This window comes from Nitratireductor mangrovi, assembly GCF_007922615.2.
In the GTDB taxonomy this organism is placed as follows: Bacteria; Pseudomonadota; Alphaproteobacteria; order Rhizobiales; family Rhizobiaceae; genus Mangrovimarina; species Mangrovimarina mangrovi.
Genome location: NZ_CP042301.2, coordinates 788,331 through 900,582, shown reverse-complemented (window position 1 = coordinate 900,582; position 112,252 = coordinate 788,331). Strand labels below are relative to the sequence as shown.

The following is a 112,252-nucleotide window of genomic DNA, read 5'->3' as shown; positions in this document are numbered from 1 at the left end:
GCCGATGCGCCAGCCGGTCATGCAATAATATTTGGAGAACGAGTTGATCACGACAACGTCGGGATCGGCAGCAAGTGCGGTTGTATCGGCTGCATCGAAGGCAAGGCGGTGATAGATCTCGTCCGAAATCAGGGAAATACCGAGTTCCTTCGCCGTCATCGCTATCCGCGCAATCTCATCGGCCGGGATGACGGAACCGGTCGGATTGGCGGGGCTCGCGAAAAGAAACCCCTTGAACGGCCTGTCGCGGAAAGCGTCCGCCATCAACTCCGCGGTCGGGTAGCCACCTTTTGCGAGCGGTATCTCAATCAGTTCAATACCGAGCGCTTTCATGATGTTGCGATAGGCTGGATAGCCCGGCGCGGTCGTCGCGACGCGGTCGCGGGGGTCGAACATCGCTAGGAAGGCGAGATTGAAGGCCGCTGAGGATCCTGTGGTGACCACGATTCGTGAGTACGGCACGTCCACGTCGTAGTGGTCTGCGTAGTGATTTGAGATGGCTTCCCGCAGTTCCGAGATGCCCAGCGCGTCGGTATAGCCGATGCGGCCATTGATCGCTGCCGCCACAGCGGCATCGCGGACGGCTTTGGGCGCGGGCTCCGATGGTTGGCCGACTGCCATGGAAATGATCGGAAAACCCTTTGCTTTCAGCCGGTTCGCATCGGCCAGCACATCCATTGCATGAAACGGCTCTACCGCGCTGCGCCTTGATATCGCCACTGTCATAAGCGCACCCTCTAGGTTGTTGCGAGCGTACGCTCGCGGCAGCCGGAGTCGATCGGCACCATCACGAATGCCTGAACACCACGGCTCGGTCTTTCCATCGTCCACACGGTCGTCTACCTGTGATTTCCGCCATGTCCAGTGCGAAGAAAAAGTCGGGCTTCTTCACGCGCGCCGCCATTGCGGTCGGCGTCGCCGTCCAGTTTGCCCTAGCCCCGCTGTCGCCAGCGATCGCGCAACAACAACGGGTGCCGATCGTCCGCGACGCCGAGATCGAGGCGCTTGTCAGCGACTATGCACGGCCGATCCTGCGCGCGGCCGGGCTTGGCAAATCCGGCATAGACATTGTTCTGGTCAACGACCGCAGCTTCAACGCCTTCGTTGCCGGCCGACGTATCTTCATCAATACCGGGGCGCTCCTGACGGCCGAAACGCCAAACGAAATCATCGGGGTGTTTGCGCACGAAGCGGGCCATCTCGCCGGGGGGCACCAGGAACGACTGCGTGCACAGTTGGAGCGCGCACAGACGATTGCCATCGTGGCCACCCTTCTGGGAATTGGCGCGGCAGTGGGCGGCGCGCTGAGCGACAACAGTGCCTTGGCGCGCTCCGGCGGCGGCATCGCCATGGGCGGCGCGGAGGTGGCGCGGCGCGGCCTGCTCGGCTATCAGCGTGCGGAAGAAAGCTCGGCGGACCGCTCGGCTCTGACCTACCTGGAACGTACCGGCCAGTCAGCACGCGGGATGCTGAAGACCTTCGAGCGCTTCGCCAGCGCATTGGCGCTGACCGGCTCAAGGGTCGACCCCTATCAGCTCAGCCATCCCATGCCGCGCGAGCGCATCGCCCATCTGCAGACGCTGGCGAGCCAAAGCGCTCATTTCAACAAGACGGACAGCGCGGCTCTCCAGGTGCGCCACGATCTGATGCGCGCCAAGATCGCGGCTTATACCGAAGGCCCGGCCGCGACATCGCGCCTTTTCCGCAACAATCCGCGCAGCCTGCCCGCACTCTACGCTGACGCGATCAACACCCACCTGCGCGGGCGCCCGCGCGACGCGATCGCCAAGATTGACCGCCTCATCGCCACGCAGCCCAACTACGCCTATTTTCACGAGCTTCGCGGCGACATGCTCGTGCGAGCCAATCAGCCCGGAGAGGCAATCAAGGCCTATGCGCGGGCGCAGAAGCTCGACGGGTCCAAGTCGCCGATCATCCAGATCAGCTACGGAAAGGCCCTGTTGTCGGCCGGCGATCAGAAAGCGACCCGCGAGGCGGTTCGCCAGATCAGCAACGCGCTCAGCCGCGACCGCGAAAATCCCGACGGCTATATGCTGCTGGCACAGGCCTATGGCCGGCTCGGCAGTATCGGTGAAGCCGAACTCGCCTCGGCCGAGATGCATTACTATTCGGGCTCGTTCCAGGAAGCCCGCATCTTCGCAACACGAGCGCAGCAGAAACTGAAGCGCGGCAGCCCAGACTGGGTGCGAGCGCAGGATATCATCAACGCCCGGCCGAACCGCAAGAAGTGACCGCCGGCCGTCCGAAGGAACAAGCAGCATGAAGAGAATTTTGGTGTTCGGCATTGCGGGCGTGATGGTCTCGGCAGCAATGCTGGTTGCTGGCTACATCGCAGGCCAGCCGGTCGGCCCTGCTGTCGCCGGGCAGATCAAGGTCGTCGAGGCACAGGGCGCTTCGGCGATCGATCGGGCTGAGGTCGAGGAGATCATTCGCAACTACCTGCTGGAAAATCCGGAACTGCTGCTCGAGGTCCAGGAGGCACTTGAGAAGAAGCAGGAAGAACAGCAGCGCGTCGCGCAGGAGGCGACGATCTCGGAGAAAAGCGACGAGATATTCAACTCCGCCCATGACGGCATCTTCGGCAACCCGAACGGTCAGTACACGCTGGTAGAGTTCTTCGACTACAATTGCGGCTACTGCAAAAGGGCGATGGCCGACATGCAGGCTGTGACCGAGGCCAATCCAGAAGTGCGTTTCGTGCTAAAGGAGTTTCCGATCCTGGGCCCCGATTCACAACGCGCGCATATCGTGTCGATGGCCTTCCGCTCGCTGTTGCCGGAGAAATACGACCAGTTCCATACCAAGCTTCTGGGCAGCGCCGGACGCGCGACCGAGGAGAGCGCTGTCAACATCGCCCTAGCGCTCGGCGCGGATGAAGGAGAGCTGCGCGAAGCGATGAAGAACCCGGCCATCGCCGAAGCCTTCGCTGGCACCTATGAACTCGCAAACGCGCTTTCCATCACCGGAACCCCTTCTTACGTCGTCGGCAACGAGGTCGTTTTCGGCGCGCTGGGCCGACAGGTGCTGGAGGAAAAACTCGCCAAGCTGCGCGAGTGCTCTTCGGCGGCGTGCTGACTGAGAAAGCGCGAAAGCCCCGAAATCACGGCTGTGGACAGCGAAAGATCACGTGGCGCGCTCTTTCCTGCCGCCTGCATGGCGACTATAGAGTGACCGGCGTCGGCGCTTTGCCGCCGGCCACGAGGTCCAGATGTCGCGAACCGTCTTTGTGCTGAACGGCCCCAACCTGAACATGCTCGGCAAGCGTGAGCCGTCCATCTATGGCGGCAAGACCCTCGCCGACATTGAGGTCGACTGCCGCCGAGCGGCAGACGGGTTGGGGCTCGCGATCGAGTTTCGCCAATCCAACCACGAAGGGGTGCTTGTCGACTGGATACAGGAAGCCGGGGACAAGGCCCAGGCGATCGTCATCAATCCCGGCGCCTACACCCATACGTCGATCGCGCTTCACGACGCGATCAGGGCAGTCGGGCTTCCAGTCGCCGAGGTCCATCTTTCTAACATCCACGCACGCGAGCAGTTCCGCCACGTCTCACACGTGTCACCGGTGGCTGTGGGCGTCATCTGCGGCTTCGGGCCAATGGGCTACGCGCTTGCGCTGCAGGCGCTTGCCGATCGTCTGTGAGTACCAAGGCAACAACGAGGAATTCACGTTCAATGTCGACCAAGAAACCCGGGATAGACCAACAGCTCATCCGCGACCTCGCCGACATCCTCAACGAAACGCACCTGTCTGAGATCGAGGTCGAGCAAGGCGATCTGCGTGTCCGGGTTTCGCGGCAGAACACTGCCATCCAGGCCGCAGCGCCTGTCTATGCGCCGCCCCCGTCGGCCGAGCCCGTCAGGCCGGCACCCCGCACCGAACCGGCTGTCGAGGCAGCCGCACCCGCCACCAAGCCGGGCAATGCCGTGAACTCACCGATGGTCGGCACCGCCTATGCCTCTCCGGCGCCGGGCGCCAAGCCGTTCATCGAGGTCGGTCAACAGGTGCGGGAGGGCCAGACCCTGCTCATCATCGAGGCCATGAAGACGATGAACCAGATCCCCTCGCCGCGCGCCGGTACGGTGACCGCGATCCTGTTCGAGGATTCGCAGCCGGTGGAATTCGGCGAACCGCTGGTCGTGATCGAGTAAGAGCGGCATGTTCCAGAAGATCCTCATTGCCAACCGCGGAGAGATCGCTCTTCGAGTGCTGCGCGCGGCCAAGGAACTCGGCATCAAGACGGTCGCCATTCACTCGACCGCCGACGCCGACGCCATGCACGTCAAGCTCGCCGACGAGAGCGTATGCGTCGGGCCACCGCCATCGCGGGACAGCTACCTGAACATCCACCAGATCGTGGCCGCCTGCGAAATCACCGGCGCCGACGCCATCCATCCGGGCTATGGATTCCTGTCGGAAAATGCCCGCTTCGCCGACATCCTGGCTGCGCACAACATTACCTTCATCGGACCTTCCGGCGACCACATCCGGGTCATGGGCGACAAGATCGAGGCCAAGCGAACCGCCAAGCGCCTCGGCATCCCGGTGGTGCCGGGTTCCGACGGCGCCGTCACCGATGAGAAGGAGGCGCGCCGGATCGCCGCCGAGATCGGTTACCCGGTCATCATCAAGGCCTCCGCCGGCGGCGGAGGGCGCGGCATGAAGGTGGCACGCAACGAGGATGACCTCGACGTTGCGCTGGCGACCGCGCGCTCGGAGGCAGGCGCGGCCTTCGGCGACGACGCGGTCTACATCGAGAAATATCTCGAAAAGCCGCGTCACATTGAAATCCAGGTGGTTGGCGACGGCCAGGGTGGCGGCATCCACCTGGGCGAGCGCGACTGTTCGCTGCAGCGGCGCCACCAGAAGGTCTGGGAGGAGGCCAATTCACCGGCTCTCAACGACGAGGAGCGTGCCCGTATCGGTGATGTCTGCGCGCAGGCCATTGCCGATCTCGGCTATTCCGGCGCAGGCACGATCGAGTTCCTCTACGAGGATGGCGGCTTCTATTTCATCGAGATGAACACGCGGCTCCAGGTGGAGCATCCCGTCACCGAGGCGATCACCGGCATCGACCTCGTCCATGAGCAGATTCGAGTCGCCTCCGGCGGTGGCCTGTCGGTCACGCAAAGCGACATCCGCTTCCACGGACATGCCATCGAATGTCGCATCAACGCCGAGGATCCACGCACATTCGTGCCTTCACCTGGCACGATCAGTCACTTCCATACGCCAGGCGGGCTCGGTATCCGGGTCGATTCAGGCGTCTACTCCGGCTACAAGATCCCGCCCTACTACGACAGCCTGATCGGGAAACTGATCGTTCACGGCCGTAACCGCGTGGAGTGCATGATGCGGCTTAGGCGGGCGCTCGACGAGTTCGTCGTCGACGGCATCAAGACGACACTGCCGCTCTTTCGTGATCTGGTCGGCAACCTCGACATCGCCAATGGCGATTACGATATCCATTGGCTGGAAAAGCATCTGTCGCAAAGCAAGTGACGTGACGCGACCATGGTAAGGCCGTTCGCGCCCGGCTACCGGATACCGCCGGACCTGTTGCTCAAGGCCTATTCGAACGGCGTCTTCCCGATGGGCGAGAGCGCCGACGACCCGGAGGTGTTTTGGGTCCGGCCGGAAACGCGCGGCATTATTCCGCTCGACGCCTTTCACGTACCCAGGAGCCTGCAGAAGGTGGTGAGGCGGCGCATCTTCGATATCCGTATCGACAGTGACTTCGACGGCGTCCTGCAAGGCTGCGCCGAAACCAAGCGCGGCCGCGCCAGCACGTGGATCAACGCCCCGATCCGCGACGCTTATCGCGAACTTTTCCAGCGCGGCCATTGCCATACGGTGGAGGCCTGGCTGGGCGGGCGACTGGTCGGTGGACTCTACGGCGTGACGCTCGGCCGCTCATTTTTCGGAGAAAGCATGTTCTCGCGCGAGCGTGACGCTTCCAAGGTGTGCCTGGTGCATCTTGTCGAACGCCTGCGCGAGCGCGGGTTCGTGCTTCTGGATACCCAGTTCACGACAGCACACCTGAAGCGTTTCGGCGCCATCGATCTGCCGCGTCGCAAATACGAAACCCTGCTGGCCGAAGCCATCACGGGAAACGCTCGGTTCTTTCCCTGATGGAATGCCGGGTCAGTCGGCGCGGGCTTCGGGCGCCGGCACTTGCGAGTCCTGCTTGCAGTCCTTCAGCCACACGTCATAGACGGCATGCTCGACCGCATTCAGACCCGGGCTTTCGGCGAACATCCAGCCGGTGAAAATGCGACGAATCTTGCGGTCGAGCGTGATCTCGTCGACCTCGACAAACGAATCCGTCTTCGCTTCCTCGGTATCGGGGCTTGAATAGCAGACGCGCGGTGTCACCTGCAGCGCGCCAAACTGCACCGTCTCGTCGATATAGACATCGAAGGTGATGATCCGACCGGTGATCTTGTCGATGCCCGTGAACTCGGCGACAGGATTGGAGATTCGTTCCTCGGCGGCTGCAGGAAACGCCGCCAGCAGCAGCGCGGCGGCCGCGACACCGTGCCGCCAGCGTGGCCACTTCGCAAACCCTGCAACGTCGATCATGCGCTCACCGGAACCATTTCCGCATCATTGCCGATTCGGCCGCATTTGCCCGCATCGAAAATCCGACAACCCGGTTAGCCGTCCATTGTGGCGAAAAATCTGCCTTTGCCGCGGTCAGCCGCCGGGCGTCCAGGCGTCGTAGTCGCCGGTAACCGCCGGCCGCTCGCCGGGCGAAAGCAGTGAACCCTTCGGTCGGTAGGCCTGCGCGGTGCCGGTCAGGTTCGGCACGTGCGGCTTTTGCCATTCCCGCGCGTTGTAATCCTCCTTGGAGGGCGGCGTATCGGTGCGGTAGTGCATCCAGCCGTGCCAGCCGGATGGAATGCGTGAGGCCTCGACAAGACCGTTGTAGATCACCCAGCGCCGCGTGCGCCCTTCCGAATCCTTGCCGCCCTGATAATAGCGGTTGCCGAACTCGTCCTCGCCGACGAGGCTGCCCTTGCGCCAGGTGTGAAAGCGGGTGCCGAGCGTCTGCCCGTGCCACCAGGTGAAAATCTGAAGCAGCAAATTCTTCATCGGTCGCCTCGTGCGGATCCTTCGCCTTATGACCCTCGTACGTCGCGAACGCAAGGGCGTCCGCAATTTAGTCCTTCATGGCAGGACAGCTCCGCGATAGGCTCGGCTCGACTTCTCAACGCCCCTCGGAGAACCCGACATGCGAGCGCGCCTTTGGCCGGCATTGGCCTTCCTTGCCCCCTGCCTGGGTCCTGCACCCGCGTTGGCGCAGAACGGTCCTGTCGGCATCGCTTTCGTCGAGGCGCCGGAGCAATCGTCCGGCGTCTGCAGTGCCGGCAACCCGGACAAGGGTTTTGCGTGTGCGCGCCAGAAATGCGTCGAGGGCGGCGCGGAACAGCGCGACTGCCTGCGGGTCGCTTGGTGCTACCCGGCCGGCTGGAGCGTCGATGTCTTCAAGCAGCATAGCGAGGGGCCACACTGGCACGAACATTCCTGCGGCTGGGGCAGCAGGGAGGCGGCGATGAAGGCGGCGGAGGTCAGATGCGACCCTGCGCTTCACGACTACCTTATCGAATGCGCGCCGGTACGCCTTTGGGATCCGGACGGGACGGAACTGCCGGTCGAATGACAGGCGAGCGCGGTACCACCGCAGGCGCGAGTAAGGTGCCGGCGGGCCTGATCGGCATTTCCTGCGCCATGGGCGCGGCGATCGCGTTCTCGCTCAACGACGTCGTCATCAAATATCTATCCGGCGACTACCCGCTGCACCAGATCACTTTTATCCGCAGCCTGATCGGCATAATCGTGACGTTGGCCGTCTTCGTGCCGCTCGACGGCTCCTATCGCGATCTGCGCACGAACCGGCTGGGCTTTCACATGATGCGTGGCATGATCGTGGTTTTCGCCAACATGACCTTCTACGCCGCGCTCGCCACCTTGCCGCTCGGCGAGGCGACGGCGATCTACTTCGTCGGACCCCTCTTCGTTACAGGCCTGTCGGTGCTGCTTCTTGGCGAACGGGTCGGGCCGAGGCGCTGGCTCGCGGTGTTTCTGGGACTCGCAGGCGTGATGATCGTCATCCGCCCGGGCGGCAGCACTTTCCAATTCGCCGCCTTCCTGCCTCTTGTCGCCGCCTTCGGTTATTCGCTGCTGCAGATCACCACACGCAAGCTTGGCGTGGCCGTGAAGGCCTCAGCGATGTCATTCTATCTCAGCATCGCCTTCATCTGCTTTTCCGGCGCGATGGGGCTGATCTTCGGTGACGGCCGCTACAGTGGCTCAGGCAACGCAAATCTCGAATTCCTGCTGCGCGCCTGGACCTGGCCGCCCGTGGGCGATTTTGCCTTGCTCGGCGCGATCGGTGTCATCGGCGCGACCGGCGGCTACCTGGTGAGCCAAGCCTACCGCGTCGCGCAGGCGGGTTTGATAGCACCGTTCGAATATGTCGCCATGCCTCTGGCGATCTTCTGGAGCGTCGTGATCTGGGGCGATTGGCCCGATGTCGTGGCGTGGATCGGGATCGCGCTGATTGCAGGGGCCGGCTTCTATGTTTTCTACCGCGAGGCAGAACTCGGCAAGCGCATCCGCTGGAAGACGCCGCTTCGGCGCGAGCGATAGGGATCAGCTCAGCTGGCGCTCGTAGATCAGTGCCGGGATTCCGGAATCCTGACGGCCGCAATTGGCGGTGCGCCCAACGTCCTCGAATCCGTTCGCCTTGTAGAACGCAATCGCGCCGGCATTGGCCTCTTCGACCTCAAGCTTGACCGTACGCGCCTCCGGAAAACTCGCGATAATCTCGTCGAGCAACAGCCTGCCAGTTCCCCTGCCCTGCTGGCCGGGGCGCACATAGAGCTGATGCAGCATCACGGTCTTGTCGTCATCGCTGGCGCTGGCAAAGGCCATGCCGCCGATCATCTCGCCGTCGTCCGCTAGCACGAACTCCGACCTCGGCATCGTCAGCCGCGCCCTGAGCGCCGCAATTGAATGCCAGTCGTCGGTGATCTCGATCACCCGCGCCACGCCGTAGATACCGTCATAGGTCGCATGCCAGGTCTCAACGAGCAGGTCGCGCACGGCATCGAGATCTCGCTCGGAAGCAGTGCGCACAAACATGTTTACTCGATTCCCAGCTTTTGCCGGATAAGCTCGTTGACGGCCTGGGGATTGGCCTTGCCGCCGGTTGCCTTCATCACCTGACCGACAAACCAGCCAGCCATGGTCGGCTTGGCCTTGGCTTGCTCGACCTTTTCCGGGTTGGCCGCAAGCACCTCATCGACGGCCTTTTCAATTGCACCAGTATCGGTCACCTGCCTGAGGCCGCGGCTTTCGACCAGTTCGCGCGGGTCGCCACCCTCGTTCCAGACGATGTCGAACAGATCCTTGGCGATCTTGCCGGAGATCGTGCCTTCCTTGATCAGGTCTATGATCGCGCCAAGCTGTTCCGGCGAAACCGGAGTCGCTTCAATGCCCTGGCCGTATTTGTTCAAGGCTCCCAGCAAGTCGTTGATGACCCAGTTTGCCGCCAGCTTGCCGTCGCGACCCTCGGCGACCTTCTCAAAGAAGTCGGCAGTGGCCTTTTCCGCAACCAGCACGGAGGCGTCGTAGGGCGAGAGACCGAGCGTTGCAACGAAACGCTCTCTCTTCTCGTCCGGCAATTCCGGAAGATCGCCGGCGAGCGCATCGACATAGGCCTGGTCGAACTCCAGCGGCAGAAGATCCGGATCGGGGAAATAGCGGTAATCGTGCGCCTCCTCCTTGGAGCGCATCGAACGCGTCTCGCCCTTGTTGGGATCAAAGAGGCGGGTCTCCTGATCGATCGTGCCGCCATCCTCCAGGATGGCAATTTGCCGCCTCGCCTCGTACTCGATCGCTTGGCCAAGGAAGCGGATGGAGTTCACGTTCTTGATCTCGCAGCGCGTGCCGAAACCCTCGCCCGGCCGGCGCACGGACACGTTGACGTCGGCCCTCAGCGACCCTTCGTCCATGTTGCCGTCACAAGTGCCGAGATAGCGCATGATCGAGCGCAGCTTGGTCACGTAGGCCTTGGCCTCGTCCGACGAGCGCATGTCGGGCTTCGACACGATCTCCATCAGCGCGACGCCGGAACGGTTGAGGTCGACATAGGACATGGTGGGATGCTGGTCGTGCATCGACTTGCCAGCGTCCTGTTCGAGGTGCAGCCGTTCTATGCCGACCTCTATGTCCTCGAAATTTCCCTGCCGGTCGGGGCCGACAGAGACCTTGACCTTGCCTTCCCCGACAATCGGCTGCTTGTACTGCGATATCTGATAGCCCTGAGGCAGGTCGGGATAGAAATAGTTCTTACGATCGAAGACGGACTTGAGGTTGATCTCTGCCTTCAGACCAAGCCCTGTGCGGATCGCCTGCTTGACGCATTCCTCGTTGATCACGGGCAGCATGCCCGGCATCGCTGCATCGACGAGGCTGACATTGGCGTTGGGTTCGGCACCGAAGGCCGTCGAGGCGCCCGAAAACAGCTTCGACTGCGATGTTACCTGGGCGTGCACCTCAAGGCCGACGATGATTTCCCAGTCGCCGGTGGCGCCGGCAATCAAACGCGTCGGGTCGGGCGTGCGGGTGTCGATAATGGTCATCGGCGAGATTGCTCGTGAAGGAACTGCCCGGTTCGCTAGACCATTCGCAGCAGGCAGGCAAGGCTTTGCCCCATTTGATCGAGGTCAAGGCGGGCCGCGGGCCCTGGCGCAAGACTGGTACGCCAACTTGAGCGAGGAGATCTACGATGAAGCCCTTCAGGATCATCGACAGGATGGCCGCCAAAGCCGACCTGATGAACAACATGATGGAACATCTCGGCGTTCGCGACGGCGTCGCTCGAATGCCCGACGGCGCTGCTGTGCTCAGGAACGCGACATTGCGCTGCCTCACCTGCGGCCACGGGCAGGAATGCCGTGAATGGCTGGCCTCGGATACTGCGCACAGCCGCGCGCCCGCCTATTGCCGCAACCGCGAACTTTTCGACTTCGTCGCCGACGACGCCTGACCGGGGCCGCCTCCCAACACAGCGCTAGGCGGTGGCGATGTAGTTGCGGATTTCCTCCGCTTCGTGCTCGATTTCCTCGATGCGGCGCTTAACGACGTCGCCGATCGAGATGATGCCAGCCAAAACGCCGTCCCGCTCGACGGGCAGGTGGCGGAAGCGGCCGGCCGTCATGATGCCCATCACGTCGTTGACCGTGTGATCCTCGTTGCAAACCTTGACCTTGGCGGTCATCGCTCCCGCAACCGGCTGTTGCAGTGCAGCCGCTCCTTCGGCGGCCAGCATGCGCACGATGTCGCGCTCGGAGAGAATACCGGCGATCTTGCCACCGCCCTTGGTCACCACAACCGCGCCGATCTTCTTCTCGGCAAGCAGGCTCACCGCCTCTCCGACCGTGCGCTCGGGCGCGATCGTGACGACGTCGCCGCCCTTGTCCGCGAGAATGGTTCTGACCAGCATGGCTTTCCTCCTGAGCTTCCGTGCTCCAGCCGTTCCCACCTGATGACATGGTGCTACCGGATTTCGGCCAATGCAAGACTGGCCGCCCTCCGACCTAGAAAGAGCGCGTAAGCGGACCGCGGTCGAACAGCCGGACACCAAAAAAACCGACCAAGAAACCGCCGATATGCGCCTCCCAGGCGATCACCGCATCCGACCCTGGAACACCGCCGAGGAGGCCCGTCGCGACGTTCACCGCCATCCAGACGCCAAGGAACGTCACCACGGCACGCAGGCGCAAGGCCTCGGTGATCGGGAGCAGCGTGCCAGCAAAGGCGGAGCGTTGGCCCCGGCGACGATCGACACGGAAACCGAATCGGGCTGCCGCGCCCATCATGCCGGAAATCGCTCCGGACGCCCCGACAAGGGGCGAGGAACTGTCGGGATAGATGAGAAAGTGCATCAGCGCCGCAGCCAGCGCTGTCACGGCCCAGAACGATGCGAATCGCCATGCACCAAAGCGGTTGGCCAACGGAGAGCCGAAGGCGGCCAGCCAGATCATGTTGATCGCCAGATGCGCGAGACCACCGTGCAGCAGAGAATAGGTCAAGGGGCTGGAGAAGGCGAAAAAATCCAGCGAATAGCCTCCGGTGTAGCGGAGCGGAATAAAGGCCGCTGCGACCAGGAGGTCCAGATCCTGCGCCGGCGCAATCACATAGACCCGAGCGGCGTGGATCAGCACACAGGCGCCGATGAAGCCCAGTACGATGCCTGGAATGTTGAAGGCCGGTTCGCCACCGCCGCCGTTCGGGGGTTGGACACCCCTGTTGTCAGGCGCGGGCTCCGCAGTCATCCTCCCGGTCTCCTCGGCTGATTCGGTTGGCCGCGAGTTCGCCTGCTTGTCCCGGCAGGCGCAAGGGGAATGGTAAAAAAGGCCGCCCAGGATGTCCCCCTGGACGGCCGGTCGAGCCCCTGCCCGAAATCTTGCGCTGCAACACCCGTGGCGGAATTCCCGAACAACGCCAATGGCTTCGCCTGTCGTCCCCTTCTGACATCCACGAGCCCGGCGCGCAATTGAAACCATTCGTTAAGGTTAACGGGACGGGCCCGTTAACAACTCCCCCAAGGGTGCTGGCACGCAACCTGCTCCTTCCGCCATGTATCGCACGCGGGAGGCCCCCCGTTGTGCGGCGATGACACAACAAGACGAGCAGGGAATAGCGGGGACAGATGAAACTGGAAGGAACCATCGCACTTTTCCAATATTGGGACAGGCTGCGAAACGGACGCGCGGCGCCGCGGCGCTCGGAAGTCGAGCCGGCGGACATCAAACCGATGCTGGCGGACACCTTCATTCTCGAACGGGACACGCGCGGGGAGGCCGTATTCCGTCTCGCCGGCACGAGGCTTTGCGCCACCTATGGCCGAGAGTTGAAGGGCTTCGCCTTCACATCGCTGTGGGCAGCGCAGGACCAGCCGTTGGCGGGCAGGTTGGCGACAGGATCGCTACAGGAAAAATCGGTGTCGGTGACCAGCTACGAAGGCGTTACCAACCAGGGACGCTCGGTGGCGTTCGAACTGCTGCTGCTTCCCCTGGACGGCGGCATCGACAGCCCGCGTTCGCTTGGTTGTATCACGCCTCACGAAAAGCCCTACTGGCTCGGCAGCGACCCGGTCGTAGAAAGCCGAATCGATTCGATGCGGCTGATCGACCCGAACCGCGAGCCCATGTTCCTCAAGAACAGGCCGGCCATTGCCGTGCCGCCGCTCGCGCCTTCGGATGACACGATGAGCGAGGGTGGCGTCGGGAAAACAAGACGCTTTCGCCATCTCGTGGTAATCGACGGTGGACGCGACGGCTGACAAGGCCCTCATCGCTGCCACCGGTGGTTGAGGCAGACCCTTAAGTCGCAGAGCCGTTCGGCCACGGGGCTTACCGCTTGTTAACCCATTCCGCCCTAAATGGGAGGACCATTCGCGCGTAGCGAATCCGGGCTTCAGGCGGGCAGAGGATGAGATGACGTCAGCGGCGATCGACACAGCGCCGTCACGCGCCGAAAGGCGCCACTTCCAGCGCGTCCGCGTCAAGGTGTACGGGCGCTACATGCTGGAAGACCGCACGGAGCACCCTTGCCAGGTGATCGACATGTCGCCCGGTAACGCCCTGTTTCGGTGCGACCGGGTCGGCGCGCTGGGTGAGCGAGTCATTGCCTATCTGGACCACATCGGTCGGATCGAGGGCGTGATCACGCGCCTGCAGGACGACGGCTTCGCGATCACGTTGATCGCGTCTGATCGCAAGCGCGACAAGCTCGCCGCCCAACTCACGTGGCTGGCCAACAAGCACGAGCTCGACCTGCCGGAAGACCGCCGCCATGAGCGGGTGACGCCTCGTAACCCCGTCAGTGTCGTGCGGCTCGAAGACGGTCGCGAATATCAGTGCCGGATCGTCGACCTTTCGCTTTCCGGCGCAGCGGTCGAGATCGACGTGCGTCCTGCCCTTGGAACTCCTGTCACGCTTGGCACGATGCGCGGTCGCGTCATACGGCATTTCGAAGACGGCATCGCCGTCGAGTTCGCCGTCGTGCAACGAGTCGATTCGCTTGAAGCCCAATTCAGCGGCGGTGCCGGTAACTCCTGACGGGACGGCCCCTCTCCCCTTCTTTGCCTCCTCGCTCCCATGCAGATGTGTCCGCTCCTTCGCTGGGCGACGCGACGACACAGCCAAGTCGCCGGATAGCTCAAATTTTCTGCAAATTTCGATCTAATTAAGAGCGCATTTTTCTATTTATTTATCTCAGTTTTATTCTTTATCTCTCGTGTTTTTACTTAAGTTACTCCACGTTCTTTTGCGTCAAATAAATCCGCGCCTGTCATTGTCTGCTCAAACGGGGAGACGAGGCAATGACCAAACGGGGACGTTACCTTACGGTTGCGGCAATGCTCGCGTGGACGGCGAGCGCGGCCAACGCAGCCAATCCATTCATGATTACCGGCGGGCGTACGACGCAACCTGTCGGACACTACGAACTCTGCCAGCGGCTGCCGGCGGAGTGCGATCAGGGGCGACCGGCTTCCCGGCCGGTCGAACTGACCCGCAAGCTGTGGAAGACCATTCTTGAGATCAACCATGCGGTAAATGTCGCCGTCGCACCCAAGACGGATTACGAGATCTGGGGCCGCGAGGAGTTGTGGTCCTATCCGAAGGGGGTCGGCGACTGTGAAGACTATGTGCTGGAAAAGCGCCGCCTGCTGATGAGGGCTGGCGTTCCCTCCGGCAACCTACTGATCACCGTAGTGCGCCAACCCAACGGTGACGGCCACGCCGTACTGACGGTCAATACCAGCTATGGCGACTTCGTGCTCGACAACCTGGAACCGCGGGTGCTGGTCTGGACGGACACCGAATACCGCTATCTGAAGCGCCAATCCGCGCGCCACGCCGGTGCGTGGGTGTCGATCGACGACGGCCGCAGCGTTGCCGTCGGCAGCGTGCGCTAGGCCGCTGCAAAGGAATACCCGGTCGAGTCCCCACCCTCCCCGTCCCCAACGACCGGGTTACGGAGCCGGCCCTTGTCCCCGGGCCGGCTCCACTTTTTTGGGGAATTGGCTGCTGCTATCTCAAGCCTCGGTTAGGCCCATGATGAAGCGGCGGCCGTTCTCGACATAGTGGGCGGCTGACCATTTCAGCAGTTCCACCGCTTTCCCGTCGAGGTCACGCACCGGCTTGGCCGGTGAACCGACGATCAGGGAATTATCGGGGAAGACCTTGCCTTCGGTCACCAGCGCGCCAGCCCCGACAAGGCAGTTGTTGCCGATCTTCGCGCCATTGAGAACGATTGCACCCATGCCGATCAGGCTGTTGTCGCCGATTGTGCAGCCATGCAGGATGGCGCGGTGACCGATCGTGCAACCTCGGCCGATCGTCAGCGGAAAGCCGATATCGGTGTGCATGATGGTGTGTTCCTGCACGTTGGTATCGGGGCCGATTGTGATCGGTTCGTTGTCGCCGCGAATCACGACGCCAAACCAGATGCCGGCGTTGCGGCCAAGCCGCACCTTTCCGATCACGCTGGCGTCGGAGGCGATCCAATTCGTGCCGCGGTCCTCGAATTCCGGTGCGGTGCCGTCAAGCGCGTAGATGGTCACATCATCCTCCCATTCCCGATGTCTGCGTCAGGAGAGCAGACCGGCAATGCGAAAGGCAAGGTCGGCGACGACAACGCCGCTGGCAACGATCCAAAACGCCGCGATCAGGGCACTGAACACAACCAGGCGATCACCTGTGCCGCCCTGGGCCCGCTCCAGCGCCGTGTTGACCAGCATGAAGGGTCCGGCCGCGGCCGTCAGCATCAATGAGCGCCACACATGTTGCCTTGTCACGAAAGGCTCACGAAGATCCAGCCTCCTTCCGGCCCACAGTTCCATCAGCGAACCGGTCAGGCCCGCGAACACGAGCCCGCAGGCAACGACAAAGGCGGCTGTCGCGACGTGGATCATTTTTACCGTCCGTTTACCATGAAACCGCAAGGTCGAACGCGTACTTCGCAAGTTCCATGCCGGCTGATCTGTGCCGGATGGGGACGGACAATCATCGGAGCGGCGCGTGCAGACTGCCACAACCCAGGACGTCGGCTCGGTCAGGGCGATCGATGACCGGTTCATGTTTCGCGTCTTTCTCGCTTTCGCAGCCATGGCGCTGGCGGCGGTGCTGATCAGCTTCGGTGGCAAGACGATCGGCCGTTCGATTGCGCTGGCCGGGCACACCGAGGATACGACGCTACGCGAGGTCGTCGTGGGCAACGACGTCATCTCGGTTCCCTCGAACGCCATCCGCTTCGAGCGCGAACGCCGAACCGGTGTCGCAGCGGGCCTCCATCTCTATCTCCGCTGGCCTGAGATGAGCGGTTACCGCACCGAGTTTCGCGACGACTTCAACCACGCGGACGGCGCGCGCAACATCGTGTTTCTGTCGTTCGAGCCGCGAATGATGTCGCGCGACATGAGCGGACGCTTCGAGCCGATCTACCGAGCGCTGATCCGACACCCGGGCGAACCGGGTCCGGGTGGGTTGTCCTTTCACGTATTCAGTGAAAAGTCCGGATATATGAATGAGATATTGGCTGTCGGGCAGACCGGCGCGGGCGAACCCTTCGTGGCACGCTGCCTGACCGGGCCGGTAGCGGCGGAATCACTCGCCGAATGCGAGCGCGATATCTTCGCCGGCGATGATCTCAGCCTTACCTACAGGTTCCCGGCGTCGCTCCTGGGCGATTGGCGGCGGCTCGAGGCGGCGATCCGCCAGTATGTGGCAACGGTGGTTCAGACCGACGCGCGATATCTGCAAGCCGGCGACCGGTTGGGTCAGAGGTCGATGTCGAGAATCGCCATCGAGAAATTGTAGGAAAGCTCGCCCTCATCCTCATCGCGATAGATGATGCCGAGGAATTCGTCGCCCAGATAAAGCTCGCAGGAATCGTCCTTGCGCGGACGCGCCTTCACCTCCAGCCGTGGATTGCTGAAGGTCTTCTTGAAATAGGCGTCGAGCTTCCTGATTTCCTCGGGTTTCAACCGGCTTCTCCTCGTCCGATACCGGGCGCCGCAACCGGCGCCTATCGCCGCTGCATGTGGCACGCGGCCCGATGCCGTGTAAACCCTGAAAGGTCGGAAAGCCGTGGCGCTAAATCAGTCCTTGCCGGACAGAAGCTGGTCCATTGCTCGCGACGGCTCCGCGCAGCCGGCCTCGCCAACGATACGCGCAGGCACGCCCGCCACCGTCTTGTTGTTGGGAACGGAGGAAAGCACGACAGAACCGGAAGCGACCTTGCTGCAATGGCCGATCTCGATATTGCCGAGGATCTTCGCCCCGGCGCCGATCAGAACACCGCGGCGAATCTTGGGATGGCGGTCGCCGCCTGCCTTGCCGGTGCCCCCGAGCGTCACACCGTGCAGGATCGAGACGTCGTCGTCGACGACCGCGGTCTCCCCGACCACGAAGCCCGTCGCATGATCGACGAAAATGCCCTTGCCGATACGTGCCGCCGGGTTGATGTCAGTCTGGAACACGGCAGACGAGCGGCTCTGCAGATAGAGCGCGAAATCGCGCCGGCCTTCACTCAGAAGCCAGTGCGCGAGCCGATGCGTCTGGATGGCGTGGAACCCCTTGAAATAGAGCACAGGTTCGAGAAAGCGCCTGCAGGCCGGATCGCGGTCGTAATAGGCCTGGATATCGACGCGTACCGTAGCGCTCCATTCCGGATTGGCCTTCAACATTTCGGCGAAGGTCTGCGCAATCAGCCCGGCGCTGAGATCGGCATGATCAAGTCGCTCGGCGATACGGTGGATGACGGCTTCTTCCAACGTGTCGTGGTTGAGGATCGTCGAAAACAGAAAGGCGGCCAGCAGCGGGTCGTTTTCGACCGCCTCGCGGGCCTCCTGACGCACGGAGTCCCAAATCGGATCGACAGGTCGGATTTCGCTCGACCGGGCGTGGCTACGTGCACTCATGATCCGGCTCCCTTGGGCAGCGTCGGCTTGCGGTGGCCGGGAACATACGTCAGAACGGCCTCGCATTGAACATCAATTTCCTCAACGCTTCTTCAATTGGATTGAAATGGCCGGAATTCAAGCAGGAGCGGAAACTGCGCTCGCGGTCTCGCGTGACGACGATGGCGTGGTCGCGGTCACGTTCAACCGTCCCGCGAAGAAAAACGCCCTGACCCTGGCCATGTGGCGCGCGCTTACGAACGTCTTTGCGGCGCTGGAGCAAGACAATGCGGCGCGCGTCGTGATCCTGCGAGGTGCCGGCACTGACTTCTGTGCCGGAGCCGACATCAGCGAGTTCGGCGTGGTGCGCCGCGATGCGGGTACTGCGCGAGACTACGAAGCCGCCAACTCTGCGGCCTTCGCGGCAATTCGCAATTCACGTCTTCCGACGATCGCCGCGATCTCTGGCACCTGCTTTGGCGGCGGCTTCGGCATCGCCGCCGCCTGCGACATCAGGCTCGCGACCGCGGACGCCCGGTTTTCGGTTCCGGCCGCACGACTAGGCCTCGCCTATCCGGCGGAGGCCATGACCGACATCGTGGCCGCGACCGGACCGCAAATGGCCAAGTATCTCCTCTTTTCCGCCGCCCGCCTCGACGCCGGAGACGTCTTGCGGGCGGGCTTCCTGCTTGAGGTCGTCGAGGACGCGGAAGCGCTTTGGCAGCGTTGCAACGCGACAGCCCGCGACATTGCGGCGAACGCGCCTTTGACGATCCGGGCCTCGAAGGCCGCCATTGTCGCGACGTTCAGCCGCGACATCGGGGACATTGAACGAGCACGCGCGCTCGGAGATGCAACCTTCGACAGCGCGGATTACGCCGAGGGGCGAACAGCTTTCGCCGAACGTCGCCGTCCTCGCTTCAAGGGCATCTAGCAGCCCGCTCTCCCGCCCGCGTCGCGCCCTTCACCGTGTTAAGCTGCGAACTCTGCGCACGTGCTCCGGCCTTCTGGACCATCAGGCTCCGACACGTGGCGGTAGCGCCTTCAGGCACCGGGAAGCATTTTCCGCCCCTGCCCGCCGCGCATCGATGCAGGCGGCTATCCAGAGAGGACCAGCCCGCAATGGCGGTCACTGCCACTGACCCGCGTTTCCTGCCCGACGGCCAGCACGCCTGGTTCCGACTGGCAATTACCATGCTGCTTGGCACCATCGGCAGCGTCGGCATGTGGTCGATCGTGGTTGTGCTGCCAGCGGCCCAGGCAGAATTTGGGGTAAGCCGCGGCGACGCATCGCTCTCCTACACGATGACGATGGTCGGTTTCGCCCTGGGCAACGTAATCATCGGTCGTTTCGTCGACCGGCTGGGCGTCGTCCGCCCAACCACGGGCGCCATTCTCTGCCTTGGGTCAGGCTATCTGCTTGGTGCGATCGCACCCAGCATCTGGCTACTGGCCGCAGCGCAACTCGTTGTCGGGTTCGGGGCGGCGGCCACCTTCGGGCCTCTAATGGCCGACATCTCGCGCTGGTTCGTACGCCGCCGCGGCATTGCCGTCGCCAGCGCAGCCTCCGGAAACTATATCGCCGGCGCGATCTGGCCTTGGGTTCTGCAGTCCGGAATGGCCTTCGACGGCTGGCGGTTCACCTATGCCGGTGTCGGTATCTTCTGTCTGCTCGCCATGTTGCCCTTGGTGCTCCTGCTGCGCGGCCGGGCTCCTGATTTCCAGGCAACGACGCATGCCACCAACGCTGTTGACCGGCTGACCGCGGCGCTCTCGCCGCGCCTCCTGCAAGGGTTGCTGATCGTCGCCGGCGTCGGATGCTGCGTGGCCATGTCTATGCCGCAGGTTCATATCGTCGCCTATTGCGCTGATCTCGGCTACGGCGTAGCGCGCGGTGCTGAAATGCTCTCGCTGATGCTTGCCGCGGGCATCGTCAGCAGGCTCGCATCGGGCATGATCGCCGACCGCATCGGCGGCGTGAAGACATTGCTGCTCGGATCGGTGCTGCAGGCAATCGCGCTGCTTTTCTACATCCCCTTCGACGGGCTCGCCTCGCTCTATGTCGTATCGTTGATGTTCGGCCTGTCGCAGGGTGGCATCGTGCCGTCCTACGCGATCATCGTGCGCGAATATTTGCCGCCCCGCGAGGCTGGCGAGCGGATCGGCATCGTGATCATGGCGACCATCGTCGGCATGGCGTTCGGCGGATGGCTCTCCGGCTTCATCTACGATCTGACCGGTTCCTACCGCGCGGCTTTCGTCAACGGCATCGCGTGGAACGTTCTCAACATCGCGGTGATGATTTTCCTTCTCATGCGCACGCGCAGGCCGCGCATGGCCGCTGCCTGATCAGAACGCCTTGAAGGTCAGCGTCGTCAATGTGCGGAAGATACCGGCCACGTTGGCGACGTTCTCGTCGATGAATTTGCCCACGTCGACGCCGTCCTCGATGTACAGCTTGATCATGAGGTCGTACTCGCCACTGGTGGAGTACATCTCCGAAACAATCTCCCGCTCGAAGATGGCGTCGGCGACCGCGTAGGTCTTGCCAGGGTAACATTGTACTTGAACGAAAACGGCTCGCATCTCTGACCTGTGATTTTCCGGATCGGCGGTTCCGAAGGCCGCCCGTACCAGCGAATGTTGTTCGGAGGTGAACTTCAGCCGCGCGGATCAGGCTGTCAACAAGGTTCGCGTCAAAGGGTGGTCAGGATCAGACAACCCGTCGATGACGTTGAAATGGTGGCGGTCTGGTTCGACCACCGTTGCCGTTTCAGCACCACAGCCGGTCCAGGCGTTGGCCAGCAGCGCGTTCTGACGCAGGAATTCCGCCCGCTCGTTGCCACCGACCCAACAGCAGATGCGCGTGCCCGGCGCGGGGTCGAGCAGCGCGGGACTTTCGACGCGGGCCTCGGGCGCATCTATTTGCAGGCTTGCATTCATTGCGGTGCGCATGATCGGGCGAAGGTCGTGCACGCCGGAGATCGACACCACATTCTTCACCCGGTCGAGGACGGCCGCCGGCAGGGGCGACGTTACCGTCACCATGCGGCTGACCAGATGGCCGCCGGCGGAGTGGCCGGCAAGAAAGATCGCGCCATCTACCTCTCGGGCTGCGGCCTCGATCGCGCGCCCGATCTCGGCAACGATGCCGCCAACGCGAATTTCCGGGCAGAGCGTATAGGACGGCATTGCGACGGCGTAACCGCGCGCGATGCTGCCGGCAGCGAGGTGTGACCAGTAGCTCTTGTCGAGGCGCAGCCAGAATCCGCCATGGACAAACACCATCAGTCCCTTCGGGCCTGCCGCGGGCAGGAAGAGGTCGAAGCGGTTTCGCGACCGTTCGCCGTACGATAGGTCGATACGAGCGCGTCCGTCTTGTTTGAGCTGGTCGCGAAACATGCGCGCCGGCACCACCCAGGCGTCCGGCCAGCGCTCGCCGCCGGCGATATTGGCGCCATTGGCATAGGCGTCGTCCCAATCGGCAACCCGATGGTAGTTGGTCATAACTCGCTCCACGTTGTGGCGACCGGGCATCCTTCCGCAACCTTGGCCCCTCGCCCGCGAAAGAATGCCCGGTTCGCGGTCCGCCGCAAGTCGCACGCATGGCATCTCCATGCCCGATGGCCGAAATTATTTCAACCTTGAAATTTTATGCTTGAAATATACCGCCGCCTTTGCGATGCTGGCTAGGTCGAGAAGGGGAGGATAGCCCGATATGAAGATCGCCATCCTCGGCGGTGGGCCGGCCGGCCTCTATTTCGCGATCTCGATGAAGCTTCGCGACGCCGCACACGACGTGACCGTATACGAACGCAACCGTCCCGACGATACCTTCGGATGGGGCGTGGTGCTCTCCGATGAAACCCTCGACAATCTTGCCGCCAACGACCCGATCAGCGCAGAGCGTATTCGAGAGCATTTCGCCTACTGGGACGATATCGCCGTCTTCTATCGCGGTACACGGACCGTCTCGACCGGCCACGGCTTTTGCGGCATTGGCCGCATGCGCCTTCTTCTCCTGCTACAGGAGCGCGCCCGTGAACTCGGCGTCAACCTCGTTTTCGAAACCGAGATCGAGGAGCCACGGGCCTACATGGAAAGCCATGATCTCGTTCTGGCCGCGGACGGCCTGAACTCCAAGGCCCGCAAGGCCTTTGCCGACGTCTTCAGGCCGGATATCGATGTGCGCGCCTGCAAATTCGTCTGGCTCGGTACGCACCAGAAATTCGACGACGCCTTCACCTTCATCTTCGAGCAAACCGACAAGGGCTGGGTGTGGGCGCACGCCTACCAGTTCGACGACGAGACCGCGACCTTCATCGTCGAATGTTCGGAGGAGACCTGGGCGAAATACGGCTTCGGCGACATGTCGCAGCAGGAATCGATCGCGGTCTGCGAGGAAATCTTCAAGGACTACCTCGGCGGCCACAGCCTGATGACCAACGCCAACCACATCCGTGGCTCGGCCTGGATCAACTTCCCGCGGGTTCTGTGCGAACGCTGGTCGCACAAGAACCTCGCATTGATGGGCGACGCGGCAGCGAGCGCCCATTTCTCAATCGGTTCGGGCACCAAGCTTGCACTGGAGTCGGCGATCGCGCTGGCCGACTACGTCACCTCGGAACCCGACCTGGAGTCCGCCTTCCGCAAATACGAGGATGCGCGGCGGCTCGAGGTGCTGCGGCTGCAGTCGGCGGCCCGCAATTCGCTCGAATGGTTCGAGGATGTGGAGCGCTACCTGCATCTCGACCCGGTGCAATTCAACTATTCGCTCCTGACCCGCTCGCAGCGTATCAGCCACGAAAACCTGCGCCTGCGTGACAAGGGCTGGCTGGAAGGCGCGGAACGCTGGTTCCATCGTGAGGCCGGCAACGAGGTCAACATCGCTCGCGTGCCGATGTTCGCGCCGTTCAAGCTGCGGGAGATGAAGCTCAAGAACCGCATCGTCGTGTCGCCCATGGCACAATACAAGGCGGTCGACGGCTGCCCTACCGACTGGCATTTCGCCCACTACGCCGAGCGCGCCAAGGGCGGTGCCGGGCTGATCTATATCGAGATGACCTGCGTCAGCCCCGAGGGTCGTATCACTCCCGGCTGCCCGGGTTTCTACGCCCCCGAGCACGAGACAGCCTGGAAGCGGCTGGTCGACTTCGTGCACGCCGAGACCGAAGCCAAGATCTGTGCCCAGATCGGCCACTCCGGCCCGAAGGGCTCAACCCAACTCGGTTGGGAAGAGATGGACGCACCGCTGAAGGACGGCAACTGGCCGCTGCTTTCTGCTTCCGAGGTGCCTTGGTCCGAGCATAACCAGAGGCCGAAGGCCATGGACCGCGCCGACATGGACATGGTGCGCGACCAGTTCGTGGCCTCGGCAGAGATGGCCGAGCGCTGTGGGTTCGATATGCTCGAACTGCACATGGCCCACGGCTACCTGCTGTCATCCTTCATCACGCCACTGACCAATACTCGCACCGACGAATATGGCGGCTCTCTCGAAAACCGCATGCGCTATCCGCTTGAGGTCTTCCATGCCGTGCGCGAGGTCTGGCCGGCGGAAAAGCCGATCTCGGTTCGCATTTCGGCCAACGACTGGGTCGGCGAGGAAGGGGTAACGCCGGAAGAAGCTGTTGAGATCGCTCGCGTCCTGCAGGCAGCCGGCGTCGACATCTGCGACGTCTCTGCGGGTCAGACCTCCAGGCGGGCGCAGCCGGTCTATGGACGCATGTTCCAGACACCGTTCTCGGATCGCATTCGCAACGAAACCGGCATGGCGACCATCGCCGTCGGCAACATCTACGAGCCCGACCACGCCAACTCGATCCTGATGGCCGGACGCGCCGACCTCGTGTGTCTGGCGCGGCCGCATCTGACCGACCCCTACTGGACATTGCATGCCGCCGCCGCACTCGGGGACCGTCAGGTGCACTGGCCCGACCCATACCTTCCCGGCCGCGACCAGCTTTATCGGCTGGCAGAGCGGCAGGACCAGATGACCGGAAAGGTGTGACGATGAGTTGGAACCACGCTCTGGTGACCGGCGGCAGCACTGGCATAGGACGCGCCATCGCGCTCGCCCTGGCCAAGGAAGGCATCGCGGTGACGATCTGTGGCCGCCGCGAGGACGCGCTCGCCAAGGTCGCCGACCAGGACGCCAATATCCACGCCGTGGCGGCTGATGTGACCGACGAGGCCTCCGTCGCCAAGCTCTACGAGACCGCCGAGGCGGCGCGCGGCCCGTTCGACATTGTTGTTGCCAATGCCGGCATTGCCTCCAGTGCGCCGGCTCACAAGACCTCGCTGGAGGAATGGAACCGGATCATCAACGTCAACCTGACCGGTGCGTTCCTCACCGTCCGTCCGGCGCTGAAAGGCATGTCCGACCGCAAGCGCGGCCGCGTCATCTTTGTTGCCTCGGTCGCCGGCTTGCGCGGCTCGGCCTACGTTGCCCCTTATGTTGCTTCGAAGCACGGCGTGGTCGGGCTGACGCGGGCGCTGGCCGCCGAGTTGCTGAAGACCGGTGTCACCGTCAATGCCATCTGCCCGGGTTATGTCGAGACGGAGATGCTGGAACAATCAGTGCGCCGCGTCATGGAAAAGACCGGGCGCAGCGAGGAAGAGGCGCGGCAGGGCTTCGTCGAGATCAATCCCAACCACCGCCTGATCCAGCCCGAGGAAGTCGCGGCCGCGGCCATGTGGCTCGTCAGCGACGCCGCAATCTCGGTGACAGGGCAGCCCATCGCCATTTCCGGAGGATCGTGATGGTCGCGGGCTTGCTCGCCAAAACCGAGGGCGATACCGGCAACAGAGAGCGCCTGCGGCTCTGGATTCGGATGCTGCGCGCCTCGCGCGTCGTGGAAAACGCCTTGCGCGAAAGATTGAAACGCGAGTTCGACACGACGCTGCCGCGGTTCGACGTGCTGGCGACGTTGTCACGTCAGCCCGAGGGCATGCTGATGAGCGACTTGTCGCGCTTCCTCCTTGTCTCGAACGGCAACGTGACCGGGATCGTCAGCCGTCTGGTGGAGGACGGCCTGGTGGCGCGCGCCCAACGCGAAGGCGACCGGCGGACCTCGATCGTACGCCTGACAAGTCGCGGCGAGGCCGAGTTCCGGCGCATGGCAGCCGTTCACGAAAGCTGGATCGGCGAACTGTTCGCCGATATCGGCGAGGATGAGGCGCGCCATCTGTCGACCGTCCTCAACACGTTTCGCAGCAATTGGGAGGCCGAGGCGTGAGCAACATGGCGAAGCTGAAGCCGCAGCATTTTCTCTGGGAAACGGAGGGTACGGTCGCACGCGTGCGCCTCAACCGACCTGAGCGCAAGAACCCGCTCACCTTCGAAAGCTACGCCGAACTTCGCGATACCTTCCGCGCGCTCGCCTATGCCGACGACATAGATGTCGTCGTCTTCCTTCCGAACGGCGGCAATTTCAGCTCTGGTGGCGACGTCCACGACATCATCGGTCCGCTGGTCTCCATGGACATGAAGGGCCTGCTCGCCTTCACCCGAATGACCGGCGATCTCGTCAAGGCAATGCTCAATTGTGGCAAGCCGATCATCTCCGCCGTCGACGGCGTGGCGGTCGGTGCCGGCGCCATCATCACCATGGCCTCCGACATCCGCCTGGCGACTCCTGAGGCCAAGACCGCCTTCCTGTTCACAAAGGTCGGCCTCGCCGGTTGCGACATGGGCGCGTGCGCCATCCTGCCCCGCATCATCGGACAGGGCCGCGCCGCGGAGTTGCTCTACTCCGGCCGCTCGATGAGCGCCGAGGAAGGCGAGCGCTGGGGCTACTACAACCGCCTCGTGCCGTTCGGCGAGCTTGAAGCCGATGCGATGAAGCTCGCCAAATCAATTGCTTCGGGGCCGACCTTCGCACACGGAATCACCAAGACGCAGCTCAACCAGGAATGGTCGATGGGTCTGGACCAAGCGATCGAGGCCGAAGCGCAGGCGCAAGCGATCTGCATGCAGACCAAGGATTTCGAGCGTGCCTATCACGCTTTCGTCGCCAAGCAGAAGCCGGTCTTCGAGGGCGACTGATGGCGGACCGTTCCTTCCTGTCGTGGCCGTTTTTCGAGGACCGCCATCGCGATCATGCCGACCGGCTGGAGGCGTGGTGCGTGAAAAACCTGCCGGTCGATCACGTCGACGTCGACGCTGCCTGCCGCGAACTGGTCGCCCGACTGGGACAGGACGGCTGGCTTCGGCCGACCGCGGTCAACCCCGCCTCCCCTGGCCCTCTCGACGTCCGGACCTTGTGCCTGACCCGCGAGACGCTCGCCCGCCACGACGGGCTGGCAGATTTCGCCTTCGCGATGCAGGGCCTCGGAACCGGCGCAATCAGCTTCTTCGGCACGCCTGAGCAGAAGAAGTGGCTTGAAAAAACACGGTTGGGCAAAGCAATCTCGGCCTTCGCCCTTTCGGAGCCCCGCTCCGGCTCCGATGTTGCCAACATGGACATGACGGCGGCCCGCGACGGCGGAGACTATGTGCTCTCCGGTGAAAAGACCTGGATCTCGAATGGCGGCATCGCCGACGTCTATTGCGTCTTCGCTCGCACCGGCGAGGCGCCAGGCGCCAAGGGCATCTCAGCCTTTCTGGTGCCGGCCGACACCAAGGGACTCACCGTTGCCGAGCGCCTCGAGGTGGTTGCGCCTCACCCCCTGGCGCGGCTTTCCTTCGACGACGTACGGGTGCCCGCGTCGGCGATGATCGGTGGACCGGGCGAAGGTTTCCGCATCGCCATGTCGGTGCTCGACGTGTTCCGTTCAACCGTCGGCGCGGCTGCGCTCGGTTTCGCGCGGCGCGCGCTCGATGAATCGCTTTCGCGCGCCAAGTCACGGGAACTGTTCGGCAATCCGCTCTTCGACCTGCAGATGGTTCAGGGTCACCTTGCCGAAATGGCGCTCGATGTCGATGCCGCCGCCCTGCTCGTTTACCGCGCCGCCTGGACCAAGGACGCGGGGGCGCCGCGCGTCACACGCGAGGCGGCGATGGCCAAGCTCTATGCCACCGACCGGGCGCAAGAGGTCATCGACAAGGCGGTGCAATTGCATGGCGGCGATGGCGTACGCCGCGGCCATATCGTCGAAAGCCTTTACCGCGAGATCCGCGCACTCCGGATCTACGAGGGTGCGTCCGACGTGCAGAAAATCGTCATCGCCAGACAGATCATGAACTAGGGGAACGGCGAACATGCTCGGACCTTCGGGCCACACCGACACATTTTCCCGCGACAACCTGCCTCCCGAGGAGCAGTGGCCGGAATTTTTGCTCGCCGGCTTCGATTATCCGGAATACCTCAACGCTGCGGTCGAACTGACCGACCGTATGGTCGAGCGCGGCTTTGGCGACCGCACTGCGCTGATCGGCAACGGCCGCCGCCGCACCTACAAGGAACTCGCCGACTGGACCAACCGCCTCGCCCATGCGCTGGTCGAGGACTACGGCGTCAAACCCGGCAACCGGGTGCTGATCCGCGGCCCCAACAATCCGGCTGTCGTGGCCTGCTGGCTCGCCGCCACCAAGGCCGGCGCGGTGGTCGTCAACACCATGCCCATGCTGCGGGCCGGCGAGCTTGCGAAGATCGTCGACAAGGCGGAGATCGCGCTCGCGCTCTGTGACACACGCGCCAAGGACGAACTGGTCGCCTGCGCCAAGGAAAGCAGCTTCCTCAAGCAGGTCGTCGGCTTTGACGGCACCGCCAACCATGACGCCGAACTCGACCGCGTGGCACTCAACAAGTCGGTGATCTTTCAGGCGGTCAAGACCGGGCGCGATGATGTCGCCCTGCTCGGCTTCACGTCGGGAACGACGGGTGTGCCGAAAGCGACAATGCATTTCCACCGCGACCTGCTGGTGATCGCCGATGCCTATGCCAAGGAAATCCTCCGTGTCACTCCGGACGATGTCTTCGTGGGGTCGCCGCCGCTCGCCTTTACCTTCGGGCTCGGCGGACTGGCGATCTTCCCGCTGCGCTTCGGAGCGGCGGCGACGCTGCTTGAGAGTGCAACGCCACCCAACATGGTCGAGATCATCGAGACCTACAAGGCAACCATCTCGTTCACCGCGCCGACCGCCTATCGCGCAATGCTGGCGGCAATGGACGAAGGCGCGGATCTCTCCTCGCTTCGCATAGCGGTTTCGGCCGGCGAGACGCTGCCCGCGCCGGTCTTCGAGGAATGGACAAAGAAGACCGGCAAGCCGATCCTTGACGGCATCGGCGCCACCGAGATGCTGCACATCTTCATCTCCAACCGTCTCGATGACCTGCATCCGGCAACCACCGGCCGACCGGTGACGGGCTATGAAGCGAAGATCGTTGACGACGACATGAATGAGGTGCCGCGTGGCACGGTAGGAAAGCTCGCCGTGAGAGGACCGACCGGGTGCCGTTACCTCGCCGACGACCGCCAACTCGGCTATGTGCGCGACGGATGGAACCTGACCGGCGACGCCTTTTACCAGGACGACGACGGCCGCTTCCATTTCGCTGCGCGCGCCGACGACATCATCGTTTCGGCCGGCTACAACATCGCCGGCCCTGAGGTCGAGGCCGCCCTGCTCGCCCACGCCGACGTCGTCGAATGCGCCGTGATCGGAACGCCCGATGAAGCCCGCGGCCAGATCGTGGAGGCACACATCGTCCTGGTTGAGGGTGTGGCAGCCGACGGCGCGACGAAAAAGCGGCTGCAGGAACACGTCAAGGCGACGATCGCTCCCTACAAATATCCTCGCTCGGTTATCTTCACCAAGACATTGCCGAAGACGCAGACCGGGAAGATCCAGCGTTTCCGGTTACGCGAGGATGCCGCGAAATGAGAACCGCCAGCATTGCATTGGGCATCCGGCGCCAAATCATCGCCCGCAACTCTCGGGAACGCGCGGCATGAGTGCCAGCTACGACCCCTCCGGAGAAGGCGCCGTGACCGACTTCGCCGCACGTATGTCTTATGGCGATTATCTCCACCTCGAAAAAATTCTCGATGCCCAGACACCGCTTTCGGCCTCGCCGGACGAGATGCTGTTCATCATCCAGCATCAGACGTCGGAACTGTGGATGAAGCTGGCAATCCACGAGTTGAGTTCAGCCATGGCCGCCATCCATGAGGGCTCGCTGCAGCCGGCTTTCAAGATGCTGACCCGCGTGGCGCGCATTTTCGAGCAGTTGAATAGCGCCTGGGACGTGCTGCGCACGATGACGCCGAGCGAGTACACCCGCTTCCGAGGTGCGCTCGGCCAGTCGTCCGGCTTTCAGTCCTGGCAGTATCGGGCCGTCGAGTTCCTTGTCGGCAACCGCAATCTGGGCATGCTGAAGCCGCATGCGCACGATGCCTCCGTGACCAAGCGGCTGGAGGCAATCCTGGCGAGGCCCAGCCTGTACGACGAGGCGTTACTGCTGCTCGACCGCGAAGGCTTCGACGTCGGCGACGACGCGAAGCGCAGCGACTGGAGGCAGCCGCGCCAGGAGGCCCCCGAGGTGGTCGCTGCGTGGAAGCGCGTCTACGAGGCGCCGGAGCGGCACTGGCAGCTCTACGAACTTGCGGAGAAGCTGGTCGACTTCGAGGACTATTTTCGCCGCTGGCGCTTCAATCATGTCACCACCGTCGAGCGTATCATCGGGCTGAAGCGCGGCACAGGTGGCACGCAGGGCGTCTCTTATCTGCGTAAGATGTTGGAGGTGGAACTCTTTCCGGAATTGTGGAAAGTCAGAACCGAGCTTTGAGGACAGGCCGAGGCACTGCGGACTGTCCTGATGAAACGCAAACGAACCAACGGGTTGGGCGTTTCGGAAAACGACTTGGTGCCAGAGGGAGTAATAGGGAGAAAATCATGAGAAAACTTCTAGCTGCGGGCGTCTTCGCCCTTTCCGCCAGCATCGCCGGGGCCGCGTTCGCCGACCCGGTCAAGGTCGGCATGATCACCACACTGTCCGGCGGCGGTGCCGGTCTCGGCGTCGACGTACGCGATGGCTTCATGCTCGCGATCAAGCAGTCCGGCAACACCGAGATCGAGGTGGTGACCGAAGACGACGCGATGAAGCCGGACCTTGCGGTGCAGATCGCCGACAAGATGCTTCAGAGCGACAAGGTCGACATCCTGACCGGGATCATTTGGTCCAACCTCGCCATGGCTGTCGTGCCGAACGCGGTCAACCAGGGAACATTCTACCTCTCGCCGAACGCCGGGCCGTCGCCTCTGGCCGGCGCCAACTGCCATGCCAACTATTTCAACGTCGCCTGGCAGAACGACAATCTGCACGAGGCAGCCGGTGCTTATGCCACCTCTTCGGGGTACAAGAAGGTGTTCATCATGGCGCCGAACTACCCGGCGGGCACGGATGCGCTCACCGGCTTCAAGCGCTTCTACAAGGGAGAACTCGCCGGCGAGGTCTACACCAAGCTCGGCGCCACCGACTATGCCGCCGAAATCGCCCAGATACGTGCCTCCGGCGCCGATGCGCTGTTCTTCTTTCTGCCGGGTGGAATGGGCATCGCGTTCATGAAGCAATTCGCCCAATCCGGCGTCGACCTGCCCGTGGTCGGTCCGGCCTTCTCCTTCAGCCAGGACATTCTCGGCGCCGTCGGCGATGCCGCGCTGGGCGTGAAGAACACCTCGCAATGGTCGAAGGACATCGACAACGAAGCCAACAAGGCCTTTGTCGAGAGCTTCCAGGCCGAGTATGGCAGGCTGCCGTCTCTCTATGCCAGCCAGGGCTTCGACACCGCCAACCTCATTCTTGCGGCAGCGGCCAAGGCAAGCGTCAAGGACAAGGACGCCTTCCGCGCCGCCCTCAAGGCGGCGGAATTCACTTCCGTTCGCGGTGACTTCAAGTTCGGACCCAACCATCACCCGATCCAGGACATCTACGTCCGGGAGGTCGTGAAGGAGGGCGACGTCCTGACCAACAAGATCGTAGGCGTGGCGCTTGAAGATCATCAGGACGCCTACGCGTCGGAGTGCAAGATGTAGGCAGTTCGGAAAGGCTTCTCCCCGCCCGGCGGGGAGAAGCTTCCAGCGGATGCGTAACGGCTCGTCGTTTCGCGCGTCACGAAAAGAGCCTGCACTACCGGCTGTAGTGTTTCGCCGCCAACCTTGTGGCCCCCTCCTTCCACCTCGATGGGGAAGGCATCTCCAACTCGTGTGCCAAGAACGACCGTGCAAACCGCTCTCCTCATAGAACAGATCCTCAACGGCCTGCAGTTCGGCGTCATGCTGTTCCTGATGGCGGCCGGTCTGACGCTGATCTTCGGTGTCATGGGGCTGATCAATCTGGCCCACGGCTCGCTCTACATGGTGGGCGCCTTCGCCTGCGCCGCAGTCGCGGCGGCGACAGGCTCGTTCTGGCTCGGGCTTGCGGCCAGCCTGGTCGCGGCAGCTGCCGCTGGTGCGATCATCGAGGTCAGCGTCATCCGGCGTCTTTATGACCGCGACCACCTTGACCAGGTGTTGGCGACGTTCGCACTGATCCTGATCTTTTCGGAAGGAACCCGTTGGATATTCGGCTCCTTCCCGCTCTATCTGGATATCCCGCCCTTGCTGCGCGGCGCGGTGCCGCTGCCTGGCGGCTCTGCCTACCCAGCCTATCGGCTCGCCATCATCGCCGTCGGCATCGCGGTTGCAATCGGGCTCTACCTTCTGATCTCACGCACCCGGCTCGGCATGCGCATTCGTGCCGGTGAATCCGATCGTGAAATGATCGCCGCTCTCGGCGTCGACATCCGCACCCTCTACACGGTGGTGTTTGCGCTCGGCGCCGCCCTTGCGGGCCTCGCGGGTGCGCTGGTCGGCGCTCTGCAGTCGGTACAGGTCGGCATGGGCGAGCCGGTGCTGATCCTCGCCTTCGTAGTTATCGTCATTGGCGGTATCGGCTCGATCAAGGGCGCACTGGTCGGCGCCGTGCTGGTCGGCCTGATCGACACGCTGGGCCGCTTCCTGCTGCCTATGGCGCTGGCCGGGTTCATGGACGCCTCCTCGGCCGCCGGCATCGGCGCGGCGCTTGCCTCGATGCTGATCTACGTCTTCATGGCACTTGTTCTCGCCATCCGGCCTCAGGGCCTGTTTTCGGCCCAGAGATGACGGCGATGACAATCTCACGCGAAACCGCGTTCAACGCCCTGCTCATCGTCCTGCTGATCGCGGTCCCCTACGGCGCCTCGGCCATGGGCGAACCCTTCTACGTGACGCTTGCCACGCGCATGGTGATTCTCGCGCTCGCGGCCGTGGGGCTCAACTTTCTTCTCGGCCTCGGCGGGCTGGTCTCATTCGGTCACGCGGCGTTCTTCGGCATTGGCGGCTACGTTGCGGGAATCGCGGCAACCCATGCCTTCAACAATACGCCGCTTCTGTTCGGCCTGCCCGGCACCAACCAGATGCTCATCATCTGGCTCGTCGCAGTCCTCTTGGGGGGGCTTGCCGCGCTGGCAATCGGGCTGATCTCGCTGCGCACCACCGGCGTCTACTTCATCATGATCACGCTGGCCTTCGCCCAGATGATCTACTACTTCGCGATCTCGTGGCCGGCCTATGGTGGCGAGGACGGGCTGTCGATCTACGTCCGCAACGCCTTTCCGGGCGTCAACACTCTGAACGGACTACACTTCTTCTATGTCTGCCTCGCCCTCCTCGCCGCCGTTCTCGTGCTGTTTTCAGTGCTGCGCAACTCGCGCTTCGGTGCAGCTTTGCAAGCCGCGCGCCAAAACGAACAGCGGCTTTCTGCCGTCGGTATCGCGCCTTTCCGCGTCAAGCTGGCCGCCTTCGCGATCTCAGGCATGATCACCGGGCTGGCCGGCGCGCTGTTCGCCGACCTCAACCGCTTCGTCAGCCCCTCGATGCTGTCCTGGCACCTGTCGGGCGAACTCATAGTCCTGATCATCCTCGGCGGCACCGGCCGGCTCTTCGGGCCGGTGGCCGGCGCCATCGTCTACGTACTGTTCGAGTTCTATCTCGGCGGGGTCACCGAACGCTGGCAGTTCTTCCTCGGGCTGATCCTGCTGGCGGTCGTCCTCTTCGCGCGCGGCGGCATTGTCGGCCTCGTCGCCGGAAAGGCACGTCATGGCTGAACCTGTCCTGGAAATCCGCAACCTCAACAAGAGCTTCGGCGCGCTCAAGGCCACCGACGACGTCAGCCTTGACCTGATGCCGGGCGAGATTCATGCGCTGATCGGCCCTAACGGAGCCGGCAAGACCACCCTCATCCACCAGATCGCCGGCTCCCTGAAGCCGGGCAGCGGCACGATCAACTTCCTCGGGCGCGATATCGGCGCCCTCGGCGTCTCCGAGCGAACCCGGCTCGGTCTCGGCCGTACCTTCCAGATTTCGTCATTGGCGCCGGAGTTTTCCGCTCTGCGCAACGTCATGCTGGCGGTTCAAGCGAGGCAGGGATCGAGCTTCCGCTTCTTCAGGCCCGTCATGCGGGACGCGACGCTGACCGAACCCGCGATGGCCGCTCTGGAGCGCGTCGGCCTCGGCGATCGTGCCCGGATTTCGGCGGCCGAGCTTTCCCACGGCGAACGCCGCCAACTCGAGATCGCCATCGCACTGGCGCTCGGCTCCAAGGCCTTCCTGCTCGACGAGCCGATGGCAGGAATGGGACCGGAAGGCTCCAAGACGTTGACGACGTTCCTTGACGGACTTCGAAGAGAAGCGCCGATCCTGCTCGTCGAGCATGACATGGACGCCGTGTTCGCGCTTGCCGACCGTATCTCGGTGCTGGTCTACGGCCGTGTCATCGCCACCGGAACGGTCGAAGAAATCCGGCGTGACCCTGAGGTGCGGCGCGCCTACCTCGGAGATCAGGACTGATGCTGCTTGAAGTCTCCGATCTCGAAAGCTTCTACGGCGCCTCGCAGGCCCTGTTCGGTGTCGATCTCGCCGTCGAGGAAGGCCAGGTCGTGGCCCTCATGGGCCGTAACGGCATGGGCAAAACGACCACAATCCGTTCCATCTGCGGGCTGACGCCGCCCCGCACCGGGACAATCCGCTTCGCCGGCGTTGCCATCACCTCCCTGAAACCGCATCGTATCGCACGGCGCGGCATCGGGCTGGTTCCGGAAGGCCGGCGCTGCTTCCCCAACCTGACCGTCGAGGAAAACCTCGTAGCGGCCGCGCGTGGCGGCCACTGGACGAGGGAACGCATCGAGACGTTGTTTCCGCGGCTTGGCGAGCGGCGCGGCCAATACGCCAATTCGCTTTCGGGCGGCGAACAGCAAATGCTCGCCATCGGTCGAGCGCTGATGACCAATCCGCGCCTGCTCATCCTCGACGAGGCGACGGAAGGCCTGGCTCCTGTCATTCGCCAGGACATCTGGGCCTCCATCCGCGCCCTTAAGGCGGAGGGTCAGTCGATCCTCGTCGTCGACAAGACGATGTCCGAATTGCTGCCGGTGGCCGATCGCTGCGTGGTGCTGGAAAAGGGCATGACGGTATGGAGTGGCCTACCCGGCGACCTCAACGAGGACATTCGAAACCGCTATCTCGGCGTCTAGGACCAAAGGAAGGGCAAGACAGTGGACACTTTCCCCAATCAATTGCTGCACCCGGCCCATTGGAAGGCGGCCAAGGGGTACGCCAACGGCGTGCTCGGCGAAGGGCGCACGGCCTACGTGGCCGGGCAGATTGGCTGGACAGGAGAACAGGTTTTCGAGACCGACGATTTTGTCGGTCAGGTGCGTCAAGCGCTCATGAACGTGGTCGACGTTTTGGCCGAGGCAGGTGCCGGGCCCGAGCACATGACTCGCATGACCTGGTACATCACCGACAAGAAGGAATATCTCGACCGCCTTTCAGAGGTTGGCGAGGCCTACCGAGCCGTGATGGGGAAAAACTTTCCAGCCATGACCATGGTACAGGTCGCCGCCCTGATCGAGGACCGCGCCAAGGTCGAGATCGAGGTCACCGCGGTCGTGCCCGTCCGCTAGCCGAAGCCCACGGCCGCGCTTCTGGACCAAAGCCCGGCCGACGCCATGCGCTTGTCGGCCGCGAAAGGCTTTGCCAAACAGCATCGATGAACCACGAACCCTCAAACACCAAAGCCGCCGTCTGGATGGCAGGCTGGCTGGCGCTGATGCTGACCATGATGGTCGCGGGCCGCGAGGCGACGCGCGAACTCGACGTCTTCCAGATCATGCTGATGCGCTCCGTCATCGGTCTGTTCCTGCTCTACCCGGTTATCCGCATGGCCGGTGGCTTCGCTTCCGTGCGCACACAAATGCTCGGGCGCCATGCAGGCCGCAACGTCGTCCACTACGGCGCCCAGTTCGCCTGGTTTTATGGGCTGACCCTCATCCCGATCGCGCAGCTGATCTCGATCGAATTCACGATGCCGATCTGGACTGCACTCCTTGCCATGGCTTTTCTGGGCGAGCGCATGACGATGTGGAAAACCGCGTCGGTCATCCTCGGCCTTGCCGGGGTGGCCATCATCGTGCGGCCAGGTATAGGGGCGGTCGAGCCGGGCCAGTTGGTGGCACTTTCGGCAGCAATCGGCTTTGCCGTGTCGGTGATCATGGTGAAGGCGCTCACCCGGCACGACAGTGTGCCGACGATCATCTTCTGGATGCTGGTGATCCAGTCGATCCTCGGTCTCATCCCGGCGGCGCTGGTTTGGGAATGGCCATCCGCCCAGGTCTTGCCCTGGATCATGGTGATCGCATTCTGCGGCACCTACTCGCATTACTGCATGGCACGCGCCATGGTACACGCGGACGCGACGATGGTCGTGCCGATGGACTTCCTGCGCGTGCCGTTGGCCGCCTTCGTCGGCTGGCTTGTCTATCAGGAAGCCGTGGACGCCTATACCGTCTTCGGCGCTGCCCTGATCCTAGCCGGCAACACGCTCAACCTGAAGCAGGCCGGTACTGCCAGGGTGCGCCCTTCCTGAGCGAAAATATCTCCGCCGGACAAACGGTGGACAAGCAACGTTGTGCCGGCCGGAGCGGCCGTTTTCCTTGTCAAACGGCACATGGGCTGTATATGAGCGGCCAGCCGGGGCAGCGAGAAGCGGCCAGTTATCGATCCGCCCCGCCCGGCGAGTGGGAAACGGGCTTTAGCGCTAGCAGGCTTTATGGCGACCATCATCGACGTCCAGGACGTGACGAAGCGTTTCGGCAATGTGCTTGCCGTCGATCATTGTTCGCTGACAGTGGAAGAAGGCTCGATCACCGGACTGATCGGTCCCAACGGGGCCGGCAAGACGACGCTCTTCAACATGGTGGCAGGTACCTTCCCACCCAGTTCCGGTCGCATTCTGCTTGACGGCGAGGACGTGACGGGGCTCGCCGCGCACGAGCTCTTCGCGCGCGGTCTGCTGCGCACGTTCCAGATTGCGCAGGATTTTTCGCACATGACGGCGCTCGAAAACCTGATGATGGTGCCGGCGCGCCAGTCGGGGGAGAGTTTTTTCAACGCCTGTTTCCGCCGCGGCGCCGTGCTCGCGGAGGAAAAACAGACGCGCAGCCGCGCCGAGGACGTTCTCGACATTCTTCGGCTTTCCCACGTCAAGAACGAACGCGCGGGCAACCTGTCCGGCGGACAGAAGAAGCTCCTCGAACTCGGCCGTGTCATGATGGCCGACGCACGCGTCGTGTTGCTGGACGAGATCGCCGCCGGCGTGAACCGCACACTGCTCAACGATCTGGCGGCGGCCGTGCAGCGGCTCAATCGTGAGGACGGCCTGACGTTCTTCGTCATCGAGCACGACATGGACTTGATTGCGCGCCTTTGCGATCCGGTGATCGTGATGGCGGCGGGAAGCGTCATGGTTGAAGGGCCCATGGCCGAGATCCGTCAGAACCCGGAGGTCGTAGAGGCCTATTTCGGTGGCGGCGTGCAGGCGGAGGCGCGCCCGTGAGCCTGCTTGAGATGACCGGCATCCATGCCGGCTATGGTGGCGCCAACATCCTCAACGGGGTTAGCCTTGCCATCGACGCGCACGAGATCGGCGTCATCGTCGGCCCGAATGGTGCCGGCAAGTCGACAACTCTGAAGGCCTTGTTCGGCCTGCTTTCGATTTCCGAAGGCACGGTCGCGTTCGATGGTGAGGACATCACCAACACGCCGCCTGAGAAGCTGGTGGAAATGGGCCTTTCCTTCGTGCCACAGGAATTCAACGTCTTTCCGACCATGACGGTCGAGGAAAACCTGGAGATGGGTGCCTATGTGCGCCGCGACAACTATCGGCACCTGATCGACCAGGTCTATGGATTCTTCCCGCCCCTGAAGGAAAAACGGCGCCAGCCGGCGGGTGAACTCTCGGGCGGCCAGCGCCAGATGGTCGCCATCGGTCGCGCACTGATGACCGAGCCGCGTCTGCTCCTGCTCGACGAGCCGACCGCTGGGCTGTCGCCACGCTACATGGGCGAAATCTTCGAGCGCATTACCGCCATCAACGCCGCCGGAACCGGCATCCTCATGGTCGAGCAGAACGCGCGTCAGGCACTCGGTCTCGCAAACAAGGGCTTTGTGCTCGCCAATGGCCAAAACCGGTTTACCGGCACCGGAGCCGAGTTGCTGGCCGACCCTGAAGTGGCGAAAAGCTTTCTTGGCGGAGAGGAGTAAGATGCCCGAAACAGGTCTCCTTGCCGCCATGCCGATCCACGAGTTGGTATTCTTCATCAACAAGGGCATCGTCGCCGGCTTGATCATCGGATCGATCTACGCGCTCGGCGCGGTCGGGGTAACGATGATCTTCGGCATTCTGCGCTTTGCGCATTTCGCCCATGGCGACATGATGACCTCGGGCGCCTTCATCGCGCTGATGCTGACGGCGCTTCTTCCAGGCGCCGGCGCGCTGGTCGGCCTGCCGACCGCCTTCGTGCTTCTGCCGATCGCGATGGCGCTCACGGCGCTGCTGGCAATCGTACTCGACCGCTGGTTCTACCGGCCGCTGCGACGCGCGAATGTACGCCCGGTGACCATCGTGATGGCCTCCGTCGGGGTGATGCTGATGATGCAGGGGCTTATCCGCCTGATCTTCGGCACCGGCACGCGGCCGCTCTATGTGGGCGCCAAGGACATCTACCGCATCCCGGTCGGCGAAAGCTTCATCGTCGTGACGGAGCCACAGGTGCTGCTTTTCGTCTTCACGGCCGTTTGCATCATCGCACTGCATTTCTTCCTCACCCGCTCGCGGCTCGGCAAGGCGATGCGGGCAGTCGCCGACAATGCCGACCTCGCACGCGTCTCCGGCATCTCGACCGAGACCGTGGTACGCGCCACCTGGATCATAGGCGGAGCCCTGGCCGCGGCCGGTGGCACCCTTTTGGCACTCGACGTGACGCTGAAGCCCGATCTCAGCTTCAACATCTTGCTGCCGATCTTCGCCGCCGCGATTGTCGGCGGCATCGGCCAGCCCTACGGCGCGATCGCCGGCGGCCTCGTCGTCGGATTCACGGAGACGCTTGCCGTGTTCAACTGGTCGGTGCTGTTGCGGCCGCTCAAGCCCGTCCTGCCGGAATGGATCGAATTGCCCAACCAACTCACTTTCGTGCCGACCGAATACAAGATCGTCATCCCGTTCTTCATCCTGGTCGCGGTGCTGATCTGGCGCCCGACGGGCATCTTCCGTGGAAGGCTGATCAAATGAACCGGCCCGCGACACGCGAACTTGTTCTGTTCGGCGGCCTGGCCGTCCTCCTCGCGGTGGTCTTCGCCTCCCAGGGAGCGGCCTTCGGCACGCGCATGCTGGTCGAGGCGAGTTGCCTCGCCATCGTCGCGCTCGGGCTGACCATCCAGTGGGGTTACGCAGGCCTCTTCAATGTCGGCATCATGGGCTTTATCGCGCTGGCCGGCTACACGACCGTACTCTTCTCCTTCCCCGTCAACGACGCGTTCTGGTCTTCGGAGGGGCCGGCCATGCTCGGCGTGACGGCGCTCTATCTCATCGTCGGTGGGCTCGTCACCTACGGTGCAAGCCAGACACACAGGCTGGGACTCGCGAAGAAGTATCGCACGCTGCTGACGCTTATTGCGGGCGCTGCCACCTATCTCGCGGTCTCGGGTGCGCTCGGAGATGCCGCCAAGTTCATCGAAGGCGAAGCCGGCTTTGTCGGTGGCTTTGGCCTTCCGGCGTGGGTCGGCTGGCTCGGCGGCGGCGCCCTCGCCGGCCTGCTCGGCTGGGCGATGGGACGCCTGACCCTGGGGCTGCGCGCCGACTATATGGCAATCGCAACCCTCGGCATTGCCGAGATCGTCAAGGCCTATCTGAAGAATGCAGACTGGCTAACGCGCGGCACCCTCACCGTCTCCCCTCTGCCATGGCCGGTACCAACCCCCGCAGACCTTGGCTTCGTCGCTTCGCGGTCGGCTTACCTCAGCGTCACCGCGATCATGATCGTCGTCATCTTCGTGCTCCTGCAGCGGGCCTGGGCCGCGCCCTGGGGCCGGATGATGCGCGCGATCCGTGACAACGAACTCTCGGCGGCGGCGATGGGCAAAGATATCAACAGGCGCCGGCTCGAGATGTTTGTCATCGGCAACGTGATTATCGGCATCGGTGGCGGCGCACTGATCACGTTCGGCAGCATTTTCGACCCGTCGAGCTTCCTGCCGCTTAACCACACGTTCCTGATCTGGGTGATGGTTATCCTCGGCGGTGCCGGCAACAATCTTGGCACCGTGTTCGGGGCGCTTTTCGTCTACGTCATCTGGACCATGTCGGAGCCGGCGGCGTTGTTCCTCTTCGATCAGGTGAGCTACTGGGGCGACCGGCTCTTCGATTGGCAGGCGCCGTCAGACATGGCAACGCGCGCCTTGCAGATGCGTGTTTTTGTCATCGGCCTCACCATTACGCTGGTCCTGCGCTTCGCGCCGCGCGGCCTCATTCCGGAGCAACCGGTCAAGTACGAATAGGCTTTGGCGACGAAAAATGCCCGGGCGGTCACCCGGGCATTCTCGCGTTTGTCGCTCTGAAAGCGGTCTATTTGACCTGGCCGACCTCAGCGAAGTTGGCGCCCTCGACCACCATCTTCATGATGACGCCAGGCACGTCGCCATTTTCGTCGAACTCGTGGCTGCCGGAGGCGCCCTCGTAGTTGATGTCGGTGCCGTCGGCGATCAGCTTCTTGGCCTTTTCCCACTCGCCGGGCAGGACAACCTCGCCCGGTGCCGAAGCCACCTCGCGCAGCGCCTTTGCCAGGCCCTCGCGGCCACCATTGCCGTTCTTCTCGATCGCGAGCGCGATCAGGAACGCGGCGTCATAGCCTTGCGGCACGAACGTTCCCGAAGGATTGACGCCGCCTTCCTCGGCAAGCGTATTGAAAACGGACGTGCCGGGCGTCTCACTGCTGCCGGGACGGGTCGCAATCATGCCCTGGATGGCATCCTCGCCGACCGCGGCCACCAGCGTGCCACTGATCATGCCGTCGCCACCGGCGAACTTCGAGAAATCGCCGCCTTCGATCGCCTGACGGACGACGGTCTGGCCGGAACCGTCGGCATAGGCAAGCACGACCAGCATTTCGGCACCCGCCCCGGCCAACTGGCCGAGTTCGGCGCGGTAGTCGGCCTTGCCGTCCTCGTGCGCCACATTGGCGGCCACGGAGCCGCCCTGCTCCTCGAAGGATGCGGCAAGTGCATCGGCAAAACCCTTGCCGTAATCATTGTTGACGTAGGTGATCGCAATGCTGCCAACGCCTTCCTCACGCAAGGTTTTCGCCAGCATTGCGCCCTGGTAGGCATCCGATGGCGCTGTGCGGAAGACGAGATCGTTGTCCTCGAGTGTGGTCAATGCCGGCGATGTAGCGGCCGGCGAAACCACCACCACGCCACCGGGAATTGCGGCGGTATTGGCTGCTGCGATCGTCGCGCCGGAGCACAGCGGACCAACGAGTGCGGTCACGTTCTCCGAGTTCACCATTCGGTCGGCCGCGCCAGACGCCGCGGTCGTGTCGACACAAGTGGTATCGCCCTGGACGATCGACAGCATGCCGCCGACAATGCCGCCCTGCGCGTTTACCTGGTCCACCGCAAGCTTGGCGCCATCGAAAATCGGCGGCGTCAAGCTCTCGATCGGTCCGGTGAAACCGCCGAGAAAGCCGATCTTGACGTCTTCGGCCTGTGCACCGGCGACGCTCAGCGCCACGGCGGCCACGGAGGCCGCGATTACTTTGCGAAACGCAATCTTCATGAAGGAATCTCCCCATTTGTCCGTATTTCTGGAGCCCGCTGGGCGGACGTCAAACTCCGCGCGCCGGACATGCGGCGGATGCCGTGACGCATTATTGGAATTGGCCCGGCACTTTGTAAAGGCGGGCTTCGAAACCTGACCAGAACAGGGTGAACGGGCGCTCCGCCTGTCACAAAGCCCTTACAATTGCCGGCGCGGCCAACAGCTGTGGAGCCAAAAGCTGGGTCTCAGAGGCCGATACCGGTTTCCTGCTTGATGTCCTTCAGCACCAGATTGGTACGAACATTGGCAATGCCCGGCAGGCGGAACAAAAAGCCCTCCAGAAAGGCGTTGTAGGCGGCGAGATCGTCACAAACGACCCGCAGGTGATAGTCCGCCTCCCCGGTGGTCGCAAAACAGTCGAGCACCTCCGGGCGCCCGGTAACCTCGTCGATGAAAGTGTCGACATGACCGTGATCGTGCCGGGTCAGCGAGACGTGAACGATGGCATGGAAATCCATGCCGGCCTTCTGGGTGTCGACCAGCGCCGCGTAGCGCCGTATCACACCGGCCTCCTCCAGCGCGCGCACCCGACGCCAGCAGGCCGAGGCGGACATCCCCGCCGCCTCCGCCAGTTCCTGGTTCGAGATGCGCCCGTTGCCTTGCAGGATGCGCAACAGGCGTCGATCCTGTGCTTCCAGTCTCGCCAAAGCCACCAGCTCCGTGAAAGGGTCGACCGCAATTGAGCTCAAGAATGGTACATTCTTTCAGCACGATGTCATGACGCCGTCAATCTGAACAGAAATTCCGACCGGTTTCGGTTAGGATTGAGTATCCGGCAACGGGAGGCTTTCGTGACCGCGCACCAACCTGTTCGCGACTATTCGCGCTATCGACTCGAGGATCGCTATTCGTCGACATCGGGCCGCGTGTTCATGACGGGGACGCAGGCTCTCGTCCGCATTCTGCTCGACCAGGCCCGCCGCGACCGTGCCGCCGGGCTGAATACCGCCGGCTTCGTATCCGGCTATCGCGGCTCGCCATTGGGCGGTGTCGACCTCGAACTGTGGCGCGCGAAGTCGCTGATCGCCGACAATGGCGTCGAATTCCTTCCAGCTGTGAACGAGGATTTGGCGGCAACGGCCGTGCTCGGCTCGCAGCAAGTCGAGACCGATGCGGGCCGGGAGGTCACTGGCGTTTACGCGATGTGGTACGGCAAGGGGCCGGGCGTCGACCGCGCCGGCGACGCGCTCAAGCATGGCAACGCCTACGGCTCGTCGCCACATGGCGGCGTGCTGGTCGTGGCGGGTGACGACCATGGTTGCGTGTCGTCCTCGATGCCGCACCAGTCCGACGTCGCCTTCATGGCCTGGTTCATGCCGACCCTAAATCCGGCGAGCGTGGCCGAATATCTCGAGTTCGGCGCCTATGGCTACGCGCTGTCGCGTTTTTCCGGCATGTGGGTCGGCTTCAAGGCTGTCTCCGAGACGGTGGAATCCGCTTCCTCCATCGAGATCCAGCCCGATCGTATTTTCACGGAACCCGACTTCACGCCGCCACCGGGCGGGCTTCACTATCGCTGGCCCGATCTCCCCGGTCCCCAGATCGAAGAGCGCATGGAGGCCAAGAAGCACGCCGTCTTCGCCTTCGCCGAAGCCAATCCGATCGACCGCCACATCTACGATGTGAAGAACGCGCGTTTCGGCATCGTCACCACGGGAAAAGGCCATCTCGACCTGATGGAAGCGCTGCGCCTGCTCGGCATCGGCGCGAAGGATTGCCGGCGGCTCGGCATCGACATCTACAAGGTCGGCATGGTGTGGCCGCTCGCGCGCCGCGACGCACTCGACTTCGTGCGCGACAAGGAGGAGGTGCTGGTCGTCGAGGAGAAACGCGGCATCATCGAAAGCCAGTTCAAGGAATATTTCTACGACTGGCCTGGCCACAAGCCGCGCGTCATGGTCGGCAAGAACGACGAGAAAGGTCAACGGCTGATCCCGTGGACGGGCGAATTGTCGCCGCGGCAACTGGTGCCGATCGTCGCGAAACGGCTCGACCGCATCTTCCCTGACGAGAAGTTCCTAGAGCGCGCCGACAAAATTGACAGCGAGCCTGCCATCTCGATCGCGGTCGAGGGCGCTACGCGGACGCCCTATTTCTGCTCGGGCTGTCCGCACAATACCTCGACCAAGGTCCCCGAAGGCTCGAAGGCCCTCGCCGGCATCGGCTGCCATTTCATGGCCAGTTGGATGGACCGCGAGACGACCTCGCTGATCCAGATGGGCGGCGAAGGCGTCAACTGGGCCGCCTCGTCGCGCTTCACCGGCAAGGGCCACGTCTTCCAGAACCTGGGCGAAGGAACATGGTACCATTCCGGTTCGATGGCGATCCGGCAGGCCGTCGCCGCCAAGGCGAACATCACCTACAAGATCCTTTTCAACGATGCGGTTGCCATGACCGGCGGGCAGCCGGTTGATGGCCCGGTCAGTGTGCAGTCGATCGCGCATCAGGTACGCGCGGAGGGCGTCGAGCGCATTGCCCTCGTCTCCGATCAGCCGCAAAAGTTCCGCACGAGTGACTTCCCTGCGGGAACGACGATCTACGACCGCCGCGAGATGGACACGGTCCAGCGCGAACTGCGCGGGATCGAAGGCGTGACCGTACTGATCTACGAACAGACCTGCGCTACCGAAAAGCGCAGGCGGCGCAAGCGCGGCCAGGCGGAGGACCCGAAGAAATTCGCCTTCATCAACGAGTTGGTCTGCGAGGGTTGCGGCGACTGTTCGGTGGAATCGAACTGCCTGTCGGTGGAACCGGTCGAGACCGAGTTCGGCCCCAAGCGGCGCATCAACCAGTCCTCGTGCAACAAGGATTTTTCCTGCATCAACGGCTTCTGTCCGAGTTTCGTCACGGTCGAAGGCGCAACACGCCGCAAGAAGACGGGCGTGGAGGTCGACCTCGCGCAGATCGCGGCCGACCTCTCCGAACCCGAGCTTGCCGCGCTTGACCAGCCGTACGACCTCTTGATCACCGGCGTCGGCGGTACCGGCGTGATCACGGTCGGGCAACTGGTCACGATGGCCGCGCATCTGGAAGCCAAAGGCGCCTCGGTGCTCGACTTTACCGGCTTTGCTCAGAAATTCGGCCCGGTGTTGTCCTACGTCCGTATCGCCAAGACGCCGGACCACCTGCATCAGGTTCGCATCGACAAGGGCGCCGCCGACGCGCTGATCGGCTGCGATATCGTGGTCTCCTCCTCGCCCAAGGCCTCGATGGCCTACCGGCCGGGCATGAAGGCGGCGGTGAACCTTGCCCAGATGCCGACCGGCGACATCGTGCGTCACCGCGACGCAAGCCTCAGGATCGACGATCGTCTCGCTGCCATCGCCGCCGCCGCGGGCGCGGACAACGTCCAGGCGCTCGACGCCAACCGAGCGGCGGAACGGCTCTTCGGTGACTCCGTATTCGCGAATGTCATGATGCTCGGCTTCGCCTGGCAGGCAGGGTTGGTACCGGTCTCGTTGGAAGCTTTGCGCCAGGCAATCGCGCTCAACGGCGTCGCCGTCGAGCAAAACCATCGCGCCTTCCTGCTCGGACGCGTGGCACAGGCTCATCCCGAGCGGCTGGCCAGGATCATCGAGCCGAGGGCGCTGCCACAGGAGACGCTCGACGAGATCATCACGCAGCGCGAGGCGTTCCTGACTGACTATCAGGACGAGCTCTACGCCGCGCGGTATCGGATGATCATCGACAAGGTGCGTGCCGCGGAGACCTCGCATGGTTCCGACAAGGTGACCAGGGCGGTGGCGCGCTCGCTGTTCAAGCTGATGGCTTACAAGGATGAATACGAGGTCGCGCGGTTGCACACCCGGGCTGGCTTCTCTTCAAGCCTCAAGGACGCGTTTGAGGGCGATTTCCGCATCGTGCACCATTTCGCCCCACCCTTCCTGCCCTCCGGCAAGGATGCGCGTGGGCGCCCGCGCAAGCGTGCGTTCGGGCCATGGATCAGGCTGCCGCTCGCTGTGCTGGCGCGCATGAAGAGCTTGCGCGGCACGGCGATCGATCCGTTCGGCTATTCCACCGACCGGCGTCTGGAGCGCGCATTGATCGGCTGGTACCAAAAAAAGATCGACCGGGCGTTGGAGGAACTTTGCGCGGACAATATCGATCGGCTCGCCGACGCCCTGGCCCTGCCAATGCAGATCCGAGGCTACGGCCCGGTCAAGGAGCGATCGGCGGAAAAAGCTAAAGACGAGATGGAGAAGGTGCTCCCTGGCTGAATCAGGAAGCCGCTGCAAGTCATTGCAGGCGTTGGGACATTGGAACTTGTGTCGTGGCCGGTTCGACACTTGCCGCGGACATCCGACGCCCCGCTTACCAGGGTTTCTTATGGTCGCGAAACTTGTCCCAGAGTGCTTGCAGACCAGTCTCAAGCTCTGCAAGATCACGCGCCTGCCAGCCGCGAATGGCACCGCAGGCGGCATGCAAGCCGCGTGGCGCCTCATCATTCGCGACCGCCTGCAGCAGGCTGGCCGTCGTCGCCATATCGTTGTAGCGACCAAGACCGTCCTGCAACCTTGACAAGGACTTGGCATAAGCCGCCGCCTTCTTGCCCGTCGCGCAGATCGGCAACAGGAAATCGGTCAAATAGCGCAGCTTCTTCACCGCCAGCCGCAGTTCGTGGCGCTGTTCCGTGGACATCCTGTTGAAACGCTTGCCACGCTTCAAGACCTTGCGATGCTGTGCTTCGAGCACGGTCGCGGCGAAGCCGCCTGCCGGCGCCTTCAGCGTCGACAGTGCCTGTTCTGGAGCCGCAAAGCCCCAACTGCGGCGCTCGATCCAGCGTGCCAGCATAAGCTGGAAGCGTTGCGCCCGCGGGTCGGCGAGCGCGGCGCGCGCCTTGGCGTAGCCACCCTCCCGCTGGCGCGACGCCGCATCGCGCAATGCGTTGAAATCGCCACCCTCCGGGCAAGAGCGCTCGACCGCATAAATCGTCTCGCAGAGGAATACATCCCAGTTGCGCGCGTCGCCATGCTGTGAAGCCAGCCAGCGCGCGTCGCGCCCGAAAACCGCCGCCTCGGGCGCGCCAATCGCCTTGGCCATCACCTTCAGGATCGCCCGCAACCGCCGCAGCGCGACCCGCACCTGATGCACCCCCTCGGGATCGCGGCCGTCAATCGCAGCGGGCTTGTTTTCCAGAAGGTGCCGCAAGGAAGCGCCGAGAATCGAGGCCAACGCATCGTCAAGACTGGCCTTGCGGTCGACGCCGGATTTGCCTGGCTTGACATAGGCCGGCGGCCGGTCGAGCGCGAGATCGAAGCCGCGCGCAGCCTTGCTGCGCAGGCTGACGTCGGCAGGGCCGTGCTCGATCAGGTCGAGCGCCAGGTCGTAGAGTGCCGTTGGTTCGCCGCTCTCAAGCTCGAATTCGAGCTCGCTGATCGGGGCGGTGCGATCGTCGGCCACGATCCGGCCCTCGTCGACAGCCAACTCGATCGAGGCGTCAGGCAGATCGAGCATGCGCGCGCGGCGCCTGACCTCGGTGGCAAAGATCGGCCGCAAGGTTTCCTGCGCCACGTCCGGAAAGTCCTGAGGGAGTTGCGAGGCAAGCATGGCGATCGCCGGTTCGATACCAGGCACGGATGCCTCCCATTCACCGCGGCCGAGCAGGTCATTGTCGACGGGCCCCGTCGACTTGACCGTCATGGTGTAGCGGCTTCCCTTCTTCCGCACCCTGAGCACGAACCCCGCTCGCCAAAGGGCGCGGTCGGGCGTATCGTAGTAGACCGCGTTCAACTGGCGCACGGTGCCGCGATTGCGGGCATGCCTCTCTATGACGTCTGACGAAGATAGCGCGGCAAGACGATCGGCCGGCACGATCAGCTTCAGTTCGGTCTCGGTGCTGGCGCCGTTGCCGCCGGAGGCTTTTGCGGAGGCTGTATGTTCTAGATGCAAGGTCATCGGAACGTCCCGGCCATCATCTGCCCGCAGCCGCGCAAGGTCGGCGATCCCCCGGACAGCTTTGCCGGCAAGGTCGTAAAAAACCGCCCATGGGTCAAGGAAAATGCGGGCAAAGCTCGCGCCGCGCGGCGGAGCGGACAGGCCGGGCGGAAACTCTGAATTGCCGGTCGGGGATTCAGAGTTCTGAAGCGGCGCGCTATGGCTAAGTGCTTGAAAAGACTGGCGCGAGTGACGGGGCTCGAACCCGCGACCTCCGGCGTGACAGGCCGGCACTCTAACCGACTGAGCTACACCCGCGCTGCTAACGGGCGGCACCTGCGGCACCGCCGTCGTGGCGGGTCAATTAAGCGCTTCACGGGGGAGTGTCAAGCGCGGCGGGAACGAATGTCGTTGCTTGTCCGCATAGTCTTGCACATCGGCGCCGAACCGCCTAAATCCCGGCGGGTCGGGCGATTAGCTCAGTTGGTAGAGCGCTTCGTTTACACCGAAGATGTCGGCAGTTCGAGCCTGTCATCGCCCACCATTCCAAGCTCTTGATATTGCCTAAAGCTTCTGGCGAAGGCTTCCTGCATGCCCTTTGGCCTGCGCGCGGGTTTCTGCGCCGCGATGCGGAACGGAGGCGTTGACGGCGCCGCAGCCCTTGTAGCCGCCGCGGAGTTCGATCTGCCAACCCATCGCACTTCAACCAGTGCGAGCAATCGAGCGCCATCGTCAACGTGGTCCAACGGTTTTCCGATCGGAAAAGCCGCGTTGCACAATCTTTGGCCTTGCGGGCGCGGTGGCCGAAAAATAGTCTTTTTCGAGTGGCCGTTCCTCCTGGACCGGCACCGCACCTAGCAGAGGGCAAAAATCATGAACATCGAGATTTCTCGCACGCTTGCCGGAGCTGCCTGCGTGGCGGCGATGCTGGCGGCCTCACCCGTCATGGCGCAATCTAAGACGCTCACTATCTCCTGGTGGGGCTTCAATGGCGATAAGCTGAACGAATTCATCGTGCAACCGTTCCAGGAGCAATGCGGCTGTGAGTTGGTCTTCGAAACCGGCAACAACGCCGACCGCCTCAACAAGATCAAGATTCGCGGTGGCGCCGGGGTCGACGTCGCCTATTTCACCGATTCCTACTCGCAGATCGGCATAGAGGAAGGCCTGTTCCAGCCGGTCGACCGCTCCAAGGTTCCCAATATCAGCGGCCTTTACGAAATGGCGCAGGCCCCGCAGGGCGAATATGGTCCCGCCTATTCGATCGGCCGAGTCGGTATCGTCTATGACGCCGCCAAGGTCGAACCGCCGATCACCAGTTGGAGCGATCTGTGGCGCGATGATCTGAAGGGGCAGATCTCGCTTCCGGGCATCACCACGACGGCAGGGCCGATGGTCGTCATGATCGCCGGCGACAAGGCCGGCACCAATGCATTCGAAAACGACGATCCGGCCTTCGCCGAAATCGAGGCTCTAAAGCCAAACGTGGTCAAGAACTACAAGACCGGTTCGGAAATGATCAACCTGTTCTCGACCGGCGAGATCACGGTGTCACTGGCTCAGGACTTCGCGCTCGCGCAGCTCCAGGCCGCGGTGCCGACAGTGGTCTGGGCCGACCTCAAGGACGGCGCCATCGCCACGCTGAACACGGTCAACATCCCCAAGGGGTCTGAAAATGTCGAGCTTGCGCACGAGTTCATCAACTTCATCCTCGACCCGGAACGCCAGAAGACGCTTGCCGCGAACGGCGTCGACGCGCCGGTGGTGAAGTCGGTCGAGCTGACGCCCGACCAGGCCAAGCAGTGGACCTATGGCGCCGAGATGATCGACAATCTCAAGCGTGTCGACTACGCGAAGATGAACGCCGCCAAGGCCGGCTGGATCGATCGCTGGAACGAGGTCTTCGGCATGTAACCGTATCCCGCTGACGTCAGCGGGTTGATGAATGTGGCGGGCCGCCTTGGGGCGGCCGGCCACGATCGCAGCAGGAACGCTCCAGACTTATGCCGCCCCGCGGCGGTCGTCCGTCCTTCGACATCCGGGCCACCCGATCATGTTCAAACGCTTCGCCGGCTGGATGCTCGCCTCCCCCGCCACCCTTGTGGTGGCGCTGTTCCTGGTGCTGCCGGTGTCGCTGACGATCGCCACTACCTTTGGTGACCAGTCAGGCCTCTTCGCGCCCTATCTCGACTTCCTCGACAGCGGCTTCCGCCGCACGGTGCTGTGGCGCACCCTCGAGGTCTCGCTCGCCACCACCGCCATCTCGCTGGTGCTCGGTTTTCTGACCGCCTACGTGGTCTCCAAGGCCCCGGGGCGACTGAAAAGCATTCTGATCATCGCAGCCGTGTTCCCGCTCCTGACCGGCGTGGTCGTGCGCTCCTTCGCCTGGCTCATCATCCTTGGCCGCAATGGAATCCTGAACAATTTCCTGATCGGCATCGGCGTGACCGACGAGCCTTTCTCGATGCTCTACACCGAAGGCTCCGTGATTATTGCTATGGTCTACCTGTTCACGCCGCTCATGATCCTCACCGTCATCGGCGTGCTTGAGAATATCCCGGAAGACCTGCTCCAGGCCTCCGCGTCCCTCGGCGCCACGCCGGCAGCGACCTTCCGCCAGGTGGTTTTTCCGCTGGCCGTGCCCGGATTGATCGTCGGTTCGGTGCTGGTTTTCACCGGCTCGTTCACCTCCTATGCCACCCCGCAGCTTCTCGGCGGCGAGCGCCAGATGATGATGGGAACGCTGATGTACCAGGCCGCCATGGTCAATTTCGACTGGGTCAGCGCCTCAACCATTGCTGCCATTATGGTCGTCATCACCGTGTCGGTCGTGCTTGCCATGACCCGTATCGCCCGGCGGCTGAACCCGATGACGACGTGATGAAGAGCCAGACGCCCCGCGCCCTGATTGCCTTTGCGGCCCTGGTCTACGTCTTGCTGGTCGGTCCTCTGATCATCGTCATCGGCGCCGCGCTGTCCGACACGACCTATCTCACCTTTCCGCCGCAGGGTCTGACGCTGAGATGGTTCGAGAACATCTTTGAGATCAGCGCCTTTCGCCGCACCATCGTCACCAGCCTGGAACTCGCCTTCCTGGCAACCGGGCTGGCGTTGCTGATCGGCATTCCCGCCGCCTACGCGCTCAATCGCTACCGCGTGCGTTTGCCGTCGTGGCTGTCCACCGTCTTCGTGCTGCCGATCCTGGTGCCGGAGATCGTGCTCGGCTTCTCGCTCCTGAAGTCGGTCGCCGTCGGCGCCTCGCTGCCTATCTTCCTGTCGCTTCTGATCGGCCACACCTTGCTTGTCCTGCCCTATTGCGTGCGGGTGATTTCGGCCAGCCTCGCCTCATTCGACTTTTCGATCGAGGAGGCGGCGATCAGCCTCGGCAGTCCGCCAGCGAAAACGTTCTTCACGATCGTACTGCCCAACGTCCGCTCTGGGGTCATCGCCGCCTTCATCCTCGCCTTCATTACCTCGATCAACGACGTGTCGACCTCCCTCTTCCTCACCGGCCCCGGTATTTCCACCCTGCCGATCCAGATCCTTGCCCATGTCGAGCAGTTCTTCGACCCGACGATTGCCTCGGTGTCGGTGCTTCTGATGTTCCTCACCGTCGGCGTGATGGCAGTGGTGGAGCGCACTCTCGGCCTGACATTCCTGACGAAGTAGATCGCATGACCCAACCGCTTTCCGTAGAAAACGTGACCGCCCACTATGGGACCACCAAGGTGCTGGAAGACTTGTCGCTTGCCGTCGAAGCCGGCGAACTGGTTTCGCTTCTCGGCGCCTCGGGTTGCGGAAAGACCACGACGCTCCGACTGATCGCCGGCTTCCTTGAGCCGACCAGTGGCGCAATCACGCTTGGCGGCCGCGACCTGACGCGGCTTCCCGCGCACCGCCGCGACATCGGGCTCGTCTTCCAGAACTATGCGCTGTTCCCACACCTTTCCGTGCTCGACAACGTCGCCTTCGGGCTGAAGCAGCGCGGACTCCCGCAGGCCGAGCGCGAAAAGCGTGCTCGCGCCATGCTCGATCGTGTCGGGCTCTCGGAACTTTCCGACCGCCTGCCCGGCGCGCTTTCGGGCGGACAGAAGCAGCGCGTGGCGCTCGCCCGGGCACTGGTCATCGAGCCACCGCTGCTGATGTTCGACGAACCGCTATCCAATCTCGACGCCAAGCTCAGGATCGACATGCGGGTGGAAATCCGGCAGTTGCAGCGAGCCAACGGCACGACTTCCGTCTACGTCACCCACGATCAGGAAGAGGCGTTCTCCATTTCCGACCGGGTCGCAATCATGAACGCCGGGCGCATCATGCAATTCGATACGCCCGAAATTCTTTACCAACGGCCCGCCAACGCGTTCGTCGCACGTTTTGTCGGTTTCGAGAACCTGATCCCGATGAAGGTGGCCGAGCGCGAGGACAACAAGGTCACCGCCGAGGCGGCAGGCGGGGCGCGGCTGCACCTCGACCAGGCGCGCTTCGGCGAGATAGCCGACGATTTCGTGCTTGCCACCCGCCCGGATGGGCTGGCGGTCAGCGCCGACCCGCAAGGCGAGGGCATTCCGGCGTCGCTCGGCCTCAGGACCTATCTCGGCCGGGCCTACCAGTATCAATGCGAAACAGAGGCGGGTAACCTGATCGCCAACGGCCCGCTTTCCGTGCCGTTGCAGACCGGCGCCAGGGTCCGGCTGGTGCCGGTGGCCGACCAGTGCTGCATCCTGGCAGCGGAGCGGTGATGACCACTCTCATCACCAACGCTACGCTGCTTGCCTGCACACCCGACATGCCGGTGGTCGAGGGCGGCTTCGTGGTTGTGGAAGGGACCGCGATCGCCGCTACCGGCGACAGCCCGGCGCCCGAAATTCCTGGCGCGGAGGTCGTCGATGTCGGCGGCGACATCATCATGCCGGGCATGGTGAATCCTCATTGCCACATGGCGATGACGCTGTTTCGAGGGCTCGGCGAAGACGTCGACGACCGGCTCTACCGCTACGTACTCCCGCTGGAGCGCAAGTTCGTCACGCCGGAGATGGTGCGCACCGGCACCGCGCTCGCCGCGCTCGAACTTATCGAGGGCGGCGTCACCACGGTCGCCGACATGTACTATTTCGAGACCGAAGTCGGCCGGGTCGTCGACAAGGCCGGCCTGCGCGGCGTGGTCGGCCAGACCATCGCGGATTTCGACCCGCCCGACCACAAGACCATCGATGAGGGCTTCGCGCTGACCGAGGCCCTTGTGGCCGAGTTTTCCGGCCACCCACGCGTGATCCCGTCAATCGCCCCGCACGCGCCCTATTCGACCGACATCACGGTGATGAACCGGGTCGCCAGATGGGCCGACGAGCATCCGGACGTTCCGGTCCAGATACACCTCGCCGAAATGGATTCGGAAATGGAATGGTGCGCAAAGACCCATGGCTTGCGCCCGGTCGAGGTCGTCGAAAAAGCCGGCCTGCTTCGCAAGGGACTGATCTGCGCTCACTGCCTGCACGTTTCGGAGAGCGACATCAAAAAGATGGCGCATGCAAAGGTCTGTGTCGCCCACAATGCCCGCTCCAACGCCAAGGCCGGACGCGGCATCGCGCCGGTCGAGGCGATGCAAGCGGCGGGTCTGCCGGTCGGCATCGCCACCGATGGGCCGATGAGCGGCAACACGCTCGACCTTTTCGCGCAGTTTGGCCCGGTGACCATGTTCCAGAAGCTTCTCGGACACAGCCGCAAGCCGATGCCGTCGGTAGAGGTGATCCGCATGGCGACGATCGAAGGCGCTCGTGTACTCGGCCTGGACGGCCGCATCGGCTCACTGGAACCGGGCAAGGAGGCCGACCTGATCCGCATCGATCTTTCCGCCCCACGCATGCAGCCAGTCTACGACGTTTACGCGACGCTGGTCTTTTCGGCGATGGCCGGTGATGTACGCGATGTAATGGTCGCGGGACGCTGGCTGATGCGCGACCGGGTGGTCGAGACCGTCGAACGCAAGAAAGCGATGCGGGACGCACTGCAGACCGCCGTGCGCTTCAAGGCCGAAATGTCCCGCATCGACGCCGCCGGCTGAGCCGCTGGACCGCGTGATCGCTCGCCGCCGTTGCGTGCTCGATTGGCCTCGCATCGATCGAACCGGCGGCCACCATAAGGAGGAAAAGATGAGCGCACCGTCAGCCGAAAAACTTGCCGCGGTCCTTGACCATATCGATGCCCATCTCGACGCCAGCGTCGAGCGGCTGTTCGACTTGATCAGAATCCCTTCCGTCTCCACCGACCCTGCCTATGCCGAAGACTGTCGACGCACGGCGGTGTGGCTCGCAGAAGATCTGAAAGCGATCGGCTTCGACGCCTCGGTGCGACCGACCGTCGGCCATCCCATGGTGGTCGGGCACGCGGACGCCAGCACAGGGCCGCATGTGCTCTTTTACGGCCATTACGACGTGCAGCCGGTAGATCCGCTGCCCTTGTGGAACTCCGACCCGTTCGAACCGACGCTTGTGCCACAGGAGAACGGCGATACCTGGATCGTTGCCCGCGGCGCTTCCGACGACAAGGGACAACTCATGACCTTCGTGGAGGCTTGCCGCGCCTGGAAGGCGGTGACCGGCAGCCTCCCGGTCCGCGTGTCGATGCTGTTCGAGGGTGAAGAGGAATCGGGCAGCAAGAGCCTCGCACCGTTTCTCGATGAGGCGGGGGAAGAGCTGAAGGCCGATATCATGCTGGTCTGCGACACCGACATGTGGGACGACAAGACGCCGGCGATCACCACCATGCTGCGCGGCATCGTGCAAGAGGAATTGACTATACGCTGCGCCAGCCGCGACCTTCATTCCGGCATGTTCGGCAACGCGGCCCGCAACCCGCTACAAGTGCTCTCGGATGCGATTGCCACCCTGCGGGCGCCAGACGGCAGCGTTACGCTTGACGGATTTTATGACGGCGTCCGGCCGCTTCCTGGCGAGGTCGAAGAACGCTGGAAGCGGCTGCCATTCGATCAGAAGGGCTTTTTGAACGATATCGGCCTGTCGATCCCGGCGGGGGAAACCGGCTATTCCGTTCTCGAGCAGGTCTGGGCGCGGCCTTCCTGCGAGATCAACGGAATGTGGGGCGGCTACACTGGTGACGGCTTCAAGACGGTGATCCCCGCCGAGGCTCACGCCAAGATTTCGTTCCGCCTCGTGGCTGGGCAGGACCCCGAGAAGATCAGGGCGGCATTCCGCGACCATGTCCGCGCGCACGTCCCGGCCGACTGCAGCGTCGCGTTCGCCGTGCATGGTGGCAGTTCGGCGACGGTGATGCCGATCGACAGTCCCCTCCTCCAGAAAGCACTCGGCGCGCTGTCGGAGGAGTGGCAATGCGAGGCCGCGGTCGCCGGCACCGGCGGTTCGATCCCGATCGCCACCGTCTTCAAGGACCGGCTCGGAATGGATTCTCTTCTTGTCGGCTTCGCCAAGTTTGACAACCGCATCCACAGCCCGAACGAGAAATACGACATGTCGAGCTTCCACAAGGGCATTCGCTCCTGGGCACGCATCCTGGCGGCCTTTGCCGGCCGCCAGCCATGACGCGCGTGAATGCCACGAAAAGCCCCGTGAAGCGCGAGGTGCCCAGCGCATGAGTGAAGCCACGGCACGCCCGGTCTTCATCGACACCGACCCCGGCATCGACGACGCCGTGGCGATCCTTTTCGCTCTTGGCTCGGCACTCTTCGACATCCGCGGCATCACGACGGTCGCCGGCAATATCGGGATCGAGACGACGACGCGCAACGCCTGCCGCATCCTGGCACTCGCCGGCCGCAGCGACATTCCCGTCGTTGCCGGCGCCTCCGCCCCGCTGGCGCGCCGGGGTTTCGATACCGCCGATATTCACGGCGGCGACGGTCTTGGCGGCGTGCCCTTTCCGGAACCCGCAGCGCCGCCGCTCGGCGGAGATGCGGCTTCGTGGCTTGCCGAGCGCCTTCTGAAGCACGAGCCGGGAACATTCGACATCCTCGCCCTCGGTCCGCTGACCAATCTCGCCAAGCTGTTGCGTGATGCACCGGAGGCCGCGGGCCGCATCGGACGCATTGTCGCCATGGGAGGCGCCGTCGAGGAGCCCGGCAATGTCGGGACGCATGCCGAGTTCAACTTGGCCGCCGACCCCGAAGCCGCTGACATGATCTTGCGGAGCGGGCTCGACCTGACACTGGTCCCGCTCGACGTAACGCGCCGTGTTCGCGCCTCGCGTCCGTGGGTGCGATCCTTGAGGGAGACGGGAACCGTAGCGGCAGCGGCCTCGGCTGACCTGATCGAGGCCTATTTCCAAACGACCACGGGCGGCGAAAGCCGCCCCCTCCACGATCCTTGCGTCATGCTTTTCGCCATTCGGCCGGATATCTTCTCGTGCGAGCGCTACGCGCTGACAATAGATATCAGCGACGGCAGCGATGCCGGCGCGCTGCAGCCCGCCGAAGATGGCCCGATTGCGAGCGTTGCGATGCGCGTCGATGCGGAAAGGGCGCTCTCACTGCTGCTGGAGACACTGGGCCGGCGCTGAGCGTCAGCCTGCCCCCAGTTCCAGTTCGACCAGCCGCGTCCAGAACCTGACACCCGCCGGGATCGCCGCATCGTTGAAATCGTAGCGGCTGTTGTGGTGCAGCGCGCCATTCTCCGCCGGCCCGTTGCCGAGCCAGACATAGGCTCCAGGCACATGCGATGAAAAGACGGCGAAGTCGTCGCCCGCCGTCGACGGTGGGAACGCCGTCACCACCCGGTCCGTTCCGACGGCCTTTTCGGCCGCCAGTTGTGCGATTCGCGTTACCTCCGGATCGTTGACGACGGGCGGAATCTGCCGGAAATAGCGATAGTCGCAATCAACACCGAACATCGCAGCGGTCGACCGCGCCAACCCGCCGACCTCCCCCTCCAGCAGGTCGCGCACCTCGGCCGAATAGGCCCGGGTGGTGCCGCCGATGCGGGCTTCGTCGGGAATGACGTTCAGCGCGTCGAAATCCCCGGCGGCGAGCGCGCAGGCGCTGACTACTGCTGGCTCCAGCGGATCGACGCGGCGTGCGACGACGGTGTGGATGGCGGTGAGGAAGTGGCCGGCTGCGGTCACCGTATCGCGGCCGAGATGTGGCTTGGCGCCATGCGTGCCAGCGCCGCGGAACGTCACATGCCAGCGGTCGGAACTCGCCAGTTGCGGTCCCGCGACCACCGCGATCTGATCCGGAGCCAGGCCCGGCATATTATGCAGGCCATAAACCGCGTCGACGGGATAGCGTTCGAAGAAACCGTCATCGATCATCGCCTTGGCGCCGCCCCTGCCCTCCTCGGCGGGCTGAAAGACAAAATGTACCGTACCGCGAAGATCGTTTCGTCGCGCCAGGGCCCTCGCCGCACCCAGCAGCATCACCGTGTGGCCGTCATGGCCGCAGGCATGCATACGGCCATCGACAACCGATCTGTGCGGCCGTTCGACTGCGGTCTCGCTCATGGCGAGTGCGTCCATGTCGGCGCGCAGCGCGATGCGCCTTCCCTTCTCGCCCGCACTCAGGGTGGCGACAACGCCTGTCTTGCCGAGGCCGTTGTGGACCTCAAGTCCCGCCTCCGAAAGCAGCTTGCGCACGAGCGTGCTCGTGCGCTCCTCCTCGAAACCGAGTTCGGGATGCGCGTGAAGATCGCGCCGCAATGCGGTGAGAAACGCGATTTCGTCATCTTGACCATGGTCTTGCCCCGACGCCATCACTAAACTCCCGGTACGCCATTCGGTCCTGCCAACGATGCTGAACGCTATTGGCCCGTCACACATCCAAATCTGCAACAGAAGGCCAAGCCTTGCCAATCGCTCCGCACGAATTCTGGCAGGAAATCTTCCCGCCACACAGCTTTTCTGCCGATGCGAAAGGCCAATACCGTGACTTCTTTCCCGCGACCTTGCCAGACGGTCGTCAGTTCCTTCTGCCGATCCGGGTTCTGCCGGGCGGAAGCGGGCGCGCGGTTGCCTCGCTCATCGTCAACCAGGCGAGCTTTGCCGTGGAAGACGCCCTCGCCGAGGCCATGACGGCGACCCTGCGACCCCTCTCGCCGGACGTCGTGGTAGGCGTGCCGACCCTCGGCCTGCCACTCGCCAATGCTGTGGCGCGGCGTCTCGGTCATGCCCGCATGGTAGCGCTCGGGACGTCGCGGAAATTCTGGTACGATGAGAGGCTCTCGGAGCCGATGTCTTCGATCACCAGTCCCGGGCACGAGCGCACGCTGTTTCTTGACCCACGGATGTTACCATTGCTGGACGGCCGTCGGGTCGTGCTGGTCGATGACGTCATCTCCACCGGCCGTTCGACGCTGGCGGCGGTGCGGCTGCTTGAGAAAGCCCGTATCCGCCCTGTCGCGCTTTGCTACGCCATGGCGCAGACTGTCAGGTGGCGTACGAGCCTGGCTGAACACGAACGGCACCTGCCGGACCTCGTGCGCGCGGCGGTCACGACACCCTTGCTCGCAGCCGGGACTGACGACGTTTGGCTGCCCTTGTCCGACGAGTAGTCACAACCGTCCGGCAATCCGTCGCAAAAGAAAAGCCGGGCAAGCCCGGCTTTTCTGGACATCGATGATTCCGCGTCTCAGTTGACGGCGTCTTTCAGGCCCTTGCCTGCCGAGAACTTCGGCACGTTGCGGGCCGGAATCTGAACCGGCTGGCCGGTCTGCGGATTGCGGCCGGTCGATGCCTCGCGCCGCGAAACCTCGAAATTTCCGAAACCGACGAGACGGACGTCGCCGCCCTTCTTGAGTTCCCCGGTGATCACAGAGAACACGGCTTCAACGGCAGACTGGGCGTCGCTCTTCGAGAGGCTGGCCGCTTCGGCGACGGCCGATACGAGTTCGTTCTTGTTCATGAAATCCTCATTCGCTGAAAAACCGCATTTGTCGCGACTCAATCCGCCGCGCCCGGACTGTAGGGACTCGCGCCGCCACAACCAAGCAGCAAATCGGCTAAATACCGGAAATGCGCGGTTTCGCGGGCGTTTTCCAACGAAAAAGCCGGGCGCAAGGCCCGGCTTTCCACTCATGGTTGCGCACAACCTTCGAGACGGCTAGTGCGCGAGGCTCTGCGCGCCGGCATCCTCGGCCGTGGACTTGGCGGCCTCGACGGGTTCGACCCATTCGATCGGCTCCGGCATGCGCTCCAGCGCATGCTTGAGCACCTCGCCGACGCGCGCGACCGGAATGATCTCCAGCCCGCTCTTCACATTGTCCGGTATTTCGGCCAGGTCCTTGGCGTTCTCCTCGGGGATCAGTACCTTCTTGATACCTCCCCTGAGCGCGGCCAGCAGCTTTTCCTTGAGGCCGCCGATCGGCAGCACATGGCCGCGCAGCGTGATCTCGCCAGTCATGGCGACATCCTTGCGCACAGGAATACCGGTCAGCACCGAAACGATTGCCGTCACCATCGCCACGCCAGCCGAGGGGCCGTCCTTCGGGGTCGCGCCCTCGGGCACATGGACGTGGATATCCTTCTTGTCGAAGGTTGGCGGTTCGATGCCGAAATCGACAGCCCGGGAGCGGACATAGGACGCCGCCGCCGAGATCGATTCCTTCATCACGTCGCGCAGATTGCCGGTGACCGTCATCTTGCCCTTGCCAGGCATCATGACGCCTTCGATCGTCAGAAGTTCGCCGCCGACCTCGGTCCAGGCAAGCCCGGTGACGACGCCCACCTGATCCTCGCCTTCGGCACGGCCGAAGCGATAACGCGGCACGCCGAGATAGTCGGCCAGGTTCTTCTCGGTGATCTTGACCGACTTCTTGCCGGTCTTGAGGATCTCCGTGACAGCCTTGCGCGCCAGCTTCATCAGTTCCCGTTCGAGATTGCGCACGCCTGCCTCGCGGGTATAAGTGCGGATCGCGAGACGAATGGCTTCCTCGTCGACCGAGAACTCCTTGGGTTGCAGCGCGTGATCGCGGATCGCCTTGGGCAGCAGGTGCCGCTTGGCGATCTCGACCTTCTCGTCTTCGGTGTAGCCGGCGATACGGATGATCTCCATGCGGTCCATCAGGGCCGGCGGGATGTTCAGCGTGTTGGCCGTCGTCACGAACATGACGCTCGACAGGTCGTACTCCACCTCCAGATAGTGGTCCATGAAGGTCGAGTTCTGCTCAGGATCCAGCACCTCAAGCAGCGCGGAGGACGGATCCCCGCGGAAATCCATGCCCATCTTGTCGATCTCGTCGAGCAGGAAGAGCGGGTTGGACTTCTTGGCCTTCTTCATCGACTGGATGACCTTGCCGGGCATCGAGCCAATGTAAGTGCGCCGGTGGCCGCGAATCTCGGCCTCGTCGCGCACGCCGCCGAGCGCCATGCGGATGAACTCACGGCCGGTGGCACGCGCGATCGACTTGCCGAGCGAGGTCTTGCCGACGCCGGGAGGGCCGACGAGGCACAGGATCGGCCCCTTCAGCTTTTTCTGCCGGCTCTGGACGGCCAGGTATTCGACGATGCGCTCCTTGACCTTCTCGAGCCCGTAGTGGTCGGTGTCGAGAACCTCCTGAGCGAAATGCAGATCCTGCTTGACCCGCGAATTCTTGCTCCACGGGATCGACAGCAGCCAGTCGAGATAGTTGCGCACGACCGTGGCCTCGGCCGACATGGGCGACATCGTGCGCAGCTTCTTGAGCTCCGCGTTCGCCTTCTCGCGCGCTTCCTTCGACAGCTTGGTCTTCTTGATGCGTTCCTCGAGTTCGGCCATCTCGTCGCGGCCATCCTCGCCTTCGCCGAGCTCCTTCTGGATCGCCTTCATCTGCTCGTTGAGGTAGTATTCGCGCTGCGTCTTCTCCATCTGGCGCTTGACGCGCGAACGGATGCGCTTTTCCACTTGGAGCACGGAAATCTCGGCCTCCATGAAGCCCATCGCCTTCTCAAGGCGCTCGCGCACCGGCAACGTGGCCAGCATTTCCTGCTTCTCGGGGATCTTGATCGCCAGATGCGAGGCGATGGTGTCGGCCAGCTTGGAGTAGTCCTCGATCTGGCTCGCGGCGCCGACGACCTCGGGCGAAATCTTCTTGTTCAGCTTGACGTAATTCTCGAAGTCGGCGACGACCGAGCGCGCAAGCGCCTCGATCTCGACCTCTTCCTCCTCGGGCTCGTCCAATATCTCGGCATGCACCTCGTGGAAATCCGCCCGATCGGTGAAATCGGTGATGCGAGCGCGCGACGCGCCTTCCACCAGCACCTTCACCGTGCCGTCTGGCAGCTTCAGCAGCTGAAGGACGTTGGCCAGTGTACCGACCTCGTAAATGGCATCTGGAGCCGGGTCGTCATCGGCGGCATTCATCTGCGTGGCAAGCAGGATCTGCTTGTCCGCACCCATCACGTCTTCGAGCGCCTTGATCGACTTCTCACGGCCCACGAAAAGCGGCACGATCATATGCGGGAAAACGACAATGTCCCGCAGCGGGAGGACCGCGAAGACATTGCCCGACGAAGCGCCGGTGGACCGGGTGGATGTGGTCATATTCTTGCCTTTCATTCCACGGCCGCCAAAGAGCCAACCGCGAATCTCATTTTAGCGGCAGCGCGCCGTTCCGCCTATGATTGCGTTACGCAAATCCACGCCAAGCACGGAACCGGGTCGGGCTGCCTCGACTTTCCTTAGGTGGCGCTGTGTCGACCAAAGATCAAGGGCACTGACCAGGCGGGCAGGACAGTCAACAAGCACATACGCATGACGGAACATAACGACCGCTTGCCCTCCGGGATCGGAGGGCGCGGTCCTTGCCCACGCAAGACCGATCAGGCGCTTGCGTTGGCCTTTTCCTTCTTGGGTTCGGCATAGATGTAGAGCGGCCGCGCCTGGCCGGTCACGACTTCTTCCGAGATCACCACTTCCTGAACGCCTTCGAGCGCCGGAAGCTCGAACATGGTGTCGAGGAGGATCGATTCCATGATCGAGCGCAGGCCGCGTGCGCCGGTCTTGCGCTCGATTGCCTTGCGGGCGATGGCCAGCAGAGCGGATTCGTGGAAAGTCAGTTCCACGCTCTCCATGTCGAACAGGCGCTGGTACTGCTTGACGAGCGCGTTCTTGGGCTCGCTGAGAATTTGCACCAGGGCCTCTTCGTCGAGGTCTTCGAGGGTTGCCAGCACCGGCAACCGCCCGACAAACTCGGGGATCAGCCCGAAGCGCAGCAGATCTTCCGGCTCGACCAACCGGAACAGTTCGCCCGAACGACGATCCTCAGGCGAAGCGACCTCGGCGCCGAAGCCGATCGAGGTCTTGCGGCCGCGGTCGGAGATGATCTTGTCGAGGCCGGCGAACGCGCCGCCACAGATGAACAGGATATTGGCGGTGTCGACCTGAAGGAACTCCTGCTGCGGATGCTTGCGCCCGCCCTGGGGCGGCACCGAGGCAACCGTGCCTTCCATGATCTTCAGCAGCGCCTGCTGGACACCTTCACCCGACACGTCGCGGGTGATGGAGGGGTTGTCCGACTTGCGCGAAATCTTGTCGATCTCGTCGATATAGACGATGCCGCGCTGAGCGCGCTCGACGTTGTAGTCGGCCGACTGCAGCAGCTTCAGGATGATGTTTTCGACGTCTTCGCCGACGTAACCTGCCTCTGTCAGGGTCGTGGCGTCGGCCATGGTGAAGGGCACGTCGATGATACGTGCGAGCGTCTGCGCGAGCAGGGTCTTGCCGCAACCCGTCGGACCGATCAGCAGAATGTTCGATTTCGCAAGTTCGACGTCGTTGTTTTTGGTCGCATGCGCGAGCCGTTTGTAGTGGTTGTGGACAGCCACCGACAGCACGCGCTTGGCGTAAGACTGGCCGATCACGTAGTCATCGAGAACCGTGATGATTTCCTGCGGAGTCGGCACGCCCTCGCGGGACTTCACCATCGAGGTCTTGTTCTCCTCGCGGATGATGTCCATGCACAGTTCGACGCATTCGTCGCAGATGAACACGGTCGGGCCGGCAATGAGTTTGCGCACCTCATGCTGGCTTTTGCCGCAGAACGAGCAGTAAAGCGTGTTCTTGGAGTCACCTCCACCACCGCCGCCGCTGTTGCTGACCTTGCTCATGCCTTCAACCCTTTCAGTCCCTTCCGGCCGGGGCCGGGCAGGTTCCGCTCTCGTCAGGCTAGCCCGAACGTCGCCTCCGTCCAGCGCCTGGCTCTTACGAAACACACTTTGAGTGACGCGGCAACGATTCGCCAAACCCCGTCCGAGGGTATTCCCCCGAAACTCAACATACGCTTAACGTAGGCGTTCGCCCCTGCGGTGGGAACACCCGAATGTGACAGAATTGCCGCAGAATGTTTCAAAAATGCGTCAAGCGCCCGCGTCGCTACATTCAGCTGGAAGGCTGGCCCTTGGCCTCCGTCTCGATCGCCGACCGGCTTGCGATGACCTTGTCAACGAGGCCGAAGTCGCGAGCCTCCTCCGACGTCATGAAGTGATCGCGGTCTAGCGTTTTCTCGATCGTCTCGTAGTCTTGGCCGGTGTGCTTGACATAGACCTCGTTCAGACGCCGCTTCAGCTTGATGATATCCTGGGCATGGCGCTCGATGTCGGACGCTTGGCCCTGGAAGCCACCAGAGGGCTGGTGGACCATGATGCGGGCGTTGGGCGTCGCAAAACGCATGTCCTTGTGGCCGGCGCAAAGAAGCAGCGAGCCCATCGACGCGGCCTGACCGATGCACAGGGTCGACACCGCCGGCTTGATGAACTCCATCGTGTCGTAGATCGCCATGCCGCTCGTCACGACCCCGCCCGGCGAATTGATGTAGAGCGCGATTTCCTTCTTGGGATTCTCGGCTTCGAGGAACAGCAGTTGCGCGCACACAAGCGTTGCCATCCCGTCCTCGATCGGGCCGGTGATGAAGATGATGCGTTCCTTGAGGAGCCGCGAGAAGATGTCGTAGGCCCGTTCGCCGCGATTGGTCTGCTCAACGACCATCGGAACGAGGTTCATCGCGGTTTCGACTGGGTCTCTCATCGGGCGTCCCCTTTCACGGAAGGCATTCCAGGTGCTGCGCCGATTCGGCAGCATCGATTCTGCGCTAAATAAGGCGCGCGAGCCCGGTTCCGCAAGGCTTGCGGGTCCGCGCCTGGCCAAAAGCTCAGGAATGGTTTACGCCGCTTCGGCGCGCAGGAAGGCAATGAGGCGGGCAAAATCCGGCCTCTCGATATGGTCGGCCACGCGCCGCCCCACCGCGGCGCCGAATTTGTAGCCGTGTCCGGAGCAGGCCGACACCACGAGACAGCTGCCGCGCTCCACGGCAAAGAATGTCTCGTCGGGTGTGAAGGTGTAGGCGCAGGTAACGACGCTCTCGACCTGATATTCCTTGATACGCAGCATGGGTGGGGAAAACAGGTCGCGGATCGCCTCGCCCTCCCCCGGTTCAGGTTCGCGCCGCGAATCGGCATCCGCCGAGGCAAACTTGTGCAGCCCGGAACCGAACTTCAGACCGCCTTCGCCGGACGGCGGGATGATGTAGCCGTCGGTGTTGCCGCCAACGTCGAGGATGACGGGCGCCCCGGACCAGACCTGAGCCAGATCGTTCGGCGGTCGCAGATAGACGACGGCGGTGCGGTAGGCGGTCAGGTCCGCGGCCAGGTCGGGAAAGAGTTTCGTGACCCAGGCGCCAGTGCATATCACCAGCCGATCGGCAGAAAGTGTCTCACCGCCTTCAAGCCGTATGGCCGCCCGGTCCTCGTCGACAGCGACCACACGGGCATTTTCCCGCACCACCGCACCGTGTTTGCGCAACCACCCGACCATGTCGAAGGCGATCCGCCGGCAATGCAGGGCGCCGCCCTCGGCAGAGACGTAGGCGAAGCGCATCGCACCTGCGTCGAGGAACGGCCAGCACTCCGCCGCCTCGCGAGGCGCCAACTTCTCGAATGGATAGCCGCCGGCCTGCAGTCCGGTCAGGAAATCCTCGGCCTCGTCGCCGGCCTCCCGCGACACGCAGAGGAAGCCCCGCGCATCGAGATGGCTATGTGCGAGATCGTCCCAAAGGTCATCCCAGGCGTCATAGGCCTCGGTAATGGCGTGGCCGTATCCGGTGGCAGAACCGTAGGCGCGGCGAATGATCCGGTGATGATCACCAGAGGCCGAACGCGGATTGGGAATCGGTCCCTGCTCGACCAGCGTCACCGCGTGTCCGCGTTTTGACAGCGCCCAGGCGGTGGAAAGGCCGGAGATACCGGCCCCAACAACAATTACCTTCATGCAACTCCCTTGGGTGACGGACGTCGGGACCCCTGACGGGCACAGCGGTCCCGCGTCCTAACGCCAGGTTCGCACCAGCGAAAGCCCTTTGCCCTTCCTCGTGCCTTAACGCCCGCCTCGGTCTATCGCCGCTCTGCTCGCTCTTGCCTGCGACGGCATGGCGCCGCCTTGACGCGTAGGCTATGCACGGGCGATGACGTCAGCGCCGCCCGCCTACCTCAACGCCGATATCGCCCGCCGGTCGGTCCGGCTCGATCCGCGCGAGCCGGCCTTCTTCAACGATCCCTATCCCGCCTATGGCTGGCTGCACGAAGCGATGCCGAGCTTCTTCTGGCAGGAGTTCGGCTTCTGGTGCTTTGCGGGCTACGACGTCGTCAATCGTCTCCTGCGCGACCGTCGCTTTGGTCGCGAAAACCGCTGGGGTCCGCCGGGCATCGTCGATGACGGACGTTCGCACCTTGCCGATTTCGACGCCGTCGAGCGGCGGTCGCTGCTGGAACTCGAGCCGCCAGCGCATACGAGGCTCCGAACGCTGGTCAACCGCGCCTTCGTGTCGCGTCAGGTCGAACGGTTGCGACCACGCATCGAGCAGCTTTCGCACCAACTGATCGATCGCATCGAGGAGGACGGCGAGGCCGACCTGCTGCCGGCCTTCGCAACACCGATCCCGGTGACGGTGATCGCCGAAATGCTCGGCGTGCCGGCGGAGTCCGGACCGCAACTCGTAGCGTGGTCGAACCGCATGGTGAGGATGTACACGCTGGCGCCGGGGCCGGAAACCGAGCGGGATGCCAACGCCGCCGCACGCGACTTCGCAACCTTCCTGCACGAGCATGTGAACAGCCGCCGCGGCGACCCGCGCGACGACCTCCTCACCCATATGATCCAGGCGAGCGAGGACGGCGAGAAACTCGACGAGGCCGAACTCGTCTCCTCGGTCATTCTGCTTCTCAACGCCGGCCACGAGGCGACCGTGCACCAGACCGGCAACGCCGTGCGCACGATCCTGCGGCAGGGAGGCGACCCGCGCCGGTTCTTTGCGACGCCGGGAGCAACGGCTGCGACTGTAGAGGAGTGCCTGCGCATCGACGCGCCGCTCCACATGTTCACACGCTATGCCTATGAGGATGTCGAGATCGAGCCCGGCATCACGGTCAGGACGGGCGACAAAATCGGTCTTCTTCTGGCGGCGGCCAACAACGATCCCGGCGCCTATGTTGCGCCTCGACGCTTCGATCCGACACGGAGCGACCAGAAGAACGTCTCCTTCGGGGCCGGCATCCATTTCTGCATCGGGGCGCCGCTGGCGCGTCTTGAACTGCAAGCAGGGCTGAAGGTGTTGTTCGAGCGGCTGCCAGAGCTGCGGTTGGCGGAAGAGCCGCGCTATCGCGACAACTACCATTTCCACGGGCTGGAGAAGCTGGTCGTAAGGTTCTGAGGTCGCCTAGGAGGTAGCTCGCGGGCCCAAAGCAGCCCGAAAACAAGGAAAGCACCGAGATTGCTCCCGGTGCCTCCCTGTTCAGATCGGCCGCCTCGTCGTGGTCGTCCGAAAACTTCCCGATCGGACCTGCCTTTCTGACGGTTGCGAAAGCAGCGAATTCCCGAAAGATATTCACCTTCTTCCGAACCCCGCGCACCGACCACTCGGATCAGCACACGCACCGTCGAAGGAGTTGACCGCCCTTCACGGCAGCATCGGCTTTGCCTCGGCGTTCCAGACCGCTTTCGGCGTTCCGCTGGACCTCTGGTTCGTACCTGGCTTGCGGGTTACCCCGCCGCCCCGGTCGTGGCCAGTGCGGTCTCAGGCTTGCTTTTCCGCTTGATCCCGCTGTCCTGGCGGGGCGTCCAAGCTCCTGAGATGACCCGACGTTACGTCCGTCCTGCGAAGCCGGCAAGAATGGGTGGCCTGTGGAAATCGGGGATCAAGGGGATAACCGGATGACGTTGCGCACAGGGGTCATCTACGAGCGATGCGATGGGCCGATCAGGCGCGGATCACATATTCCTTGCGCGTCGTTTCGACAACCTCCCAAGTGCCCCTGAAGCCGGGACGGATCACGAAACTGTCGCCGGCACGCACCGTCTGCGCCACACCGCCTTCCTCCTCAATGACCGAAACGCCGTCGAGGACGTGGCAGAATTCCCATTCGTCATAGGAAATGCGCCATTTGCCCGGTGTCGCTTCCCAGACGCCGGCGAAGAGCCCTCCATCGGCCTCTTCGACGTTCCAGGTGCGGAAGGTCGGGTTGCCTGCGATGACACGGTCGGCCTGCGGCGCACCCAGTTCGGGCTCGCTGCCGTCGATGGCAATCCTCACAAGGTGCGCGCTCATCAAACTTCTCCATTGCCCCGCCACCCCGGCACGCCTGGCGTCGTCGCCGAGTCAACCAAGCACCGGGGGCCGGTGCCGGCCCTCATCCCGCCTTGGCCAGCGCCTGGTCCAGGTCGGCGATTATATCTTCCGCATCCTCGATGCCGACCGACAGCCGCACGACGTCCGGACCCGCACCTGCCGCCGTCTTCTGCTCGTCGGAGAGCTGGCGGTGAGTGGTCGAGGCCGGGTGGATAATCAGCGAGCGCACGTCGCCGATATTGGCAAGGTGCGAGAACAGTTCGACGCTTTCGACCACCTGGACGCCCGCCTCGAAGCCTCCCTTCAGCCCGAAGGTGAAGACCGCGCCCGCGCCCTTGGGCGAGTATTTTTGCATCATCGCGTGGTTGGGGTCCGACGCAAGACCCGGATATGAGACCCAGGCGACCTGCGGGTGCTTTTCCAGCCAGGCTGCGACCTTCAGCGCGTTGTCGCAATGGCGCTGCATCCTCAGCGCCAGCGTTTCGATGCCTTGCAGGATGAGGAAGGCATTGAAGGGCGAGATCGCGGGCCCGAAGTCACGCAGGCCAAGCACGCGGCAGGCAATCGCGAAGGCGAAATTGCCGAAGGTTTCGTGCAGCACCATGCCGGCATATTCGGGACGCGGCTCCGACAGCATCGGATAATTGCCAGACTTCGACCAATTGAAGGTGCCACCATCAACGATCGCGCCGCCCATGGAATTGCCGTGACCGCCCATGAATTTGGTCAGTGAATGGACGACGATGTCGGCGCCGTGCTCGATCGGACGCAGCAGGTAGGGCGAAGCCATGGTGTTGTCGACGATGAGGGGCAGACCGTGCTTGCGGGCAATGTCACCGATCTTCTCCAGGTCGACGAAATCGCCGCCGGGGTTGGCAAGGCTTTCCACAAAAATGGCCCGGGTCTTGTCGTCGATCTGGCTTTCGAAGCTCGCCATGTCGTCGACATCGGCCCAGCGCACCTCCCAGCCGAAGTTTTTGAAGGCATGACCGAACTGGTTGATCGAGCCCCCGTAGAGCTTCCGGGCAGCGATAAAATTCTCGCCCGGGCGCATCAGCGTGTGGAAGACGATAAGTTGCGCGCCATGTCCCGACGAGGTTGCGAGCGCAGCGGTGCCGCCTTCAAGCGCGGCAATACGTTCCTCCAGCACCGCCTGGGTCGGGTTCATGATGCGGGTGTAGATGTTGCCGAACGCCTTCAGCCCGAACAGCGAGGCGGCGTGGTCGACATCGTCGAAGACAAAGGAAGTCGTCTGGTAGATCGGGGTTGCCCGTGCGCCGGTGGCCGGATCCGGCTGCGCGCCGGCGTGAATGGCAAGCGTGTCGAATCCCGGCGTGCGTTGGGTCATGTTTCCCCTCCTTCATTCAGAAGCCACTGTAGCGCCCGCCTTCATGGCAAAGCGGGCCGACAATGGCAAAGGGGATTTTCGACCACGAGCCGGTTGGGAGGACGAGGTCGTCTTGCGCGAGGAAGGCGTCCGCCCGCGCGTCAGCGCTCGATGGTGGAATTGCGCCTGATCTTCTGCTGCAGGAGGAGCACCCCATAAAGCAGGGCCTCCGCTGTCGGCGGGCAACCCGGCACGTAGATGTCGACCGGTATAATGCGATCGCATCCGCGCACGGTCGAATAGGAGTAGTGATAGTAACCACCGCCATTGGCGCAGCTTCCCATCGAAATTACGTAGCGCGGCTCGGCCATCTGGTCGTAGACCTTTCGCAGTGCCGGAGCCATCTTGTTGGTGAGAGTGCCGGCGACGATCATCAGATCGGCCTGGCGCGGCGTGCCGGGCAGCGCCATGCCGAAACGCTCGAAATCGTAGCGCGGGCCGAACATCTGCATCATCTCGACCGCACAGCAGGCCAGACCGAACGCCAATTGATGTAGCGAGCCGGTGCGCGCCCAGCCGATCAGGTCACTCATGCTGGTGACGAGATAGCCCTTGTCGGCGAGGACGTCCGAGAAGCCGGCAAGAGGTTCGCGCACATCCTGGACGTGAGGAGCGTTCTGTATTGGCATGGCTCAAGCTCGCTCGTTGAGAGGAGCCATGGTTTTGCCCGGTGTGGTGGGGAGCGGTATAGAAACGAAACGACACCAAGCGGATGCGCATGAACCCGCCAGCCACTCAATCGCAACGGGCGAAGGCCATGATGCTCCTGCCGCGACCTTCGCTCGCGGCCTGTGTCGTCCTGGGGATCGTACGGGACACGAGGGGCAGTGCCCTTCCCCACAAGGACCGCTTCAATCACTTTCCGCTTTCGCCTTACTGCGCGCTGACCTGGCATCTCGAAGGCCAACTGCACCTGGTCACCAACGACTCGGAAAAGGCCGCACCAGAAACCGGCGTCGCGCTGCCAAGGCTGATGGTCTCAGGACCGGGTAGCGCGCCAGTGACGACCTGGAGCCCCGGCCAGGTTCTCGTCTTGACGGTCGGCTTCTACCCTGATGTCTGGGAAGTTCTCATGGGGACAAGCGTCGCGCCGCTGTTCGACAAACATCTTGCCGCGGCAGACGCCCTGCCTCCCGACTTGGTAGAAACGCTGGCCCCTGTCTTTCAAGCTGGAACGGTCGGGCAGCGATTTGCGCGCTTCGAGGATGAGATCCTGCCGCTGTGGGCCAGGCGGCGCCCTCAGAGCGGGCTATCGCCGTTCTGGATGCGGGACTGGACCCAAGCCCTGGCAACGCGCGCAGCCCTCTCCGGTACCGGGCGAAGCCTGCGGCAGTTGCAAAGGCGCATCAAGCGCCAGACAGGCCGCACGCAGCGCGAACTTTCCCTCCTTGCCCGCAACGAAGAGCTTTTTGCACGGGTGATGACGGACGACGCCAAGCCCGACTATGCGGGGCTTGCGGCCGACAGCGGCTTTGCCGATCAGGCGCATATGGGGCGCGAGGTCCGCCGCATGACCGGCATGCCGCCTGCGACAATCCTCAGGCTGATCGCTACCGAGGAAAGCTACTGGCCCTACCGGCTGCTCGGCATGCGCTATGTGTAATGGCGCGGCTGCCTAGCGCTGACGGATGCCGAAGCTCTGGAAACCGGAACGCATCAGCGGTTTTTTCGCGGAAATCACACGGCTATTGACGCCATTCCAGCCGATTTCGCCGGAAAGCCGCGCATACTCGATCTTCGGACACCGATCCATGACGACCTTGATGCCGGCGGCCTCGGCGCGGGCGGCCGCCTCGTCATCGCGAACGGTGAGTTGCATCCAGATGACCTTGGGAAGCGGATCGAGCGCCAGCGCCTCGTCGACAATCGCTGGCACCGCCGCCGAGGGGCGGAAGATGTCGACCATGTCGACCGGCTCGGGAACATCCGCCAGGGTCGCAAACACAGGCCGGCCGAGGATTTCCTTGCCGGCCTGGCCCGGGTTGACCGGAAACACCGTGTAACCCTTGTCGATCAGATATTTGGTGACAAAGAAGGAAGGACGGACGTCATTCGCCGAGGCGCCGACTATGGCGACCGTCTTCACCGAGTTGAGGATGCCGGAGATATAGGTGTTGTCGTAGGCGTCGTGGTTCATGGCAACGCATGTGCCGGAAGCCGCCGCATCAATCAAGCGGCAAGCGCTCGGCGACCGGACGCGTTCTTTGCTATTCGCCCTTCCACTCGGGCTTACGTTTCGAGACGAACGCATCGATTCCCTCGTCGGAATCGCGCGTCATGAAACCTTCGACCATCACGGCGGAAGCATAGTCATATGCTTCCGAAAGGCGCATGTCGGCCTGCTCGTGGAAGGCGCGCTTGCCGCGCGCGATGGCGGCTGGCGACTTGGAGGCGATGGCGGCGGCATATTTCGCCGTCACCTGGTCGAGATATTCCGGCGGCACGACGCGATTGACGAGGCCGAAATCGCGCGCCGTCTGGGCGTCGATCATCTCGCCGGTAAGAAGCATTTCCATGGCGTGTTTGCGCGACACGTTGCGCGACAGCGCCACCATCGGCGTCGAGCAGAAGCCGCCTAGATTGACACCGGGGGTACAAAAGCGCGCCGCCTCCGAGGCAATCGCAAGATCGCAGCTGGCGACGAGCTGGCAGCCGGCCGCAGTCGCGATGCCGTCAACCCTGGCAATCACCGGCTTCGGCAGGCGAACGATTGCCTTCATCAGTTCCGAGCAGCGACGGAAAAGGTCTTCGAGGAACGCGCGGCCACCGTCGGGATCGGCGCGATGGGCGGCCATCTCCTTGAGATCATGGCCGGCACAAAAGATCTTGCCGGACGAAGCAAGCACCAGCACGCGCACTGCCTTGTCGGATCGCGCGGCATCGAGGGTGCGATGCAGCGTCGCGATCATCTCCATGGAAAGCGCATGCGCCGGCGGATTCGACAGGGTGACCGTGAGCACGCCGTCTTGAAGGTCGGTCGCGACAAGTCCGGTCGAACTCTCCTCGAGATCGAGAGCGACAATTTCCGCCATCGCGTCTTCTCCCTTTGTGGGCCCTGCCCTTGCATTCGAGAACTATCACGATGCGGCTTGAAGAACAGCCCGGAAACGGCAATGCTGATTGACGTTTACGAAAACGGAAGATCGGCGACGGGAGGAAGCAGGTGGCGAAGGTTCACTATGAAAAGGACGGGCGGATCGGCCGCATCACGCTTAACAGACCCGACGTGATGAACGCCATCGACGATGACCTGCCGCGCGAACTGGCCGCGGCGGTGGAGCTGGCCAATTCCGACGCGGGAGTCCATGTCATCGTACTTTCCGGCGCCGGCAAGGCGTTCTGCGCCGGCTACGACCTCGCCTACTATGCACAGGCATCGGCAGGCCGCGGGCATGAGATGACCCAGGAGATGCCGTGGGACCCGATGAAGGATTACGCCTTCATGATGCGTAACACGGAGCTCTTCATGTCCCTGTGGCGCAGCTACAGGCCGGTCATCTGCAAGGTTCACGGCTTCGCCGTCGCCGGCGGCTCAGACATCGCGCTCTGCTGCGACATGATCGTGATGGCGGACGATGCAGAGATCGGTTACATGCCGGTCCGGGTCTGGGGCTGCCCGACGACGGCGATGTGGGTCTACCGGCTCGGCCCCGAACGGGCCAAGCGCATGCTCTTCACCGGTGATCGCATCAAGGGAACGGAAGCCGAGCAAATCGGGCTGGTTCTGAAGTCCGTGCCGGCCGCCGAACTCGACGCCGAGGTCGAGCGGCTCGCCGAGCGCATGGCCGGCGTGCCGGTCAACCAGTTGATGATGCAGAAACTGGTGGTCAACCAGGCGATCGAGGCGATGGGGCTGAAACAGACGCAGATGTTCGCCACCATCTTTGACGGTATCACGCGCCACTCGCCGGAAGGGCTCAACTTCAAGCACAGGGCCGAGGAACGCGGCTGGAAGCAGGCTGTACGCGAACGCGACCTCGGCACCTTCGATTGGACACAGAACCAGCCGATCAACGCGCCGAAATAGGGGAGAGTGAATTGGCGAGCAATTCCGGCCTCGTGCCGGTCTTGAGTGTCGAGGAGGTCAACGCGCTGATGGAGCGCGAGTTTCCGCAGCTCAATTCCGGTACGTCGAGCTTCTACGCCACCGCGGTCGTGCCGGGCGGCTGTTCGGTCAGGCTCGACGCGACCGAGAAGCATCTGCGCCCGGGCAATACCGTCTCAGGCCCTTCTCTGTTCACCTTGGCCGACATCGGCGGTTATGTTTGCGTTTTGTCGCATGCGGGCCCCGACGCGCTGTCGGTCACGACGAACCTCAACATCAACTTCGTGCGCAAGGCGCCGGCCGGACCCGTCGATGGCCACTGCCGCATCATCAAGCTGGGCAGGAGCCTGATGGTCTTCGAGATCGACATGAGGGCCGGGGCCGAAGGAGTGACCGTCGCACACGCGACAGGCACCTATTCGATCCCGCCAAAACCTAAATAATCTGCGGTATTTTGATACCATATTTCTAACCTGTTGAAATTGCTTTGATAAATTTCACACAACAAGATGTTCTGACTTGACGGCGTTGTCGTGAGCCTCTATGAGCCCTGCGACCGTACCGGGAAACTGGTGCGGTCTGTACTTTTGTCGGCGACCTTCACCGGTGCCGGCGAAATTCAAGCAACAAGAAACGCCTTCGTTCGCGAAGGTCCATTCGGAAGCACAGACCATGAAAACCTATTCGCAGAAGCCTGCGGACGTGGAGAAGAAGTGGGTGCTGATCGACGCCGAAGGTCTCGTCGTCGGCCGCCTCGCCTCCATCGTCGCCAACCGCCTGCGCGGCAAGCATAAGCCGACCTTCACCCCGCATGTCGACGACGGCGACAATGTCATCGTCATCAACGCCGACAAGGTGGCGCTCACCGGCAAGAAGCTGTCGGACAAGATCTACTACTGGCACACGGGCCATCCCGGGGGCGTCAAGCAGCGTAGCGCGAGCCAGTTGCTCGAGGGGCGCTTTCCCGAGCGCGTCATCGAAAAGGCCGTCGAACGCATGATCCCGCGCGGCCCACTCGGACGGCGCCAGATGAAGAACCTTCGCGTCTATGCGGGCACCGAACATCCGCATGCCGCCCAGCAGCCGGAGGCGCTCGACGTCGCCGCGCTCAACCGCAAGAACAAGAGGGCCTGATATGGCTGAGCTCAATTCGCTCGAAGAACTCGGCGCCGCCACCGGCGTTGTCGCCACCGAGGAGCCTGCGGCACCGGTGCATGTCCAGAAGCTGGACGCGCATGGCCGCGCCTATGCGACCGGCAAGCGTAAGGATGCGATCGCGCGCGTCTGGGTCAAGCCGGGTTCCGGCAAGATCACCGTCAACGACAAGGAATTCGACAAGTACTTCGCCCGGCCGGTGCTGCAGATGATCCTGCGCCAGCCGATCGTCGCGTCGAACCGCGACGGCCAGTACGACATCATCGCGACGGTCACCGGCGGTGGCCTTTCCGGCCAGGCCGGTGCCGTGCGTCACGGCATCTCCAAGGCACTGACGCACTATGAGCCGGAGCTTCGCTCCACGCTCAAGAAGGGTGGCTTCCTGACCCGCGACAGCCGCACCGTCGAGCGAAAGAAATACGGCAAGCGCAAGGCCCGCCGGTCGTTCCAGTTCTCGAAGCGCTAGACTTCACAACTGGCAGACAATCGGAAAAGCGGGCCTTCGGGCCCGCTTTTTTTGTGCATTCACCCTCGACCAAATCACTGTCAATCACTATGATTGAGTGTGATTGGAGACGACAATGGAAACGAAGGTCCTGACAGCGCATGTCCCGCTGCCGCTGGCCGAGAAGGTCGATGAGATGGCGGCGCGGCTGGAGCGGTCGCGTGGCTGGATCGTGAAGCAGGCGCTTTCGGCCTGGGTCGAACAGGAAGAAGAGCGACGACGCCTGACACTCGAGGCAATGGCGGACGTGGATGAAGGACGCGTGATCGATCATCAGGCTGTCCAGGCCTGGGCCGACAGCCTCGACGACGACGATCCCCTCCCGCCACCGCGCTGATGGAACTCTTCTGGACGAGCAAGGCCTCTGCCGATCTGGTCCGGCTCCACGATTTCCTCGCCGCCGTCAACCCGCGTGCCGCAGCGCGGACCGTGCAGGCGCTCGCTGCGGCGCCGCAACGCCTTCTCGAACAGCCGCGGATCGGTGAAAGGATACAGGAGTTCGACCCCCGCGACGTTCGGCGTATCCTCGTCGGCAAATATGAAATGCGTTACGAGATCAGTTCATCGCAAATTTACGTTCTGCGCCTGTGGCACACGCGAGAGGACCGCTAGCAAAATGCCATCCAAATCGATCGATCACGCCTTCACCGCCCGAACGAATGTGGGTGCGGCGGGCGACCCGACCTATGCCGGGGCGCTGTCCTTCATGCGCCGCCGCTACACCAAGAACGTCAAGGGCGCGGACGCGATCGTCTGGGGCATCCCGTTTGACGCGGCCGTCACCAACCGGCCTGGCGCCCGCTTCGGTCCGCAAGCGATCCGGCGGGCGGCGGCGATCTTCGACAATGACCCGCAATATCCGTTCGATCGCGACCTTTTCGCCGACCTTGCCGTCGTCGACTATGGCGATTGCCTGCTCGACAACGGCAATCACCAGAAGACGCCGGCAACAATCGAGCGCGAGGCGAAGAAGCTGCTGAAGTCGGGTGCCTTCCTGGTTTCGCTTGGCGGCGACCACTTCGTCACCTGGCCACTGCTCAAGGCTCATGCCGAACGCCACGGTCCCCTCGCACTGGTCCAGTTCGACGCCCATCAGGATACCTGGTTCGACGACGGCAAGCGCATCGACCACGGCTCCTTCGTCGCCCGCGCCGTGCGCGACGGCGTCATCGATCCCGGCCGCTCGATCCAGATCGGCATTCGCAGCCATGCGCCGGAGGATTGCGGCATAAGGATCATGTACGGTTACGAGATCGACGAGATGCGGGCGGCCGACATCGCCTACCAGATTGCCGAACGGACTGCGGGCAGAAAGGCCTACATCACCTTCGACATCGACTGCCTGGACCCAGCGTTTGCGCCGGGCACCGGCACGCCGGTGGCGGGTGGCCCCTCCTCGGCCAAGATGCTTTCGGTGCTGCGCCAGCTCGGCCAGCTCGACGTTGTCGGTGCGGATATCGTAGAGGTCTCGCCGCCCTATGACCACGCCGACATCACCGCGATTGCAGGCGCGACGGTGGCCCAGCACTATCTTGGCCTCGTTGCCGAAAGGAGGGCGCGCGGATGACGACCCGACGACGCAAGGATGCCTCCACAGGCTGAAGCCAGCGGCTGAGAAACTGATTCAGCATGTTCACGCGGGACCTCAGGCCCATCGGAAAGTGATGCCACCAATGGCGACAAGCCATTGAACGCAGATTCCTTTTTGAATTAAGACAAGCCATGAAACCGAAAATCTTCATCGACGGCGAACACGGCACCACCGGACTGCAGATCCGGACGCGGCTTGCCGGGCGGACCGACCTCGAAATGCTCTCGATCCCCGAGGTCGATCGCCGCGACCGTGGCCTCCGCGAGGAGATGCTCAAGGAAGCCGATATCGCCATCTTGTGCCTGCCGGACGACGCGGCGCGCGAATCCGTGGCCATCCTCGACGGTGTCAACTCGACGCGTGTGATCGACACCTCGACCGCGCACCGGATCCATCCGGACTGGGCCTACGGTTTTGCCGAGATGACCGAAGGCCAGAGCGAACGGATCGCCAAGGCGCGGCTAGTGGCAAACCCGGGCTGCTATCCGACCGGCGCCATCTCGCTGATCCGGCCGCTTCGCGAAGCTGGTATCCTGCCCGCCGACTATCCAGTCACGGTCAACGCGGTGTCTGGCTATACCGGCGGCGGCAAGCAGATGATCGCGCAGATGGAGGACGGGGCGCATCCCGAGCACATCGCCGCGCCGCATTTCCTCTACGGGCTCGCTCTGTCGCACAAGCACCTGCCGGAAATGCAGACGCATGGCCTTGTCGACAGGACGCCGATCTTTTCGCCCAGCGTCGGGCGTTTCGCGCAAGGCATGATCGTCCAGTTGCCTCTGCACCTCGCCGATCTCGACGGGGCACCATCGCTCGGCGACGTATACGCCGCGCTGGATCGCCACTATGCCGGAAAGACGATCGTCGAGGTCGTCCCGCTGGAAGTGAGCCGCAGCCTTTCCCGCCTCGATCCGACCATGCTCAACGGGACCGACACGATGAAGCTTTTCGTCTTCGGCACCGAAGGTCGCGGTCAGGCCAATCTAGTGGCCGTCCTCGACAATCTCGGCAAGGGCGCATCCGGCGCGGCGGTGCAGAACATGGGTTTGATGCTGGGACAAGCGGCATAGATTCGCGCGTGCCGGGCCACAGGCAACGTGCTCAGCATGATTGCCCGGCCCGGTCATTGCCCCAGCGGTCGTTGCGCAAGTCGAACAGGGCGACCACCAGTGCGGTGGTAACGAAACCTGCCGCGACCAGGAAGGTAAGCGAGAAGGCGGTGCCAACTGCTTCGGTGCTGGCCTTGGTGACGTCCGCAGTACCCGCAGCCGCTGCGAAGACTGCTCCCAGCACCGATGCTCCGGTCATGAAGCCGAGATTACGCGACAAGCCGAGCAGGCCCGACATCATGCCGCGCTGGTTATCCCGCGCCGTCAGCATGGCGACCGTGTTGTTGGCCGCCAGAAAGAGCTGATAGCCAGGCGTCAACAGCATCAACGACAGCACAAAGCCGGTGATGCCCAAGAGGCCCGGAAGGACGGAAATACTAACCAGGCCAACAATCGTCTGCACCAATCCTGCAACCAGCGCCACGCGGCCGCCAAACTTGTCGGTGATGCGGCCGGCCGGTATGCCAGACAGCGCGGCCATCGTCGGTCCGACAGCCATCGTCAGTCCAACAACCGCATCGTTCAGCCCAAGGGCAAAGGCCAGATAGAACGGCCCCACCACCAAGGTTGCCATCATCACCGCCGAGACGAGAAGGTTCATCAGAAGCGCCGCGGACGTCGTGACGTTGCCGAGTGCGGCCAGTTCGACGAGCGGCGTTTGAAGCCGCCTTTCCACGAGTACGAATGCGACGGTACCGAGGACTGCCGCAAGGAGCAAAAAACCGCGAGGAAGAAGAAAAAAAACGGTTTCGTCGGTAACCGCGAGCGCGAAGGCCAGGAGCGTCAGGGTCAGCACCGCCGCGCCGGGCAGGTCAAGACCATGGCCCTTCCCCGAACTCAACGGCCTTTTGGCCGGAAGAGCTCGCGCCGAGAAGACGAGGACCAGCAACGCCATGACGGCCAGCACCAGGAAGGTCGCCCGCCATCCGGTCCATGCAATGAGCAGCCCGCCCAGCGACGGGCCAAGCGCGGTGCCCACAGCCGACATCGTGCCGAGCAGTCCCATCGCAGAACCTGTTCGCTGCGTGGGAACGGTGTCACGCACGATCGAGACCGGCAGAGCCATCAGGACGGCGCCGCCGATGCCTTGCGCGATCCGCGCCGCGATCAAGGCCGGAAGGGTCGGCGCGATGCCGCAAAGGAGGGAGGACAGGGCGAAGATCGCGAGCCCAGTCAGGAATACCGGTCTATGGCCGATCATGTCTCCCAGCCGCCCGCATAACACAATGGCTACCGTGACGGAGAGCAGGTAGCCGAGGACAACCCACTGAACGTGGGTCACCGACATGGAGAAGTCGCGTGCCAGCGTCGGCAGGGCGACAGTGGTGATGCTGATCCCCAAAGAGGCCAGCAACATCGCGAGGCCAAGAGCGGCCACGCTCAGATCGCGGCCGCGTGGAAGCGCCGTCGAGTCATTCGTTTTCATACGTATGCCTTGCAAGAAGTTGAGCTGGATGGCACTGTGCCACTTCAAGTCAACTTGAGGTCAAGCATGAAATTGCTCGATATCGGCGAGGTTTCCGAGCGCACCGGGATTCCGCCCTCCACCCTGCGCTACTACGACGAGTTGGGCCTGATCGACTCGGTCGGCCGGCATGGTTTGCGGCGGCAGTTCGGCCCCGAGGCGATCTGGCAGCTATCGTTGATCCTGCTGGGCAAGAAGGCCGGATTTTCGCTTGACGAGATCGGGGCCGTCTTCGGCAAGGACGCCGCGACGGAGTTGCCGCGCCCCCGACTTCAGGCTCGTGCCGACGAGATCGATCAGCAGATCCATGATCTTGCCGTCCTGCGCGACGCGATCCGGCACGTCGCAGCGTGTCCGGCACCTTCACACATGGAATGTCCGCGGTTCAGAAAGCTGCTGCGGGTGGCTGGGCGGCGCACGAGGCCCAAGGGCTGACCGGTCGCGATCTGCCCGGTTGGGCGAGGCCGCCCTCAGTTCCTGATCTCGACCTCGGTTTGGCGCGGGTACGCGCCCTTCGTGCCGCGCCAATGGGCGGCGGCAAAGCCGAGCACGACCAATGCTGCCGCTTGGTGCAGCAACGCCCAGCCGAGCGGCACCTGCAGGACAAGTGTCGCCACGCCGATCGCCGCCTGCCCCGTAACCAGCAGGAAGAGAATCACCGCGCGGCGCGCGTGGGTCGTACCGGCATTCGCCTGCATTGCGGCGATCATGTGCCAGAGCGCGGTCAGGAAAACGACATAGGCGCCGATGCGGTGGACGAACTGCACCGTTTTCGGGTTCTCGAAGAAGTTTGCGATCAAAGGCGACTGCACCAGAAGCCCGCCGGGCACCAGGCCACCGTCCATCAGCGGCCAGGTGTTATAGGCAAGACCGGCATCGAGCCCGGCAACCAGTCCGCCGAGATAAATCTGCACCAGCACGAGAGCCAGCAGAATGCCGGCCCAGCGCCTCGTCGCGAGTGCCGCCGGCCCTTGCGAATGCGGGGCGAGCCCCCGCGCCACCACAATCGTGGCAGCAAAGATCAGGCAAGCGAGCGTGAGATGCGTTGCAAGCCGGTATTGGCTGACGCTGGTACGCTCCACCAGCCCCGAGGCGACCATCCACCAGCCGATCGCACCTTGCAGCGCGCCGAGCGCCAGGATGGCAAGGAGCTTGGGCTTCAGGCGGCGCTCGAGACGCCCGCCCAGCCAGAAATAGGCCAACGGCAGGGCAAATACGAAGCCTACGCCGCGCGCCAGCAGCCGATGCGCCCATTCCCACCAGAAGATTACCTTGAACTCGGCCAGCGACATGCCTTCGTTGAGCTGTTCATACTGCGGGATCTGGCGATATTTTTCGAATTCTTCCAGCCAGTCCGCTTCCGACAACGGCGGAATGATGCCGTGGATCGGCTTCCATTCAGTGATCGACAGGCCCGACTCCGTCAGCCGCGTCGCGCCACCGACGAGAACCAGTGCGAACAGCACCACGACGACGAAATACAGCCAGTAGCGCACAAGAGCACGGTCGCGGTCGGCCCGCGCCAGTGCTCCGTTAAGCGGGGTCCCCGCAAATGCCGTCATCGCGACCGTTCCCGCGCTGTCAGTGACCGCCAAACAGGTGAACCAATTGCGACGGGCTGGCAAGTCGGCCCCGCGCGGCACGCGGTCGCGCCGGGCTTTTCCGGTACCGTCGGGATTGCCGGCGTAGGCGTGAAGCGCAATAAGCGTGCCGAACAAGGAGACGCCATGCCCGTCCGGCTGAAAAAACTGATCGGCACCGTGCTATTGGTGGCACTGGTGGTGGTTTATGCGGTGCTGGCAACGGCAGTCGCCACTGCGCAATTGGCAGAAGCGGGCGCCCTCGTCCATTTGCTCTATTTCTTCCTGACCGGGCTTTTGTGGATCCTGCCAGCCATGTTCATCATCAAATGGATGGTCCGGCCGCCGAAGCCACGCGCCTAAAGGCCGTCAGAAAGCGTCCTACGCGGTCTTAGATGGTGACGACGCGGCGGCCGCGATTGGCGATCGGCGTGGTGATGCCCGACAGCATCGTGCGCACATGGGCGATACGCTGGTAGCGCCCGTTGACCGAAATGCGCGGCAGTGAGTGCAAATGATCGGCGTGCTCGGCCTGCAGCAGCCCGTGACGCGTCGTTACGGCTGACCGGTACCCTGCCTCGCGCGCAAGTTCCACTTCGCGTGGCCCCACCGCGGAAGCATAGCCGTACGGATAGGCCATGTGCCCCGGCCGTGCGCCAAGCTCGATCTCGAGAATGCCGGCGGCGTCGGAGATCTCGCGGCGTGCGCGGTCTTCGCTGAGCCGCATGAGATTGTAGTGGTGGACCGTGTGAGCACCGATCGTCACCAGCGGATGCGCCTTTGCGGCCCTGATCTCATCCCAATTCATCAAGGTGGCACGGTTCGCGGCGATCGGGTCGATGCCCGCCGCCGCGGCCAGGTCGCGAATGACCGCCACCTGCTCTTCCTCGCGCAATTCGCAAGTCAGGTAGTCGTGAATTTCGCGGTTCGCACGCACCTTTTCGGCGGGCGTCGCGCAATCGAACCGCAGCGGACCGGCCGGCGTCGGCAACTGGACGGTATCGCGCTGCAACACAACCTGTTCCAGCACGTCCCACCACAACAGCACCTTGCCCTCGATCAGCCCCGGCGCGACGTAGATCGTGATCGGCGCGTTGTGTTTTTCAAGTACGGGCAGAGCTTCGGTGACGTTGTCGCGATAGGCGTCATCGGCCGTGATCGTGACGAAGCGCTCCGAGGCCGTGCGTGCCTGGAGGCGGTCGACGGCCTCGTCCATGGAAACGAAGCGATACTCACGTCTGCCGATTTCGGTCAGCAGCGCGTCGAGGAAGTCGGGCGCGACGGTCAGGTGGCGGTTCACACCGAGCGATTCATCGCGCGCCGCGGTCACGCGATGCAGCATCAGGATCGCGCCGACACCGCCGAGGAAGCTGCCTGCGATCGGGCCCAGGAGGCTGTAGCGCGCAACATTCAGGGCCAGTTTGCGGAGCAACTCCCCCCTGTCGATCATTCCTTCACCATTGTTGGTTAGGTTCAGCACGCTGGAGCGGACTTGAACCAACCCCCTGTCCACCGGATGAGGTCTACACCCGAAGGTTAAAGGTATGGTTGACGGAAACGGATCGGAGGCATCGGCAACCCAGGCCGTGCGCGCTGCCCCCCGGCAGGCCGACACCGCGATCGAAGCGTATTGTGTGGCAGGAGCGGAGGCGATTTCCCTCTATTCCGCCTTCTGCGGCGAAGCACGCTACGCTCCGCCACAGGATCCGCGCTGGGTCGGCACATGGGCCGAGAGCTGCAAAACCGAGATCGTGACTGCGGTCCTGGAGAGCGCAGGACGGCCGCTCCTGGCCCTGGCGCTAGAGGTGACCATGGAGGGGCCGATCCGTGTCGCCCGTTTCGTCGGCGGAACGCACGCCAACGGCAACTTTCCCGCGATCGCGGGCAACACCACCAAGCATATCGGTGAGGCTGATATTCGCGTGCTTCTCCGGGCCATCGGGCGTGAGCGCAACGACATAGACCTCGTGAAACTGGAACGGCAGGTCGGCCAATTGGCAGGCATCGCCAACCCGTTGCTGCGGATCGGTGCCGGGCCGAGCCCCAATCCCGCCCTGGCGGTCGACCTTTCCGGCGGTTTCGACGCGGTGCTCTCGCGCACGAGCGGGAAGCGGAAACGCAAGAAGCATCGATCACAGACACGCAAGTTCGAGGCGGCCGGCGGTTTCCGGCGGGTCGAGGGCCAAACGCGTGCGGAGACCGATCGTCTTCTCGACGCATTCTTCGAGATGAAGTCGGTCCGCTTTGCCGCGATGGGCATCCACAACGTTTTCGCCGACGCGGCGGTGCAGCACTTCTTTCGCGAGCTTTTCGGCCGCGAAGCGGGCCATGTCAGGCCGGGTTTCGTCCTGCATGGCCTCGAGGTCGGCGGAAAGCTGCGCGCGGTGACCGGGTCAAGCATCACCGAGGACACGATCATCTGCGAATTCGGCTCGATCGCCGAAGACGACCTCGCCTTTGCCAGCCCCGGCGATTTCCTCTTTTTCGAGAACATCCGCGAAGCCTGCGAGATGGGACTGGCTGTCTATGATTTCAGCGTCGGCGACGAAGCCTACAAGCGGCTGTGGTGCGACATCGAGACGCCGCACCACGACGTACTTTTCCCGCTATCGGCGAAAGGTCACGCAGCAGCTTTGGCGCGCAGGACCGCCGGGACGGCGAAACGCCTGATCAAGGGCAACCCGCTGCTCTGGCAAACGGTGAAGCGGCTGCGTCGCTCCGCGGCGGGCAAGGCCGCGGCGCGGTCGGCGCCGTCCAAGGAAACGATCGGCGAGTAGCATCAGGTCCTGCCGGCTGCGCGTCCAGCAGGTGCCGTCAGGCTGCGGATTTCTGGCCTGGCAGCGGTCCGACCGGCGGCACGTAACCGACCGGCGTTACCAGCATCGTGTTCTCGAAGCCGCCGGTGCGCAACTCCGAGGCCGTGGTGGTCACCGCGTCATCATTTTCCTCGATGACGCTGACCAGAACCTCGGTGCCGCTACCAACGAGGCGCTGGAGGCCGGAGGCATCGGCCGGACCGCACTCGACGATGACGAGGTCGTAGGCCGTCGTCAGCGACTCCATGATGATCGGCAAGCGGTCGGCGGCACGCATGGCAAGCGCCGGATCGGCAGTTCCGGCCGGGATGACGTGGCAGTCGGAAAAGTGATCCGGATGAATGACATCGGTGAATTGAGCCTTCGAGCAAAGGAGGTCGGTGATGCCTGGCAGGCGCGTGGTTTCGAGCATCGGGTAGGACGCAGCCGCGGTCGCCGTGAGATCGACCAGAAGCGTGCGCAGGCCGGCATCAGCCACCTCGCGCGCCACCATGACCGCGGAAGCCGCCCCCTCGTCGCCCTCGGGCGAAACGAAAAGGGCTCGGGCCGCACCCGTGGCGATCAGTTTCTCAGCGGCCGCCTCGATGCCGATCTGTCCCTTGGTGAAAACCGGAACCTGCATTGCATCGTCAAGGTCCGCAACGGAGTCCGCCTGGGGCTCGTCTTGTCCAGATGAATCTTCGCTCAGGGTGGGTTCGGTGGGAACCGGTTCGATTGGCGTGTGCTGCGGCATGACAACGTCCTGCACCGGTTCACCGGCGAAGCGGCGTGTCGGGCGCATGGCGCGACCACTGAACAATTCGGAAAGCAGCGTTCCCACCGCCACCAGGAGAAGCACCGCTACCAGCGTGGCGCCGGTGATCGGCAGAATCTTCGGGAAGTAGGGCTCGCCGGGCACGATGGCGCGCGAGAAGATGCGTGCATCCGCCGGCAGGTAGCTGCGGTCCTTGCGCGACAGCGCCTCGCGGTAGCGGGAGAGATAGGATTCCAGCAACTCGCGCTGGGCGGCCGCCTCGCGCTCCAGGGCGCGCAATTCGACCTCCTGCTCGCCGACGCGCGCAGATTCGGCCTTGAGCTGGTTGAGCGCGGACACCAGTTCCTTTTCGCGCAGCCGCGCGGCCTCGGCTTCGGTCTCCATTCCGTCGAGCACCTTCTCGGCCTCGGAACGAATCTGTCTGTCGAGATCGGCAAGTTGTGAGCGCAGGGCACGAATGCGCGGATGGTTGTCGAGCAGCGTCGCCGACAGGTCGGCAATGTCGGCCTTCAATTGTACCTGGTTTTCACGCAGGCGCTGGATCAGCGTCGAGGAGAGCACGTCGGGCAGCGCGTCGATCGAGGCGCCGTTGCGCAGCGCTTCACGCATCGACGCAGCATTTGCCTCTGTGGAGGCGCGATTGGCGCGCACCCGCGACAGTTCGGTGGACAGTTCCGAAAGCTGCTGAGTGGCCAGCATGGAGTTGTTGTTGCCAAGCAGCAGGTCGGACTGGGCGCGGAACTCGGCGACCCGGCCTTCGGCTTCCTTCACCTTGGCGCGCAGGTCGGCGATCTCCGGCTCCAGCCACTCGGTGGCATCGGCATTGGACTGCAGCTTCGCGCTCTTCTGCAGGGCAATATAGGCATCCGCGATGGCGTTCGGCACCTTGGCCGCCAGCCTCGGGTCCTCCGACGAGAACTCGACCACGATGACGCGTGAGCCTTCGACCCGGTAAACATTCAGTTTTTCACGGAAGACCTTGAGCACGCGTTCTTCCGGCGGCAGTTCGATCGGGTCACCGCGCATGCCGGCGATGATCATCAGTCGCTCGAGGATCGAGACCGAGCCGTCTGCCTCGAACTCGGCGATCGCGGCCAGATCGAGTTCGCGCGCCACGCGGGTCAGGATGTCCGTCGAGGAGATCACCTCGACCTGGCTGGTTACCCCCTGCTCGTCGAGAATGGCGGTATCGTCGTTCTGCTGTTCGGGGCGAGTAAAGATGGATTCGCGCGTCTCGATCAGGATGCGAGTCTCGGCCTGATAATGACGCGTCGCCACCGAGGAGAGCAGGAAGGCCAGCCCCGCCGCCGCGAAGGCCACGATGACTATACGCACCCAGTTGCGCACAAGGCTCGCAAACAGTGCGGCGATGTCGATATCGAGGTCCTGATTCTGGTTCTGGACGCCGGCCATGTACACGCTCCGGAGGATTCGTCCGGCGAAAGTAAACGCCTATGGTAACCGGCTGGTTAAGATGCGTGAGCGCCCAGCGAGCCCGCCTGCGAACTGTGCCGCACCGCGCCGGAGAGCCTTTACCGGGCATTAACCCTAACAGGACAATAACGGACCTGGTTTCCAGCCCGCCCGCCGGCGGTCTGAGTCAAGCAAAGGTGCGTCGCCCGTCATGAAACGCCGGATCGCAATCTCGGTCGCCTTGCTCGCGCTTTCGCTTGCTGCGGGCTGTTCGGGCTACCGCCCTGCCCCGCCCGCCTTCCATGCGGCACTGACCAAGCCCTATGTGCTCGATTCCGGCGACCGCGTTCGCGTGACCGTGTTCGAGCAGGAAGGGCTGACCAACGTCTATAGTGTCGATCAGGCTGGTTACATCGCCTTCCCGCTGGTGGGCGCGATCGCTGCACGCGGCCACTCTGCAGCCGATGTCGAGGCCCAGATCGCCAGCAAGCTGCAGAACGGCTATTTGCGCGACCCGGACGTGTCCGTGGAGATCGACCGTTATCGGCCGGTCTTCGTCATGGGCGAAGTCGGCGCAGCCGGACAGTATTCCTACGTGCCCGGCATGACGGTGCAGAAGGCGATCGCGGCGGCCGGCGGTTTCACCGCCCGCGCCAACCAGGGCAGCGTCGACATCACGCGCGACATCAACGGCAAGGTCATGACCGGCCGAGTGCAGACGTCTGACCCGGTGCTGCCGGGCGATACGATCTACATCCGCGAGCGGTTCTTCTGATTGGCCGTGAGCGGCAGCCCGGTGACTTCCAGTCTTCGCATCGTGCACTGTTTCCGCTCGCCGGTCGGCGGCATCTTCCGGCACGTGCGTGACCTCAGCGAAGCCCAGGTTGCGGCTGGACACCAGGTTGGCATCGTCTGCGATTCAACAACAGGCGGCGATTACGAGGCGCAGCTTTTCGAGCAGATCGCCGACCGGTTGCCCCTGGGCGTGGCGCGCACGCCGATGCAGCGCCACATCGGCCCCGGCGATCTCGCATCGGCCGCCAGGACATTCAGACTCATCAAGAAATTGCAGCCGGACATACTGCACGGACACGGCGCCAAGGGAGGCGTTTATGCGCGCGTTTTCGGCTCGATGCTGCGGGTATCCAGGTCTCGCGTAGCCCGCCTCTATTCACCGCATGGCGGCAGCCTGCACTATGACGAGAAATCGCTTACGGGCCGCTTCTTCTTCCTGCTGGAAGCCATGATGGCGCGCTGGTCGGATCATCTGCTCTTCGTCTCGGAAGAGGAGCGCAGCATGTTCCGGCGCAAGGTCGGCGAGCCGCGCGCCCCTCACACGGTGGTCTATAACGGCATCCGCGAGGAGGAATTCGAGCCCGTCCCAGCAAACCCGGACGCGGCGGATTTTCTCTACATCGGCATGATGCGTAACCTGAAGGGCCCGGATCTCTTCATCGAAGCCCTTGCGCAAGCAGAGAAGCGCCTCGGCCGGCGGCTCTCCGCCGTCATGGTCGGCGACGGAGACGACCGCGAACGCTGCATTGCGCGGGTCGCCGAGTTGGGTCTGGCCGATCGCGCCCGCTTTCTGATGCCGATGCCTGCGCGTAAAGCGTTTGCGCTTGCGCGTGCCGTGGTGGTGCCCTCGCGCGCCGAAGCCATGCCCTATATCGTCATCGAAGCGCTCGGAGCCGGCAAGCCGATGATCGTCAGCGCGGTCGGCGGCATCCCGGAGATCTTCGCCGAGGCGACGACTGCGCTCGTCCAGCCCGACGCCGACGCGATCGCGACCAAGATGGCGGAGGCGCTTTCCGACGAAACCACCTATGCCACTTCAATGCCTGGCCGTGATTTCCTGAAAGACCATTTCAGCGCTCCGGCGATGGCCGCGAAGATCGAGAAAATCTACTTCGATGCCCTGGCGAAAGTCTGACGGAAAGAAATCTTTGACCGCAATGCGAGCAGCCCCATCAAGGGAATCTTAGCAGCTTGCTGATAGGGCATCGAAGCGCATGAGGCGTTTGCGATGAACAAGGTCGATCCAAAACACCGCTACACGATCGACGCCGTCCGAGACTTCGACGACGGCGGCGCGTCGCGCGAGACGGCCGCCTTGGGCGACACCGCACGCACGATCGCCAGCCAGTATCGCCGCGACACCATGTCCCCGGTGATGGTCATGGGCATCCTGCGACTGGTGGAGTTCGCGATCTTCGCGCTCTCCGGAGCGCTGATGTATGCCTACTACGTCGGCTTCCAGACCCACCTCTATTGGGAATACCCTGCGGTCATCGTCGGCGGGTCGCTGTGCGCGGTGGTGCTGCTTGAGTTCGCCCACGCCTATCAGATCGCCGCGCTGCGCAGCCCGCTACGCTACGCCGGACGGATCGTGCTGTTCTGGTCCGGCACCTTCGCACTGATGGCGCTTGCCGGCTTTTTCATGAAGAACTCGTCCGAGTTTTCGCGCTTCTGGTTCGCTGGCTGGTTTGTTTGCGGCCTCGCCTGTGTGCTCGCGCTGCGCTTCGTCATGTCCAGGCTGATCCGCCGCTGGGCCCGCAACGGCGTCATGGAAAGGCGCGCCGTCATCGTCGGCGGCGGAACCGCAGCCGAACATCTGATCCGCTCGCTGGAGCGCCAGCCCTTCAACGATATCCGCATCTGCGGCATCTTCGACGACCGCGACGACCGTCGCTCGCCGCCGATCGTCGCTGGCTATCCCAAGCTCGGAACCATCGCCGAACTGCTTGAATTCGCGCGGATCGCACGCATCGACATGCTGATCGTGTCGCTGCCGATCACCGCTGAACAGCGCGTGCTCTCAATGTTGAAGCGGCTTTGGGTGCTGCCCGTCGACATCCGCCTTTCAGCCCATTCGAGCGCGCTGCGGTTTCGTCCGCGCGCCTATTCCTTCATTGGGTCCGTACCGCTGCTCGATATCTTCGACAAGCCGATCAACGACTGGGATTCGGTCGCCAAGCGCGCCTTCGACATCGTCTTCAGCCTTTTCGGCATCGTCCTGTTCGCTCCGGTGATGATCGCGACGGCGCTCGCCATCAAGCTCGACAGCAAAGGCCCGGTGCTGTTCCGCCAGAAACGGCACGGCTTCAACAACGAGGAAATCGAGGTTCTCAAGTTCCGCTCGATGTACACGGAGCAGTGCGACCCGACGGCACGCCAGGCCGTGACCAAGAACGATCCGCGCGTCACCCGCGTCGGACGCATCATCCGCAAGACATCGATCGACGAGTTGCCGCAGTTCTTCAACTCGCTGGTCGGCAGCCTGTCGCTGGTCGGTCCGCGCCCGCACGCGGTCGCCGCGCAGTCGCACAACCTTCTCTACAACGAGGTGGTCGACGGCTATTTCGCCCGGCACCGGGTCAAGCCCGGCGTCACCGGCTGGGCGCAGATCAATGGCTGGCGCGGCGAGGTCGACACCGACGAGAAGATCAAGATGCGGACCGAGTACGACCTCTATTACATCGAGAACTGGTCGCTCTGGTTCGACCTCAAGATCCTGCTTCTGACGCCGATCCGACTGTTGAAGACGGAAGCCGCCTATTGACCACGCTCGACACCGGGATTGCGCGCCAGGCGATCAACGCGAAGCTGGTCGCCATGCTGGCTTCGGCAGCGATCGCAATCGGTGTTTTCCTGTCCGGCTTCGTCATCCGCGAGCCTGCCCCTTACGAACTCTACATGGTGGTCCTGATCCCGATCTGGGCGCTGTTCGGACTGCGTATCTCCCGCGGCATCGCGCCGCTCCTGGCGTTGCTGCTGGTCTTCAATATCGGCGGCATGATCTCCATGCTGCAGATGTCGGCAATCCGCGACACGCCGCTCTACCTTGCCGTCTCCGTTTTCCTCGCGCTGACCGCTGTCTTCTTTGCCGCGATCCTCGAACGCGAGCCGCGCTTTTTCCGGCTGATCTTTCTGTCGTGGATGGCGGCGGCGGTCTCCACCGCGGCGCTCGGCATTCTTGGCTATTTCAACGCCTTTCCGGGTTCGGAGATGTTCACCCGCTACGAACGCGCGGCGGGCGTTTTCGAGGATCCGAACGTGTTCGGGCCGTTCATCACGCTGCCCGCCATCTATCTGCTTCACCGGGTCCTGACCGGCCCACTGGACCGCATGGCAGTGCAGGCCCTGCTGCTCTTGGTGATAACGCTCGGTGTCCTTCTGTCGTTCTCACGCGGCGCCTGGGGACTGTTCGCCTTCTCGGCGATCTTCCTGACGCTGGCCGTGTTCATCCAGCATCGCAGTGGAACTTTCCGGTTCAGGATCATCCTGATGTCGGGCCTGGCGCTCACATTATTGATCGTGGGCCTGATCGTCGCGCTGCAGATCCCGGCGATCGCCGAGCTCTTCGAAGCGCGCGCCCGGCTGGTGCAGGAGTATGACGGCGCTCGGCTTGGCCGCTTCGCGCGGCATGCCATCGGTTTTGCCATGGCGATGGAACACCCGCTCGGCATTGGCCCGCTGGTCTTCGGCCAGATCTATGGCGAGGACACCCACAACATCTGGCTCAAGGCGCTGCTTGACTATTCCTGGCTCGGATTCGTGGCCTATGTCACGCTGATCGGCTGGACGCTGGCGGCCGGCCTGCGCATCCTGTTTCGCGATCGGCCGTGGCAGCCCTATTTCCTGTGCGCCTACGTCGTGCTGGTCGGCCACATCCTGCTTGGCACCGTGATCGATACCGACCACTGGCGCCACTTCTATCTGCTTCTCGGGCTGGTCTGGGGCGGCATCGCAATCGAATACCGCCGCGAGCATCTGGCACGGCGGCGCTGAAAGCCGTCCTCGCCCTATCAGATGGCGAGGTACTCGTGGCGAAGCGCCTCGTTTTCGAGGACTTGCCCGGCAGAACCTGAGAAAGCGATCTCGCCCGTGTCGAGGATGATTGCGCGGTCGGCGAGCTTCAGCGCCGCCACGGCATTCTGTTCAACCAGGATCGTTGTGATGCCGGCTGTGCGAATTTCGATGAGCGCCTTTTCGATGTCGTGGCGCACGACCGGCGCGAGGCCTTCATAAGGCTCGTCGAGAAGCAGCAGTTTGATGTCGCGTGCCAGTGCCCGGCTGATCGCCAGCATCTGCTGCTCACCGCCCGACAAAGTTGTGCCCTCCTGCCGGCGCCGCTCCTTGAGGCGCGGAAACAGCGCGTAGATGCGCTCGTAGTCCCAGCCGGCCTTGCCCGAGATCCGCGCCAGGTCGAGATTCTCCTCGACCGTCATGCCGGGGATGATGCGTCGATCCTCGGGGACCAGCTGCACGCCGAGTTCGGCTGCCTGGTAGGATTCCATCTCGTGCAGGCCCTGCCCCTGCAGCCAGATCTGACCGCTGCGCAGTTCCGGGCTTTCGGTTCTGGCGATGGTTCGCAGCGTCGAGGTCTTGCCGGCGCCGTTGCGGCCGAGCAGCGCAAGGATTTCTCCCTCGTTGACGTCGAAAGACACGTCCTGAACGATGTAGCTGTCGCCGTAGTAGGCCTTAAGACCGCGTACCGAGAAGTAACGCTGGCGCGGGTCGCGCGCGATCTCGGCGATCGACCGGCTTTGGGGAGCGGCTACGTTCATACCTCTTCGTCCCCCAGATAGGCTTCCTTCACCTTCGGATTGTTCTTGATTTCCTCCGGCGTGCCCTGCGCGATGATCCGGCCGCCGGCGAGCACGCTGATGCGATCGGCCAGCGAGAAGACCACGTGCATGTCGTGTTCGATGATGACCTTGGTCAGGCCGGCTTCCTTGATTTTCTTGAGGAGATCGATCGTCGCGTTCGTGTCATGGCGCGCCATGCCGGCGGTCGGTTCGTCGAGCAGCAGCAGCTTGGGGTGCTGGATCAGTCCCATCGCCAGTTCGAGCCGACGCTTGTCGCCGCGCGACATCGACGATGCCGCCACGTCGAAATGGGCGTGAAGACCGACGCTTTCCAAGACACTGTCGGCTTCGTCGCGAATCTCCTTCTCACGGGAGAAATTGCTGAACGGGTTGAGACGAAAATGCCCGTCGCGTTTCGAAAGCGCCGACACCATGACGTTTTCGCGCGCGGTCAGGTCGGGAAAGACCTCGGGTGTCTGGAAGACGCGGGCGACGCCGAGTTGATTGATCTCGTGCGGGGATTTCCCGGTCAGGACCGTGCCGTCGAAGACGACCGCACCCCGGTCGGGCTTGAGCCGGCCGACGCAGACATTGAGCAACGTCGATTTGCCGGCGCCATTCGGGCCGATGATTGCATGCGTTTCGCCCTGCCGAACCTCCAGGTCCACATCGGACAGGGCGTGCAGTCCAGCAAAGCTCTTGTGTACGTCGTCGATATGCAGGACGGCGTTGGGCGTGCCGCGCTCGAACTCACGCGCAGTTTCCTCGGTTCTTAGTGCCGCGACGTTCACGTCGATATCCCCACTGACAAGCGATCAATTCCTCATTCGGCCGGCTGCGGACTGTTGGTTGCCCCCGCATCGCTCGGCTTGCCGGCTTGGCGAGGGGCCGTCTCGCGGTTCTGCGGCCGGCGGAAGGCGGCGGACAGCCTGCGGAAACCTTCCATCAGGCCGCCCGGAAGGAAGATGACAATCACCATGAACATCAAACCAAGCGCCATGTGCCAGCCCTCGCCGACGAATAGCGAGGTGAACGACACCAGGAACTCCTGGACCGGCTCGGGCAGGAAGGAAAAGAAGTCGGACAGGATGCCTTCGTTCCAGGACGAGACTTTCTGCTCGGCATATTTGATCAGCGCGGCGCCCAGAACAGGGCCGACCAGCGTGCCGACGCCGCCAAGGATGGTCATGAGGACCACTTCACCTGACGCGGTCCATTGCATGCGTTCCGCGCCTGCGATCGGATCGGTAACCGCCATCAGCGCGCCGGCGAGGCCGGCATACATGCCGGAGATCACGAAAGCGGCGATCAGGTAGGGGCGCGTGTGGATGCCCGTGTAGTTGAGCCGGTTCTGGTTCGATTTGATCGCTTTCAGCATCATGCCGAAATTGGACCGGGTAATGCACTGGGCGATGAAGAAGCAAATGATCAGGATGACGGCGCAGAAGAAGAAGCCCGAATAGCCACTCATGTCGAGGCCGAAGAAATTGGTCGTCGGCACACCGATCTCCTGGATGCCCAGTGCCTGGTCGATGATGCGGATGTCGCCGTCGAGGAGCGACGTCTCGGGGTTCGACCTGATCGCGCGCGTCTGCAAGCCGGTCTCGCCGTTGGTGATCGGCGTCAGCACCGAATAGGCGAGGCTGTAGCACATCTGGGCGAAGGCAAGGGTCAGGATCGAGAAGTAGATGCCGGAGCGGCGCAGCGACACATACCCTATCAGCAACGCAAAGATGCCAGCCACGATCACCGCGAAGATGATCGCCGGCAGGACGTTCATCGTGAGCAGCTTGAAGCTCCAAAGTGCGGTATAGGAGCCGACGCCTATGAAGGCCGCGTGGCCGAAAGACAGGTACCCGGTCAGCCCGAACAGGATGTTGAAGCCGATCGCGAAGATGCCGAAGATCGCGATCTTCTGCAGCAGATCGGGATAGTCGGCGCCGATCGGTATCAGCAGCCATGGCAGCGACAGGATCACCACCGCGAAGCAGATGAGGACGAGCGTGTCCTTGAAAACCGGATTGTTCCGCAAGGCTCAGTCCTCCATCACGCCTTTGCGTCCCATCAGGCCGCGCGGCAGCGTCAGAAGCACGACGACCGCCACCAGATAGACGATGATCTGACTTATGCCGGGGACAAGATCCTGGATGACATTCATTGCCGCGAAGCTTTGCAGAATGCCGAGCAGGAAACCCGCCAGGACGGCGCCCCCGAGTGAACCCATGCCGCCCACGACGACCACCACGAAGGAGAGGACAAGGAAGTCCATGCCCATGTGGTAGTCGGGCGACAGGATGGGTGTGTACATGGCGCCGGCCACACCGGCGACGACGGCAGCGAGTGCGAAGACGATCGTGAAGCGCCGCTGGATATTGATGCCGAGCAGCCCGACCGTCTCGCGGTCCTGCATCCCGGCACGCACCACCATGCCGAAGGTGGTGAATTGCAGGAAGGCGAAGGTCAGCAGGATGACGAGCGCAGAGAAGAAGAAGTAGACCAGTCGCCACCAGGGATAGATGACGTTGGGTCCGAGCCCCAGCCAACTGCCGACATTGGCGGCACCGGCGAAGTCCGACGGCGCTGATTGCGGGATGGGATTGGCGCCGAAATAGTGGCGCACGATCTCCTGCAATACGATCGCCAGGCCGAAGGTGACCAAAATCTGGTCGGCGTGCGGACGACGGTAGAAATGCTTGATCAGGCCGCGTTCCATGACAATGCCGATCAGGCCCATGACGACGATCGCCAGGAGGATCGATATCGGCACCGAGTAATCACGGAGGAAGACGCTCCAGTCCTCGCCGACGAAATCCGCCAGATACGGTATCTGCTCCTTCAGCGGCTTGCCGAGGAAGTCGGTCTCGGTCTCGCTGATGCGCTCGTATGAGAGGTTGAGAAGGCGTTCCAGAGACACCGCGCAGAAGGCGCCGAGCATGAACAATGCGCCATGCGCGAAGTTGACGACGCCGAGCGTGCCGAAGACGAGAGTCAGTCCCAGGGCGATCAGCGCATAGGCTCCGCCCTTGTCCAGCCCGTTCAATATCTGAAGAAAGATAGCGTCCATCAGTCGTTCGGAACGGCCGCCACCGTTCCTGCCTCCCAGCCCTGTACCGCGCGGAGCAATGTTGCCCCGCCACGGCGGGCGAAGCAACACATGGGGCCGGCCGCCCCCTCGGGCGCGGCCGGCTCAGTTTCGTTAGATCAGCAGTTGTCGTTATACGGGCCGAGTTCGCCGCCGAGTTCTTCGGCCGCATACTCGACCTGCGCGCGCGGCGTGACTTCAACCACCTCGAGCAGATCGAACTTGGATGAAGGCGCTTCCTTGCCCTGCACCACAAGAACGTCCTTGAAGCACTGGTGATCGGCTGCACGGTAAAGCACCGGGCCATTGCCAAGGCCGTCGAACTCGAAACCTTCGAGCGCCTTGCCCACCTCGGAAGGCTTGAAGGTGCCGGCCCGCTCGCAGGCATCGGCGTAGAGCAGAGCCTGGCAGTAGCAGGTGTGCGCCGCCTGCGACGGCGGGAAGCCATACTTCTCGCCAAACGACTTGACGAACGCGGCGGAACCGTCGTCCTCGAGCGACCAGTTCCAGTTCGTCGAACCGTAGATGCCCTTGATCGACTCCCCGGCGCCCTGCGCCATCAGACGCGAGAACAGCGGCACGACGATCTGGAAATCCTTGCCGTTGGCCTGCTTGTCGCGCAGCCCGAACTGGACGGCCTGGGTCAGCGAGTTCACCATGTCCTTGCCGTAGTGGTTGAGCACCAGCACGTCGGCGCCCGAATTGAGAACCGGTGTGATGAACTGCGAGAAGTCGCCGGCGCCCAGCGGGGTGCGGACCGCTTCCACGGTCTCCCAGCCGAGTTGCTCGGTGTACTTCTTGATCGAACCTTCCTGAGACCAGCCCCAGGTGTAGTCGGCGGTCAGGTGGTAGGCCCGGCGATCGGTGCCGAACGCGTTCTTTAGCACGGGAGCAAGTGCCGCGCCGGTCATTTCGGTATTGAAGAAGTGCCGGAAACCGTTGGCGCGCTTGTCCTTGCCGGTGGTGTCGTTGGAGTGGGTCAGGCCGGCCATGAAGATGACGCCGGCTTCCTGGCAAAGTCCCTGCACGGCAATCGCCACGCCCGACGACGAGCCGCCGGTGATCATCAGCGCGCCGTCGTTTTCGATCATGCGCTTGGCCGAAGCGCGCGCGGCATCGGACTTGGTCTGGGTGTCGCCAGTCACGAAGGTGACCTTCTTGCCCAGCACGCCGTTGCCGCCGAGCGCCTTCGAAGAGAAGGTGTTGAGCATGCCGCCGTCGCCCTCGCCGTTGAGGTGCTCGACCGCAAGTTCGTAAGCGCGCAACTCGTCGGCGCCCTCGTCCGCGTAGGCGCCGGTCTGCGGCACGTTGAAGCCGAAGACGACCGAATCGCCGGTCGGCATGTTGCAATAGTCCTGCGCGCGCGACGCGCTGGTGAAGATGGTCGGCAAGGCAAGGCCAGCGCCGACTGCGGCGCTGCTCTTCAAGAAGCCGCGGCGGTTCAGTCTGTCGAAATTCATGAATTCCTCCCTCGGGTGTCGATACGGCACGATGCCGAGTGGCGAACGAGACGCCGCCCAACCGACCAATGCGTCATATCAGTCATTTTTTCAATAAGCCTTTGGTTTAAAAAGCTATTTTTGTAAATTTCTTGTGGTCCTCTTGCAATCTTCTGTCATTTATTTACAAAAGACGCTGGAGGATGAGCGATGCCACAGGCACTGACCGGGCTCAAGATCAAGGCCCTGCGCAAGGCACGCGGCCTGACGCAGCACGAGCTGGCGCGACGCGCCGGCATATCCGCGTCCTATGTGAATCTGATCGAGGCCAACAAGCGCCCGGTCCCGATGGCCCTCCTCGATCGCATTGCCGTCGCGCTCGATGGGGACCGGGCCGAGCTTGACGGAGAGAGCGAGCGGCGGCGTCTTCATAACCTCAACGAAATTGCCTCCGATCCGGCGATCGCCAATGGCAGAGCCGATCCGGCCGGCGCGGAGGAACTGATCGGACGGCAGCCGGAATGGGCCGAGATCATCCTCAACCTCTACCGGGCCTATCGCGACCGCAACGAGGCGGTGCTGGCGCTCGCCGACAGGCTTAACCGCGATCCGTTCCTGGGCGAGAGCATCCACAGCGTGCTCACGCGCGTCACCTCAATCCGTTCAGCTGCCGAGATCCTGATCGATAACGACAGCCTAGGCGCGCCAGATCGCCAACGATTCCTGTCCATCATTTCTGACGACAGTGGTCGCCTTTCCGATACGGCGCGCGAACTGGTGGCCTTCTTCGGCAATACCGACACGCGGGTACGCTCGGCCACGCCGATGGAAAACGTCGACGCCTTCATCAGCGACGCCGACAACCATTTCCCCACGCTGGAAAACGTCGCGGAGACGTTTTTGCGCTCGTTCGGCGGAGGTGCCGGTGCGGCACAGGAAGCGTCGCGGATCGTTGCCGAAGGCGGGGCCGCTGCCGCGGAACCGACTCCCAAGGGCCGGTTTGCGTTGATGCGCAAGGCAGCGGAGGAACTGGCCAGCGATGCCGTGCAGGCCATCGTGGCGGAGCATTCCTCGCTTGGATCCGATGTCGCGCGCGAACTCGCCGCGAACGCTCTCTACAGCTATGTCGCCGGTGCAATCCTCATGCCCTACGAGGCGTTCGCGCGCGCCGCCCTGGACCGTCGCTGCGATCTCGACCAGTTGATGGAGCTGTTCGGCGTATCCTACGAGCAGGCCGCGCATCGCCTTGCCACGCTGCGACGCCCCGGCGCCGAAGGCGTTCACTTTGCCTATATGCGCTCCGACCCGTCCGGCTATGTTACCAAGCGTTTGCCTTTGCCTGGTCTGCACTTGCCGCGCTACGGCACGGCCTGTCCGCTCTGGGCCATCTACGGCGCGTTCCAGACGCCTGGCGTTACGGTGAGGCATTTCGGCGCCCTGCCCTCCGGCGACGAGTTTCTGTTCTTCGCAAGGGCCGTCGACAAGAGCCCGGCGACGATTGGCCGGCCGCGCCACCTGCAATCGATCCTGCTTGCCTGTGCTGCCTCCGAAGCCGATCGGGTCGTCTATGGCGACGGCATCGACCGCGCCCAGGCCACCATCCCGGTCGGTACGGTCTGCCGCCTGTGTTCGCGCGAGACTTGCCGTCACCGTCAGGAGAAGCCACTGCTGGTATGAAGCGCGCCGTCATTCCGACCAAAGGCGTATGTCTGGCGAGGGCCGATATGTGTAGGACACTGGATAGACAGGGGGAAAACAGTTGGGCCGCGACCGTATCCTGATCGTCGAGGACGAGCCTAACATCGTCGAATCACTGCGCTTCATTCTGGAAAGGGCCCAGTTCGACGTGGAGGTTTCCTCGAGCGGGAGTGACGGCCTCGACCGGTTGCGCAGGCAGTCCTTCGCCGCCGTCATCCTCGACATCATGCTGCCGGGCATCAACGGCCTCGAAGTCCTCAAGCATATCCGCGATGACCACAAGATCGGTTCCATGCCGGTGCTGGTGCTGACGGCCAAGGGCCAGGCGCGTGACCGCGAGGCGGCCGAGGGCCTGGGTGCCGACGCCTTCATCACCAAGCCGTTCTCGAACGCCGAGCTTGTCGAACGGGTGCGGGAAATTGCCGGACGGTGAACCCCGCGACGCCGGCGGCGAAGCTCGTGGCGCGCGCGATGCGGCGTCGGTGCTGCCTTTTGTCGTCACGGTCCTCTTCGTTCCGCCGATCATCCTGATCTTCGCCGCTCCGCTGTCGCTGGCAGGCGTGCCTCTGATCGTGCTCTACCTGTTCGGTGTCTGGGCGCTGGCAATCGTGGCAGCCTTCATGCTTGCGCGTAAGTTGGCACCCAAACCACCCGCTCACGGGCGGGAAGGCCGGCCCGGCGGGCCGTCGTCATGAAGCTCCCCACCGACCTCGTTATCTTGGTCTGCCTGGGCTACGTCGCGCTCCTGTTTGCGGTCGCCTTCGCCGGCGATCGCCGCGCGCGGATGCGGCCGGGCGGCTGGCTCTCCTCGCCGCTGGTCTACACATTGTCGATCTCGATCTATTGCACGTCGTGGACGTTTTTCGGGGCCGTCGGCTCGGCGGCGCGCAACGGGCTCGAATTCGTGACCATCTATCTCGGGCCGACCATCGTGTTCGTCGGCTGGTGGCTGTTTTTGCGCAAGCTCGTGACCGTCGGCCGTACCTATCATACCACCTCGATCGCCGACCTGATCTCGGCCCGCTTCGGCAAGAGCCCAGCACTTGGCGCGCTCGTGACCTTGATGGCCGTGGTGGCGACGACACCCTATATCGCACTGCAGTTGAAGGCCCTGACGGCAAGCTTCCAGGTGATCACCTTCCCCGCCGGGGCGGTGACGGCGGCCAATATCGACCTGTCTCCCGACTACCAGATCGCCTTTCTGCTCGCCGCCGGCCTGTGCCTTTTTGCGATCATCTTCGGCGTGCGCAACATCAGCGCCAACGAGCGCCACCATGGCGTCATCGCCGCGATCGCGGTCGAGGCGGTGGTCAAGCTGGTGGCGCTGATCACGGTCGGCTTGTGGGTTCTGCTGAGCCTTGGCGGGAGTGCTACGGACATCTTCGCAAACGCGCCGTCGAACCTCGCCGAGGCCGAAGCCACCTTCGGCCCGCGCTGGGTCACGCTGTGCTTTCTGGCCGGCGCCGCCGTGATCTGCCTGCCACGCCAGTTCCAGGTTACCGTGGTCGAAAACTCCAATGAGGGGCAACTGCGCACCGCGTCATGGCTGTTTCCGCTCTATCTGTTCCTGATCTGCCTGTTCGTGATCCCGATAGCGATCGCCGGGCTTGAGCGCCTGCCGGCCGGCTCCAATCCCGACCTTTATGTGCTGACGCTGCCGCTCGGGGCCGGCGAAGGCACCATCGCGCTCCTGGCTTTCCTCGGCGGCTTCTCTTCGGCGACCTCGATGGTCATCGTCTCCTCGATCGCGCTGTCGACGATGATCTCCAACCACATCGTCATGCCCCTGGCGCTGCGGTTCCGCCTGGCGCCCATCGCCAGCGCACCGCTGATGCGGAGTTTCATCCTTACGACGCGGCGCGCCAGTATCGTCTTCATCGCGGCGCTGGGGTTCCTTTATTTCTGGCTGAGCGGCACCTCCGACGCTTTAGCCGCGATCGGCCTCATCTCCTTCTGCGGTGTGGCGCAGTTCATGCCCAGCCTGGTCGGCGGCCTCTACTGGCGACGCGCCACCCAGTCGGGCGCGCTGGCGGGGCTTGCCGCGGGCTTTGTGCTTTGGGCCTACACGCTTTTCCTGCCGAGCTTCGAGGGTAGTTTTCTTATGTCGGCGGACGCGATCAACGCCGGGCCGTGGGGCCAGGCGTGGCTGAAGCCCCGGGCCCTGTTCGGGCTCGAAGGCTTCGATCCACTGGTGCACGCGTTGTTCTGGAGCATGATCGCCAATGTCGGGCTCCTGATCGGCATTTCGCTCGTCACCGAGCCGACCCCGCTTGCCCGCTACCAGTCGCGGCTTTTCGTCGACATTTTCCGGCGCCAGACTGAAAGCGAAATGCGCGTCATGCGGCGCACGGCCAAGATCCGCGATCTGCGCAATATCGCCAACCGCATCCTCGGCGCCGAGGAGGCGGTCAACCTCTTCGCCCGCGAGAACGCCCGCGACCATGCGCGGATCGCCAATGACGACCTGATCACGCTGGTTGAGCAGAAGCTGGCCTCCAATGTTGGCGCGTCAACGGCCCGCTCGCTGGTCTCGACCGTCGTGACCAGTGAGACGATTTCGGTCGAGAGGCTGCAACGGCTGGCTGACGAGACCGAACAGATACGCGCCTATTCGGAGGAGTTGGAGCGCAAGTCGCGCCAGATCGAGGCAACGGCCGAGGAACTGGCGCGGGCGAATGCGCAGTTGCGCGAGATCGACCAGCGCAAGGACGAATTCCTGAGCCAGGTCAGCCACGAGGTGCGTACGCCGATGACGTCGATCCGCTCCTTCTCCGACATCCTGCTGCAAAACCCGCAGGTCAGCGATGCACAGCGCGAGCGCTTCCTGCGCATCATCCAGGACGAAAGCCTGCGCCTGACCCGCCTGCTCGACGGAATTCTCGATCTCAACCAGCTCGAGCCCGGCGAAGCGGCGTGGGAGCGCATTCCATTCGCCCCCGAGACCGCGCTCGATCAGGCGCTGGAGAGTTGCGAAGCGCTGGTGCGCGCCGCGGGAGTGACAATCACGGTGGAAAAGCGTGCCCGCGACGCCGTCATCGAAGGCGACCGCGACAAGCTCGCCCAAGTCTTCATCAACCTGATTTCCAACGCGATCAAATACAATACCAGCGCTTCACCGGCAGTCGCGGTATCGAGCAGCTACCGCAAAGGGATCTACGAGGCCACGGTTTCCGACAACGGCCCGGGCGTGCCCGAAAGCGAGCGCGAGCGCATCTTCGCGAAATTCTCCCGTGGCGCCGCCTCGCGGCACGCCGGAGCTGGGCTCGGCCTGGCGATCAGCCGGCAGATTGTCGAGATGCTCGGCGGAACGCTGACAGTGACCGAGGCGAAAGCCGGAGGCGCCAGGTTCGTCGTGCGTATCCCGGGCAGACGGGCGACATAGTTGAGCCCTGCCGTTGCTAGGGTGGACGACGCATCGCCGCGTCGGCTTTTTGCGCTTGCGCGGCTCCTCACGAGACTATAAGCCTTGCCGCGGTTCGGAGCGTAGCGCAGCCCGGTAGCGCACTTGACTGGGGGTCAAGGGGTCGTGGGTTCGAATCCCGCCGCTCCGACCATTCTTCTCCGTCGCTCGTCGCTGTTGGGCACTGATCATTAGATGCCGCCGGCTCGCCGTCGCTGTGCCAGTCACAATGATGCCGGCATCGCGCGTTACGCCACTGCCATCAACAACGAGTGGCCGACAGTCTCCGTGCCCTGATCCTTCTGCCTTTCGAGCATTGCCAACTCCCGTGACGGGAGAATTGCGTCTGCTCGAAGGAGAACATCATGGCCAAATTGTCCATCCGCCTCATGCCGTCCGCAAGACAGCATACGCACAGCCCGGACGCCTTGCGTGAAGCCGCGATGGCGGCATTTTCTGCCGCCGGCGGCGGTGACATCCGTGTACTCGCCTTTTCGTGCGAAGGGCGTCACTACGCCTTGTCGACTCGCATCGTCGTCGAGGTCGACTGGCTTCCCGGCCGCGTTCCGCCGCGCGTGCTGCGGGAGCCTTCCGACAAGCGGTTGCCTCCGCGACGGCGGCGGCCGTAACCCGTTCACTTCCACGGCACCCGGTTTGCGGACGCGTCAAGGCACGCTAAGGTTCCCGGATCGGGTGCGTGGGAGCATCATGTGAGCGAGTACAGCATCATCGTCGAGTACGAGACGATTCCGGGCCATTCCGCCGAGTTCGTCGCCATCATGACCGAACATGCCAGCCGGACCCGCGAGGAGGAACCCGGCTGCCTGCGGTTCGAACTCTTGCAGCCTGTCGATGGCAACGGACAGCCGATGGCCGACCGCTTCATCGTCAACGAGCTTTACGCCGGGCGTTCGGCCGTCGAGACGCATGAGCGCAGCCCTCGCCTTGCCAGGGTGCGCGCGGCGTTGACGCCTCTGGTGGCCACACGCCGGCTCATCAAGTCGGTGGCGATCTTTCCGCATTGCGCGGACGAAGGCATCAGGCCAGAGGACCTTAACGCTGCCAATGACGGCTAGGGGGCCGGCGTTACCGTCTACCTGACCTGGTCAAGCAAGCGTTTGCACTCCAGCAGGTCGAACAGCGCCTCCTGGAGCAGTGCGCGGTTGTCACGGGAAAGCTTGTCGTCGCCAGTCGCCGGTCCATCATCGCCCTGGCGGCCGAGCCCGAAGAAACGCCGGCTGGGCTTTGCCTTCGGTTCGCCGACCAGCATCTCGTCGTCATTGCCGCGTGGCGCGGGCGCCGGCTGGGGCGCAGCTTGCTTGCGCATGGTGATCGCCTCGGCCGCTGCGAGATCGCCGGCGCCGATGGCGGTAAGGAAGCCGACGCCGTTCTCGCGCAGCAGCTTCTGTACGCCCTTGATGGTGTAGCCCTGCTCGTAGAGCATGTGCTTGATGCCCTTGATCAGGTCGACGTCCTGAGGGCGGTAGTAGCGGCGGCCACCGCCGCGCTTCATCGGCTTGATGTGATTGAAACGGGTCTCCCAGAAGCGCAACACATGCTGCGGCAGGTCGAGATCCTCGGCAACCTCGCTGATCGTGCGGAAGGCATCGGGGGATTTGTCCATCACGTGCTCCGGGGCGCCGATGCGCCCGATTCGCACGTCATTCCAGCCCTTCCGGACCGCGGTTTCAAGTGCGAAGAACGTACGAACAGCGTGGGACGCCCGTCACCTGACAGACCGGAGGAAACGGCCGCCTATTCCGCCGCCGCTCCGCGCCCTTTGTGCGCGCGCAGGATGCGCTCCTTCAGGACGTTGGATGCCTTGAAGGTCATGACCTTGCGCGGAAGGATCGGCACCTCCTCACCCGTTTTGGGATTACGCCCGACCCGTTCGTTCTTTTCGCGCACATGGAAGGTAGCGAAGGAGGAAAGTTTCACCGTTTCGCCGCGGACAATGGCCTCGCAGATCTCGGCAAGCACCATCTCGACCAGTTGCGCCGACTCCGTGCGCGACAACCCGACCTTGCGGTAGACCGCCTCGGCCAGATCGGCACGCGTAATGGTCTTTCCCCCCATCCGGTCATCCAGTCTCGTGCTGAATTGCTTAGATTATTCAAAAGTGTGGAGACGTTAGAAAATCGGGGAGACGAGGTCAAGGACCGCCGGGCCGGAAGCTGACCGCAGCTACCAGCGCACCAGCACCGCGCCCCAGGTGAAGCCCCCGCCCATGGCCTCCAGCAGCACCAGATCGCCCTTTTTGATGCGGCCATCGGCGACCGCGCAGCCGAGCGCCAGCGGCACCGAGGCAGCGGAGGTATTGCCGTGCAGGTGAACTGTGGTGACGACCTTCTCCTCGGCGATGCCCAGTTTCTTGGCCGAGGCATCGATAATGCGCTTGTTGGCCTGGTGGGGCACGAACCAGTCGAGATCATCGGCAGTGATGCCGCCGGCCGTGAAGGTCGCCTCGACGACATCCGTGATCATGGCGACGGCGTGCTTGAAGACCTCGCGCCCCTGCATGCGCAGATGGCCGACGGTCCCCGTGGTAGAAGGTCCGCCGTCGACATAGAGCTTTTCCTTGTGCGTGCCGTCAGAGCGCAGGCTCGATGCCAGGACGCCGCGGTCGGCGACAGTGCCCTCCCCTTCCTGGGCTTCCAGCACGACGGCGCCCGCGCCATCGCCGAACAGCACGCAGGTCGTACGGTCGCTCCAGTCGAGGATACGCGAAAACGTCTCCGAGCCTATGACCAGGACACGCTTCGCGAGCCCTCCACGGATGTAGAGATCGGCTGTCGTGATGGCGTAGACGAAGCCGCTGCACACCGCCTGCTGGTCGAAGGCGAAGCCGTGCCTCATGCCCAGCCTCTCCTGAATTTCCACCGCGGTGGCAGGAAAGGTGTGGTTGGGTGTCGACGTGGCCAGCACGATCAGGTCGATGTCGTCGGGCGTCAATCCGGCCGCCGCCAGCGCATTGCGCGCCGCCGCCTCTCCCAACGACGCCGTCGTCTCGTCGTCGGACGCGACATGGCGCTGGCGGATGCCGGTCCGCTGCACGATCCATTCGTCCGAGGTCTCGACCATGCCCTCGAAATCGGCGTTGCGCATGATGCGGCGCGGCAGGGCGGTTCCAACACCGCGCACGACGGATCGTTTCATCTCTTCGCCCCTAGATCTGTTCGCGGTCCGCAGCCTCCGGGGCGCGGTTGCCGGCCGCCCGACCGGCGTGGAAGCGGTCGAAGTCGGCCTTGATCTTGTCGATCAACCGGTTGCGGACCATGTCATAGCCAAGTTCCACGGCGGCAGCGAAGCCCTCGTCATCGGTGCCGCCGTGGCTCTTCACGACAATCCCGTTGAGACCGAGGAAGATGCCGCCATTGATCTTTCGGACGTCCATTTTCTCGCGCAGCCGCGCAAAGGCGTCGCGAGCGAAGATGTAGCCGATGCGTGCCATTATCGTCCGGCTCATGGCACTGCGCAGATACTCCGCGAGTTGCTTGGCCGTGCCTTCGGCCGATTTCAGGGCGATGTTGCCCGAAAATCCTTCCGTGACGACGACGTCGACGGAACCTTTGCCGATATCGTCGCCCTCGACGAAGCCATGATAATTCATGGTCTCGAGATTGGCCTCGCGCAGCATGCGGCCCGCCTCGCGAACGTCTTCCTGGCCCTTGATCTCCTCGACCCCGACATTGAGCAGGCCGACCGTCGGGCGATCGAGCTGGAACAGCGCGCGCGCCATCGCAGCACCAAGGATGGAAAAATCGATCAACTGGTGCGCGTCGGCCCCGATCGTCGCGCCGACGTCAAGCACGACGCTCTCGCCGCGCATCGTCGGCCAGATCGCCGCGATTGCCGGCCGCTCGATGCTTGCCATCGTTCGCAGGCAAAACTTCGACATCGCCATCAAGGCGCCGGTGTTGCCGGCCGACACACAGACGTCGGCCTCATCCTTCTTGACCGCCTCGATCGCCCGCCACATCGACGATTTCCAACGGCCGTGGCGCAGCGCCTGGCTCGGCTTGTCGTCCATCCGCACCGCGATCTCGCAATGCACAAATTCGGAGACCGCCTTCACCCGGGGATGACGATCGAGAACCGGCGCAACGGCGTCCTCATGACCGAACAGCAGGAAGCGGGCGTCGGGTCTGCGTTCGATCACCTTCTGAATGCCCGGAATGATCACGGAAGGTCCGTGGTCGCCCCCCATGGCGTCAATGGAAATCCTGATCACGCCTGTCTCATCTCATTCGTCGCGGTGCCGGGGGCCTCTTGCAAGCCCGGCGAAAATAGCGGTTTTGCCCGGTGGCACAACCGGATTCGGTTCGGCGCGGGCACAGTTGTCAGCTTTTGCGCTTGAGGGAAAGCAATTTCGCGAAGGGCGAATCCTCGTCGGACCGCCTCGCGTCGTCTTCCATCGAAACCGGGTCCGTCGCGTGCTTGGCGCGTGGATAGGGGTCGATACCGAGTTCGAAAAATTCTTCGGCCAGGGCGCCGACATCAATGCTGTCGCCGGAATAGGTTTCAGGCGCGTCCGGCCCCTCGGGATCGAGCAGGATTTCGCCTTCGGCAGAGTATTCGGGCCGTGTCAGTGCCGAGCCTTCCGGCAGAAAGACGGCATCGATCGCCTCGTCAACCTCGCCGGAGACGGGTTCAAGGGTCACCACGCAGGGCTGGACGATGCTGGCCTTCACCCTGCCCCGCACGCGAACACCCCGCTTCTTCCACACGCTCACCAGCAGTTCGGCACGGAAAGTTGCCACCGCCGACAGTTCGTGCGCCTTCGCCAGCGCGTCACGTTGCTCCGCATCCGCCTCGAAGGTGACCACCATGCCTTTCTGGGGCAGGCTGCGCACATTGACCGCAAGGGCGATCGGACCCGTCGCGGTTTCGCGGTTCTTTTGCCGTCCGTGGCGCATCTTTCAGACCGGATGCTTCTCGAGGCCCGCCTGCGGGAAGGTAATCTCTCCTCCGAGCAGATGCCGGGCATCCTGTTCCTTCAGCAGACCATGCGCCTTCACGACATAGTCGGCAAGGCCGTGCGCCCCCGGCCACACGTCCGAATCCGGTCGGACGTTGCGGGCAAGCGCCACCGCCAGCGCCTCGTCGTCGCCGGCGTCGAGCGCCTGTCCATAAGATTGCGCGCGCCCGTAGAACATACGCGCAAGCCGTTTCATGCGCTTGGAGATACCAAGGTCGCCGATGCCCAACTCGCGCAAGGAGTGGTCGACGTCGCGGAAGAATTCGTCCGTCAGTTCCTGGACCAGCTCTTTCAGGGCTGCGTCGTCGCGCGCGCGATGCATCAGCAGAAAGACATGCAGCGACAGCACCTCGAAACGGCCCAGCGGCGTGTCGGGAACCTGCCAGATGGAATAAAAGCAAGGTTGCCGTGACGCCGCCACGATTTGCGAGTAGAGCGCGTCCACAATGGCTCTGTTCGGATTCTGCCCAAGGCCGAAAAGACGTTTGAACATGCCGGGCTTTCTCCCTGCGGCCGCGCCGGCGGCCAGTTGCATCGGCGCGAAAGCTGGTTTACCGAGTCCGCGCCGCGGCGCAAGCCGTGTGCGACCCTAGATGGAGATGTCGTTGCTGCCAGTCAATTTCAACCGGATCGCCCGTCGGCGCCGCGTGCTGGCGGCTGTTGCCGTCGGCCTCCTGCCACTCGCCGGCTGCAGCACATCGGAATCGCTCAATCCCACCGAAACCTTCACCCAGGGTTATGTCATCGACGAGGAAGCACTTGAACTCGTCCCGGCCGGATCGAGCCGCGAGCAGGTGCTTCTGGCGTTGGGCACGCCGTCCACCACGGCGACCTTCGACAACGAGGTGTTTTATTACATCTCGCAGACACGCGTCCGTCCGGTCGCCTTCATGAACAAGCGCATCGTCGACCAGCGCGTGCTCGCCGTCTATTTCGGCGAGGACGGCCGTGTCGAGAGCCTTGCCAACTACGGCCTGCAGGACGGCAAGGTCTTCGACTTCGTGTCGCGCACGACGCCGACCGGAGGCAAGGACCAGACGTTTGTCGGTAGATTGCTCTCCGGCCTTGGCAGCGGCAAGCCACCACCAGGCGGCCCGTTTGGTGGCCCACCCGTCTGACGTCCAGGCAAGGGATCAACGAAAAACCCCGCCGGATCGCTCCGGCGGGGTTTTTCGTGTCCTTCGGGAAGGATCAGTGTGCCAACACGGCGAGCAGCAGCAACGCCATGATGTTGGTGATTTTGATCGCCGGGTTCACGGCGGGGCCGGCGGTGTCCTTGTAGGGGTCGCCGACCGTATCGCCGGTCACGGAGGCCTTGTGCGCCTCCGAGCCCTTCTCGTGCTTGACGCCGTCCTTGTCGACGAAGCCGTCCTCGAAGCTCTTCTTGGCGTTGTCCCAGGCACCACCGCCCGAGGTCATGGAGATCGCGACGAACAGGCCGTTCACGATCACGCCCAGAAGCGAAGCGCCGAGTGCGGCGAAGGCGGACGCCTTGGAACCGGAGATCAGCAACACGCCGAAATAGACGACGAGCGGCGCCAGAACCGGCAGCAACGACGGAATGATCATTTCCTTGATCGCAGCCTTGGTCAGCATGTCCACCGCACGCGCATAGTCCGGCTTGTCCTTGCCTTCCATGATGCCCGGCTTCTCGCGGAACTGCCTGCGCACCTCCTCCACGACCGCGCCGCCGGCACGACCGACCGCCGTCATCGCGATGCCGCCGAACAGATACGGAATCAGGCCGCCGAAGATCAGGCCCGCCACGACATAGGGGTTCGACAGCGAGAACGAGACGTTGCCCATGCCTTCGAAATAGGGGAACTGCGCCGCATTGGCGGCGAAATACTCCAGATCGTAGGAATAGGCGGCGAACAGCACCAACGCACCGAGACCGGCCGAGCCGATCGCGTAGCCCTTGGTCACGGCCTTGGTGGTGTTGCCGACCGCGTCGAGGGCGTCGGTCGACTGGCGCACTTCCGACGGCAGTCCGGACATTTCGGCGATGCCGCCGGCATTGTCGGTCACCGGGCCAAAGGCGTCGAGCGCAACGATCATGCCGGCAAGGCCGAGCATGGTCGTCACGGCGATTGCGGTGCCGAACAGGCCGGCAAGCTGGAACGTGGCAATGATGCCGGCCACGATCACGATTGCCGGCAGCGCAGTCGCCTCGAGCGAAACGGCGAGGCCCTGAATGACGTTGGTGCCATGGCCGGTAACGGACGCCTGGGCGATCGAGTTGACCGGACGCTTGTTGGTGCCGGTGTAGTACTCGGTGATGACCACGATCAGGCCCGTGACGGCCAGCCCGATCACGCCGCAGATGAACAGGTTGGTGCCGGTCATCGCGGAAACGCCGGTCGCCGACGGCGTGATCTCGCCCCATCCGATGGTAAGCGAGGTCGCAGCACCGATGCCGAGCACGGTCAGGAGCCCGGTCACGATCAGGCCCTTGTAGAGCGCGCCCATGATCGAGCCGTTGGCGCCGAGGCGCACGAAGAAGGTGCCGATGATGGAGGTGATGATGCAGGCCGCGCAGATCGCCAGCGGATAGAGCATGACGCTTGCCAGCACCTCGGTGCCACCGAAGAAGATGGCGCCGAGCACCATGGTCGCGACAACCGTCACCGCGTAGGTCTCGAACAGGTCGGCCGCCATGCCGGCACAGTCGCCGACATTGTCGCCGACATTGTCGGCGATGGTGGCCGGGTTGCGCGGATCGTCCTCGGGAATGCCCGCTTCCACCTTGCCGACGAGATCGCCACCGACATCGGCACCCTTGGTGAAGATGCCGCCGCCGAGACGCGCGAAGATCGAGATCAGCGAAGCGCCGAAGCCAAGCGCGACCAGCGCGTCGATGACGGCGCGGTCGGCCGGGGCGTAGCCCATCGGGCCGATCAGCACATAATAGTAGACGGCGACGCCGAGCAGCGCGAGGCCGGCAACCAGCATGCCGGTGATGGCGCCCGACTTGAAGGCGATGTCGAGGCCGGCGGCGAGGCTGTTGGAGGCCGCCTGCGCGGTGCGCACATTGGCGCGCACAGACACGTGCATGCCGATGAAGCCGGCAACACCGGAAAGGATCGCGCCGATCGCAAAGCCGACCGCCGCAGCGCCGGAGAGCAGCCACCAGGCGAGCAGGAAGACCACGACGCCGACGATGGCGATCGTGGTGTACTGCCGGCTGAGATAGGCCTGCGCACCCTCACGGATGGCGCCGGCGATTTCCTGCATGCGCTCGTTGCCCTGATCGGCCGCGAGGACCGACTGCGTCGCCCAGATGGCGTAGAGGACAGAAAGCAGGCCGCAGGCGATGACGACGTAAAGCATGGTCATTGCCGAATTTCCCTGGGTTTGGCCCGGAAGAACCCCTCCCCGGGCCGTTGAAGGAAGGCCGGAGCGCCCACGAAAATGGGCGGAGTCCGGCCGATCGAGGCGGCTTATGCGAAACGCCCGCGCCAACGTCAAGGTTTTGTTACGGTTTTGCCCGGCTTTCGCCGCTATCGCGCAACCGACTTTGGTCGAAACTATCTGCGCTTCACCAGCACCGGGCCGCCGCCCTCGCGCGAGCGTTTGACCTCGACCGAACCCATGCTTTCGGCAAGACCACTCAGCTTGCGGAAACCATAGTTGCGCGGGTCGAAATCGGGCATGCGCTTGTTGAGTATCTGGCCGACCTCACCCAGGGGAGCCCAGCCATCCTCGCCGGAGAGGTCGTCGATGGCCGCCAGGATGTCGCGTGTCGGCGGCGAGACCTTCTTGCGCGGCTTCCTCTTCTGATCCTGCTCCTGCTCTTCTTCCTCGAGCAGCAGGTCGCAGTAGAAGAAGCGGTCGCAGGAACGCACATAGGCGACCGACGCCTTCTGTTCGCCGAAACCGTAGACCGCCACGCCCTCCTCGCGGATGCGGCTTGCCAGCGTTGTGAAGTCGCTGTCGGAGGAAGCGATGCAGAAGCCCTCGATCTGGCCTCGGTGGAGCAAGTCCATCGCCTCGATTGCCAGCTTCATGTCGGTGGCATTCTTGCCCTTGGCGGCGGGGGGGATGTGCACCGGCGTCAGAGCATGTTCGTGGACAAGCGCATGCCACGACTTCATCGCCGAACTGGCGAAATGTCCGTAGACGCGCTTCACGGTGATGGTGCCGTAGGCTGAGGCCTCGCGGATGATGATGGGCAAGAACTCCGAGCGGACATTATCCGCGTCGATCAACAGGGCGAGGCGAGCCCGCGTATCGGTCTTCTCCGGCATGTCGTCTCCTGTTTGCGCGAGCCGACGCTAGCACGGCCACGCATCGCCTGTCGCCACGGCGAGACGATGGTTCAGGCGGCCACGCGGCGACGTTCGGCCGCCACCAGCAGCGCAAGCGCGGCGATACAACCGACGACGACCGGGAAGATGATCCAGTTGAGCATCTCCCAACCCCAGGCGTTGTAGACCTGGCCCGACATCAACGAGGCGAACGCGACCGACCCGAACAGGAAGAAGTCGTGAATGCCCTGCACCTTGCCCTTCTCGGCTTCGCTATAGGTTTCCGAGACCATGGCCGTGGCGCCGATGAAGCCGAAATTCCAGCCGATACCAAGCAGGATGAGGGCGGACCAGAACTGCCACAGTGCGATACCGGACAAGGCGACCGCCGCACAACCGAGAAGCAGAATCAAACCGATCGCGACGATCGTCTCCTTGCCGAACCTGGCAATCAGCCGCCCCGTGACGAAACTCGGCGCAAACATCGCCATGACGTGCCAGGAAATACCGAGCGCGGCCTCGTCCGGGGTAAAGCCGCAGCCTACCATGGCGAGCGGAGCACCGGTCATGACAAAGCTCATCAAGGCATAAGAGCCGATGGCGCACAGCAGGGATACGACGAAACGGGGCTGGCGCAGGATCGTGCCAAGCGGGCGGACGGGCGCATCACTGGCCGCGACCGCCACAGCCTGCCGGTCATGCAGACGCAGGAACGACAGGATGATCGCGCCGAGCGCGGCGAGCCCGATCACCGCGGCGAAGGAGCCCGCGAACATCACCGGCGCGAACAGGTCGCGGGTGAAGATGACGACCTGCGGGCCGACGATCGCCATCACCACACCGCCAGCGAGCACAGTTGAAATGGCGCGCGCCTTGAAGTGCGATGGGGCATTGTCGGCGGCGGCGAAACGGTATTGCTGAACCGACGCGCCGCCGAAACCGATGACCAGTAGGCCGAGCGCGAAGAGCCAGAAATTGGCGTCGAACAGGGCCAGCGTAGCGACGGCGCTGCCGACCGCGGTGGCGACCGTTCCGGAGATGAAGCCATTGCGCTGGCCGACCCTGCGCACCAGCCAAGCGAGCGGCAGCGCGCCAAGCGCGACGCCGAGCGTGTAGGCGGTGACCGGTGCGGTCGCGAGCGACTTGTCCGCCCCGAGCAGATAAAGCCCGGCAAGGCCGCCAATCGAGATCGAAATTGGTGCCGCCGCACCGACGATGGCACTGGCGCTGGCAAGGATCAGCGCCGTGCGGCGCGCTTCCTTTTCGTTGAAGCCGGCCGTCATCGGCCGGCCTTGGCCGCATCCTCGCCGCGCAGGCGCCGCGCAACGCGATCGAGTACGGCGTTGACCACCTTGGGTTCATCCTCTTCGTAGAACGCCTTGGCGATATCGACATATTCCGAGACGATCACCGCTGTCGGCACGTCCGAGCGTTTCATCAGTTCGTAGACAGAGGCACGCAGAATGGCACGCAGCGTCGAATCGAGACGCGACAGCGGCCAGTCTTCAAGCAGCGACTGCCGGATCACCGGATCCAGAGTCTTCTGGTTTTCGACCACGCCGGACAGGATCGCGCGAAACCACTGCGGGTCGGCCTCCCGGTAGAGGGCGCCGTCAAGCTCCTTGCCGAGACGGAAGGTCTCGTATTCGGCGGTCGTCTCCAGCAACCCGGTGCCGGCGACATCCATCTGGTAAAGCGCCTGTACAGCGGCCAGGCGCGCGGCGCCACGCTTGTTGGCTTGGCGCGGCTCACCTCGCGTCCTGTCTGCCGATGCGTTCAAGGTTCAGGCTCCGAGCGTCTCGCGCAGCGCGATCATGGTCAACGCTGCGCGCGCCGCAAATCCGCCCTTGTCACCCTCCCCGCGCCGCGCGCGCGCCCATGCCTGGGCTTCATTCTCGACCGTCAGGATGCCGTTGCCGATCGCGGCGGATTCCTCGATGGAGATATCCATCAGGGCGCGCGAGGATTCATTGGCGACAATCTCGAAATGATAGGTTTCGCCACGGATGACGCAGCCAAGCGCGACGAAGCCGTCATAGTCGGCACCACCCTCCTCGGCGGCGTCAAGCGCGAACGAGATCGCGGCAGGCACTTCCAGCGCGCCGGGAACGGTAACGACGTCGTAGGCAGCGCCGGCGGCGTCAAGCACCGCCTTGGCGCCTTCCAGAAGAGCGTCCGACAGTTCGTCGTAGAAGCGCGCCTCCACAATGAGGAGCCTGAGCTTTGCAGGTGCTTTCATTCAAGGAAACTCCGGGACGTACACGGCGGCGAGAGGTCGCCGGATGCTCTATGCCTCTTTGGCGGCTTCCGCAAGCCGCGCCGCGTAACGCGCCATGGTGTCGACCTCGAGGTTGACGGCGTCACCGACGCCGCGTTCGCCCCAGGTGGTCACGGCAAGCGAGTGATGAATGAGAAGCACGTCGAAGCGCACGCCATTTACCTTGTTGACGGTCAACGACGTCCCGTCCAGAGCAACCGACCCTTTCGGCGCGATGAAACGGGCAAGGTCGGCCGGCGCCTCGAGCGTAAAGCGCACGGCGTCTCCTTCGTCCTCGCGACCCACGATCGCGGCCATGCCATCGACATGGCCCGAAACGATGTGACCGCCGAGTTCGTCACCGATTTTCAATGCGCGCTCGAGGTTGATACGGGTTCCAGATCGCCAGCCACCAGCTGAGGTCAGCCGCAGTGCCTCCTCCCAGGCCTCGACCTCGAACCAGCGCGCATTCGAACCGGCTTCCGGCAATGCAACCACTGTCAGGCACACGCCGGCGCAAGCGATGGACGCACCGATCGCGATCGTTGCCGGATCGTACGACGTCTCGACCCTGACGCGCGCACCCTTGGGCAGTTCTTGGAGCGTCGAAACAGTGCCGATGTCGGTGACGATGCCGGTGAACATGGTCTTCAGCCAAATCTTGCCAGTTCGATGAAGGTATCCTCGCCGAAACGCGCCTCGCGCACGACATGGAAGCCGTCAGGCAGATGGTCTCGGTCGATCGGCGCGGCAACCCCACCGGCACCGATTTCGGTTGGACCAGCAAAGAGCGCGATCCGGTCGACCAGCCGTTCGGCCAGAAAGGCACGCGCGGTATCGGCCCCTCCTTCGACCAGAACGTTCGACATGCCACTGGCGGCAAGGTCTTCGAGCAGTTCCGGCAGCGCGACGGCATTGTCGAACGCCTCGGTTGCCAGCAGTTCGACGCCGGCGGCCCGGAGCGCTGCCTTGCGTTCCTGCGCGCCATCGGGCACCGCGGCCAGCAGGACCGGCACCTCACTCGCCGTGCGTACAAGCTTGGATGTCAGCGGCAGCCTGGCCGAACTGTCGAGCACGATGCGCGCCGGAGAGCGGTTTTCAAGTCCGGGCAGGCGGCATGTAAGTTCGGGATCGTCGGCAAGC

General features: G+C 63.4%; 115 protein-coding genes and 3 tRNA genes (2 of these 118 only partly in view). 68 read left to right on the top strand and 50 right to left on the bottom strand.

Annotated elements, in window-relative coordinates:
* On the bottom strand, positions 1-726 hold the 5' portion of the coding sequence (locus tag FQ775_RS04370; RefSeq protein WP_146299462.1) for a pyridoxal phosphate-dependent aminotransferase. The gene continues 426 nt to the left of window position 1, outside the view; the window shows 726 of its 1,152 coding nt (coding positions 1-726); it begins with the start codon at positions 724-726; its stop codon lies off the left edge, out of view.
* Between the two features lie 131 nt (positions 727-857).
* Between FQ775_RS04370 and FQ775_RS04365 the strand changes: the two genes are divergently transcribed.
* The 6 genes from FQ775_RS04365 to aat all read left to right on the top strand — a co-directional run bounded on the left by FQ775_RS04365 (position 858) and on the right by aat (position 6,154).
* A complete protein-coding gene (locus FQ775_RS04365; protein ID WP_146299463.1) occupies positions 858-2,252 on the top strand; it encodes a M48 family metalloprotease in 1,395 nt (464 codons plus the stop codon).
* A gap of 28 nt (positions 2,253-2,280) precedes the next feature.
* The gene (locus FQ775_RS04360) at positions 2,281-3,096 is read left to right on the top strand and encodes a DsbA family protein (protein ID WP_146299464.1); all 816 of its coding nucleotides are present in this window, start codon (positions 2,281-2,283) and stop codon (positions 3,094-3,096) included.
* A 133-nt stretch (positions 3,097-3,229) separates the two neighbouring features.
* The gene (gene aroQ / locus FQ775_RS04355) at positions 3,230-3,664 is read left to right on the top strand and encodes a type II 3-dehydroquinate dehydratase (protein WP_146299465.1); all 435 of its coding nucleotides are present in this window, start codon (positions 3,230-3,232) and stop codon (positions 3,662-3,664) included.
* 32 nt (positions 3,665-3,696) lie between these two features.
* A complete protein-coding gene (gene accB, locus FQ775_RS04350) occupies positions 3,697-4,173 on the top strand; it encodes an acetyl-CoA carboxylase biotin carboxyl carrier protein (RefSeq protein ID WP_146299466.1) in 477 nt (158 codons plus the stop codon).
* 7 nt (positions 4,174-4,180) lie between these two features.
* A complete protein-coding gene (accC, locus tag FQ775_RS04345; protein ID WP_146299467.1) occupies positions 4,181-5,524 on the top strand; it encodes an acetyl-CoA carboxylase biotin carboxylase subunit in 1,344 nt (447 codons plus the stop codon).
* Between the two features lie 12 nt (positions 5,525-5,536).
* Positions 5,537-6,154, top strand: coding sequence for a leucyl/phenylalanyl-tRNA--protein transferase (aat, locus tag FQ775_RS04340; protein ID WP_146299468.1), 618 nt, complete (start codon positions 5,537-5,539; stop codon positions 6,152-6,154).
* A gap of 12 nt (positions 6,155-6,166) precedes the next feature.
* Here the strand turns inward: aat and FQ775_RS04335 are convergent, their stop codons facing one another.
* A complete protein-coding gene (locus tag FQ775_RS04335; protein ID WP_146299469.1) occupies positions 6,167-6,604 on the bottom strand; it encodes a DUF2155 domain-containing protein in 438 nt (145 codons plus the stop codon).
* A gap of 114 nt (positions 6,605-6,718) precedes the next feature.
* Complete coding sequence (locus FQ775_RS04330) at positions 6,719-7,117, bottom strand: NADH:ubiquinone oxidoreductase subunit NDUFA12 (protein WP_146299470.1); 399 nt, start codon at positions 7,115-7,117, stop codon at positions 6,719-6,721.
* 139 nt (positions 7,118-7,256) lie between these two features.
* Between FQ775_RS04330 and FQ775_RS04325 the strand changes: the two genes are divergently transcribed.
* Together FQ775_RS04325 and FQ775_RS04320 are read left to right on the top strand one after the other, a co-directional pair.
* A complete protein-coding gene (locus FQ775_RS04325) occupies positions 7,257-7,685 on the top strand; it encodes a hypothetical protein (protein WP_146299471.1) in 429 nt (142 codons plus the stop codon).
* Positions 7,682-8,674: a DMT family transporter gene (locus FQ775_RS04320; RefSeq protein WP_146299472.1), complete on the top strand. Its 993-nt coding sequence runs from the start codon at positions 7,682-7,684 to the stop codon at positions 8,672-8,674. Before FQ775_RS04325 ends, FQ775_RS04320 begins: the two co-directional genes overlap by 4 nt.
* Positions 8,675-8,677: 3 nt before the next feature.
* On the opposite strand, the gene FQ775_RS04315 is transcribed toward FQ775_RS04320, so the two are convergent.
* Complete coding sequence (locus FQ775_RS04315; protein WP_146299473.1) at positions 8,678-9,169, bottom strand: GNAT family N-acetyltransferase; 492 nt, start codon at positions 9,167-9,169, stop codon at positions 8,678-8,680.
* A gap of 2 nt (positions 9,170-9,171) precedes the next feature.
* The gene (gene gatB / locus FQ775_RS04310) at positions 9,172-10,671 is read right to left on the bottom strand and encodes an Asp-tRNA(Asn)/Glu-tRNA(Gln) amidotransferase subunit GatB (protein WP_146299474.1); all 1,500 of its coding nucleotides are present in this window, start codon (positions 10,669-10,671) and stop codon (positions 9,172-9,174) included.
* 146 nt (positions 10,672-10,817) lie between these two features.
* Here gatB and FQ775_RS04305 point away from each other — a divergent pair, with 146 nt between their 5' ends.
* A complete protein-coding gene (locus tag FQ775_RS04305; RefSeq protein ID WP_146299475.1) occupies positions 10,818-11,078 on the top strand; it encodes a DUF6455 family protein in 261 nt (86 codons plus the stop codon).
* 24 nt (positions 11,079-11,102) lie between these two features.
* On the opposite strand, the gene FQ775_RS04300 is transcribed toward FQ775_RS04305, so the two are convergent.
* Positions 11,103-11,534 (bottom strand): CBS domain-containing protein, encoded by a 432-nt coding sequence (locus FQ775_RS04300; RefSeq protein WP_146299476.1) that lies wholly within the window; start codon positions 11,532-11,534, stop codon positions 11,103-11,105.
* A 94-nt stretch (positions 11,535-11,628) separates the two neighbouring features.
* Positions 11,629-12,366, bottom strand: a complete 738-nt coding sequence (locus FQ775_RS04295) for a rhomboid family intramembrane serine protease (protein WP_146299477.1) — start codon at positions 12,364-12,366, stop codon at positions 11,629-11,631.
* A 377-nt stretch (positions 12,367-12,743) separates the two neighbouring features.
* Between FQ775_RS04295 and FQ775_RS04290 the strand changes: the two genes are divergently transcribed.
* The 3 genes from FQ775_RS04290 (at position 12,744) to FQ775_RS04280 (ending at position 15,014) form a co-directional block, all read left to right on the top strand.
* Positions 12,744-13,376 (top strand): PAS domain-containing protein, encoded by a 633-nt coding sequence (locus FQ775_RS04290; protein WP_146299478.1) that lies wholly within the window; start codon positions 12,744-12,746, stop codon positions 13,374-13,376.
* Between the two features lie 154 nt (positions 13,377-13,530).
* Entirely contained in the window at positions 13,531-14,154 is a 624-nt protein-coding gene (locus FQ775_RS04285; RefSeq protein WP_146299479.1) for a PilZ domain-containing protein, read from the top strand.
* Between the two features lie 263 nt (positions 14,155-14,417).
* Positions 14,418-15,014, top strand: coding sequence for a transglutaminase-like cysteine peptidase (locus FQ775_RS04280; RefSeq protein WP_146299480.1), 597 nt, complete (start codon positions 14,418-14,420; stop codon positions 15,012-15,014).
* Between the two features lie 120 nt (positions 15,015-15,134).
* On the opposite strand, the gene FQ775_RS04275 is transcribed toward FQ775_RS04280, so the two are convergent.
* Both FQ775_RS04275 and FQ775_RS04270 read right to left on the bottom strand, forming a co-directional pair.
* Positions 15,135-15,662, bottom strand: a complete 528-nt coding sequence (locus FQ775_RS04275) for a gamma carbonic anhydrase family protein (protein WP_146299481.1) — start codon at positions 15,660-15,662, stop codon at positions 15,135-15,137.
* Between the two features lie 27 nt (positions 15,663-15,689).
* A complete protein-coding gene (locus tag FQ775_RS04270; protein WP_146299482.1) occupies positions 15,690-16,013 on the bottom strand; it encodes a DUF6949 family protein in 324 nt (107 codons plus the stop codon).
* 106 nt (positions 16,014-16,119) lie between these two features.
* Here FQ775_RS04270 and FQ775_RS04265 point away from each other — a divergent pair, with 106 nt between their 5' ends.
* Positions 16,120-16,917, top strand: a complete 798-nt coding sequence (locus tag FQ775_RS04265) for a hypothetical protein (protein ID WP_349291496.1) — start codon at positions 16,120-16,122, stop codon at positions 16,915-16,917.
* Here FQ775_RS04265 and FQ775_RS04260 read toward each other — a convergent pair.
* Both FQ775_RS04260 and cysE read right to left on the bottom strand, forming a co-directional pair.
* Positions 16,878-17,084, bottom strand: coding sequence for a DUF3126 family protein (locus FQ775_RS04260; RefSeq protein ID WP_146299483.1), 207 nt, complete (start codon positions 17,082-17,084; stop codon positions 16,878-16,880). The two genes, FQ775_RS04265 and FQ775_RS04260, sit on opposite strands and share 40 nt — an antisense overlap.
* Positions 17,085-17,198: 114 nt before the next feature.
* Positions 17,199-18,020: a serine O-acetyltransferase gene (cysE, locus tag FQ775_RS04255; RefSeq protein ID WP_146299484.1), complete on the bottom strand. Its 822-nt coding sequence runs from the start codon at positions 18,018-18,020 to the stop codon at positions 17,199-17,201.
* Here cysE and FQ775_RS04250 point away from each other — a divergent pair.
* Positions 18,019-18,933, top strand: coding sequence for an enoyl-CoA hydratase-related protein (locus tag FQ775_RS04250; protein WP_246730264.1), 915 nt, complete (start codon positions 18,019-18,021; stop codon positions 18,931-18,933). The genes cysE and FQ775_RS04250 overlap by 2 nt on opposite strands.
* A 188-nt stretch (positions 18,934-19,121) precedes the next feature.
* Positions 19,122-20,348 (top strand): MFS transporter, encoded by a 1,227-nt coding sequence (locus FQ775_RS04245; protein ID WP_146299485.1) that lies wholly within the window; start codon positions 19,122-19,124, stop codon positions 20,346-20,348.
* Here FQ775_RS04245 and FQ775_RS04240 read toward each other — a convergent pair whose 3' ends face one another.
* Positions 20,349-20,585, bottom strand: a complete 237-nt coding sequence (locus FQ775_RS04240; protein ID WP_146299486.1) for an Lrp/AsnC ligand binding domain-containing protein — start codon at positions 20,583-20,585, stop codon at positions 20,349-20,351. It abuts the gene before it with no gap.
* An 87-nt stretch (positions 20,586-20,672) separates the two neighbouring features.
* Positions 20,673-21,506, bottom strand: coding sequence for an alpha/beta hydrolase (locus FQ775_RS04235; protein WP_146299487.1), 834 nt, complete (start codon positions 21,504-21,506; stop codon positions 20,673-20,675).
* Between the two features lie 211 nt (positions 21,507-21,717).
* Between FQ775_RS04235 and FQ775_RS04230 the strand changes: the two genes are divergently transcribed.
* The 18 genes from FQ775_RS04230 to FQ775_RS04145 all read left to right on the top strand — a co-directional run bounded on the left by FQ775_RS04230 (position 21,718) and on the right by FQ775_RS04145 (position 39,855).
* On the top strand, positions 21,718-24,009 hold the full coding sequence (locus FQ775_RS04230; protein ID WP_146299488.1) for a bifunctional salicylyl-CoA 5-hydroxylase/oxidoreductase: 2,292 nt from the start codon (positions 21,718-21,720) through the stop codon (positions 24,007-24,009).
* 2 nt (positions 24,010-24,011) lie between these two features.
* Positions 24,012-24,761, top strand: a complete 750-nt coding sequence (locus FQ775_RS04225) for an SDR family NAD(P)-dependent oxidoreductase (RefSeq protein WP_146299489.1) — start codon at positions 24,012-24,014, stop codon at positions 24,759-24,761.
* Positions 24,761-25,237: a MarR family winged helix-turn-helix transcriptional regulator gene (locus FQ775_RS04220; protein WP_146299490.1), complete on the top strand. Its 477-nt coding sequence runs from the start codon at positions 24,761-24,763 to the stop codon at positions 25,235-25,237. The genes FQ775_RS04225 and FQ775_RS04220 overlap by 1 nt, the downstream gene beginning before the upstream one ends.
* Before the next feature lie 5 nt (positions 25,238-25,242).
* On the top strand, positions 25,243-26,046 hold the full coding sequence (locus FQ775_RS04215; protein WP_167813161.1) for an enoyl-CoA hydratase family protein: 804 nt from the start codon (positions 25,243-25,245) through the stop codon (positions 26,044-26,046).
* A complete protein-coding gene (locus FQ775_RS04210) occupies positions 26,046-27,188 on the top strand; it encodes an acyl-CoA dehydrogenase family protein (RefSeq protein WP_146299492.1) in 1,143 nt (380 codons plus the stop codon). The genes FQ775_RS04215 and FQ775_RS04210 overlap by 1 nt, the downstream gene beginning before the upstream one ends.
* A 13-nt stretch (positions 27,189-27,201) precedes the next feature.
* The gene (locus FQ775_RS04205; protein WP_146299493.1) at positions 27,202-28,827 is read left to right on the top strand and encodes an AMP-binding protein; all 1,626 of its coding nucleotides are present in this window, start codon (positions 27,202-27,204) and stop codon (positions 28,825-28,827) included.
* A 67-nt stretch (positions 28,828-28,894) separates the two neighbouring features.
* Entirely contained in the window at positions 28,895-29,731 is an 837-nt protein-coding gene (gene kynA, locus FQ775_RS04200) for a tryptophan 2,3-dioxygenase (RefSeq protein WP_146299494.1), read from the top strand.
* 107 nt (positions 29,732-29,838) lie between these two features.
* Complete coding sequence (locus tag FQ775_RS04195) at positions 29,839-30,978, top strand: ABC transporter substrate-binding protein (protein WP_146299495.1); 1,140 nt, start codon at positions 29,839-29,841, stop codon at positions 30,976-30,978.
* A gap of 186 nt (positions 30,979-31,164) precedes the next feature.
* Entirely contained in the window at positions 31,165-32,085 is a 921-nt protein-coding gene (locus FQ775_RS04190; protein WP_146299496.1) for a branched-chain amino acid ABC transporter permease, read from the top strand.
* A gap of 5 nt (positions 32,086-32,090) precedes the next feature.
* Positions 32,091-33,068 (top strand): branched-chain amino acid ABC transporter permease, encoded by a 978-nt coding sequence (locus FQ775_RS04185; RefSeq protein ID WP_167812759.1) that lies wholly within the window; start codon positions 32,091-32,093, stop codon positions 33,066-33,068.
* A complete protein-coding gene (locus FQ775_RS04180; protein WP_146299497.1) occupies positions 33,061-33,810 on the top strand; it encodes an ABC transporter ATP-binding protein in 750 nt (249 codons plus the stop codon). Before FQ775_RS04185 ends, FQ775_RS04180 begins: the two co-directional genes overlap by 8 nt.
* Positions 33,807-34,493 carry an ABC transporter ATP-binding protein gene (locus FQ775_RS04175; RefSeq protein WP_146299498.1) on the top strand — a complete coding sequence of 229 codons (687 nt, stop codon included), beginning with the start codon at positions 33,807-33,809 and terminating at the stop codon, positions 34,491-34,493. Before FQ775_RS04180 ends, FQ775_RS04175 begins: the two co-directional genes overlap by 4 nt.
* A gap of 21 nt (positions 34,494-34,514) precedes the next feature.
* Positions 34,515-34,925, top strand: a complete 411-nt coding sequence (locus tag FQ775_RS04170) for a RidA family protein (protein WP_146299499.1) — start codon at positions 34,515-34,517, stop codon at positions 34,923-34,925.
* An 86-nt stretch (positions 34,926-35,011) separates the two neighbouring features.
* The gene (locus FQ775_RS04165; protein WP_146299500.1) at positions 35,012-35,887 is read left to right on the top strand and encodes a DMT family transporter; all 876 of its coding nucleotides are present in this window, start codon (positions 35,012-35,014) and stop codon (positions 35,885-35,887) included.
* A 183-nt stretch (positions 35,888-36,070) separates the two neighbouring features.
* A complete protein-coding gene (locus FQ775_RS04160) occupies positions 36,071-36,856 on the top strand; it encodes an ABC transporter ATP-binding protein (protein WP_146299501.1) in 786 nt (261 codons plus the stop codon).
* The gene (locus tag FQ775_RS04155) at positions 36,853-37,563 is read left to right on the top strand and encodes an ABC transporter ATP-binding protein (RefSeq protein WP_146299502.1); all 711 of its coding nucleotides are present in this window, start codon (positions 36,853-36,855) and stop codon (positions 37,561-37,563) included. Before FQ775_RS04160 ends, FQ775_RS04155 begins: the two co-directional genes overlap by 4 nt.
* 1 nt (position 37,564) lies before the next feature.
* The gene (locus FQ775_RS04150) at positions 37,565-38,590 is read left to right on the top strand and encodes a branched-chain amino acid ABC transporter permease (RefSeq protein ID WP_206064827.1); all 1,026 of its coding nucleotides are present in this window, start codon (positions 37,565-37,567) and stop codon (positions 38,588-38,590) included.
* Positions 38,587-39,855 carry a branched-chain amino acid ABC transporter permease gene (locus tag FQ775_RS04145; protein WP_146299503.1) on the top strand — a complete coding sequence of 423 codons (1,269 nt, stop codon included), beginning with the start codon at positions 38,587-38,589 and terminating at the stop codon, positions 39,853-39,855. Before FQ775_RS04150 ends, FQ775_RS04145 begins: the two co-directional genes overlap by 4 nt.
* A 67-nt stretch (positions 39,856-39,922) precedes the next feature.
* Here the strand turns inward: FQ775_RS04145 and FQ775_RS04140 are convergent, their stop codons facing one another.
* Positions 39,923-41,131: an ABC transporter substrate-binding protein gene (locus FQ775_RS04140; protein ID WP_206064826.1), complete on the bottom strand. Its 1,209-nt coding sequence runs from the start codon at positions 41,129-41,131 to the stop codon at positions 39,923-39,925.
* 227 nt (positions 41,132-41,358) lie between these two features.
* The gene (locus tag FQ775_RS04135) at positions 41,359-41,820 is read right to left on the bottom strand and encodes an Lrp/AsnC family transcriptional regulator (RefSeq protein WP_246730263.1); all 462 of its coding nucleotides are present in this window, start codon (positions 41,818-41,820) and stop codon (positions 41,359-41,361) included.
* Between the two features lie 144 nt (positions 41,821-41,964).
* On the opposite strand from FQ775_RS04135, the gene FQ775_RS04130 reads away from it, so the two are divergent.
* A complete protein-coding gene (locus FQ775_RS04130) occupies positions 41,965-45,390 on the top strand; it encodes an indolepyruvate ferredoxin oxidoreductase family protein (protein WP_146299504.1) in 3,426 nt (1,141 codons plus the stop codon).
* A gap of 94 nt (positions 45,391-45,484) precedes the next feature.
* Here the strand turns inward: FQ775_RS04130 and FQ775_RS04125 are convergent, their stop codons facing one another.
* Both FQ775_RS04125 and FQ775_RS04120 read right to left on the bottom strand, forming a co-directional pair.
* Positions 45,485-47,068 (bottom strand): CYTH and CHAD domain-containing protein, encoded by a 1,584-nt coding sequence (locus FQ775_RS04125; protein WP_146299505.1) that lies wholly within the window; start codon positions 47,066-47,068, stop codon positions 45,485-45,487.
* Between the two features lie 220 nt (positions 47,069-47,288).
* Positions 47,289-47,365 (bottom strand) — tRNA-Asp (locus FQ775_RS04120).
* A gap of 150 nt (positions 47,366-47,515) precedes the next feature.
* Between FQ775_RS04120 and FQ775_RS04115 the strand changes: the two genes are divergently transcribed.
* From FQ775_RS04115 to FQ775_RS04080, 8 genes are all read left to right on the top strand, one after another.
* A tRNA-Val gene (locus FQ775_RS04115) sits at positions 47,516-47,591 on the top strand.
* 329 nt (positions 47,592-47,920) lie between these two features.
* On the top strand, positions 47,921-48,961 hold the full coding sequence (locus FQ775_RS04110) for an ABC transporter substrate-binding protein (RefSeq protein WP_206064825.1): 1,041 nt from the start codon (positions 47,921-47,923) through the stop codon (positions 48,959-48,961).
* A 139-nt stretch (positions 48,962-49,100) separates the two neighbouring features.
* Positions 49,101-49,928: an ABC transporter permease gene (locus FQ775_RS04105; protein ID WP_146299507.1), complete on the top strand. Its 828-nt coding sequence runs from the start codon at positions 49,101-49,103 to the stop codon at positions 49,926-49,928.
* Entirely contained in the window at positions 49,928-50,716 is a 789-nt protein-coding gene (locus tag FQ775_RS04100) for an ABC transporter permease (protein ID WP_146299508.1), read from the top strand. Before FQ775_RS04105 ends, FQ775_RS04100 begins: the two co-directional genes overlap by 1 nt.
* A 5-nt stretch (positions 50,717-50,721) precedes the next feature.
* Positions 50,722-51,786 carry an ABC transporter ATP-binding protein gene (locus tag FQ775_RS04095; protein ID WP_146299509.1) on the top strand — a complete coding sequence of 355 codons (1,065 nt, stop codon included), beginning with the start codon at positions 50,722-50,724 and terminating at the stop codon, positions 51,784-51,786.
* Positions 51,786-53,108, top strand: coding sequence for an amidohydrolase family protein (locus FQ775_RS04090; protein ID WP_146299510.1), 1,323 nt, complete (start codon positions 51,786-51,788; stop codon positions 53,106-53,108). The genes FQ775_RS04095 and FQ775_RS04090 overlap by 1 nt, the downstream gene beginning before the upstream one ends.
* Positions 53,109-53,196: 88 nt before the next feature.
* Entirely contained in the window at positions 53,197-54,603 is a 1,407-nt protein-coding gene (locus tag FQ775_RS04085; RefSeq protein WP_146299511.1) for a dipeptidase, read from the top strand.
* 49 nt (positions 54,604-54,652) lie between these two features.
* Positions 54,653-55,576 carry a nucleoside hydrolase gene (locus FQ775_RS04080; RefSeq protein WP_146299512.1) on the top strand — a complete coding sequence of 308 codons (924 nt, stop codon included), beginning with the start codon at positions 54,653-54,655 and terminating at the stop codon, positions 55,574-55,576.
* A gap of 3 nt (positions 55,577-55,579) precedes the next feature.
* Here the strand turns inward: FQ775_RS04080 and FQ775_RS04075 are convergent, their stop codons facing one another.
* Complete coding sequence (locus FQ775_RS04075; protein ID WP_146299513.1) at positions 55,580-56,764, bottom strand: M20 aminoacylase family protein; 1,185 nt, start codon at positions 56,762-56,764, stop codon at positions 55,580-55,582.
* A 92-nt stretch (positions 56,765-56,856) separates the two neighbouring features.
* Here FQ775_RS04075 and FQ775_RS04070 point away from each other — a divergent pair, with 92 nt between their 5' ends.
* Positions 56,857-57,561: a phosphoribosyltransferase gene (locus FQ775_RS04070; protein ID WP_146299514.1), complete on the top strand. Its 705-nt coding sequence runs from the start codon at positions 56,857-56,859 to the stop codon at positions 57,559-57,561.
* 77 nt (positions 57,562-57,638) lie between these two features.
* Here FQ775_RS04070 and FQ775_RS04065 read toward each other — a convergent pair whose 3' ends face one another.
* The 5 genes from FQ775_RS04065 to FQ775_RS04045 all read right to left on the bottom strand — a co-directional run bounded on the left by FQ775_RS04065 (position 57,639) and on the right by FQ775_RS04045 (position 64,247).
* On the bottom strand, positions 57,639-57,911 hold the full coding sequence (locus tag FQ775_RS04065) for an HU family DNA-binding protein (protein ID WP_146299515.1): 273 nt from the start codon (positions 57,909-57,911) through the stop codon (positions 57,639-57,641).
* A gap of 198 nt (positions 57,912-58,109) precedes the next feature.
* Positions 58,110-60,527: an endopeptidase La gene (gene lon / locus FQ775_RS04060; RefSeq protein ID WP_146299516.1), complete on the bottom strand. Its 2,418-nt coding sequence runs from the start codon at positions 60,525-60,527 to the stop codon at positions 58,110-58,112.
* A gap of 278 nt (positions 60,528-60,805) precedes the next feature.
* Positions 60,806-62,092: an ATP-dependent Clp protease ATP-binding subunit ClpX gene (gene clpX, locus FQ775_RS04055; RefSeq protein ID WP_146299517.1), complete on the bottom strand. Its 1,287-nt coding sequence runs from the start codon at positions 62,090-62,092 to the stop codon at positions 60,806-60,808.
* A 271-nt stretch (positions 62,093-62,363) separates the two neighbouring features.
* Positions 62,364-63,008: an ATP-dependent Clp protease proteolytic subunit gene (locus FQ775_RS04050; protein WP_146299518.1), complete on the bottom strand. Its 645-nt coding sequence runs from the start codon at positions 63,006-63,008 to the stop codon at positions 62,364-62,366.
* A 135-nt stretch (positions 63,009-63,143) separates the two neighbouring features.
* Positions 63,144-64,247: an NAD(P)/FAD-dependent oxidoreductase gene (locus FQ775_RS04045; protein WP_146299519.1), complete on the bottom strand. Its 1,104-nt coding sequence runs from the start codon at positions 64,245-64,247 to the stop codon at positions 63,144-63,146.
* A 193-nt stretch (positions 64,248-64,440) separates the two neighbouring features.
* Between FQ775_RS04045 and FQ775_RS04040 the strand changes: the two genes are divergently transcribed.
* Entirely contained in the window at positions 64,441-65,685 is a 1,245-nt protein-coding gene (locus FQ775_RS04040) for a cytochrome P450 (protein WP_146299520.1), read from the top strand.
* 546 nt (positions 65,686-66,231) lie between these two features.
* On the opposite strand, the gene FQ775_RS04035 is transcribed toward FQ775_RS04040, so the two are convergent.
* From FQ775_RS04035 to FQ775_RS04025, 3 genes are all read right to left on the bottom strand, one after another.
* Positions 66,232-66,579 carry a cupin domain-containing protein gene (locus FQ775_RS04035; RefSeq protein WP_146299521.1) on the bottom strand — a complete coding sequence of 116 codons (348 nt, stop codon included), beginning with the start codon at positions 66,577-66,579 and terminating at the stop codon, positions 66,232-66,234.
* Positions 66,580-66,661: 82 nt separating this feature from the next.
* A complete protein-coding gene (locus FQ775_RS04030; RefSeq protein ID WP_146299522.1) occupies positions 66,662-67,948 on the bottom strand; it encodes an O-acetylhomoserine aminocarboxypropyltransferase in 1,287 nt (428 codons plus the stop codon).
* 140 nt (positions 67,949-68,088) lie between these two features.
* Positions 68,089-68,616, bottom strand: a complete 528-nt coding sequence (locus tag FQ775_RS04025) for a NuoB/complex I 20 kDa subunit family protein (protein ID WP_146299523.1) — start codon at positions 68,614-68,616, stop codon at positions 68,089-68,091.
* A 128-nt stretch (positions 68,617-68,744) separates the two neighbouring features.
* Between FQ775_RS04025 and FQ775_RS04020 the strand changes: the two genes are divergently transcribed.
* The gene (locus FQ775_RS04020; RefSeq protein WP_167812758.1) at positions 68,745-69,590 is read left to right on the top strand and encodes an AraC family transcriptional regulator; all 846 of its coding nucleotides are present in this window, start codon (positions 68,745-68,747) and stop codon (positions 69,588-69,590) included.
* Positions 69,591-69,602: 12 nt separating this feature from the next.
* On the opposite strand, the gene FQ775_RS04015 is transcribed toward FQ775_RS04020, so the two are convergent.
* Both FQ775_RS04015 and FQ775_RS04010 read right to left on the bottom strand, forming a co-directional pair.
* The gene (locus FQ775_RS04015; protein WP_146299525.1) at positions 69,603-70,124 is read right to left on the bottom strand and encodes a CoA-binding protein; all 522 of its coding nucleotides are present in this window, start codon (positions 70,122-70,124) and stop codon (positions 69,603-69,605) included.
* 70 nt (positions 70,125-70,194) lie between these two features.
* Positions 70,195-71,019, bottom strand: coding sequence for an enoyl-CoA hydratase (locus FQ775_RS04010; RefSeq protein ID WP_146299526.1), 825 nt, complete (start codon positions 71,017-71,019; stop codon positions 70,195-70,197).
* Positions 71,020-71,150: 131 nt separating this feature from the next.
* Here FQ775_RS04010 and FQ775_RS04005 point away from each other — a divergent pair, with 131 nt between their 5' ends.
* The 8 genes from FQ775_RS04005 (at position 71,151) to argC (ending at position 76,353) form a co-directional block, all read left to right on the top strand.
* Positions 71,151-72,014 carry a crotonase/enoyl-CoA hydratase family protein gene (locus FQ775_RS04005; protein WP_146299527.1) on the top strand — a complete coding sequence of 288 codons (864 nt, stop codon included), beginning with the start codon at positions 71,151-71,153 and terminating at the stop codon, positions 72,012-72,014.
* Between the two features lie 68 nt (positions 72,015-72,082).
* Entirely contained in the window at positions 72,083-72,475 is a 393-nt protein-coding gene (locus FQ775_RS04000) for a PaaI family thioesterase (protein ID WP_146301927.1), read from the top strand.
* A gap of 229 nt (positions 72,476-72,704) precedes the next feature.
* Positions 72,705-73,166 carry a 50S ribosomal protein L13 gene (gene rplM / locus FQ775_RS03995; protein WP_146299528.1) on the top strand — a complete coding sequence of 154 codons (462 nt, stop codon included), beginning with the start codon at positions 72,705-72,707 and terminating at the stop codon, positions 73,164-73,166.
* Position 73,167: 1 nt separating this feature from the next.
* Positions 73,168-73,653: a 30S ribosomal protein S9 gene (rpsI, locus tag FQ775_RS03990; RefSeq protein ID WP_146299529.1), complete on the top strand. Its 486-nt coding sequence runs from the start codon at positions 73,168-73,170 to the stop codon at positions 73,651-73,653.
* 115 nt (positions 73,654-73,768) lie between these two features.
* Entirely contained in the window at positions 73,769-74,029 is a 261-nt protein-coding gene (locus FQ775_RS03985; protein WP_146299530.1) for a CopG family ribbon-helix-helix protein, read from the top strand.
* On the top strand, positions 74,029-74,304 hold the full coding sequence (locus FQ775_RS03980) for a type II toxin-antitoxin system RelE/ParE family toxin (protein WP_146299531.1): 276 nt from the start codon (positions 74,029-74,031) through the stop codon (positions 74,302-74,304). Before FQ775_RS03985 ends, FQ775_RS03980 begins: the two co-directional genes overlap by 1 nt.
* Before the next feature lie 4 nt (positions 74,305-74,308).
* Positions 74,309-75,259 carry an agmatinase gene (gene speB / locus FQ775_RS03975; protein WP_146299532.1) on the top strand — a complete coding sequence of 317 codons (951 nt, stop codon included), beginning with the start codon at positions 74,309-74,311 and terminating at the stop codon, positions 75,257-75,259.
* A 155-nt stretch (positions 75,260-75,414) separates the two neighbouring features.
* Positions 75,415-76,353: an N-acetyl-gamma-glutamyl-phosphate reductase gene (gene argC / locus FQ775_RS03970; RefSeq protein WP_146299533.1), complete on the top strand. Its 939-nt coding sequence runs from the start codon at positions 75,415-75,417 to the stop codon at positions 76,351-76,353.
* Positions 76,354-76,384: 31 nt separating this feature from the next.
* On the opposite strand, the gene FQ775_RS03965 is transcribed toward argC, so the two are convergent.
* Positions 76,385-77,818: an MFS transporter gene (locus tag FQ775_RS03965; protein ID WP_146299534.1), complete on the bottom strand. Its 1,434-nt coding sequence runs from the start codon at positions 77,816-77,818 to the stop codon at positions 76,385-76,387.
* A gap of 66 nt (positions 77,819-77,884) precedes the next feature.
* Here FQ775_RS03965 and FQ775_RS03960 point away from each other — a divergent pair, with 66 nt between their 5' ends.
* Complete coding sequence (locus FQ775_RS03960; protein WP_146299535.1) at positions 77,885-78,292, top strand: helix-turn-helix domain-containing protein; 408 nt, start codon at positions 77,885-77,887, stop codon at positions 78,290-78,292.
* 35 nt (positions 78,293-78,327) lie between these two features.
* Here the strand turns inward: FQ775_RS03960 and FQ775_RS03955 are convergent, their stop codons facing one another.
* Complete coding sequence (locus FQ775_RS03955; RefSeq protein ID WP_146299536.1) at positions 78,328-79,419, bottom strand: COX15/CtaA family protein; 1,092 nt, start codon at positions 79,417-79,419, stop codon at positions 78,328-78,330.
* Positions 79,420-79,584: 165 nt separating this feature from the next.
* On the opposite strand from FQ775_RS03955, the gene FQ775_RS03950 reads away from it, so the two are divergent.
* Entirely contained in the window at positions 79,585-79,800 is a 216-nt protein-coding gene (locus tag FQ775_RS03950; RefSeq protein WP_146299537.1) for a DUF2842 domain-containing protein, read from the top strand.
* A gap of 28 nt (positions 79,801-79,828) precedes the next feature.
* Here the strand turns inward: FQ775_RS03950 and FQ775_RS03945 are convergent, their stop codons facing one another.
* Positions 79,829-80,887: a polysaccharide deacetylase family protein gene (locus tag FQ775_RS03945; RefSeq protein ID WP_146299538.1), complete on the bottom strand. Its 1,059-nt coding sequence runs from the start codon at positions 80,885-80,887 to the stop codon at positions 79,829-79,831.
* A 94-nt stretch (positions 80,888-80,981) separates the two neighbouring features.
* Here FQ775_RS03945 and FQ775_RS03940 point away from each other — a divergent pair, with 94 nt between their 5' ends.
* A complete protein-coding gene (locus tag FQ775_RS03940) occupies positions 80,982-82,214 on the top strand; it encodes a GNAT family N-acetyltransferase (protein WP_146299539.1) in 1,233 nt (410 codons plus the stop codon).
* 37 nt (positions 82,215-82,251) lie between these two features.
* On the opposite strand, the gene FQ775_RS03935 is transcribed toward FQ775_RS03940, so the two are convergent.
* The gene (locus tag FQ775_RS03935) at positions 82,252-84,420 is read right to left on the bottom strand and encodes a GumC family protein (RefSeq protein ID WP_146299540.1); all 2,169 of its coding nucleotides are present in this window, start codon (positions 84,418-84,420) and stop codon (positions 82,252-82,254) included.
* Positions 84,421-84,631: 211 nt separating this feature from the next.
* Between FQ775_RS03935 and FQ775_RS03930 the strand changes: the two genes are divergently transcribed.
* From FQ775_RS03930 to FQ775_RS03915, 4 genes are all read left to right on the top strand, one after another.
* Complete coding sequence (locus FQ775_RS03930) at positions 84,632-85,195, top strand: polysaccharide biosynthesis/export family protein (RefSeq protein WP_146299541.1); 564 nt, start codon at positions 84,632-84,634, stop codon at positions 85,193-85,195.
* A gap of 21 nt (positions 85,196-85,216) precedes the next feature.
* Positions 85,217-86,350: a glycosyltransferase family 4 protein gene (locus FQ775_RS03925; protein ID WP_146299542.1), complete on the top strand. Its 1,134-nt coding sequence runs from the start codon at positions 85,217-85,219 to the stop codon at positions 86,348-86,350.
* Positions 86,351-86,443: 93 nt separating this feature from the next.
* A complete protein-coding gene (locus FQ775_RS03920; RefSeq protein WP_146299543.1) occupies positions 86,444-87,979 on the top strand; it encodes an undecaprenyl-phosphate glucose phosphotransferase in 1,536 nt (511 codons plus the stop codon).
* Complete coding sequence (locus FQ775_RS03915) at positions 87,976-89,208, top strand: O-antigen ligase family protein (RefSeq protein ID WP_432420043.1); 1,233 nt, start codon at positions 87,976-87,978, stop codon at positions 89,206-89,208. Before FQ775_RS03920 ends, FQ775_RS03915 begins: the two co-directional genes overlap by 4 nt.
* A 17-nt stretch (positions 89,209-89,225) precedes the next feature.
* On the opposite strand, the gene FQ775_RS03910 is transcribed toward FQ775_RS03915, so the two are convergent.
* From FQ775_RS03910 to FQ775_RS03890, 5 genes are all read right to left on the bottom strand, one after another.
* Positions 89,226-89,987 carry an ABC transporter ATP-binding protein gene (locus tag FQ775_RS03910; RefSeq protein WP_146299544.1) on the bottom strand — a complete coding sequence of 254 codons (762 nt, stop codon included), beginning with the start codon at positions 89,985-89,987 and terminating at the stop codon, positions 89,226-89,228.
* Positions 89,984-90,730 (bottom strand): ABC transporter ATP-binding protein, encoded by a 747-nt coding sequence (locus tag FQ775_RS03905; RefSeq protein ID WP_246730345.1) that lies wholly within the window; start codon positions 90,728-90,730, stop codon positions 89,984-89,986. Before FQ775_RS03905 ends, FQ775_RS03910 begins: the two co-directional genes overlap by 4 nt.
* 101 nt (positions 90,731-90,831) lie before the next feature.
* A complete protein-coding gene (locus FQ775_RS03900; protein WP_146299546.1) occupies positions 90,832-92,040 on the bottom strand; it encodes a branched-chain amino acid ABC transporter permease in 1,209 nt (402 codons plus the stop codon).
* Positions 92,041-92,043: 3 nt separating this feature from the next.
* The gene (locus tag FQ775_RS03895; protein WP_146299547.1) at positions 92,044-93,072 is read right to left on the bottom strand and encodes a branched-chain amino acid ABC transporter permease; all 1,029 of its coding nucleotides are present in this window, start codon (positions 93,070-93,072) and stop codon (positions 92,044-92,046) included.
* Between the two features lie 137 nt (positions 93,073-93,209).
* Positions 93,210-94,550: an ABC transporter substrate-binding protein gene (locus FQ775_RS03890; RefSeq protein ID WP_146299548.1), complete on the bottom strand. Its 1,341-nt coding sequence runs from the start codon at positions 94,548-94,550 to the stop codon at positions 93,210-93,212.
* Positions 94,551-94,739: 189 nt separating this feature from the next.
* Between FQ775_RS03890 and FQ775_RS03885 the strand changes: the two genes are divergently transcribed.
* The 7 genes from FQ775_RS03885 to FQ775_RS03855 all read left to right on the top strand — a co-directional run bounded on the left by FQ775_RS03885 (position 94,740) and on the right by FQ775_RS03855 (position 100,703).
* On the top strand, positions 94,740-96,206 hold the full coding sequence (locus FQ775_RS03885) for a helix-turn-helix domain-containing protein (RefSeq protein WP_146299549.1): 1,467 nt from the start codon (positions 94,740-94,742) through the stop codon (positions 96,204-96,206).
* Positions 96,207-96,288: 82 nt separating this feature from the next.
* On the top strand, positions 96,289-96,660 hold the full coding sequence (locus FQ775_RS03880; protein WP_146299550.1) for a response regulator transcription factor: 372 nt from the start codon (positions 96,289-96,291) through the stop codon (positions 96,658-96,660).
* A complete protein-coding gene (locus FQ775_RS03875) occupies positions 96,647-96,922 on the top strand; it encodes a hypothetical protein (protein ID WP_146299551.1) in 276 nt (91 codons plus the stop codon). Before FQ775_RS03880 ends, FQ775_RS03875 begins: the two co-directional genes overlap by 14 nt.
* Positions 96,919-99,609 (top strand): sensor histidine kinase, encoded by a 2,691-nt coding sequence (locus FQ775_RS03870; RefSeq protein WP_146299552.1) that lies wholly within the window; start codon positions 96,919-96,921, stop codon positions 99,607-99,609. The genes FQ775_RS03875 and FQ775_RS03870 overlap by 4 nt, the downstream gene beginning before the upstream one ends.
* 95 nt (positions 99,610-99,704) lie before the next feature.
* A tRNA-Pro gene (locus FQ775_RS03865) sits at positions 99,705-99,781 on the top strand.
* A gap of 211 nt (positions 99,782-99,992) precedes the next feature.
* Positions 99,993-100,256 carry a hypothetical protein gene (locus FQ775_RS03860; RefSeq protein WP_146299553.1) on the top strand — a complete coding sequence of 88 codons (264 nt, stop codon included), beginning with the start codon at positions 99,993-99,995 and terminating at the stop codon, positions 100,254-100,256.
* A gap of 81 nt (positions 100,257-100,337) precedes the next feature.
* Positions 100,338-100,703, top strand: coding sequence for a putative quinol monooxygenase (locus FQ775_RS03855; protein ID WP_146299554.1), 366 nt, complete (start codon positions 100,338-100,340; stop codon positions 100,701-100,703).
* Positions 100,704-100,720: 17 nt separating this feature from the next.
* Here FQ775_RS03855 and FQ775_RS03850 read toward each other — a convergent pair whose 3' ends face one another.
* The 6 genes from FQ775_RS03850 to FQ775_RS03825 form a co-directional block, all read right to left on the bottom strand.
* Complete coding sequence (locus tag FQ775_RS03850; RefSeq protein WP_146299555.1) at positions 100,721-101,251, bottom strand: MerR family transcriptional regulator; 531 nt, start codon at positions 101,249-101,251, stop codon at positions 100,721-100,723.
* A 131-nt stretch (positions 101,252-101,382) separates the two neighbouring features.
* Positions 101,383-101,703, bottom strand: coding sequence for an integration host factor subunit alpha (locus tag FQ775_RS03845; RefSeq protein ID WP_146299556.1), 321 nt, complete (start codon positions 101,701-101,703; stop codon positions 101,383-101,385).
* A gap of 108 nt (positions 101,704-101,811) precedes the next feature.
* Entirely contained in the window at positions 101,812-102,783 is a 972-nt protein-coding gene (locus FQ775_RS03840) for a beta-ketoacyl-ACP synthase III (RefSeq protein WP_146299557.1), read from the bottom strand.
* 10 nt (positions 102,784-102,793) lie between these two features.
* Positions 102,794-103,858, bottom strand: coding sequence for a phosphate acyltransferase PlsX (gene plsX / locus FQ775_RS03835; RefSeq protein WP_146299558.1), 1,065 nt, complete (start codon positions 103,856-103,858; stop codon positions 102,794-102,796).
* A gap of 109 nt (positions 103,859-103,967) precedes the next feature.
* Entirely contained in the window at positions 103,968-104,543 is a 576-nt protein-coding gene (locus FQ775_RS03830) for a YceD family protein (RefSeq protein ID WP_146299559.1), read from the bottom strand.
* 3 nt (positions 104,544-104,546) lie between these two features.
* On the bottom strand, positions 104,547-105,098 hold the full coding sequence (locus FQ775_RS03825) for a ubiquinol-cytochrome C chaperone family protein (RefSeq protein WP_146301929.1): 552 nt from the start codon (positions 105,096-105,098) through the stop codon (positions 104,547-104,549).
* A gap of 100 nt (positions 105,099-105,198) precedes the next feature.
* Here FQ775_RS03825 and FQ775_RS03820 point away from each other — a divergent pair, with 100 nt between their 5' ends.
* Positions 105,199-105,723: an outer membrane protein assembly factor BamE gene (locus FQ775_RS03820; protein WP_146299560.1), complete on the top strand. Its 525-nt coding sequence runs from the start codon at positions 105,199-105,201 to the stop codon at positions 105,721-105,723.
* 73 nt (positions 105,724-105,796) lie between these two features.
* Here the strand turns inward: FQ775_RS03820 and FQ775_RS03815 are convergent, their stop codons facing one another.
* From FQ775_RS03815 to ribD, 7 genes are all read right to left on the bottom strand, one after another.
* Positions 105,797-107,941, bottom strand: a complete 2,145-nt coding sequence (locus tag FQ775_RS03815; RefSeq protein ID WP_146299561.1) for a sodium-translocating pyrophosphatase — start codon at positions 107,939-107,941, stop codon at positions 105,797-105,799.
* Between the two features lie 191 nt (positions 107,942-108,132).
* Entirely contained in the window at positions 108,133-108,852 is a 720-nt protein-coding gene (locus FQ775_RS03810) for an NYN domain-containing protein (protein WP_146299562.1), read from the bottom strand.
* Between the two features lie 71 nt (positions 108,853-108,923).
* Positions 108,924-110,135 (bottom strand): MFS transporter, encoded by a 1,212-nt coding sequence (locus FQ775_RS03805; RefSeq protein WP_146299563.1) that lies wholly within the window; start codon positions 110,133-110,135, stop codon positions 108,924-108,926.
* A complete protein-coding gene (gene nusB / locus FQ775_RS03800) occupies positions 110,132-110,632 on the bottom strand; it encodes a transcription antitermination factor NusB (RefSeq protein WP_146299564.1) in 501 nt (166 codons plus the stop codon). Before nusB ends, FQ775_RS03805 begins: the two co-directional genes overlap by 4 nt.
* Before the next feature lie 3 nt (positions 110,633-110,635).
* Positions 110,636-111,091: a 6,7-dimethyl-8-ribityllumazine synthase gene (locus FQ775_RS03795; protein ID WP_146299565.1), complete on the bottom strand. Its 456-nt coding sequence runs from the start codon at positions 111,089-111,091 to the stop codon at positions 110,636-110,638.
* Positions 111,092-111,139: 48 nt separating this feature from the next.
* Complete coding sequence (locus tag FQ775_RS03790; RefSeq protein ID WP_146299566.1) at positions 111,140-111,754, bottom strand: riboflavin synthase; 615 nt, start codon at positions 111,752-111,754, stop codon at positions 111,140-111,142.
* A 5-nt stretch (positions 111,755-111,759) separates the two neighbouring features.
* Positions 111,760-112,252 carry the final stretch of a bifunctional diaminohydroxyphosphoribosylaminopyrimidine deaminase/5-amino-6-(5-phosphoribosylamino)uracil reductase RibD gene (gene ribD / locus FQ775_RS03785; RefSeq protein ID WP_146299567.1) on the bottom strand. It continues 635 nt past the right edge of the window, so the window shows 493 of its 1,128 coding nt (coding positions 636-1,128); the start codon falls outside the window, past its right edge — the gene reads right to left on this strand; the stop codon is at positions 111,760-111,762.

Bases quoted from the DNA above. Each gene is read 5' to 3' on its own strand.
- FQ775_RS04365 (WP_146299463.1), top strand. From the start codon at position 858: ATGTCCAGTGCGAAGAAAAAGTCGGGCTTCTTCACGCGCGCCGCCATT.
- FQ775_RS04360 (WP_146299464.1), top strand. From the start codon at position 2,281: ATGAAGAGAATTTTGGTGTTCGGCATTGCGGGCGTGATGGTCTCGGCA.
- aroQ (WP_146299465.1), top strand. From the start codon at position 3,230: ATGTCGCGAACCGTCTTTGTGCTGAACGGCCCCAACCTGAACATGCTC.
- accB (WP_146299466.1), top strand. From the start codon at position 3,697: ATGTCGACCAAGAAACCCGGGATAGACCAACAGCTCATCCGCGACCTC.
- accC (WP_146299467.1), top strand. From the start codon at position 4,181: ATGTTCCAGAAGATCCTCATTGCCAACCGCGGAGAGATCGCTCTTCGA.
- aat (WP_146299468.1), top strand. From the start codon at position 5,537: ATGGTAAGGCCGTTCGCGCCCGGCTACCGGATACCGCCGGACCTGTTG.
- FQ775_RS04335 (WP_146299469.1), bottom strand. From the start codon at position 6,604: ATGATCGACGTTGCAGGGTTTGCGAAGTGGCCACGCTGGCGGCACGGT.
- FQ775_RS04330 (WP_146299470.1), bottom strand. From the start codon at position 7,117: ATGAAGAATTTGCTGCTTCAGATTTTCACCTGGTGGCACGGGCAGACG.
- FQ775_RS04325 (WP_146299471.1), top strand. From the start codon at position 7,257: ATGCGAGCGCGCCTTTGGCCGGCATTGGCCTTCCTTGCCCCCTGCCTG.
- FQ775_RS04320 (WP_146299472.1), top strand. From the start codon at position 7,682: ATGACAGGCGAGCGCGGTACCACCGCAGGCGCGAGTAAGGTGCCGGCG.
- FQ775_RS04315 (WP_146299473.1), bottom strand. From the start codon at position 9,169: ATGTTTGTGCGCACTGCTTCCGAGCGAGATCTCGATGCCGTGCGCGAC.
- gatB (WP_146299474.1), bottom strand. From the start codon at position 10,671: ATGACCATTATCGACACCCGCACGCCCGACCCGACGCGTTTGATTGCC.
- FQ775_RS04305 (WP_146299475.1), top strand. From the start codon at position 10,818: ATGAAGCCCTTCAGGATCATCGACAGGATGGCCGCCAAAGCCGACCTG.
- FQ775_RS04300 (WP_146299476.1), bottom strand. From the start codon at position 11,534: ATGCTGGTCAGAACCATTCTCGCGGACAAGGGCGGCGACGTCGTCACG.
- FQ775_RS04295 (WP_146299477.1), bottom strand. From the start codon at position 12,366: ATGACTGCGGAGCCCGCGCCTGACAACAGGGGTGTCCAACCCCCGAAC.
- FQ775_RS04290 (WP_146299478.1), top strand. From the start codon at position 12,744: ATGAAACTGGAAGGAACCATCGCACTTTTCCAATATTGGGACAGGCTG.
- FQ775_RS04285 (WP_146299479.1), top strand. From the start codon at position 13,531: ATGACGTCAGCGGCGATCGACACAGCGCCGTCACGCGCCGAAAGGCGC.
- FQ775_RS04280 (WP_146299480.1), top strand. From the start codon at position 14,418: ATGACCAAACGGGGACGTTACCTTACGGTTGCGGCAATGCTCGCGTGG.
- FQ775_RS04270 (WP_146299482.1), bottom strand. From the start codon at position 16,013: ATGATCCACGTCGCGACAGCCGCCTTTGTCGTTGCCTGCGGGCTCGTG.
- FQ775_RS04250 (WP_246730264.1), top strand. From the start codon at position 18,019: ATGATCCGGCTCCCTTGGGCAGCGTCGGCTTGCGGTGGCCGGGAACAT.
- cysE (WP_146299484.1), bottom strand. From the start codon at position 18,020: ATGAGTGCACGTAGCCACGCCCGGTCGAGCGAAATCCGACCTGTCGAT.
- FQ775_RS04245 (WP_146299485.1), top strand. From the start codon at position 19,122: ATGGCGGTCACTGCCACTGACCCGCGTTTCCTGCCCGACGGCCAGCAC.
- FQ775_RS04240 (WP_146299486.1), bottom strand. From the start codon at position 20,585: ATGCGAGCCGTTTTCGTTCAAGTACAATGTTACCCTGGCAAGACCTAC.
- FQ775_RS04235 (WP_146299487.1), bottom strand. From the start codon at position 21,506: ATGACCAACTACCATCGGGTTGCCGATTGGGACGACGCCTATGCCAAT.
- FQ775_RS04230 (WP_146299488.1), top strand. From the start codon at position 21,718: ATGAAGATCGCCATCCTCGGCGGTGGGCCGGCCGGCCTCTATTTCGCG.
- FQ775_RS04225 (WP_146299489.1), top strand. From the start codon at position 24,012: ATGAGTTGGAACCACGCTCTGGTGACCGGCGGCAGCACTGGCATAGGA.
- FQ775_RS04220 (WP_146299490.1), top strand. From the start codon at position 24,761: ATGGTCGCGGGCTTGCTCGCCAAAACCGAGGGCGATACCGGCAACAGA.
- FQ775_RS04215 (WP_167813161.1), top strand. From the start codon at position 25,243: ATGGCGAAGCTGAAGCCGCAGCATTTTCTCTGGGAAACGGAGGGTACG.
- FQ775_RS04210 (WP_146299492.1), top strand. From the start codon at position 26,046: ATGGCGGACCGTTCCTTCCTGTCGTGGCCGTTTTTCGAGGACCGCCAT.
- FQ775_RS04205 (WP_146299493.1), top strand. From the start codon at position 27,202: ATGCTCGGACCTTCGGGCCACACCGACACATTTTCCCGCGACAACCTG.
- kynA (WP_146299494.1), top strand. From the start codon at position 28,895: ATGAGTGCCAGCTACGACCCCTCCGGAGAAGGCGCCGTGACCGACTTC.
- FQ775_RS04195 (WP_146299495.1), top strand. From the start codon at position 29,839: ATGAGAAAACTTCTAGCTGCGGGCGTCTTCGCCCTTTCCGCCAGCATC.
- FQ775_RS04185 (WP_167812759.1), top strand. From the start codon at position 32,091: ATGACAATCTCACGCGAAACCGCGTTCAACGCCCTGCTCATCGTCCTG.
- FQ775_RS04180 (WP_146299497.1), top strand. From the start codon at position 33,061: ATGGCTGAACCTGTCCTGGAAATCCGCAACCTCAACAAGAGCTTCGGC.
- FQ775_RS04165 (WP_146299500.1), top strand. From the start codon at position 35,012: ATGAACCACGAACCCTCAAACACCAAAGCCGCCGTCTGGATGGCAGGC.
- FQ775_RS04160 (WP_146299501.1), top strand. From the start codon at position 36,071: ATGGCGACCATCATCGACGTCCAGGACGTGACGAAGCGTTTCGGCAAT.
- FQ775_RS04150 (WP_206064827.1), top strand. From the start codon at position 37,565: ATGCCCGAAACAGGTCTCCTTGCCGCCATGCCGATCCACGAGTTGGTA.
- FQ775_RS04145 (WP_146299503.1), top strand. From the start codon at position 38,587: ATGAACCGGCCCGCGACACGCGAACTTGTTCTGTTCGGCGGCCTGGCC.
- FQ775_RS04140 (WP_206064826.1), bottom strand. From the start codon at position 41,131: ATGAAGATTGCGTTTCGCAAAGTAATCGCGGCCTCCGTGGCCGCCGTG.
- FQ775_RS04125 (WP_146299505.1), bottom strand. From the start codon at position 47,068: ATGACCTTGCATCTAGAACATACAGCCTCCGCAAAAGCCTCCGGCGGC.
- FQ775_RS04110 (WP_206064825.1), top strand. From the start codon at position 47,921: ATGAACATCGAGATTTCTCGCACGCTTGCCGGAGCTGCCTGCGTGGCG.
- FQ775_RS04105 (WP_146299507.1), top strand. From the start codon at position 49,101: ATGTTCAAACGCTTCGCCGGCTGGATGCTCGCCTCCCCCGCCACCCTT.
- FQ775_RS04100 (WP_146299508.1), top strand. From the start codon at position 49,928: ATGAAGAGCCAGACGCCCCGCGCCCTGATTGCCTTTGCGGCCCTGGTC.
- FQ775_RS04095 (WP_146299509.1), top strand. From the start codon at position 50,722: ATGACCCAACCGCTTTCCGTAGAAAACGTGACCGCCCACTATGGGACC.
- FQ775_RS04090 (WP_146299510.1), top strand. From the start codon at position 51,786: ATGACCACTCTCATCACCAACGCTACGCTGCTTGCCTGCACACCCGAC.
- FQ775_RS04085 (WP_146299511.1), top strand. From the start codon at position 53,197: ATGAGCGCACCGTCAGCCGAAAAACTTGCCGCGGTCCTTGACCATATC.
- FQ775_RS04080 (WP_146299512.1), top strand. From the start codon at position 54,653: ATGAGTGAAGCCACGGCACGCCCGGTCTTCATCGACACCGACCCCGGC.
- FQ775_RS04075 (WP_146299513.1), bottom strand. From the start codon at position 56,764: ATGGCGTCGGGGCAAGACCATGGTCAAGATGACGAAATCGCGTTTCTC.
- FQ775_RS04065 (WP_146299515.1), bottom strand. From the start codon at position 57,911: ATGAACAAGAACGAACTCGTATCGGCCGTCGCCGAAGCGGCCAGCCTC.
- lon (WP_146299516.1), bottom strand. From the start codon at position 60,527: ATGACCACATCCACCCGGTCCACCGGCGCTTCGTCGGGCAATGTCTTC.
- clpX (WP_146299517.1), bottom strand. From the start codon at position 62,092: ATGAGCAAGGTCAGCAACAGCGGCGGCGGTGGTGGAGGTGACTCCAAG.
- FQ775_RS04050 (WP_146299518.1), bottom strand. From the start codon at position 63,008: ATGAGAGACCCAGTCGAAACCGCGATGAACCTCGTTCCGATGGTCGTT.
- FQ775_RS04045 (WP_146299519.1), bottom strand. From the start codon at position 64,247: ATGAAGGTAATTGTTGTTGGGGCCGGTATCTCCGGCCTTTCCACCGCC.
- FQ775_RS04040 (WP_146299520.1), top strand. From the start codon at position 64,441: ATGACGTCAGCGCCGCCCGCCTACCTCAACGCCGATATCGCCCGCCGG.
- FQ775_RS04035 (WP_146299521.1), bottom strand. From the start codon at position 66,579: ATGAGCGCGCACCTTGTGAGGATTGCCATCGACGGCAGCGAGCCCGAA.
- FQ775_RS04030 (WP_146299522.1), bottom strand. From the start codon at position 67,948: ATGACCCAACGCACGCCGGGATTCGACACGCTTGCCATTCACGCCGGC.
- FQ775_RS04025 (WP_146299523.1), bottom strand. From the start codon at position 68,616: ATGCCAATACAGAACGCTCCTCACGTCCAGGATGTGCGCGAACCTCTT.
- FQ775_RS04020 (WP_167812758.1), top strand. From the start codon at position 68,745: ATGATGCTCCTGCCGCGACCTTCGCTCGCGGCCTGTGTCGTCCTGGGG.
- FQ775_RS04015 (WP_146299525.1), bottom strand. From the start codon at position 70,124: ATGAACCACGACGCCTACGACAACACCTATATCTCCGGCATCCTCAAC.
- FQ775_RS04010 (WP_146299526.1), bottom strand. From the start codon at position 71,019: ATGGCGGAAATTGTCGCTCTCGATCTCGAGGAGAGTTCGACCGGACTT.
- FQ775_RS04000 (WP_146301927.1), top strand. From the start codon at position 72,083: ATGGAGCGCGAGTTTCCGCAGCTCAATTCCGGTACGTCGAGCTTCTAC.
- rplM (WP_146299528.1), top strand. From the start codon at position 72,705: ATGAAAACCTATTCGCAGAAGCCTGCGGACGTGGAGAAGAAGTGGGTG.
- rpsI (WP_146299529.1), top strand. From the start codon at position 73,168: ATGGCTGAGCTCAATTCGCTCGAAGAACTCGGCGCCGCCACCGGCGTT.
- FQ775_RS03985 (WP_146299530.1), top strand. From the start codon at position 73,769: ATGGAAACGAAGGTCCTGACAGCGCATGTCCCGCTGCCGCTGGCCGAG.
- FQ775_RS03980 (WP_146299531.1), top strand. From the start codon at position 74,029: ATGGAACTCTTCTGGACGAGCAAGGCCTCTGCCGATCTGGTCCGGCTC.
- speB (WP_146299532.1), top strand. From the start codon at position 74,309: ATGCCATCCAAATCGATCGATCACGCCTTCACCGCCCGAACGAATGTG.
- argC (WP_146299533.1), top strand. From the start codon at position 75,415: ATGAAACCGAAAATCTTCATCGACGGCGAACACGGCACCACCGGACTG.
- FQ775_RS03965 (WP_146299534.1), bottom strand. From the start codon at position 77,818: ATGAAAACGAATGACTCGACGGCGCTTCCACGCGGCCGCGATCTGAGC.
- FQ775_RS03960 (WP_146299535.1), top strand. From the start codon at position 77,885: ATGAAATTGCTCGATATCGGCGAGGTTTCCGAGCGCACCGGGATTCCG.
- FQ775_RS03955 (WP_146299536.1), bottom strand. From the start codon at position 79,419: ATGACGGCATTTGCGGGGACCCCGCTTAACGGAGCACTGGCGCGGGCC.
- FQ775_RS03950 (WP_146299537.1), top strand. From the start codon at position 79,585: ATGCCCGTCCGGCTGAAAAAACTGATCGGCACCGTGCTATTGGTGGCA.
- FQ775_RS03945 (WP_146299538.1), bottom strand. From the start codon at position 80,887: ATGATCGACAGGGGGGAGTTGCTCCGCAAACTGGCCCTGAATGTTGCG.
- FQ775_RS03940 (WP_146299539.1), top strand. From the start codon at position 80,982: ATGGTTGACGGAAACGGATCGGAGGCATCGGCAACCCAGGCCGTGCGC.
- FQ775_RS03935 (WP_146299540.1), bottom strand. From the start codon at position 84,420: ATGGCCGGCGTCCAGAACCAGAATCAGGACCTCGATATCGACATCGCC.
- FQ775_RS03930 (WP_146299541.1), top strand. From the start codon at position 84,632: ATGAAACGCCGGATCGCAATCTCGGTCGCCTTGCTCGCGCTTTCGCTT.
- FQ775_RS03920 (WP_146299543.1), top strand. From the start codon at position 86,444: ATGAACAAGGTCGATCCAAAACACCGCTACACGATCGACGCCGTCCGA.
- FQ775_RS03910 (WP_146299544.1), bottom strand. From the start codon at position 89,987: ATGAACGTAGCCGCTCCCCAAAGCCGGTCGATCGCCGAGATCGCGCGC.
- FQ775_RS03895 (WP_146299547.1), bottom strand. From the start codon at position 93,072: ATGGACGCTATCTTTCTTCAGATATTGAACGGGCTGGACAAGGGCGGA.
- FQ775_RS03890 (WP_146299548.1), bottom strand. From the start codon at position 94,550: ATGAATTTCGACAGACTGAACCGCCGCGGCTTCTTGAAGAGCAGCGCC.
- FQ775_RS03885 (WP_146299549.1), top strand. From the start codon at position 94,740: ATGCCACAGGCACTGACCGGGCTCAAGATCAAGGCCCTGCGCAAGGCA.
- FQ775_RS03870 (WP_146299552.1), top strand. From the start codon at position 96,919: ATGAAGCTCCCCACCGACCTCGTTATCTTGGTCTGCCTGGGCTACGTC.
- FQ775_RS03860 (WP_146299553.1), top strand. From the start codon at position 99,993: ATGGCCAAATTGTCCATCCGCCTCATGCCGTCCGCAAGACAGCATACG.
- FQ775_RS03850 (WP_146299555.1), bottom strand. From the start codon at position 101,251: ATGGACAAATCCCCCGATGCCTTCCGCACGATCAGCGAGGTTGCCGAG.
- FQ775_RS03845 (WP_146299556.1), bottom strand. From the start codon at position 101,703: ATGGGGGGAAAGACCATTACGCGTGCCGATCTGGCCGAGGCGGTCTAC.
- FQ775_RS03840 (WP_146299557.1), bottom strand. From the start codon at position 102,783: ATGAAACGATCCGTCGTGCGCGGTGTTGGAACCGCCCTGCCGCGCCGC.
- FQ775_RS03830 (WP_146299559.1), bottom strand. From the start codon at position 104,543: ATGCGCCACGGACGGCAAAAGAACCGCGAAACCGCGACGGGTCCGATC.
- FQ775_RS03825 (WP_146301929.1), bottom strand. From the start codon at position 105,098: ATGTTCAAACGTCTTTTCGGCCTTGGGCAGAATCCGAACAGAGCCATT.
- FQ775_RS03820 (WP_146299560.1), top strand. From the start codon at position 105,199: ATGGAGATGTCGTTGCTGCCAGTCAATTTCAACCGGATCGCCCGTCGG.
- FQ775_RS03815 (WP_146299561.1), bottom strand. From the start codon at position 107,941: ATGACCATGCTTTACGTCGTCATCGCCTGCGGCCTGCTTTCTGTCCTC.
- FQ775_RS03810 (WP_146299562.1), bottom strand. From the start codon at position 108,852: ATGCCGGAGAAGACCGATACGCGGGCTCGCCTCGCCCTGTTGATCGAC.
- FQ775_RS03805 (WP_146299563.1), bottom strand. From the start codon at position 110,135: ATGACGGCCGGCTTCAACGAAAAGGAAGCGCGCCGCACGGCGCTGATC.
- FQ775_RS03795 (WP_146299565.1), bottom strand. From the start codon at position 111,091: ATGAAAGCACCTGCAAAGCTCAGGCTCCTCATTGTGGAGGCGCGCTTC.
- FQ775_RS03790 (WP_146299566.1), bottom strand. From the start codon at position 111,754: ATGTTCACCGGCATCGTCACCGACATCGGCACTGTTTCGACGCTCCAA.